Origin of the sequence: Marinobacter sp. (assembly GCF_039977835.1) — a bacterium.
Classification (GTDB): domain Bacteria; phylum Pseudomonadota; class Gammaproteobacteria; order Pseudomonadales; family Oleiphilaceae; genus Marinobacter.
On sequence record NZ_JBDWCL010000034.1, the window covers coordinates 1 to 105,659 of the forward strand.

A 105,659-nucleotide genomic window follows, 5' to 3' on the forward strand; every position below is an offset into this window, starting at 1 on the left:
AAGTCAAAGATGAGCGCACTTGGGGCCGCGATGAGAAAGCTGGTTCAGATCGCTTATGGTGTGCTTAAACACCAAACCCGGTACGACCCGCAATGGGCTGCGTGAGCTCATTGCAGATCGTCAGGACAGATGGTATCTACACCATTGTGGCCATGGCGTTGCGCCTGGGCGCGCATCTCGCCAGCGCTTCAGAAGGTAATGCTCATGAATAGGCGCACCTTACTCGCCGGTCTCGGCGCTGCAGCGACATGGCTCGGCCTCAGCGGTTGCACGCGGTTTCTACTGAACGAGCTCCCCCCTGAGAACGGCACTATAGCCGCGCCCGTAACACCGCTCAGTAAACAACTCGAGGAACTCGCAGATCCACTTTTCCGCGATTACTCGGCGGGCAGGTCTGTGGATGCGCTCCACTCGGAGTTGGCGCACAAAGGCGTCATCTCAGCACACCACGGAATAAACCATAGCGAGGTGATTGCTCTGGCCGGTCGTGAGCAGCTCCTTATCTATAAAGGCTTTTACTACACACGGACAGAGCTCGAGTTGTACGCCCTGGCGTATCTACATAGCGGTCAAAACCGGTTAACCCTCCCCCCTCGTTAGCAAGCAGGGCAAACGAGCCGCCCGTTTGTTCGGCCTCCAGGCGGGGCTGCGCCGGGCTCGCAGTATTCCCCATTCTGGACGCAGGTCTTCGCCCGACCGCACTAGCCGGGTTTTCCTGTTAATTCGGGCTCAGCGGGTGTACAAGTGCGCAATAACCTACTTAAGTAATAGCAGCAGGAAGGTTTTGGCCACACAGGATAAACGGCTATGAAGCTCACCGAATTCATTCGAACCCACATGAAAGAGATCCTTCAGGTCTGGGACTACGATGCGAAAGCCATCCTGCCCAACCCCGACCTGTCGCCAGAAGAGCTCAGAGACCACGTCGAACAGATCCTGCTGGGTATCGTGATAGAGCTGGAACGACCGGCGACCGGCCATGAGCGAGCCTCCCACTTTCACCCTGAGCACCCTGACTGTATTGAGTCGGCCCGGATTCACGGCGTGGAGCGATACAATCTGGGCGCTGATATCGTCCACGTAGCCAGTGAATTCGGTGCGCTGCGGCTGACGGTAGCCCAGCTCTGGCTGAACTCCCTTGACACCATTGAGCCGAGGGACATCGAGGATCTCAACCGCTTCAATAGCAAAATTGACAAAGCGCTGGCACAATCTGTTCACCGCTACGCTCTCGAAAAACAGAAGCAGGGCCGGCTGTTTGAGACCATGCTGTCCTCACTCCCGGACCCCTGCTATATCCTGAACCTGGACGGCACCTTCCTCTATGCCAACAGGGCCATGGCAGAATTATGTGATCTGCCCGCCGACCAGTTGCGTGGCAGACGCTTCGCCGAAATGCCACTCCCTGCCCACTACAATGACAATAATCAGTTGGAAAAGGTGGCTCATCAAAAAGAGCCGAGCCGCTGCGAAGTGGAGATTCCGTCAGCTCAGGGCAGCACTCGCATCTTCGAGTACGTCTATGCACCGGTGATTGATGACAGGGGGCAGGTGGAAGCGGTATCCGGCATTGGTCATGACATTACCCTGCGCAAGCAATCGGAAGCCAAAATCTGGCGCCATGCCAATTACGATTTGCTGACAAATGTGCCCAACCGTCGCCTTTTCAGAGACCGGCTGGATCAGCAAGTGGCCCATTCCGAACGCACTGGCGACCCTTTTGCCCTGCTGTTTATCGATTTGGATAACTTCAAGGTTATCAACGACCGATTGGGCCATGATGCCGGCGACGAAGTGCTGAAGCACGCGGCCAGGCGCATCAGTGCCTGCGTACGGCAGTCGGATACAGTGGCAAGAATGGGGGGTGATGAGTTCACGGTTCTGTTGCTGGATACCGGCAAACTGGCCTATATCAAGGACATTGCCAGGAATATTCTGGCGGAACTGGACCGACCGTTTCATGCTGGTGATGATGAGGTGAAAGCGCAAGGCAGCATTGGCGTTACCCTGTACCCGGAGGACGGCCATTCCAGCCAGCAATTATTGGGCAATGCCGACCAGGCCATGTATCTGGCCAAACAGTCCGGGCGCAACCAGGTCTGCTTTTATAACCAGATCATGGGGTACGCCCGCGAGGCCCGCCACCAGCTGGTCGCCGAACTTCGCCAGGCCCCGGAAAAGCTGCAGCTGGAGCTGTATTATCAGCCTATCGTAGAGCTGTCCAGCGACCGCATTGTGAAGGCAGAGGCACTACTGCGATGGCAACATCCTGAACGCGGCCTGCTGACACCGGGGAAATTTCTCGGGCTGGCTGAAGAAACGGGCCTGATGAGCGCTCTGGAGCACTGGGTGTTCGAGGCAGTAGCCGCGAGTACTGATCGCTGGACATCGTTGACGGGTTTACCGTTTCAGATCGGCATCAATACGTCTCCCATGCAATTCACACGCAGCACCCGGGACGAATTTCTTGAGGCCGACCTGGACGCCCTTGCCCGGACCGGGGCCACCGTGATACTCGAGATGCCGGAAAGTGTATTCCTGCAGAGCATGAAAAATCTTGGAGATCGTTTCTCTGAGCTCCAGAAAGCCGGTGTCCAACTGGCCCTGGACGATTTTGGTTCCGGACACTCGTCGTTGGCGTATCTGAAGCGATTTAATGTGAGTTATCTGAAGTTAGACCCGTCCTTCGTGCAGAACGACAACCCCGAGTTGGGAGGCCAGACCATCGCCGAGTCCATTATCGCGATGGCCCACAAGCTGGGCATTCAGGTAATTGCAAAGGGTGTGGAAACCGCGGAACAGAAGAAGTGGCTGAAAGAGGCCGGTTGCGACTTCGCTCAGGGCCATTACTTTTCCACGCCCCTGCCGATGGAGAAGTTCAGCGCACTGTTACACAACGGCAGCCGCCCTCCGGGGATGCTGAACGCATAAGGGCCTTGAGTGGTTTTCTGACAACGTACAGCCCCAACAAATTTCGACTATATTGAACGAAGGATAATCGCAATCCGATCCGGATTTTCGCCCATCCTTCGAGCCCGAGTCAGTCATGGATACGACTAACCGCGCGCCCTCAAAACCTCGATCCAGAGTTCTGCGGACGCTGGCTGCTCTCTTCGCACTGCTAATCCTCGCAGCTGTCACCGTTGAGCTGATGTCATGGAATTTTCTCAAGGCCCCGATCACCGATCGTGTCGAAGCCATAACGGGGCGCAAACTGGAGATCACCGGTGATATATCGTTGAGCCTCTTGCCCCGCCCGCGCCTTGAGGTGGGCGCTATAAAGCTGGCCAACGCCGACTGGGCACAGACGCCGGAAATGCTGTCCGCTGGTGGGGTTGAGCTTGAACCCTCCATCACCACACTCTTCAAGGGCAAACCGGCACTGAAATCCGTGACCATAAGGGAACCCACCCTCAACCTCGAAAGCCGCGAGGGAAAACCGGGCAACTGGGCTCTGCCTGCCACCAGGGAGCAGGATGAGGGCTCGGGGGGCGGGGAAAGCTCTGGCCCACCCCTCGCCGTCCAAAACCTTAATATTCACGACGCCAGAGTCCGTTACTTCACATCTGAAACGGAACAGCCGCAGGTACTATCGCTTGCCTCATTGACGCTGGCCCGAGACAGGATATCCCTGGACGGCGAAGCCATGCTCTGGTCGGGGAGCGAACGCCTGGTGATACCGGTCGAATTCTCGGCCGCTGCAGATCCGGGGTTTGCCGATAGCCAGTGGGGGTTATCTGATATTCAGGCCCGGGCGGGCGATGTTCGTATCGACGGCAACATGAGTGTGGACGCTGGCTCAAGCCCCTTGTCGGTAACCGGGAAACTGCACTCACCCTCCATCAGCGTGACTGAGATTCTGGCGGCACTGCCTGAATCCCAGGCATCCGACAAGCCCCCGACGGTGTCCATACCGGTGCTGCCGGACCTGCGGGGGGATCTCCATTTTGCCGTCGATCAGCTTATCGTGGAGCCAAAGACCTTTAACAATGTTGAGGCCAGGCTGCGCCCGGGCCGGCACAAACTGACGCTGGAGACGCTCAGTTTTGACGTGGGGGGAGGTCGTGGTGAGGCCAGGGCTCATCTGGTAAGTACCGCCGACTCCATTGCCGCGAAAGCCGCACTCGACGTTCAACAGGTTGCGATGGCTGACCATGGCGCGGACAAGAAACCCCTGAGTACCCTGGACGCCGAAATTGAACTCGGCCTCAACCAAATGCAACGAACTCCCTCCCTGCACCTGGGAACGCTTTTTGAGCACCTCGACATTGACGTTGCCAGGGCGTCCTACCGCGACCTGGTCCTCAACCTCGAGCAAGCCGGCGAAACGCGAACACCCGTACTCTCTGTAACCGGTAGTTTCCAGGGCAAGCCACTGGAGATGACCGTCGAGGGCGCGCCCCTGGCGGAACTGGCAGAAAGCGTGGAGAACTATCGGTTACAGGCACAGGCTCAAAGCGGTGAATTGCTCGCCTGGGCGGATACCCAGCTGGGGGCGCTGCTGACGCCCACAAGCTTCGCGGGCAACCTCGCGCTTCAGGGCGATGGTGGTCAGGATCTTGCCGCATGGATCGGCGCACCACTGCCCGCCCTGCCCGGGTATCGATTGTCGGGACGCCTGACCCGTGATGGGGAGCGCTGGTCTGTCACATCCCTCGATGGGCACGTCGGGGTCAGCAATCTGAGCGGCGAGTTCCACGTCCGCACTGCGGATCGACCCGTCGTAAATGTCGACCTTGAGGCAGACCGTATTGAACTTGCCCAGTTTATGGAAGAAAAATCACCGCGCGACACGTCACAGACCGCCGGGACTGAGCCGGACGATGGCGGTTCACCGCTGGCCGCCTTGCGTGCATTCGATGGCCAGTTGAACCTGAAGGCCGGCGTGTTGGTGCTGCCGGAGACACCGGAAATCACAAATCTTGACCTGTCCGCGAGCCTGGATGCCGGCAAGCTCCGCATTGAACCGCTGGACTTCCATGTTGCCGGGGGCAGTTGGGGCAGCTCTGTGGTAATGGATGCCGCCAGTCAACCTGCTTCGGGCACCATTGATACTGAATTCAGCGAGATCTCCCTGAGCCTGTTCGGGGACACTTTCACGCCACTCGAGGATCGCCTGGGCAAGCTTTCCGGCCAGCTTCACGTGGGTATTACCGAAACCCTCGCCGTAGATCAGAAAAAAGATCTGATACTGCCCTTTATCGGACGCCTCGTGTTCAAGTCCTCGCAGCTGACGTTTACAGATACGGAACACGACACAGCGATGGCGTTGAGTCTTCAGACCCGGGGCCTCGACGCTGACCGGCAACGCTTCCATATCGATGGCGACGGTAAGTATGACGGCTTGCCCTTCTCGCTAAGATTCCGTGGCGATCCCCTGTTAGCGGCCCGGGATCCAGACCGCCCCTATGCCCTTGAACTTACAAGCGATGTGGTTGATAGCCTTATCCAGGTCCAGGGCAGCATTCTGCGACCGTTGGCATTAAAGGGCCTGGATCTAGATCTGAGGGTGAAAGGCCCCAACCCTAGCCGCCTGAGCCGTCTATTGGGTCTGCCTCTGCCCGCCCTGCCCCCCTACTCCTTGTCCGGCGAGCTATCCTTCAAGGATGACCGCTGGGCATTCAACAATATCGAGGGGGACGTCGGTGACAGTGACCTTGGCGGAGAACTGGCGCTGGATATCAGTTCACGCCCGCCGTACCTGGCCGGAAAACTACACTCTGATTCCCTCGACCTGGCGGATCTTGGCGTACTGGCGGGTGTGGAATCGGAAGCTGCTGAAAAGGATGCCAACGCCGTTTCAAACGGGGGTGATGACGACCGGTTCGTGCTGCCAGATCAACCTCTGGTTACACCTGCCTGGCAAGACATAGCCGCCGAAGTCAGTTATCGGGGCAAATCCGTGCGGGCGGCTGACATCCCCCTGAGCGAAGTCGTCATCGATCTCGAGCTTGCGGACGGCCGCGCCCGATTCGAACCAGTGGGTTTCGGGGTGGGTGATGGTAAGGTGGACTTCAATCTGAACATCGACTCCAGACAGAAGCCTCCGGAAGGTACGCTGCAACTGGAGGTTCAGGCGGTCAATCTCAGCAAGGCGCTTGCAAGCTGGGAAATGGCCAGGGATAGCGCGGGCACAATCGGGGGCCAGGGTAAATTCTGGCTGACCGGCGCCTCCCTTGCTGATCTGTTCGGATCTGCCGACGGTGGCGCGGTGATGCTGATGACCGGAGGCAAGCTGGATGCCCTGATGGTCGAACTGGCGGGGCTGGATGCCGCCGAGTCCTTCCTGACCTGGCTCGGTGGAGAGGATACCATCCCGATCGATTGCGCCTATGTGGATCTGAAGACCCGGGCCGGTGTCGCCAGTATCGACACCCTGGCTGTCGATACCACGGATACCAGCTTTACCGGCACCGGGACCGTAAACTTCGATAACGAACGCCTGGACATTACCATTTTTGCTCACCCAAAGGATGTCAGTGCTTTGGCAGCAAGCACGCCGCTGCACCTCGGGGGCACATTCAATAGTCCCGAGCCCGGACTGAAAACCGGGGAACTGGGCAGGCAGATAGCCAGCGGTGCCGCTCTGGCGGCAGTGGCCACCCCGGTAGCTGCGCTTTTACCGCTACTGGACCTCGGCACGGGCGATGAGCTTCCGTACTGCGATGGCCTGGCGAGCCGGTCATCCGACGCCATCGAAAACAAACCCGAAAACAAAGGCGAGGCTGACGACAATGAAGGCTGACTTTCGTCACCTGGTGCTCTGGTTAATGCTTGTTAGTGGCTGCGCCACCATCGACGGCTCCGGTATGGCAGAACAGGATGCCGCAGAGGCAGTGCGGCTGAAGGCTGTTCTGCTTGAGGCGGATGACCTGGCCGGTTCTGCCATCGATGTCACAATACACGAGGATGAGATCCTGCTGGAAGGCTTTGTGGAAACAACCGCTCAACGACAGCGGGCCGAGGATCTGGTGCGGAAGAACAGCGAACTGAACAGTGTCACCAATGAGATCGTGGTGAAATAGCGATGATCAGTTCTCCTTGCGTTCCGCCTCGCTCTGTTCTTCACGCACCGCATTCACAGCGCGCTCAGCGATAAGTCCCTCCCTGGCCGCGTGCTCCGCCATGGCAACGTTGTCTGCCGCCAGTATGAGGTCACAGCCGGCTTCACGGGCCTCCCGGGCGAGCCTGTCGATGGCTTCCGAGCGTTCGGTTGTGTTGCTGACGTCGCGGATGTAGATACCCAACACACGGCCGGGATACTCCCGCAGAATGTGGCTGTAGATCTCCGGATCACGCTGCCCGGAATCACCTACCAGAACGAACCGCATGTCCGGGTATATCTCAAGGATGTGTCGGATCGCGTCCTGCTTGTGGGCCCTGGCCATCCGCGGCAACAGGCTGCCCCGCTTCATTCCCCACTCCCGCAGGATCAGGATCGGCTTACGGGGCAACCGGTTGCGGCGAAAGACCTCCACCAGCACCTGATAAATGCTCCAGGGTGCCCGGGAAACATAGAACAGCGGGTTTTCCTCGTCATCAACGCGGCCGGCATGGAACGCCTGATACAGGGCCGGCACGCCCGGGAAGACCACCCGGCTTTCAGCTCCCTGGGCAAACAGGCGACACATCATCATGAACGTATTGGCCACCCCGGTGTAGACCACGGTATCGTCTATATCGCTGATGACGCCATAACGGGCGCTGGGCAGAGGGGTGAAGAACTCGCCCGTAGTCGTTGCGCGCTCATCGACCGGTTTGTCCAACGACAGTTCCATCTCATGCCAGGAAACATCCGATGGCATGGTGCCCAGTTCCATATCGACCCGAAAGTAACCCTCCCGGTCGGTATGAACAAACGAGTTGGTATCCTTATACCGTATCCGGATGCGGGCTCCGACGATAGGCTTACGAAGCAGCCTGCGGGTCAGGTCAATGAGGTCCCGCCGCAGTCGATCCTCTCGCCAGGAGGCGCCGAAGTGCGGCTGCCGGAATACCCTTCCGATCAGGAAAACCCGGTTGCGTGAGCCATAACCCCGATAGGCCTGTATAAACAGTCCGCCGCGACCATTGTCGCCCTTCACAGGCGCCGCCAGAATGTGGATGCCACGGCGAAAAGATCGCATGTAGCGGTGCAAGCGGCTCTTAACGGACATCAAACCCTCTTTGGAAGCAGTTAGGTTGGCCGGCTTTGCTCTGTTCTGTTTCAGGTTACCCTCCCTGGTACTCATATTCATTTTTCGTCGGTTTGCCCTGTCGTCATCGAGTGATGAAGGTGCTCACACGGTAAATGATAGCCCGGACCACGTCTCGTCGCGCCTGGCGCTGGTCCCGCTTTACCTGTTCAAGGTTAACCCCGCCCATTCCGGACCGGTATCTGGTCGGTATGCTTCCCTCGAACGAGTCTTCGGTTTTCGGGGCGGATACGTCATCATTATCGCGAAGAGCTAACGGATTGCCACCATGAAAGTACTTTATTTCTTCTGAAATCAACATGTCTCTGACCTCCCTTGCCCCGCATCTGGTAGTGGAGCACGCTGGTTATCTGTAGGTTCAGGTACATGCTAATATTGTTCTAAACTGCAAACTATTCCTAAAAATCGAGTACAGACTTTGCAAAAACGGACAGGAAAACAACCCGACCACTCCTCTGTTGCCCCTCAGAAGGTCCGCAGTCATCTGGCGTGGAGTGACTTTGAAACCGTGCTCGCAATCGCGACTGCCGGCTCGCTCTCCGGCGCCTCCCGGGCACTGGGGGTAAGCCATGCCACGGTTTTCCGGCGGCTGGGTGATATTGAACAACGCCTGGGGGTGATTCTCTTTGAGCGAAGCCGAACCGGGTACCGGCCAACTCTCGCGGGAGAAGAACTTGCCGACACCAGCAGAGTTATGGATGAGGCTGCCCTGGCTGCCGAACGTAAAGTCGCCGGCCGTGACCTGCAGCCCAGTGGAGAAATCTGGACCACCACCACGGACTCGCTGCTGATGGGACTGCTGGCGCCGCTGTTCACGCAATTCCGGGACAAGTACCCGGGCATCGTGCTGGATGTTGCGGTTTCCAATCAGTTGTTCAATCTCACACGCAGAGAGGCGGACGTAGCCATTCGCCCGTCCAACCGCCCGCCAGAAAACCTGATCGGCCGCCCGCTGACAACCATTGGCCAGGCGGTCTACGCCCACAGAAGCCTCGGCCTGACTCCGGGTTCACCCATCGAAACCTTGGGCAGTCAGCCCTGGATTGGTGCCGGGCCGCGCCTGCAGGACTCCGCCGTAGACCAGTGGATGAGCAGCTACACTCTGAAAGAGGCCTGTGTCTACCGGGTGGATACGCTGGTCAGCATCCTCAGTGCCGTCCGCTCCGGCATGGGACTGGCCGTGATGCCCTGTTATCTGGCGGACGAAGATCCCGACATTGTCCAACTCACAGACCCCATTCCCGAGCTGCAATACGGCCTGTGGTTTCTGATGCACCCGGACTTGCGGGGCGTGGTGCGGATTCATGCCTTGATGGACTTTCTGACAGAGACGGTCCGGGCCCAGAAAGAGCGCCTGGCCGGGCCCCTTATAGGTTAGTTTCGTTGAAGAACGCCTGGGGCACTTTAACGGGTGCAGGCTTTTCGATTATCCGCGACAAAAGCCATGACGCTATCGGCGGTCAGTTTGAACGTCGGCGATATATCCATTCCCGCACTCTTTAACGCTTTCGCGGCCCATTTGTTGCTGGTATTGAGCAAATGGTACCGGCCTTCGCCCTCATAGAACTGACTGTTGCCGTAGAGGCCGCGCTTGAGTTCCAACAGGTTTCCGGCGCCGTCACGGGTAAAGCTGCTGGACAGGTATTGCGCCAGGGATTCGGCTTCTTCAGCACTGAGGCACGTGCGGACCACCCTGCTCACGGGGAAGTATTCAGCCGGGGAAGCCGGCAGCGCGACTACGTGCACAACGGCTCCACGCGACCAGACGATAGCCCGAAGAGTCACCGCTGTTGTAATCTCATGTGCCTGATAGAATCCCTCATCACCCCAACCTATTTCGTAATACTCAGCCCCGGCAAAGCGCCCCTCAAGCTCCGGGATTACCGCGTTCAGTTCTTCTGCGGCTATCGCAATTCCCACATGCCAGCCGTGGCTCACCACGAACACGTTGCTGGCACGGGGACTGGCAGCGTCAACATCCGGCTCAACGGCATAAGGTTTTGCGGAGCATCCGTAAATAGCGAACAAAACAAAAAGAAGGCCGGCTGCTTTCATTCTGATGTCCCTTTGAGTCAGAGTGTGTGGATTACAAACAGTGTGGTGTTATGACATCTCTCAGAATCTGGTTACTGCTTGTTTTTGCGCTGGTGTCCGGCTGCGCAAGCATTGACCCTCTCGAACGTTACAAGGATACCGGCTCCGCCACGGTCCTGTCGCAAACCTCGTATCATACGGACATTGTGGCCCATGACGGGACCGTTCTCAGGGCCACCGTGTTTCAGCCCGCCCTGGAGCCCGGTGTCGCAGCACCCGTCATTATCCATACCCATGGTTTCGGTGCCTTCCGCGCGCCCCGCCGCTTCTCCATCTATGGCCAACTGGTGCTCTCCGGGCAAGCTGCAATGGCGGCGTGGGACTCGGGTTACTGGGTGATTTCCTACGACCAAAGGGGCTTTGGAGACAGTGAAGGCAAGGTGCAGTTGATGGACCCGGACTACGAGGTACGGGACTTCATCACCGTCCTTGACTGGGCCGATGAGCACCTCCCCCGGGTTCGCCGTGCGCCTGATGGCGACCCCTACCTGGGCGCCATCGGTGAAAGCTACGGTGGTGCTGTTCAGATTCTCGCCAGCATGCAGGACCCACGCCTTGACGCCATTGTGCCCATCGCCACCTGGTATAGTCTGCAGGAGGCCCTGGCGCCAAATAATGTCGTCCAGAGCTTCTGGCCCTTCGCCCTGGACTGGCTGGGCACCCTCGGTAGCGGCTTTGATTTTGATCTGATCAACGAAACCAGTTACCAGGCCGCCCTCTCCGGTCATATCGATAGCGCAACCACCCTGGACCTGAACCGGCGTAGCCCCGCTGAGTATTGCACCACCGGCCAGGGCATTCAGGCAGATGCGCTGTTCATCCAGGGCCTGCGTGATGTGCTGTTTCCCCTGAACCACGGTCTGGCCAACTGGAACTGTGCCCGCGAGGCCGGACAGGATGCGTATCTTGTGGCGATCCAGGACGGCCACATTATGCCCTGGCCCTTACAGACATTTTCAGGAATGCCACTCTTCAACACCCAGGCGGACGTCCGATGCGGCCCCTACGAGACCACGGCCATTGCGATGGTGCTGGCGTTCTGGGACGAGAAACTCAAAGGCATAACGGCCTCGCGCCCCCGGCACTGCCTGACCTTTGGCTTCGGCGAACCAATGCCTTCGGCTGACTTGATTCTGGAACACGGCGGTCGGAATTTCAGAGTGCCTGAAACCCCGGTAAAACTTGGGTCTAGCGGAAGGCTGGAGCTACTGCTGCAACCATGGGACTGGTTGAAAGGCTGGTTCACCCCCGCAACCAGCGTGCCCCCAGCGGCAGAGCAGCCAGTGACCGGAGGAGTGCTGAGGCCGGCATTTATTCCCCTTTACCGGGCCCGGGAAGGGGATTTTCTGGCCGGGGTTCCTCACCTTCAGCTTGTAACCTCTGCTCAACCCGGCGGGGAAGAAGGCGTCTTGTTCGCGGGCCTTGGCGTGCGCCGGCCCGGGTCACCCGTCATTGAGGTGATTCATGAGCAATTCACCCCCGTACGCGTTCCCGCAGTTCAGCACACTGCCATGGCGGGTGTGGTGTACCCCTTGGCCGCTGACGAGACACTGGGCCTGGTGCTGCAGGGCTTTACCGGGGCTTACTTCAGTCGCGGGAAAGGCTGGGGAGACCAGGCCCGGGCTGGCGGCTCGATAACGCTGCCATTGCACCGTCCGCCTGACGAGCCGAGCGCGATTCAATACATCCACATCAATGGCAGCCCTTGAAGTCCGGAAATTGGGGGTCAAACTAACAGAGCACTATTGGTCTTTTCCGAACTCCAAACCGCAAGGAGGCGTAAAGCGTGAGCGAACTGAACATCGCCCTGGCGCTGATCGGTGGGACGGTCCTGATTACCGGGCTGGTTTCCCGCCCCTTGAACCGAAGTATCCTGTCGCTGCCGTTGCTCGCCTTTCTGCTGGGGGTACTGGCAGGCCCGGTATTGGGCTGGCTGCACCCTGCCAGTTGGGGGCATGAGATGAAAATTCTGGAGGAAGTTGCCCGGGTAAGCCTGGGGGTCAGCCTGATGGGCATCGCCCTGCGTCTGCCGCCAAGATTCGTATTCGACCGTGTTCGCGCTCTGACGGCTATTCTGGTGCTCGGAATGCCCCTGATGTGGATAATAAGCAGCGGATTGGCACTGGGGTTTCTCGACGTGGCGCTAATGACTGCGCTTATGCTGGGAGCTTCAGTGTGTCCTACCGACCCCGTCGTCTCCAGTTCGATTGTCACAGGTGGGGTGGCAAACGAAAACCTGCCTGGCCGTTTCCGCCATACCCTGTCCGCAGAGGCAGCGCTTAATGACGGACTGGCTCTGCCCCTTGTCATGTTGCCGATTCTGCTGATCAAAAGTTCGGACACCGCGCTACAGGAATGGCTTGTCCACGTTCTCGGCTGGCAAGTATTGGGGGGCGTTGCGATCGGCTCCATGCTCGGCTACCTGGCCGGTAAGGCTCTGCGCGCGGCGGAGGCCCGCGATCTGATCGACCAACCCTCCTTCCTGGTGACCACCCTGGCGCTGACATTGCTGGCCCTGGGTGGCGCCAAACTCCTGGGAACGGATAGCATTCTGGCGGTATTTGTTACCGGCATCGCCTTTGATCAACAGGTAGGAGGCAAAGACCGTAGCGAGGAGAGCGAAATTCAGGAGGCGGTAAATATGTTCCTCACTCTGCCAGTTTTCATGCTGGTGGGGCTGATGATCCCCTGGTCTGACTGGCTGAGTTTGGGCTGGGCCGGGCTCGGGCTGGCGCTAGCGATACTGGTGTTGCGACGCCTGCCGGTGATACTGCTCCTGCGCCCTGCCGTGCGACCATGGCGGGACCTGCCGGTAGCTTTCCTGGCTGGCTGGTTCGGGCCAATTGGGGTGGCAGCAGTTTTCTATTCCATGCTGGTATACCGAGAAACCGGCAATGAGACGGTCTGGGTGGGCGCCAGTCTGCTGATGGCGGCCTCCCTGGTTGTGCATGGTATGACCGCCGCACCGATTGCGAAATACTTCGGCCGTCGCTATGGGAAGCGTTAGAAAGATCTGAAAAGGCGCCGTGGCCCCCCGCCCGATTGGCCGGGGCCCTTTTGTAAGGTGTCTGGCAGACGCCCGGCGTGGTTAGGAGCAGGAGCCGCAGCAGAAATCCTTACCATGCTCGCCTTTGTTCAGGGCTTCCTCCTGGCTGGCCTCGACCTGTTCGTTTGCCTCGGCACTTTGCGCTGCTGCCGACCCGGTTTCTGTTTCCTCTTTTTTAACGATGTTCAGAAATGACAATGACATGGGAGTTCCTCTATGGCGGAGATTTAAAATACATTTCACATGAATCTTATAGCTCCCCCTGGGTCTGGTCAAGCTCTGTGAAGCGCAGCTGCCCGTTAGGCAGATTTATTTTTACAGACTCCCTCCTATGCCGCTATCTTGACGGTACCCGACTCGATAACAATTCAGGCAGAAATTGCTGCAACGAAGGCGGACAAACAATGCAATGCGCTTTGGTCTATGACTTCGATGGTACGCTCGCAAAAGGCAATTGCGCCGAACACGGGCTGATGCCGACGCTGGGATTAAGTGACAAGGAGGACTTCTGGCCAGAGGTCCGCCGAAAGAACCTTGAACGGGATGGCGACGAGATTCTCACCTACCTGGGAGAATTGGCCCTGAGGGCCCGCGATGTCAACAAACAGGCTGAGCTGACCCCTGAAAGGCTGCGGATGCATGGGGAGTCCATACCGCTGTTCCCCGGTGTAGAAAACTGGTTTGACGCAATCAACCGCTTTGCCAGTGACCATGGAATCGCACTGAACCATTATGTGGTTTCAAGCGGCCTGGAGGAGATGATTCACGGCACGAAGGTGGCGAAGCATTTCAAGAAGATATTCGGTTGCCGCTACCACTACGACGACAAAACCGGCTTCGCCAAGTGGCCCGCCGTTGCCATTGATTACACCACCAAAACCCAGTATCTGTTTCGTATCAACAAGGGTATTGAGAACAGCTGGGATAACGTCAAAATAAACGAATACACCGAGCCCCATGAGCGCCCTTTTCCGTTTGACCGGGTCATCTACTTTGGCGACGGAGACACTGACATTCCGGCCATGAAGATGGTAAAGACCCAGGGAGGGTGCAGCATCGCGGTATTCGACGGGGACAAATGGGGTGAGCGCCATACCCAGGAAAAGATCGAGAAGCTGATTTCCGAAGAGAGAGCAAGCTATGTGGTGCCCGGCGATTACACCACCGGAAGCCAGCTGGATGTTACTGTCAGGGGGATTCTAAGGTTGTATGCGCGAAAACACCGTTAGCCGGTAGTCGCTGGAATGACAAGGTAGGGGCGTGGCTCAGACCGTATTCAGGAAGGCGTTTTCTGACGTTCCTGGCTGAGCAATGCTTCGAAATCTTCCTGGCACAGCGGCCTGGAAAACAGAAAGCCCTGGGCATAGTCACAGCCGGCGCGGGACAGGAACTCCAATTGCTCGTCTTTTTCCACACCCACACCAACAACCCGGATGTCTATTGCGTGAGCCATAGCGATTATGGCCTTCAGGATACGGTCAGCATCCCCACCCTTGCCGGCATTATTGATTAACTCTCGGCCTACTTTGACACTGTCCATCCTGAATTCTTGAAGAGCCCTCAGTGAGAACGGTTCCATTCCAAAATCGTCGATTGCCAAATCCAGTCTCAACCCGGCCAGACTGAAGCTTTTGACCAGGTCGAAACCGGAGGCACGAATATTGGAGAGGGAGGCCGGGGTCAGTTCCATGATGATCCGGCTCTCATTGAGGTCAGCTTGCGTCAACCGTTCTTGCCACTGGTCCACAAGACTTCGGGTGAAAAAGGAGGCTGGTGATTCGTTGATATTGACCGGAAAGGGCTCGCCATTCAGATGGCGCCACCGGAGTGAACAGTTAACCGCCTGCGCCAGTACGTAGCTGTTGATGCTGTCCGTCATGCCACTTTGTTCACTAACGCTGAGAAAGGCAGAAGGAGGCAACAGGCCCTTGTAAGGATGATTCCATCGGAGCAAAGCTTCTGCTCCGGCTATCGCCCCGGTACGGATATCAATTATAGGCTGGTAGTAAACCTGCAGCTGATTTTCGCTGAGCGCAGCGTCCAGCTCCCTGTTTAACCGCATATGCTCTGACTCGCTATGCGCCATCCAGGATTCGTAGACCTGCACCTGGTGCCCTCCCTGCTCTTTTGCAGCGTACATGGCCTGATCGGCATTATGCATGAGCTGGTCGATATCTCTGCCGTCATCGGGGAAAACTGTCAGGCCAATACTGCCGGATATGTGTACCCGATGGGAATCAACGTCAAATACTCCTTCGAGACTGGCAAGAAGACTCTTGGCTGTATGTATCGCACCGTCCCTGTCCGTCTCTTTCAGGACCAGGGTGAATTCGTCTCCGCCCAGCCGCGCCACGGTGTCCATTGCACGGACGTTGCTGTTTATTCGTTCAGCCACCTTCGCAAGAAGCTGGTCACCGCCCCTGTGGCCAAGCTGGTCGTTAGCTTGTTTGAACCGATCCAGGTCGATGAAAAGCAGCGAAAAAGAGGTGCCCCTTCGTTCGGCTTCGAGCAGGTTCTGCTCAAGCCGGTCAAGGAACAACCGCCGGTTAGGCACACCGGTAAGCGAATCATAATTTGCGCTGGTCCAGACCTGGTGTTCGGCCTGTTTGCGTTCCGTGATGTCCCGTGAGGTCTTGGCGACGGCTTCTACTTCGTACTGATCGTTAAACACTGGAACAAGCTGGCAGTCAAAGTATCTGTCTGCCCCGGACGGTATTGTGCAGTGGAACTCCCTGCGCTGGAACTGGCCAGTAACAACAGTTTCGGCAATAGCATCGTGCAGGTCTGGTGCAAAGCCCAAGCCCAGTTCAAGCGGAGTTTTGCCAATAGCATCATGGATTGGCATGCCGGCCACATCAGCCATCGGAACGTTGAGAAAAAGAACTCTTGCATTGGGATCGAATATGGCAGAGGGATCGGGGGAAACTTTCAGCATGGCATCAAACAGGCGTGTTTCCTGTTCTTTACGGACGGAGTAGCTTGCCACCGAGTCGGAGATCAACTGATCGATAGCCTCGATGAAACGCAACAATTCGCCAATGTCGTTGGCAGTGAGGCCCTGCTCCGCGTCACGCCAGTCCTGCATAACGCGCACCCGCAGAGCCCGCAACTCCTGTATCATCTGAAGCATGGAGAGCCCTTGATTATGGCGCTCTGAACCATGCTTTCTAGCAGCTATCGAAACCGGGGAACTGGCGGTGTTTTCCGCGATACGCGCCGACTCTCGATCGGTCTGCGGAGTCTGGAGATCTTTAGTTACGAACTCCAGCATTTCACGGGCGTGATCTTCGAGGGCGCGGCTGTCCTCGCCCCTCAATTCCGGTGCAATTTCCACCGCAGCCTCTTCCCAATCTTTGAGAAGTTGCTCCATTTCCGTCTGGATAAACTGGGCCAGCTTCATAGCGAGGGGCCTCCTCCGTGATAGGCTGACCGATGCGAACGTAGTCCATACTCGTCTGCATCCTGGGCCTGCGTAGCCGGCACAACATGGTTTCGAAAAACGATGTCAGGGTAAATACAGCAAAAAAACACAATGAGTATATTTATGAGCACCGGCGGAGGCAACTTTCTGAAGGAGTATGGGGCTTCACGTTCTGCAAAAGATTCCGCAACGCTTTGCTTTGGAAGAGGCAATGGTTCCGGAGGCGACTGCCCCCGGAACCATTATCACTAACGTCAGCGACGCGCTTCCAGCACGATATTGAACGGCGTTTCCGCCGCCCTGCGTACGGTACTGAAACCACCATCTCTGATAACTTCGGTGAGCTTGCGCTCTCCAGCCTGGGCTCCAAGCGCGAAGCCGGTATTCTGCGCCAGTGCCGTCGGCACGCAGATACTGGTTGAGGCGGCGTAGAACAACCGTCCTACCGGATTGAAATTGTCGCTGAGCTCATCGGCGGCCATTGGTTCAACCACCATCCAGGTGCCATCCGGTTTGAGCTGGTCAAGGACGTGCGCGGCCGCCCCGACAGGGTCTCCCATGTCGTGCAGGGCGTCAAAGCAGGTTACCAGATCAAAATCACCGTCTCCGAAATCGCTTGCCGTAGCCTGTTCAAAGCGTACCCGGCCCGGGTCCAGGCCGTGCTCATCACGATGCGCATTTGCTGCATCGATGGAACCGCCATGGAAGTCATACCCGACAAAGATCGAGTTGGGAAACGCAGCCGCCATCAACAGCGTGGAATGGCCGTGGCCGCAGCCAAGATCCGCTACCTTCGCGCCGCGCTCCAGTTTTTCGACCACACCATCCAGCGCCGGCAGCCAGCTCTGAACCAGGTTGTGCATGTAGCCCGGGCGGAAGAATTTGGCAACAGCGCAGAACATGCAGTGGGCCTGGTCGCCCCAGGCGACGCCCTGCCCCGTCCGAAAACCCTCCCGTACCTTGGGCTCGTTTTCCAGGGTCGTGAAGACATTCTCGAAGCCGCCAATCATGTACACGGGGCTGTCTTCATCCGCAAACACCATGGCTTGTTCCGGGGGTAGCCGGAAGCGTTTGGTCGCCTGGTCATACTCCAGGTAATTCGAGGCCGCGTGGTGAGCCAGCCATTCGCGCAGATACCGCTCTGAAAAGCCGGTTCGCTCAGCCAGTTCGGTAGATGTTGCAGGTCCTCCCTGCTGCAACTCCCGATACAGGCCCAGCTGATCGCCAATCTTGACCAATGCCGCGCTGTAAGCGCCACCAAGATCCCCCAGAACCTGCCCTACAAAGGCGTTGAGCCTGTTTTCATCAAATGTTTGAGTCGCTTCCATGAACTTTCTCCCACCAATAATAAAGGTATGACACTGTCACAACGGACATCTCTATAGTGAGAGAGTTTGTATTCCGGCTGAATGATCATCCGTCCGGCGTTTATGACTGAATTACCGAACCTGTTGAAGGGACCGTTCTCGACGCCACATTGCCGGGGGCTGTCCGACGGCACGTTTGAAGGTACGGCTGAAGGCTTCTTCCGACTCGTACCCCACCTCGCGGGCGATGGTGATCATCTTGGCGTTGCTTTCCACCAGCAGGTTGGAGGCAACCTGCATGCGCCAGCACCTCAGATACTGCATGGGAGGCTGCCCCACCAGTTCGACGAACCGGTCTTGTAGCGCGGATCGTGACAGGCCGGCGTGACTGGAGAGTTTTTCCAGTGTCCATGCCTCTGCAGGCTGACCATGCATCACGCTGAGCACCCGGCCTACATGCCGATCACGCAGCGCGGCGAGCCAGCCGGTCTGGCTTTCTGGCATGGTGCTGAGATAGAGCCGGATGAGATCAACGAACATCATTTCACTCATCCGCTCCAGAACGGCTTCGCCGCCAGGCCTGGCACTGCGGGACTCGGTTTCTGCGAGCCGGGCAAGCTGGCCTGCCCAGCTGTCGACTGACAGCTCGCTGGCACGGGCATGAATGACTCTTGGCAGTGCGGAGAGCAGTGGATTGAAAGGGCCACGGTCACACCCCAGGAAACCGCACAGCAAGGTCGCACTGGGCGGGTCTGATGCGGTTTCGGGGCAAGGTATCGCCGGTTGAATGTGCCGGTCATCCTGTTGACGAACCATGAACGGTAAGCCTTCCCGCTTCTTCAGGTTGGCCATCAGGAATGGGAGATCAGGCTCTGCACGTAAGCCGGGAACACTGGACATCACGTGGGCGTCACCGTGGGGAAAGAGGATGACATCGCCCGCACTCATCTGGAACTGTGGCTCCCCGGTTATGCCGGCCCAACAGGTTCCGCCCAGTACAATATGATATTCCATCATGTGTTCCGAGGCCGGCATCACCGCACTGGAAATCAACACGGAAGCTGGTGCTTCGGTCACCCAGGACCCGACACACTCGACATTGAAAAAAAGCGCGCCACGCAGGCGAATGCGGCGAAGTAACCCGGAAAGCACATCCTCAGTCATGATTGTTGCTCCTTGCTCCCATTCAACCATAACCGGGCAAAAAAATCGCTTTCCTACATTATTCGGTTCGCCAGCGCCTGCATCCCCAGTGAGATGGCAACCAGCCCCCCTGCAGCGGCAAGGCTGGCTGTTACCGCATGGCGACGCCAGAGATATTCAGCCCGACGGCCGAAGCGCAGGATCAACCATGCCAGGCCGTAATACCGGATACCGCGGGCTATCAGAGCTGCCAGCACAAACAGGTAGATCGGGTAGCCGGAAACGCCGGCCGTGATCATGGCGATCTGGAAGGGAATGGGCACGATCCCTATGGCGAGTATGGCCACAAATCCGTACTGGTCGAAGAATGACTGGAACGACTGGTAACCGCTTTGCATTCCCATACTCTCGATGAACCAGGTGCCTACGGACTGGTACAGTGCCATGCCCACCCCATAGCCCACCAATGCCGCTGCCAGGCAGCCAAGTGTGGTGGCGGCGGCCAGGCGCCAGATGCGATCCCGGTTGATCGCCATAAGAGGAATGAGCACCACTTCGATCGGTATCGGCACGATAATGGTTTCCAGGAAGGACACCACCGCCAGCAGCCACATCATGTGGCGGGAGCCGTTAATGCGCTGAAACCATCGTTGTGCTCGCCTGGATTTGAAGCTCATGATGCCGGGCGCTCCGTCCTATGGATTGATGCGGCGGTATACCGCCTCCAGCATGCTGTAGATGCCAAAAGCAAACAAACCCAAGGCGACCAGAGCCAACAGAAACTGACCGAATGCCTGGTTCCGCAGCGTGCTGAACACTTCGGCAATCCCGCCGGCTTCATCGGGGTCCAGCTGGTAGGCCGCCATGATGAAAAAGCTTCCGACAAGCACGAATACCAACCCCCGGATTATCAGGCCAAAGCGGCACACCGGATAGGCCCAGTACTGGACAGGCTTTGGCATATCGAAGTGACGGTCAAATTTCGTTTTCACGGCCTTGATCACGTGGGCGACACCCACTCCCGCAAGCGCTATCCCCACCCCTGCCAGCAGCCATCGACCGAACGACTGGCTTATCAGCCAGGTGGCCATATCTTTGGACCCGCCTTCCGACCCGCCGGACGAACCGCCCAGCGTGAAAATCAGGCTGGCAGCGAAAACTGCGAGCATGGTATGGGTTATGGCACTGACAAAGAGGCCGGAGCGAATCACGATGCCTTTGGCCGCAGTGCCGTGGTGGTCAGCATCCTTGACTGCCTGGATGGCGCGCCACAGACCAAACCCCAGCAGGCCAACCACCATGATTCCGAGCAGTAGGTCGCCCAAGGGCGCTAACATGATGCGCTCCAGGGCACCACGGCTGCCGGTGGTCTGTCCGCCCTGCCCCAACACAGCCAGAGCAGCCAACCCGCCAACCAGAAGATAGACAATCCCCCGCGCTCCATAACCTGCCCGTGCCAGGATGACGATTGCATCGCGGTGATCGGGGTTAATTCTATTGGTCGCCATAACAATTCCCTGTTTACGATGGCAATGTGCCGGGGATGAATCTCCACAGTAACCGAGCTGCTATAGTAACTCTAGTTGATGGACGGCTGCCTTGGGTAACCGATAGCGCCATCACCTGACTAATCCTTTGAGGAGACGTCCAATGAATCGCGTTGCCATCGTCACCGGCGCCAGCCGTGGTATCGGGGCTGCCACGGCAAAGTTGCTGGCGACGAAGGGGTATGCGGTTTGCGTTAATTACCTCTCCCGGTCAGAACAGGCTGAAGCTGTGGTGGCGGAAATTGTTGCAAGCGGCGGTCAAGCTCTCGCCTTTCAGGCCGATGTCGGCCGGGAGCAGGACGTAGTGGCCCTGTTTGATGCGACGGAACACGCCTTCGGGCCGGTTACCGACCTGGTGAATAACGTAGGCGTGCTGTTTACCCAGTGCCGGCTGGTGGATATGGACGTTGAACGCTTTAACCGTGTGATGCACACCAACGTTACCAGTTGCTTTCTCTGCTGCCGCGAGGCCATGAGGCGAATGCCGGACGGGAGCGCCATCGTGAACGTCTCGTCTCTCGCCGCTCGTACCGGCTCGCCATTCGAATATACCGATTATGCGGCATCGAAGGCCGCTATGGACGCCCTTACCAAAGGATTATCTGCGGAAGCGGCGGAACGGAATATACGTGTCAACGGCGTCCGCCCCGGCTTTATTCACACCGATATCCACGCTGACGGCGGCGAGCCCGGCCGCGTTGAGCGCCTGACACCGTCCATCCCCCTGAAACGTGGCGGCCACCCGGAGGAAGTCGCCGAGACCATTGTATGGTTACTTTCGGACAAGGCTTCCTATGTAACAGGGTCACTGCTGGACGTTGCCGGTGGCCGGTAACACGTTCCCGCGTGTGGTTAATGACTTCAGGTCTTCCAGCACCAGGTAAAGGCAAGGCACAAGAAACAGGATTAACGCGGTGGCAAACACGATGCCGAAACCGAGCGACACTGCCATAGGAACCAGATAGGTTGCCTGCAACGAAGTTTCAGTAATGATTGGTGTCAGGCCACCGAAGGTGGTTACTGTGGTCAGAACAATAGGCCGGAAGCGGCGCAGGCCTGCCTCGTAAATGGCCTGTGCCGGGCCGAGCCGCTCACGTTGCCGATTGGCATAAGACACCATGATCAGCGAGTCGTTCACCACCACACCGGACAGGGCAACAATGCCCATGATGCTGACCAGTGACAGCTCCATCCCCAGAATCATGTGACCAATGATGGCACCCACAGCACCGAATGGTATGGCCAGCATGACCACAAGCGGTTGCAGGTAACTGCCAAAGGCCACTGCCAGTAACGCGAAGATGGCGCCCAGGGCCAGGCCGAAGCCACCCCAAAGCGCAGTGGTAGACTCTCGCAGGTCCGCCTGGCTACCCTGAAAAGTCCAGGTCAGGCCCGGAAAGTCAGCGCGCAGTTGTGGCAGTATTTCGGTCTGCATCAGGTTCAGTACCTGACGGGTAGCGGATTTGGGTAGTACGTCTGTACCAACGGTAATGACCCGCCGGCCATCACGGCGGTCAATGGAGCGGAGGGATTCGCTGATGGTCACTTTGGCCACATCCATCAGGGGTACTTCCTGCCCCTCTGCCGTACGGATCACGAAGTTGTTCAGGTAGTGCAGGTCCTGCCGCTGGTCTTCCGGCAGCCGCACCCGTATCTCGTTCTCATTGATGCCCCGCAACTGTCGCAAGGCAATACTGCCGTAAAAAGCATCCCGCAGTTGTCTGCCCACAAAGGCACCCGTCAGGCCGAGCGCCCGGCCCTCATCGGTGAGGCTGATGTCGAACTGGGGTTTCCCGGTGCTGTAGTTGTCATTCACACTGCGGGTCTGACTCACCTGCTTCAGTTCTTCAACGAGGCGCTGGCTGGCAAGGGAAAGGATATCGATGTCGGTGTGGCTGAGGTCCACACTGATATCGTCCCGCCAGCTACCAGGGCCCTGCTCTGCCTGGAATGTAATCTGGTCGACACCTTTGAAATCCCCAAGCTCGTTACGCCACAGCTCGATGATTTCGTTGACTGTCATGTCCCGATCGTCCGCCGGAAGAAGCACAAGCTCGACATCGATGGACCGCTGGCCCCGGACATTGGTTTTGATGCCCTCGACATTGCGGGAGAGATTGTTTTCCTCAAACAGACGCTGGGTATCCTGGGTGATGGCCATGGCCATTTCACCAGCCCTGCGGGCCGTTGTTCCAACCGGCAGCCTGAGACCTGCCTCGATTTCGTCCGCCGGTGCCTCCGGCATCATGATCATACCCATGTGGTCACTGATTGCGTAGGCACCGGAGACCACCATTATCGTGAACGCTGCAGACAGCGTGATGTAGCGAAAACGCAGGGCGAGATCCAGCAGTGGCCGGTAACCACGATCCACCAGCGACTGGAATCCCTGCGAGAACACCCTTTGGACGCTGTGCATCCAGTGGCCCCAGATGGTCACACTGCCTTTGCCGCTGTGGGCCAGGTGTGCAGGCAGGATGAACAGGGCTTCGATCAGCGAAATAGCCAGTACCAGAATGATCACCACACCCAGGGGCCACCAGAATTTACCAGTGACGCCGGGGATGAAAAGCAGGGGCATGAAGGCAACTATGTTGGTCAGAATGCTGAAAGTGACCGGGCCGGCAATGTCTTTGGCACCCTGGATGGCCGCTTCCATGAAGCCCATGCCCTGCTCCCGGTACTCGTAGATGTTCTCGCCCACCACTATGGCGTCATCCACCACTATCCCCAGCACCATCAGGAAGCCGAACATGGAGATCATGTTGATACTGACGTCCATCACCGGCAGGAACAGCACACTGCCCACAAAGGAGATGGTCATCCCCATCATGATCCAGAATGCCAGCCGGTACTCCAGGAAAAGACTGAGGATTACCAGCACGATCACCATGGCCATGACGCCATTCTCAAGCAACATGTCCATCCGGTCTTCAAAGTGTTCGGCCCTGTTGCTGTCGATTCGCAGCTTGACGGCATCCGGCAGGGTCACTTCCAGCTCCGCCATGACCTGTTCGACAGCAGCGGCGATATCCAGAGGCGACTGGTCTCCGGTACGGAATATCTCTATTTCCACCGAAGGCAGGCTATTGAAGCGGGAGTGAAAACCGTCCTCCTCAAAGCCGTCGCGGACAGTGGCAATATCGCCGAGGGTGACGGCGCCACCGGACGACGCATTGAGAACCACAATACTCTCGAAGGCTTCGGCCCACTGCTTGCGCTCCTTGAGCCTCAGCAATATATCGCCGTTTTCGGTGGCCATGGAGCCAGCCGGTATGTCCTCGCTGGACTGCTCAATACGGCCGGCGACATCCGCCAAGGTCAGGTTGTATTTACGCAGGGTCTCCTGGGGAATTTCCACACTGGTCATGTAGGCCGGTACATCACCAATGACTGCCTGGGTTATCGCGTTTTCCGAAAGCAAACGGTTGCGTACCTGCTCACCGAGTTGCCTTAACGTCCATATATCCACATCGCCGTAGAGGGTCAGTTCCATGACATCGCGGGTGGGCGTCACCAGTCGGATTTCCGGCTCTTCGGCCTGCTCCGGGAAGGTGCGAATGCGGTCCACCGCCTGCTCTATGTCCTGCAGGGCCTGCATACGGTTGGTGCCGGGGACCATTTCGAGCTGGATGTTGCCGCTGCCCTCACGTGCAGTGGAGGTCATTTCCTCGATACTCTGGATACCCTGGACAGCTTCTTCAACGGGTAAAAGTATGCCTTGCTCCACTTCTTCGGGTGAGGCGCCTGGGTAACTGACCGTAATCTGAACCAGGTCAAGCTGGAATTCCGGGAAAACCTCCTTCTGCACCTCCGTGGCCATCCAGAACCCGCCGGCCAGCAGCAGGATCATCATCAGGTTGGCGGCGATGGAATTTCGGGCCATCCACGCAATGGGACCGACCCATCCTTTGCCTTTGATCGAATCACTCATCGCGGTCACTCTCCAGCCTTAACCGGGCGCCACTCACAACTGACGAGAGATTGTTGGTAATTACCTTGTCACCGTCCTCCAGACCTGTCTTTACGAAGGCGTAATCGTCGTCGCGGAAGGCAATTTCAACCTCACGAATAGCCAACTTGCGGTCCTCCATGACCCATACCGTATTGTTGCGACGCACATGAGCTCGCTCCAGCCGCACGACATCATCGAGAGACCGGCCTTCTATTTCTGCACGCACAAAGGCTCCGAGGATCAGTGCCGGCTCGCCCTCGGACTGATTCAGTGCCAGGGGGTCGTTGACGGTAATCAGAATCCGGGCCATGCGAGCGTCGCTGTCGAGGTCACCAATCAGCTGCGTTAGTTGGCCTTCCCGTGTCTGCCCGGATGGCCAGACAGTGTCGTGATGCAGGCTAACGGGGGCCCCAGGGGTATCCGGGCTGGTGTCAAAGGTCAACCACCGGAGTTTGGACAATGGCACCGTCGCCTCCACCCAGTATTGACCCGTTCCCACCAGCCGGCCGAGGGACTGGCCGGCACTGACCTGGGACCCCAGTGTCACTTCCCGGCTAAGCACCTGGGCAGGAAATGGCGCGCGAATCCGGGTGCGTGCGAGATCAAGCCTTGCCTGCTGCACGGCAGCCTCGGCGGCGGCCACCCGGGCTTTGGCCTGTTTCAGTTGGGGCTTGCGCAGAATCAGGGCGTCGTTAACGGCCTCGATATCGTCGCCCAGTAACTCGAATTCCTGACGGGCGACCGCCTGTTGGCCCTGTTCAAGCTCAAGGTCTGCCCTTGCCTGCTGCAGTTCACTGCGCCGCTGTAACAGCGTGGCTTCATAATCGGCAGGGTCGATGCGAATCAGTTCCGTACCCTTTGCAACTCGCTGGCCCGGTGTGAAGGCGTCGGCCTGGTTAATGACTTCACCACCTACCCGGGAGCCAAGCGTAATCTCCCGTGCCGGGACAACCTGCCCCATCACTTCAACGGTAGGCGTATAGCGTCCCCGGCTAACAGCCTGAACGTCCACCAGCATGGCGGTTTCGCGGGCAGTCTCTTTGCGGGTCGCCGTGGGTTCGGTCTTGAAGATCAGCCAGATCAGTGCAACCCCGGCCAGTACAATCATCAGCGACACAAACACCGTTTTCAACGGTCCGGCTTTGCCCCGCTCAGGACGGACAACATTCTCGTCGATGGGTTGGCTCATGCCTCATTGTTCTCCGCTGTTGTTGCGGATTCGATGCTTCCGGCCAGTGCACGGTAGAGTGCCACTCGGGTAGTGAGCAGCTGTTGGCGTGTCGTCAGGATCGTTCGCTGCAGGTCCTGTTTATCCTTCAACGCAGTTAACACCTCAATATAACTGACGGCGCCGTTCAGATACTGGGTACGCAGCTGCCGGTAGGTGGTATCAGCGAGTTGACTCTGGGCATCCAGACTGCGCAGCCGCCGGCGCTGCTGCTGTTCCCGAACCAGTGCATCTTCCACCCCCCGGATGGCGACAAGAACGGCCTGCCCATATTCCTGGACAAGCTCTTCCAGCACGGCCTCGGAGCGGCGTACCTCAGCCCGGCGTTCACCGCCGTCCACCAGGGGGACCAACAAGTTGCCGGCCAGGGTTGCCAGCCAGTTGTCGAACATATCTCCGGCATCGCTCGCCTGCGAGTTGACGGAAGCCTCAATGGAGAATCGCGGGAACCGGTTACTGATGGCGGCAGCCAGGTCCTGATCAGCCGCCCGAACCACTCGCCAGGCCTGCTGCAGGTCCGGCCGCCGCTGAATAAGGTCTGCCGGCACACCGGTTTCAGGCAGAGGAGGTAACGCCGGCAGGGTATCGCCCCCAGGCACGCTGTACTCTCCCGGCGAGTGCCCAAGCAGAACGGCAAGTTGATGCTGAAGCACACCGGCTTCGCCCTCAATGTTACTCAAACGTTCCCGGGAAGCACTGACCAACTGCCGCTGGCGAAGCACATCCGCACTGTTGTTCTGGCCCATCGCAAACCGGGATTCGATCACGGTCAACACGTTTCTGTTGGTCTGTAACTGGGTTTGAGCCAGTTCGAGCTGTGCCCTCTGCTCGACAAGCTGGAACCAGGTGCTCGCAATTTCTCCGCTCAGAGAAACCGCCGCGGCCTGGTAATCCGCGAGAGTGGCGGATGCACGCAGTGACTCTGCCTCGGTCAGGGACTGCACACGCCCCCACAGGTCCACCTCGTAGCTGGCGCTCAGGCCGGCACTGAACCGGGTAGTCTCAGCATTTTCGGATTCCTGCCGCTCGGCCCCTGCAGTGGCGTCCAGGGTGGGGAAAAGGCCGGCACGCTGCCTGTCCGCAAGGGCGCGGGCCTGGAGTAATCTCTGATAGCTGGCCCGGAGGCTGAGATTATCCTCCAGGGCCTGAGTGACCAGTTTATTCAGTCGGTCATCATCAAAAGACTGCCACCAGGTGTCGGAGAGAACGGATGCCCCGGACGAGGTGAACTCAGCCGGAAGAACCACCGGCTCCCGGGCAGTATCCCGGTGGGTTGCGCAGGCAGTGAGAAGCAGAATGGCGACAATGGGAAAAAGCCGCGAGCACGATTTGTTAATGACCTCTATCATGAACAGCCAGGTACAGTAATGGATATGGAGTCAAGTCAGGCCTCAACATATCATTAGTACGCTGCGAAGTTTTACCGTATCTCTGCTTCTTGCTGGGATTTACATTATTTTGACACTATTGGGGTTTTGCCCCCGTCCGTTAACTACGAACAAGGACTGTCGTTATGAAAACCATCGGCCTTCTCGGCGGCATGAGCTGGGAATCCACCCAAACCTATTACCGGTTGATCAACGAAGGCGTGAAGGCCCGTCTTGGTGGCCTGCATTCCGCAAAACTGGTGCTTTTCAGCGTCGATTTTGCCGAGATTGAGGCGCTTCAACACAAGGGTGACTGGGCGGAAACTGCCCGGATACTCTCCCGGGCCGCACAATCGCTTCAAAATGCGGGCGCGGATTTTCTGGTGATTGGCACCAACACCATGCACAAGGTGGTACCGGAAATTGAACGGGCCATTGATTTGCCACTGCTCCACATCGCCGATGCTACATCAAGGGTTCTCATGCAGGACGGTATTACCCGCGTGGGGCTTCTGGGCACGCGCTTTACCATGGAACAGGCGTTTTACCGCGACCGCCTGGAAGCTGCCGGCATCGAAGTGCTTACCCCGGATGACGCCCAGCGAGATACGGTTCATCACATAATCTACGAGGAGCTGTGCCGGGGTGAAATCAAACCGGCGTCCCGCGAGGCGTACCTCGATATTGTCGCCTCACTGGCGGAACGCGGCGCGCAGGCCGTTATTCTTGGCTGTACCGAAATCGGCTTGCTGATCCGGCAGGCCGATACCTCGGTTCCGCTATACGATACAACAGAGATACATGCAGCCCAGGCGGTTGAGCAGATGTTGGCACAGATTTCAGATAGTCACAGCTGAGAATTAACCGGTCGCCCCCGCTAATGAATCCATACTGGTGCGCCGACTGGCAGACTAATGCCGGCAGAAATTATTTTGTAGCGGCCTACGATATAGCGAATGATCAACCCAGCTTCCCTTATTACGTGGGCCAAAGTTCCCTCCCGGTTTTCGCATACTCAGTGCGACAGCGAACAGACCTGACAAAACCAAAAAGTTAACCTAACTGAAGATGAGGCAATGGAACAGCCGCAACAGGATGTTACATCATGTGCCACAAGGATGAGGCGCAACCAGAATTCAGGAATCAGAGGATGAGAATCTCTCCATGAACAAGATCATCTATATTGTCGGTGTCGTGGTTATCATTCTGGTGGTTCTCTCCTTTCTCGGCTTACGTTGAACTGGTGCTGTTAACGGCGCATCTTGGCCGTATGGCTCTGGACCCGCAAAGCCCTCTAGCACCGGCCTCGCTCCTGGCGCAGGCCGTTTTTTATATCCGTCTCAGCTAAATGCACCCCGTGAAATGATCGTAGTGAGGGTGCGGCGTAGATTCTATGCTGTGCACTCCAGAGCATGTGTGTGCTTGCGTACAGACAACCGGGGGCTCCAACCCCGATCCTATGGTTGTGAGCATGCATTGGGAAAACGTACCACCTTTTGCTACGCCACGTCCGCGCCGCATATGAATGGGCGCATCACGGAAATACAATCTGAACAATGTGAGCAAGGAGCTTCCCATGATCAGAATCAAGACTGCGGCGATCACTTTCTGTCTTCTAGGCGCCTTGCCCCTGGCAGTATCCGCACAATCCGCTGAATTTGGCCCGCGCGAGGGTGACCGTGAATTCTCCCTCTCCGGAACCGGCAGTAACGACCGGGATTTCAATAGCGGCAGCTTTGGCGTGACCGGTGATTTGGGCTGGTATCTGCGAAATGATGTGGTGGCCGGTATCCGCCAGAGTGTGAATTTCGCCGATATCGAAGGTGAAGGTGTCACGGATGATTTCTGGAACGGCTCAACCCGTGGATACCTCGACTATCAATTTCTCAACGACCGCGCGCGACCTTTTGTCGGTGGTAGCCTCGGCGGCATCTACGGCGACGGAGTCAAGGACAGTGCCTTTGCCGGCCTGGAAACGGGATTAAAGTACTACGTGCAGACCAAGACCTATTTCCTGGCGCGCGCCGAGTATCAGTTCCTGTTCAGCGACACCGATGATGCCACGGATGCGTTCCAGGATGACGGCATCTGGGCCTACACCGTAGGTCTGGGTTATAACTTCTGAGCCGGGTTAGAGCTCTGATTCATTAAAGTGGTGGTTGATGCCGGTGACCAGTTTAGGGTCACCGGCGCGAGTACCACGTTGAGAAACAACTATCATTGGGCAACGGTCTAATCTATCGCGTCATGGAAGCGGCCCTCGTTTGTTTCAATCTGCTTTTCACTGACCGCCAGAGTATCGCTTGTTTTCCGGGCATCATCCTCCAACTCCAGGTATTGCAGTATCGTGGGAAGACCATTCGCGGCATAAGGATCGCCCCACCGAGGATCAGAGGCGCTTGGCTTCGAGGCGATCAGTTTCACGTTTGACCACGCCGTAGCATTCACAGCTCAGTGCCTCCATTTTCGCACGGTCGATCACCGTGATGTGGCCTCGCTGGTATGTGATGACACCCAGTTTTTGGAGCTTTCCTGCTGCTTCAGTCACACCCTCACGCCGCACGCCAAGCATGTTGGCAATCAGTTCCTGAGTCATATCAAGTCTGTTGTTTTCGAGGCGGTCCAGAGACAACAGCAACCAGCGGCACAGCTGCTGATCGATGGAATGATGGCGGTTGCATACCGCTGTCTGGGACATCTGGGTGATAAGCGCCTGGGTAAAACGCAATGTGAGAATGCGTATTTCGGAATGGTTGTTGAATTCGTTCTTCAGTTCGGCAGCTGACATTCGATAGGCATGGCCATGGCTTTGCACGATCAACCGGTTCGGGGTGCTTTCCCCGCCCATGACAACCGCAACGCCGGCCATACCGTCCTTACCCACCACCGATATCTCGGCGGAAGATCCATTCACCATCACGTAAAGCAATGAGATAATGCAGTCGACTGGAAAATAGACGTATTCTATGTGCTGATTCGATTCGTAGATAACATCGCCAAGAAACAGTTCCACTGGCTTCAGCTTCGGGAAGATACGTTGCTGGGCGTCTTCAGACAGCGATGCAAGCAGCCTGTTTTGCAGCAGGTCGGGTCTGTCAGTCATTTTTATCTCTTTTACGCTTTCGCTCACCAGTCGGCTCTTACTCTAGCATGGTAAACGCGGACTCCTGGAATTCACAGATCACAACCTGGCGCCATCTGCTGGTCGATCTGGATGGGCTGCCAATTACGGGTGCGCCTTTACTGCGATTTAATCCTCACGGGGTGGCAATGCAGTACTGAAGAGCGCACCGTGTACCTCGAATAGCCCTGCAAGGCGAATGGCGTAACAACATTCTGCGATGAGCTTTCGATGACCACTGCTACCTGGTTTATATTACTCGGCTCACTACTGCTGGTGGTGGGCTTTACGGCTTCGTACATCAAGACCGTACCGGCAACCTCTGCCATTGTGTACCTTTTTATCGGTTTCATCGTCGGACCGATGGGCTTTGGCCTGTTTCATTTCAACCCGCTGGAAGAGTCAGCATTGCTGGAGTTGCTGACGGAAATTGCCGTGCTGATTTCGCTTTACTGCGCCGGGGTGAAGATGCCGGCACCGGTCACCCCGAAGCGCTGGCGCAATCCCCTGCAGCTTGCCGTTATTTCGATGACGCTGACCGTCGGGCTGGTGGCCCTGTTCGGGTATTACTGGCTGGCGCTGCCACTGGGTGCCGCGGTTCTCCTCGGCGCCGTGGTGGCCCCGACAGATCCTGTGCTGGCCACGGAGGTGCAGGTTCGCCATGCCGATGACCCTGACCGGCTCAGGTTTGCCCTGACCTGCGAAGCCGGCATAAACGACGGCAGCGCCTTTCCCTTTATTATGCTGGGACTGGGCCTGCTGGGGTTGCACGATCTGGGCGATAATGGTTTTCGCTGGCTGGTGGTTGATGTGGCCTGGGCGACCGGCGCAGGTATCGGCATCGGCGTTCTGGCAGGCTATGCCGTTGGCTGGCTGGTGCAGAAGCTGCGCACCAGCTTTACCAGCTCCGAATTTCTTGAGAGCTTCCTGGGCCTGGGGCTCATCGCATTCGCCTACGGCATCAGCCTGCTGGTCCACGCCTGGGGTTTTCTGGCGGTCTTCAGTGCTGCGGTGGCATTACGGCACACCGAGTTGAAACTGGCCGGGCTGATGCAACGGTATTCGGACCCGACCTGTGGAGAAGCAGAGCCGGGGACAGAACCCCAGGCCATCGCCCATGTTCACCAGAGCTCCCTCGAATTCAACGAACACCTCGAAAGGCTGGCCGAGATCGTTCTGGTATTGCTGATTGGTGGTTCGCTTTTCTGGGACTCGTGGAGCTGGCGCGCCGTGGGATTTGCGGCGTTCGTGTTCTTTGTGGCGCGCCCCATCAGCGTTCACCTTGGCTTACTCGGTACCAGTGCGCCCATGCGCATGCGCAACCTTGCAGGCTGGTTCGGAGTTCGCGGTATCGGCTCGCTCTACTACCTGATGTATGCCGCACAGCACGGCTTGCCCGAGGAAATCGCACTGGAACTGATTCACCTGACGTTTGTGGTAGTCGCTCTGTCGATTGTAGTTCACGGCGTAAGCGTAAAGCCGGCCATTGCCCGCTTCTGGCGCTCGCGAAGATCCGTCCGCTGAGAATTGGACACTGGGCGCTGCGGGTTCCTATACTCGAAGTTCATTCAGCTGGAAGACTCTATTTATGCGCGTTTTCGCCAACCCTGTCGGTTCCGGCTCCCTCTGGTTCGATAATCTCGCCACTGCGGACGGAACACCCGTCGCTTACGATCCACAGGCAAGGGCCTTCCTGCCCATGCCGCCGTTCTGTGCCAACCGGGATGTCATTGGCTGCAACTGGATTGCGCCGGAGCAAGGTGCCTTCTGCCGCTCCTGTGCCATGACGGCCCTGGCGCCAGACCCGTCCATTGCCCATGCCATGCCCAACTGGGCACAAACCGAGGCCGCCAAGCGCTGGGTGCTCGATAATCTGGGGCGCTGGCACTGGTTCCGCCCGGAGGATCCGGGTGCGCGGCCGGTTTTCCATATGCTTGCCGAGGGGCCTACGCCTGTCCCCATGGGCCATGCCCAGGGCGTGGTCACGATCAGTGTGGCAGAAGCTGATCCGGTGTTGCGTACAACCCGCCGGGAAGCTCTGGAAGAGCCCTACCGGACCATGATTGGCCATATGCGCCACGAGATAGCCCACATGCTCTGGTGGCGTCTGAGCCTGCGTGAAGACTTCCTGGACGCGTTTCGCGCCATGTTTGGCGATGAGCGCATCAGCTACCCGGGGGCACTCCAGCACCACTACGAAAATGGCCCACCACCGGACTGGAAACAGTTTTACCTGACCAGTTATGCCTCTGCCCATCCCCACGAAGACTGGGCCGAGACGGCTGCCCACTTGCTACACCTGACGGACCTCACGGACAGCTTTGTGGCCGGCGGCCTGACGTCCCCGCAGGTTCCGGGCCCGAACTGGGACCCGTATTCCGAACCAGACGCCCAAAGACTGATTCATATCGCGGCCTCAATTGCCGTGGGGGTAAACCACGTGAACCGGTCCATGGGGCTGGAAGACCTATATCCGTTCGTGCTCTCGGATTTTGCCCGTCACAAACTGTCGTTTGTACATGACTGGCTGCGTCGGGGTGCCCAGGGGCTCTAGTGGCGTTGAGCGGCTCAGCTGTCGCCCTGCTCCCGCGCCTTTCCTTCGCGAATGTTTTCCCGGGCTTCCTGTTCCTCTTCCCTGTCAGCCTCGGGTACTTCGTGCTCGTCCCTGCGCGAGGGGCGATAGCACAAGGTCACCAGTATGGGAAAGTGATCAGACCCAAAAGCGCTGAGACGGCGGAGGCGCTTCAGGGTGAAGTGCTCGGTGATAAATACATGATCGAGCGGCCAGCGGAGGTACCAGCGCTCAGCATGAAAGGTACTGAATGTGCCCCGTCCACGACGCGGATCGAGCATGCCGCTGATGCGACAGAACAACCGCGTGGTTCTGGACCAGGCGACATCATTCAGATCTCCGGCAACAATAGCCGGATACCCGCCTTTTTCGATCTCTTTACCCACCAGAAGCAATTCTGCATCACGCCAAAGGGATTCCTCGCTCTCACTCGGAGCGGGAGGGCGCGGATGCAGGGCATGGAGGCGGATGCGGTCGCCACTGGGTAACTTGAGCCAGCCATGTATGGAGGGAATATCGTCCTGAATCAGATACTTCACCTCTGCATCCTCAAGAGGCAGGCGGGAATACAGGTGCATGCCGTAAAGATTGTCCATTGGAATACGAATAATCGTAGGCCAGTCACCAAAGGCCTCATCCAGCCGGTCACCCCACCACTGGTCGGATTCCAGAGTCAGAAGCACGTCCGGCTGCCGCTCCCGTACCTGGCGGATCAACCCTTCGCTATTGCGATTGGGGGTGAGCACATTGGCAACCATCAACGTCACGCACCGGTCCTCCTGCCCGGGCTCAGCCGTCTGAACCTGCAGGGGCCAGAACCGTGTCCACGGTAAAATCCGGTATAATTGCAGCACCAGTACCGCGGCACACGCTGCAAAAATCCAGATCTGCTTCCCGCCCTGGCCAAACACCAGGGCCGCAACCAATGTGATCACGGTCAGGGTAACGATCTGTACCCTTGGGAACTCACAGGCACGTATCCACCAGTCGTGAAGCCGCACCTTACCGAGTACTGTGACCGCAAGCAGCGCCAGTGCCACCACCAGCAATATGTAGGTTATCAAATAAGCCTCCTGGCCATTATTGCCTGTTTGCCAATACCCTCACCCGTTCGAAATCCTCTTCACTGAATACGCCATTGACCCCGGAAATTGCCGCAAGCCTCATGCCGTGCTTCAGTCCAAGTCTGTAGATTTCCCGCACTTTCTCCCACTCGATGTTCCGGCCCAGGGTGAAGTTCTCGAACCGACCTTCCAGCGTCAGCACAATCGTTTCCGCCAGGCAGGCATAGGCGATACCCTTGGGCAAACCGATGTCCTTCATGGCGACCTGCCCGGGCAGCTCGATTTCTCCGGACTCGATTACCATGACGTCGGGCCGTTTGGCGACATCCTCGGGGGGAATATCCAGCGGCCGGGCGACATCGGTGATCACACAGCCGGGTTTGACCCGCATGATGTCCAGTACCCGTTTTCCGGCCCCCGAGGTGGCGGTTACGACCATGTCCATGTGTTCGAGGTCGCGATCGGCCGTGCCCGCCACATGAACTACAGCGCCCTTCGTCTCCCGCTCGATGGTCTCCTTCAGGGAAAGGAGCTTTGCCGGTTCGGGAGCGACCAGATAGATTTCATCCACAGCCTTTGCCAACAGGCGTGCGCAGACGGAGCCAATGGCACCTGTTGCACCAACGACCATGGCTTTGCCGGCCATCTTGCCACTGGCACCAATGCCCACCAGCCCGATCCTCTTCATCGCCTCATGGGCCGCCCAGAGGGCACCAGATGCAGAGTAGCTGTTACCGGTTGTAATAGGCAATGGCGCTCGTTTGGCAACGGTAATGCCAGCGTCGCCCACCACCTTGGTAAAGGCACCAAGCCCCATGACCTGGGCACCCAGTTTTTTTGCCAGCTTCGCCGCCGCCAGCAGCCGGCTGTAGGTAAACTCAGGGCCATGTGCCATGATTTCCCGTGGTGTGCCGCCTACGGTAATGAGCCAGCCTTCGGCTTCATCGCCGGTGGGCGATTGTACCCCCGTCACTTTGCAGTATATGAACGGCGGGGTGTAGGCGACTGCCTTTTCCACGATATTCATGACCACCGGTGGCGAAACATTGGCAATCCAGTCCAACGGCGGGGTTTTGGTCAGGTATTGTTGTGACAGCGGGTGAATCACAAAGGCGAAGCGGTTAACCCGACGGTAACCGTCCGGGTAAAGTATCCGGGGTTGGATGCCCAGGGTTTCAATAACCTCAAGGAAGTCATCGGGCCCCATTTGGTCCGGGGTTCGTGCCAGCGCTGCGCTGATCATCGCTTCCATGACGTTGACGCCCACAGGCCGGCCATGCAGCCAGGGGCTGTAGTCGACCACCATGGCCACCCGTCGGGAGCGCATCCAGTCCAGGGTCTGATCCGTTACCCTGGACGTTATAACCGTTTTGCCATCCAGCTGCTCCCGGCTGAAATCTCCAAGTTCGTCCACTGCTGCCACGATGACATGGGCATTTTTCACCGCTTCCCGAAGCGAACCGGCGACCAGCTTTTCGCCGAGGCGGACCAGGGGCAAATGCCGGATGGCTTCCACTGCCCTTGCCGTTGCCGGTCGGAACATCATCGGGGCACTCACGGCGGTATAGGCTTCCAGCTGGCCCAGGGAGGTAAGTAGCCTGGGCACGCCGAAATCCGTGTAAGGGTCCGCAAACAACAGGTTGTCCGTGTATTCCGACAAGGCCCTGGCAACGCGATACCCCGCCTGGCCACTCATGAACAGCACCCGGGCATTGTCGAAGAAGTGACCAAGCTCGGACTGGGTATGCCTGACCGCCCACTCCTGAAGGATGCCCCGCAGTTTCGCGCCGGTGGTAATCGGCTTATCCGGCACACTGGCCTTCAGGCGCGTAATATCCGGATGCTCCAGTACTGTGCGGCTGGCGTGATATTGGTCATGAATAACGCTCAGGCCAATCGCGTCCGCCTCTGTTTTCACCGAATCCAGTACCGCTTCGCCTCGCGAAAGGTCGCCGTCCGTTCCGACACGAATAATGCGGAAAGGCTGCCCAAGAAATTCTGTTTCAAGATCGTAGTCGAACTCCGAGGATCTCTGGCTGACGCTCACCACTGTTTTCACGCTTCTGGCTTCCCTGGACTGAAGTGGTTATGAACTCTGGATTAAGAGTTGTTATGGACTCCAGATTAAATGACTTCATCTGTTACTGTTATAGCCTAGGTCAAATTTCAATCAGACGGTCTGCGTCTACAATTAAATATCAGCTGACAGTCATTATTGACTCATCGTGCACTTAAAGGAGACCACCATGACCATTCAGGACGAACTCAACGCAACGATTCAGGCTCTGGTACAGCCGGGCAAAGGGATACTGGCGGCGGATGAAAGCAACCCTACCATCGCCAAGCGATTCAAGGCGGTGGGTGTTGAGTCCACGGAAGATAATCGGCGACAGTACCGCGACCTGATTCTCGACGCGCCGGGACTGGGGGAGTTTATCAGTGGCGTTATCCTGTTCGAGGAAACCCTCGGCCAGCATGCGGATGACGGCACCGCCCTGCCCTCAGTGGCAGCAAGACAGGGGGTGGTGCCCGGCATCAAGGTAGATAAGGGCAAGGGGCCGATGGTAAACGCACCCGGAGACGAGATTACCGAAGGCCTTGACGGCCTGGCCCAGCGCCTTGAGCACTACAAGGAGTCCGGCGCGCGATTTGCCAAGTGGCGTAACGTGTATCACATCACCGACACCAATCCGGGTCAGGCCGCCATTGAAGCGAATGCCGAAGTGTTGGCACGCTACGCGGCCATCTGCCAGTCCTGCGGAATTGTCCCCATTGTGGAACCGGAAGTGCTGATCGATGGGAGTCATACCATCCAGCGCAGTGCAGATGTGAATGAAGCCGTTATCAGCGAGGTATTCCGTGCCCTGCGACGCCATCGTGTTGAACTGGAAACCATGATCCTCAAACCCAGCATGGTTACCCCTGGCAACGCCACCGGCAACAAGGCCAGCCCCGGGGAAGTGGCGGAGCACACCCTGAGAGTTTTCCGGCGGGTAGTACCGGCCGCGGTACCCGGCATCAACTTCCTGTCTGGCGGTCAGACACCGGAAGAAGCGACACTGAATCTGAATGCCATGAACAGTGGCGCCGCCCAGCCCTGGAATCTCAGCTTTTCCTACGGCCGTGCATTGCAGGAGCCCGCACAGAAAGCCTGGGCCGGCATTTCGTCGAACCGTGACGCTGCTCAGGCCGCGCTGGTGAAACGGGCCCGGCTCAACAGCCTGGCCAACCTCGGACGTTACTCAGAGGATCTGGAGCAGAGCTGACCAACACGGCCAGCCCCCGGTTCAACAACCCGTCGTGCAGCTGGCGCTGCCATCGAAACTCATGGTTTTCCCGCTCAGTGGAACATGCACTGGCACCGAGGACAGGCTGACAAACTGCGCGGTGCGTGTGTTTTCGCGCACTGCGCCCTTTTCTGTGGCCGCCTCATTGGCATGTGAGGCAATGACAGCTTTGGGCCGAACCAGGTCGTTGATTACGTAAGCGGCCTCTTCAGGCCCGGTAGTGAAGGTGTCGCCAATATTCATAACCACCAGTGTTGCCCCATAGTGTTCGCTGACCACCAGCTTTTGTTCGGCCGTGATACCGGTATCACCTGACAGATACACCACGAGCCCGTTGGAAAACGTCAGCACGTAGCCGGTAGGCGGCCCTACACTGGCGCCCACGCCCGCTGCTTGAAGATATTCCGCCAGCGGACCGGTCAGGAAGGAGGGAGCAACGCCGTTGCTGTGAACGGCAGGCACGGTGGTAATCGCCACACCGCCAACTTCCCGCTCACCACCGAAACGCACCAGCAGGGAGTTTGCGGGGTCACCACCGCCGTTTTTCAGTTTGGCAGCAAAAAAGGCGGGCATTTCACTGCCGGTCACGATTTTCGCCTGATGCTTCAACGCAATATCCACGGTATTGGACTGCGGTAAAGTCGACACTCCGGTATCCGGCGACGCACAGCTGCCCTGGTTGGTCTCACCGATGCGCTGGTCACCCACATGATCGCCGTGCATATGGGAAACCAGCACGACATCAATCTTGCCCAGCCGGGGATCGTCCGGCCCGGCAACGGTTCTTCCGGCATCGTAGAGAATCCGGGTGCCGTTCGGGTCCTCAAATACCAGCGCCCGGTCACGGCTGCAGAACTCGCCATCGTGGCTGCCAAGAGGCGTGACCTTAACAACGTGCTCGTCAGCCTGGGCCAACGTCGCTCCTCCAGCCAATAAGCACGCAGACGCCCCGATGGCGGCCACGGTTTTGCAGAAATAACGGTTGCGGAAAAAATTTTGCGACATGGTATTCGTCCTCCCCACCTGTTTTTTGTTGGTACCAGTACTGATACGAACGGCAAAGCCATAGGTACCAGTGTAGCCGGCGGGAGTGACTTGCGTTCGGGGATAACCTCAGGCGGCGCGCGAATCGGTAACCGGTGCTGGCTGTTCAAGGCAGGCCAGCATGGGCGCCACCTGACGGATCTTGCGGGCTTCCGGCCACCGGGCTTCGGCTTCGGCAAATCCCTGGCGAAGGAAATTGAGCCATTGCTTGATGCGCCCGGTCACGTAGCGGTCCTCCAGCCAGCCCTGCAGAACGGTGGCATATTCACGAACCAGGGCGACGGCCTCCGGCCAGGTCATATCCGGTATTGCTATACCCTGCTGGCTGGCCTTTATCTGTCGGGCCAGGTCCGGCCGCGCGATCAGGCCCCGGCCGATCATCACATCGTCGCACCCGGAGACTTCACGGCATCGCCAGTAATCGGCCACGGTCCAGATTTCACCATTGGCAATGACGGGGGTTTTCACGGCTTCCCGGGCCCGGGCAATTTCCTCCCAGTAGGCGGGCGGCTTGTACCCACCCACCTTGCTACGGGCATGGATAACGATTTCTTCTGCGCCGGCTACTTCCAGCGCCTGGGCACAGGCCACACCCATGGAGCGGTCGTCATACCCGAGGCGCATTTTTGCCGTAACCGGCACGTTTAGCGGCACCGCCTGGCGCACCGCGGCCACTATCTCATGCATCAATTCTGGCTCGCGCATCAGCACGCAGCCGCCCTTATGCTTGTTCACCGTTTTTGCGGGGCAGCCGAAATTGATATCCACCTGTGTGGCGCCCAGCTCGGCAGCTTTCTCCCCATGGCGAGCGAGTTGGTGGGGGTCTGAGCCGAGCAGTTGAACCGCAACTGGGGTGCCGACTTCCGTCAGTGACTGGTTGTAAAGCTCCGGGGCGTACTTGTAGAACACTCTCGGCGGCAGCATGCCGTGGGTTACCCGAATGAACTCGGTCACGCAACGGTCAATCCCACCCACTTTGGTCAGGGTTTCGCGAATGGGTGCGTCGACCAGCCCTTCCATCGGGGCGAGGATGATTCGCATGAGTGCTCCAGCAGGAAAAGTCTGTACAGATTGAATCTGATCAAAAATCAGGCGGGGCGGATTGTAAGGAATTTGGGGGGAAGTTGGTAGCCGGGCATCCTGAAATCAGGATGCCCGGCCGGGGGTTTTACAGCGTTACTGACAGTTTACGCCGGTACGTCGAAGCGGTCGCTGTTCATGACCTTGGCCCAGGCTGAGACGAAGTCCCGGACAAACTTCTCGTGGTTGTCGTCCTGGGCATAAACCTCCGCATAGGAGCGCAGGATGGAGTGGGAGCCGAACACCAGGTCAACCCGGGTAGCGGTCCACTTCTTCTGATCAGTCTTGCGATCGCGAACCTCGTAGAGATTCTCGCCCACCGACTTCCAGCTGTAGCCCATGTCGGTCAGATTGACGAAGAAATCGTTCGTCAGCTGGCCTTCCCGATCAGTGAACACGCCATGTTTGGCGCCATCGTGGTTGGTGCCCAGTACCCGCATACCACCGATCAACACGGTCATCTGGGCTGCGGTCAGCCCCATCAGCTGGGCGCGATCCAGCAGAAGCTCTTCAGGCTTGACCACGTAGTTCTGCTTCTGCCAGTTACGGAAGCCATCGGCCACCGGTTCCAGCACATCGAAGGACTCAGCATCGGTCATCTCGTCAGTGGCGTCACCACGCCCTTTCAGGAAGGGTACATGTACCTCGTAGCCGGCGGCTTTCGCGGCTTTTTCGATACCGACACTTCCGCCCAGTACGATCACATCCGCGATGCTGGCACCTGTATCAGCAGAGATCTTCTCATAGACTTTCAGAATTCTGGCCAGGCGCTCAGGTTCATTACCCACCCAGTCTTTCTGGGGAGCAAGGCGGATGCGGGCGCCGTTGGCACCACCACGCAGATCGGACCCACGGAAGGTGCGGGCGCTGTCCCAGGCAGTGCTGACCATATCGCTGATGGACAGGCCTGCATCGGCAATCTTCTCTTTTACCACCTCTTCGATATAGTCGGTGGGGCCAGCAGGAATCGGATCCTGCCAGATCAGGTCTTCATCCGGCACTTCCGGACCGATGTACCGTGATTTCGGCCCCATATCCCTGTGGGTCAGCTTGAACCAGGCACGGGCAAACGCATCCTGGAACCGCTCCGGATCCTTACGGAATTCCTCAAGGATCTTGCGGTACGTGGGATCCACCTTCATGCCCATGTCGGCATCAGTCATGATCGGGTTGTGGCGAATGGATGGATCGCTGGCGTCCACCGGCTTGTCTTCTTCCTTGATGTCCACCGGCTCCCACTGATTGGCACCAGCGGGGCTCTTCTTCAGCTCCCACTCGTGGTCCAGCAGCATGTCGAAGTAGCCCATATCGAACTTCGTTGGCTCGGTGGTCCAGGCACCCTCGATGCCCGAGGTGATGGCATTGGACGCCCTGCCCTGCATATTGGGGTTATCCCAGCCGAGACCCTGGCCGACGACATCAGACCCTTCCGGTTCGGCGCCCAGGGCACCGGCATCGCCGTTACCGTGACACTTACCAACAGTGTGACCACCCACGGTCAGTGCTGCGGTTTCTTCGTCATCCATCGCCATCCTGGCGAAGGTTTCACGCACCTGCGCGGCGGTCTTCATGGGGTCAGGCTGACCATTGACACCTTCCGGGTTCACATAGATAAGACCCATCTGCACAGCAGCCAGTGGGTTTTCCATGGTGTCCGGCTTGCCCACATCCTCATAGCGCTCATCTGAGGGTGCAAGCCACTCTTTCTCGGCGCCCCAATAAATATCTTTTTCAGGGTGCCAGATATCCTCCCGGCCGAATGAGAAACCGAAGGTCTTCAGTCCCATGGATTCATAGGCAATGTTGCCGGCCAGTATCATCAGGTCCGCCCAGCTGATCTTGTTGCCGTACTTTTTCTTGATTGGCCACAGCAGCCGGCGAGCCTTGTCAAGGCTGGCGTTGTCTGGCCAGGAAGCGATCGGGGCAAAGCGTTGGTTACCGGTACCGCCGCCACCGCGGCCATCAGCCATCCGGTAGGTACCGGCAGAGTGCCAGGCCATACGGATCATGAACCCGCCGTAGTGACCCCAGTCAGCCGGCCACCAGTCCTGGCTGTCGGTCATGAGGGCGTGCAGGTCCTGTTTAATGGCATCAAAGTCGAGCTTTCGGACTTCCTCGCGGTACTCGAATCCCTCGTCCATCGGGTTGGTTTTGCCATCGTGCTGATGGAGGATGTCGAGGTTGATGGATTCAGGCCACCAGCCGGTCACATTCTGGCTACTGGCCGTGTTGGCACCGTGCATGACCGGGCACTTTCCGCCTGAACTGTTGTTCTGGGTCATTTCTCTCTCCTGATTCGGTTTGGCAAAACAAAACTGCTTTTTATTAGCACCACTAACTATAGGACAAAAAAAGCACTCTACTCTGAGTATTTATTATGTCCCGGATAGCGAATGCCTATCGGGCTTCCCGAAAGCCATCAAAGCCTTAGACGGGCAGCTGATCGCAAGCGAAGTTGCTTGGATCAGAACAACCCAACGTTAACGTGGCGCTCGACACTTAATACAATTAATTAAAAATACAATTGCAAAAGCTTTTATCAATGGGATGGAGTGGTAGAAGACTCAGAGCCTTTCAATGGAGGTGAACTTTCCGGCGTCGTCGAAAAGAATCCGGAAGCTACCCCGGATACCGTCTTTGAGATAGAAACGGGAGAGGATACGGGCCGGGAAGCGGACGGAGCGCCCGTCCCGGGCCGTGGTGCGGACATCGGTGGCAATGCCCTGATAGAGCTTTATCCACTCATCAGGGCTGATCTGGATGTCCACAATGATCTGCTGCATAGAACCCTAGTTAGCCAGTTCCAGCAGCAGACGGTTCAGGCGGCTCACGTAAGCACCCGGGTCCTGCAGTTGCTCACCACTGGCCAGCGTCGCCTGGTCCAGCAGTACCGCGGACAGCTCCTTGAAGCGGTCCTCGCCCTGCTCGCTTTCCAGGCGCTGCACCAGCGGGTGCTCCACGTTGATTTCAAAAATCGGCTTGCTGTCGGGTACTTTCTGGCCGGCTGCTTCCATGATTTTCTTCATCTGGGCGCCCATGTCGAAATCGCCAACCACCAGGCAGGCCGGGGAGTCGGTCAGGCGATTGGTAACACGCACATCCTGGACCCGATCGGTCAGCGCCGCCTTGATTCGCTCCAGCAGCTGCTTGTGCTCCTCGGCAGCCTCTTCCTTGTGCTTCTTGTCTTCCTCGGTCTCCACTTCACCAAGGTCCAGATCGCCCCGGGCCACGTCCTGGAACTGCTTACCATCGTATTCGTTGAGGTAGCCCATCATCCATTCGTCAATCCGGTCAGAGAGGATCAGCACCTCAACCCCCTTCTTGCGGAACACTTCCAGATGCGGGCTGCTCTTGGCCGCCATGAAATTGTCGGCTGTAATGTAATAGATCTTGCTCTGACCTTCTTTCATGCGGCCGATGTACTCATCCAGCGATACATTCTGGGTATCTTCGCCGGTGTGGGTAGAGGCAAACCGCAGCAGCCCGCCGATTTTCTCGCGGTTGCTGAAATCTTCCGCCGGGCCTTCCTTCAATACGGTACCGAACTCGTTCCAGAACTGCTGGTATTGCTCCGGCTCTTTTTTGGCCAGCTTGGAGAGCATGTCCAGAACCCGCTTGGTAACGGCGGTACGGATGCTTTCCACGGTGCTGTCGTTCTGCAAAATCTCGCGGGAAACGTTCAGCGACAGATCGTTGGAATCGATAACACCCTTGGTGAAACGCAGGTACAACGGCAGGAACTGCTCGGCGTCGTCCATGATGAAAACGCGCTGCACATACAGTTTCAGACCACGGGGGGCTTCCCGATTGTACAGATCAAACGGCGCGCGGCCCGGAATGTACAGCAGGCTGGTGTAGTCCAGCTTGCCTTCCACCTTGTTGTGGGACCAGGTCAGCGGGTCTTCAAAGTCGTGAGAAATGTGCTTGTAGAATTCCTTGTACTCTTCGTCCTTGATCTCGCTGCGGGACAGGGTCCACAGGGCTGTGGCGTCGTTGACGGTTTCTTCCTTGTCCTTCTCGCCCTCTTCCTCGGATTCGGACTTCATCACCACCGGGAACGAAATATGGTCGGAGTACTTCTTCACCAGGTTGCGCAGGCGGAAGCCATCGGCAAATTCCTTGGCATCGTCTTTCAGATGCAGAACGATTTTCGTACCACGCTCATTAAGGTCCACGTTCTCGATGGTGAACTCGCCGTCGCCCTTGGATTCCCAGTGCACCCCTTCCTCAACCGGCGCTCCGGCGCGGCGGGTGAACACTTCCACTGCATCGGCAACGATGAAGGATGAATAAAAACCAACACCAAACTGGCCAATCAGTTTGCTGTCTTTCTTCTCGTCACCAGAGAGCTGTTTCAGAAACTCGGCCGTGCCGGACCGGGCAATGGTGCCGAGGTTCTGGACCACGTCATCACGGGTCATGCCGATGCCGTTGTCGGAAAGAGTGACGGTGTTTTGCTCTGCGTCATAATCCAGGCGAATCTTCAGCTCCGGATCGTTCTCGAACAGGCTGTCGTCTTTCAGGGCGGCAAAGCGGAGTTTGTCTTCCGCGTCTGACGCATTGGAGATCAGCTCACGAAGGAAGATTTCCTTGTTTGAGTACAGGGAATGGATCATCAGATTAAGCAGTTGCTTAACCTCGGTCTGAAAACCCAGGGTCTCTTTTTGCGATTCAACCGTCATGGCCGTTTTGTCTCCTGCTGTGTTTGCTTCGGTGGAGCGGCGCGGGTACGAACCCCTGTCCAAAACACGCTGTGAATACGTCCATGTACGCTCGGCTCCGCCATCCATGGCTCCGCACGGTTTTGGACAGGGGTTCGTACCCACGCCACCCGACTATTGAGTAATATCGATCCTTGCACGGAGTTTGGGCGAGCAGTTGGGGATGGGTTTACGAAACCGTGCGGAGCCATGGATGGCGGAGCCCGAGCCGCACAGGGACGTCTCGAGGCGTGTTTCGTAAACCCATCCCCAACTGCTCGCCTGCACCAATGCTTAATATGCTGAATTCGGAAATGGGGTTCATCCGGGGCATTTCAACCCCGACAAGATGAATTCAGTCTTCGAGCAGAAAGTGCGCCCTGGCTGTGGCGATGGGCTGGGAGCGGGATTTTTGCCAGGCAGTGATCATCACGTTGGCCACGCGATTGCCCTGGCGGGTAAGCTGACACTCGGCGAACGTTTCACGATTCAGGCCCGCGCGCAGGTAATCCAGCGAAAAGTCCACAATTCGGGGCATGCGCAGGGTTTCCTGGGACATCATCAGGTAGATGACCGCAGAGAGTTCCATAAAACCACCGATAACCCCGCCATGAATAGCAGGCAGAACCGGGTTGCCGAGGTTTTGTTCCTTCCTGGGCAGGCGAAAAATCAGATCGTCACCAAAGCGATCGCATTCAAGGCCAATGAACATGGCGTAGGGAATGCTCTCCAGCATCCGGGAAAAATCACCGGTTTCCTGTGTGAAACGAAGGATGTCCGGATTCATGATTCCTCTCCTCCCTCGATAAGATCACGGAAAGACTTGGGCATCGCTTCCTTGCCGATTCGCATGAAAGTACCTACGCAGTTGGCGATGGTCTCGCCCGGGTCCTGAAAGGCCTCGCAGCGGGTAAAAATGATATTGCGGGTAATCCTGTAGGTTTCCGCGCGGGCGAAGACAGGCTTGTGGGGTTCTGCCGGGCGCATGTAGTCCACTCGCAGGTCCAGGGTCGGGCAAAGCTCAAAATCTTCCAGGGCACACATGATCACCGACCCGGACGCGGTGTCCATAAGGGTAGTGATGGCGCCGCCATGGATCACGCCGGTGTCCGGGTTGCCGATAATCCGGTCGCTGTAGGGCAGACAAAGAGTCAACTGGCCTTGTTTTGCCGATATCACGGTCAGGCCCAGCTCTCTGCCCTGGTTAAGGGTTTCGATAAAACGGCGAACCCGGTCCATTCTCATGGAATCGTTCATAAAGTATGGCTCGTCAGATCAGTTGGTGGTTTCTTTGTCGGTTTCCTGCCGGGGTGCCGGGTCCTCGAATGTCTTTCCGGAACGCAGTGCCAGCAGTGCGTCGGAGCGAAACTCCCGGCGGTACAGGACGATCACGGTAAGGGTGGAGGCCCCCATGAAAACCACGGGGTGGATAAACCACGACACCACAGCCAATGCGTAGTAATAGGAGCGCAGGCCCAGGTTGAACGCGTCCCCGGCCATGTTGCAGACGTTGCCCGCACTCTTGGCAAATGCCTCCCGTGAAGCCGGGCTGGCTTTGGTATCGGTTGTCAGTGGGGCGCTGCCGATAAGCACCGCCACAAAGTTGTACATCCGCATCGACCAGGTGAATTTGAAGAAGGCGTAGATGAAAATCACCATCAGTACCAGCATCCGCATCTCCCAGATTTCCCGGCTGGGCAGGGTTCCGAACGGCATGGTACTGAACACTTCCATCACTTCCTGGGTATAGCCCAGGGCAGTGATAATACCGGCCAGGATCAGCAGGCAGCTGGAGGCAAAGAAGGCGCCATTGCGTTCCAGATTGCCCACCACGGAGGCATCCGAGATACGGTTATCCCGTTTCAGCATGACCCGCATCCAGTCCTCCCGGTACAGGTCCAGCGTATTGGACAGGCACGGGCGATCATTGGCCTTGCGTTTGGAGTACTCGGTATAACCAAGCCAGCAAACCAAAAACCACACAAGTGCGATCAGCTCCAGATAATTGCCCATGAGAGGGTTCCGGGTATGGGTGAGTAAGGACGAGTAGCGAGCGGTAATGATAACGCAACCAGAGTGCAGCCTCCAGACGGCAGGCTCTTCACGGTAGTAACGCAGCATACAACGGGGATATGGTATAAATAACCAACCGTATCAAAGGCGATACTGCCACGCCGGCGTGTCGCCCAGGGAATTGACCAAGGAGCTCTACCCGTGACCATCCACGCTGGATTTCGATACTTCACTGTTATTATTGTGCTGGCCCTTCTTTCCGGTTGCACCGTCAATCCGGTTACCGGAGAGAAGCAGCTTTCGCTGATTCCGGAAAGCCAGGAGTTATCCATCGGAAGCGAGCAATACAAGCCAACCCAGCAGACCCAGGGCGGCCGCTTTTACCTGGACCCGGACCTGAACCAGTACGTTGCCGAAGTGGGTCAGAAACTGGCTGAAGTCAGTGACCGGCCTGACCTTCCCTACGAATTTGTGGTGCTGAACAGCAGCGTGCCAAACGCATGGGCATTGCCCGGCGGCAAAATCGCGATTAACCGTGGCCTGTTGACAGAATTTGAAGACGAGGCCCAACTGGCTTCGGTTCTTGGCCATGAGATTGTGCATGCTGCCGCCCGTCACAGTGTGCAGAGGATGCAGCAAGGCATGCTGATCAGCGCCGGGGTGGCAGGACTGGGTTTCGCACTTTCGGATAACGAATGGGCCGGACTGATCATGGGCGGTGCCGCCATGGGCGCCCAGCTTGCCCTCGCCCAGTACAGCCAGGGCGATGAGCTCGAGTCAGACCACTACGGCATACGCTACATGAAAGAGGCGGGCTATGACCCTCAGGCAGCCGTGGAACTTCAGGAACTTTTTGTAGAGCTCTCTGAAGGCCGGGAAACCAGCTTCATCGAAGGCATGTTTGCCACCCACCCACCATCGCAGAAGCGCGTCCGGGAAAACCAGGAGCTGGTCGACAAGATTGGCGCGGGCGGCTATCGCGGTCGTGAAGAATACCAGAAGAAAACCGAATATCTCCGCAGCCTGCAACCCGCTTATGAGGCCCATGACGAGGCTATGAAACTGGCAAGCGACGACAAGTTTGATCAGGCGATCACCAAGGTGAACGAAGCCATCAAAATCGAACCAGAAGAAGCCGCGTTCTATTCTCTGCGCGGCCGCATTTACCGGGCAAAGGAGAACCTGGAGAAAGCCGAAGCTGACTTTGACAAAGCCACCTCCCTGTACCCGGAAATGTTCACCTACCAGCTCCACAGCGGCCTCAATTCACTCGAGCTGAATAAACTCGACAAGGCGAAGGAACGGCTGAACAAGGCTAACGAATCAGTACCAACCTCCATCGCCTTTCTGCGCCTGGGCGATATTGCGGTACAGCAGAATCGCCGGCAGGACGCTATCCAGTATTACAGCACCGCGGCAGAGGCTGAAGGTGAGATTGCGCAGGAGGCCAAACAGAAACTGGCCCAGCTGACGCAAAACTAACGTCATCGTCCGCATTGACTTTTAGAGCAATAACTCTAAAAATCAATATATCGAAACAACAACCGGACGATTGCCATGCTCGCGAGACGTATCCAGCCGATGGTCTTCCAGGCCCGCCGGCTTTATGTGGAGCTGATGTTCCAGGTCATGGGGCGCGCGCTTCAGGCTGTCAGCGAAATTGACGCTGCCGTACAGAAGGAAGCCCGGGCCCTGCCCGATGGCTTCCTGTTTGAAATGATGGTGATGCCTGACGGCTCCCGGCTTATTGTGGAGCACCTCGGCAATGGCCGGTTCCAGTACCATGGAGCCACCGCACCCCGGCCAGTAGACCTCTCCATCCAGTTCAAACACATTGCCCATGCCTTCCTGGTGCTGTCCTTTCAGGAGAAAACATCCGTGGCCTTTGCCAACGACCGCATGCTGGTCGATGGCGATATCAGCTATGCCATCCGCATGACCCGGATCCTGAACCGGCTTGAAACCTTCATTCTGCCCAAACTGGTAGCAGAGCGTGCCGTAAAGGAATACCCATCGAACCTGCACCTGCCCGAGAAACTCCTCAGTGCGGCTCGTATTTACCTCAAGGTAGCCTCCAATTTTGTCGAGACGGTGAGAGCATAATGACCAACCAATACTATGAGTTTTTCTGCCCGGTTAAGGTGATTGCCGGTAAAGCGGCGCTGGAACACATTCCCTATGAACTGACCGGCCTGGGCGCCAAACGCCCGATGATCGTGACCGACAAGGGCGTTCGCGCCGCTGGCCTGCTTGAGCCGGTGATTGCTGCCTGTGAAGAAAGCGGCCTGGAAATCATCAGTATCTACGATGACGTTCCACCGGACTCCTCTACAGGGGTAGTAAAAGACATTGCCGGTATCTATCGCCGTGAAAAGTGTGACTCTCTCATCGCCGTGGGCGGTGGCTCTGCCATTGATACCGCCAAGGCAGTGAATATTCTGGTTTCCGAGGGTGGAGACAACATTGCCGAGTACAGCGGCGCAGGCATCATCAAGCATCCTCTGAAGCCATTCCTGGTGGTACCAACCACTGCCGGTACCGGCTCTGAAGTCACCTCCGTTGCCGTGATCACCGACACGGCCAAGTCAGTAAAACTGCCGTTCACCTCGTCATTCCTGCTACCCAACGCTGCCGTTATCGACCCGAGGATGACTCTGACATTGCCGCCGCACATCACTGCGGCCACAGCGATGGATGCCATGACCCATGCCACGGAAGCGTTCACCTGCATGGCGAAGAACCCGCTCAGCGATGCCTATGCAACCGCCGCTATCAAGAAAATCAGCGCGTCACTGTTGAAGGTAATGGACAATCCCAAGGACAGTGATGGCCGGTTGGAGCTGGCACAAGCATCCACCATGGCCGGTATTGCGTTCTCCAACTCCATGGTTGGCCTGGTTCATGCACTCGGCCACGCCACCGGGGCGATCTGTCACCTGCCCCACGGGTTATGCATGAGCCTTTACCTGCCTTACGTACTGGAATACAACCTGGAAACGATCCGTGGCCCACTGGGCGAACTGCTGCTTTATCTTGAAGGCCCCGAGGTTTATGCCGCTACACCGGCCAGTCGCCGCGCCGAGGCCAGTATTTCCGCGCTTCGCAAACTCAGGGATGAACTGTTCAAGCGTTGCAAGCTGCCACGCACCCTCAAAGAAGCCGGCAGCGTGGAAGAGCACCAACTGGACACCATTGCAGAAATGGCCATGGATGACGGTTCCATGATGTTTAACCCGAAAGAAGTGACGCTGGAAGACGCCCGGGCGGTTCTGAAAAAAGCCTGGGCCTGATGGGCGGACCGGCCCGGACACCCCGGCAGGTGGGATGTCCGGGCCACTATGACGCAGATCAAAAACAGCTCCGTGCCCCAAAAACATTCCAATCAAATCCTTGAAATCGACACAGGAAACAGTGACAATTCTGATTCGCTGGCAGGGATGTAGCCGGGTTTGTTTTTGGATAAATTCAGAGCCTAACATCTATGCGCAACGCATTATTCTGCCGGCGCCTGCCGCTAGCCCTGGTTTTACTGTCGCTCTCATTCCTGTCGGGAACCAACGCACTCGCAACGGAGCACGCAGCCAACCAGAAGGCTGATCGGGTTGTCCGCTTCAATGTCTCTCCCAATGGTTACCCACCCTATCTCATCAACGAGAACGGAAAGCAGTCAGGCATCATGTGGGACGTACTCACTGCGATTGCCGATCGTCTGGACTATGTGGTGATCCCTGAACAGATCCCCCGCAAACGCGTGGATCAGATGCTCAAGGAAGGCTATATCGACGCCACTACTCGCGCCAGAGAGTGGACGGACAATCCCGATGAGTTTGCCTTTACCGACCCCATAGTGGACATCGAGGAAGTGCTGTTTGTGCCCAAAGACTCAGACTTGGAGTTTGAAGTACCCGAGGACCTGTTTTCGTACACGGTGGTAACTCATCTCGGTTACCATTACCCGGCGCTGGAACACCACTTCCAGGCGGGCAAGATCAGACGTTTTGATGTTTCCCGTGACAAGGATATGTTCCACTATGTACTCCACGGCGAAGACATGGATGCTGCCGTTGCGGACCGGCTGGTCGGGAAATGGATTCTGCGCAACGAAGGCATGCAGGATGTATTTCGCACCACCTCGGCGAAACTGAGCCAATACGGATTTCGACTGATGCTCAGAAAAGACTGGGTGAGTTTTGCTGAAGCCTTTAACCGCGAGCTTGAAGCCATGAAGCAGAACGGCGAGCTGGAGGAGATACTCTCCAACTACCGTTAACTCCCGCCCTCAAGCGGGACTTCCTTGCGCAGTCCCGCTGCGCTACTCCAGACGTCGCAGCAGTAGCATTGGCGACACACTCAACACCGGTTTCAACTGCCAGCGGCCAAACATCGCCAGCACCAGCGCACTGAGTAGCGGAATCGGCAGAATGGCCTGCCAGTGCCAGCGGAATTCTCCCTCGAACATTCTGAACTGCAATGCCCATACGGCGCCTTCCGCGGCCGCTACCCCCAGGATACCGGCGAAGAACCCCAGCAAGGCAAACTCCAGCATAGTGCTTCTCACCAACAGGGACTGCCTGCCACCCAGGGTTCGTAGCAACGCACCTTCCCGTTGCCTGTCCTGCATGGTGGCACTGACCACGGCCGCCATCACTACCAGTGCCGCGGCCAGAATCAGAGCCAGTATGGCTTCGATGGCCTGCGTTACCTGACGCACGATTTCCTGGATGCGCTCAATGACATGATCAATTTCAAGCACAGAAACCGTAGGAAATTGTCGCGAAAATTCATTAAGTTCACTTTTCATGTCCGACGGAAGGAAGAACGCTGTAATCCAGGTAGCCGGCATATCCTCGAGCCCACCCCCGGGTGGAAACGCCATATAGAAATTGGGTTTCATGCTGTCCCACTGAACCGTACGGATACTGGTGACTGTTTCTGTCACCTTGTCGGAACCGATGGTGAAACCGAGCTCATCACCCACCTTGACCCCGAGCTTACCGGCCAACTCCGCCTCAATGGACACACCATCGGTCTGGCCGCTGGCAAACCACTCGCCCGCGACTATTTCGTTGTCTTCGGGCAATTCGTCCATCCAGGTCAGATTGAGTTCGCGATTCAGCGCGCCTACCCGCTCTTCCTTGGTAACCGCTTCCTTGACCGGCTGTCCGTTCAGCTCGGTAAGGCGGCCACGGACCATGGGATACAGCTGCTCCAGCGGATGCCCGCGCCCTGCCCAGAACTCGTCTACCTCATCAACTGCCTGGGGGGCGATGTTGATAAGAAAGTGATTGGGCGTATCTTCCGGTAACTGGGCCTGCCAGTCACTCAACAATGAGGTTCTGACCAGAATCAGTGTTGCCGCCAGCATCAGTGTCATGGCAAAAACGGCAATCTGCGAGAGACTGGCGCGGCGATGACGATACAGCCCGACCAGTGCCAGTCGCCACGCGTTGCCTCCGCCACTGATCCTGCGCAGGGTGCTTACCAACAGCCATCCCAATAACCCCAGCGTGCCCAGCAGCAGCACAAGGCCGCCCAGCAGCGACAACACCAGAGAAACCTCCCGGGCATACATCCATACCAAACCAAATATCGCCACCACCGCAATGATCAGGTCCGGAATCGCCTCGCGGCCGGATTCACCGGGCTGGCTTCGCAACACCCTCATGGCCGGCACATTGCGTAGCCTTCGGATGGGCGGGTAAGCAAATGCAAACAGAGACACAAGGGCGGTCAGAAGCGCCGGTACCAGTGCATTGGGGTCAAGTTGATAATCGATCTGACGCTCCAGCACATCCCCCAGCACGCTGGACAGGAGCCAATACAGAGGCAGGGCCACCAGCAGCCCCCCGATGGCGCCTGCGATCCCCCACAGGGCAAGGCGACGGATATACAGCCGACCAATCCCTTTGCTGCTCACACCCAGGGTTTTCAGCAGGGCCACGGTGTCCCGCTGGGACATCGCATACTGGCGACTGGCCACCGCAACCGCGACTGCTGCCAGCATGACCGCCAGGCTGCCACCCAGCAGGAGGAAGCGCTCTGCCCGTTCCAGAGATTCGGAGAAGGTTTCGCCGTCGCGCACCCCTTCCCACTCATGGCTCGGCTCCAGCTGTGGTTGCAGCCAGCGGTAGTAATCGTTCAGGGCAGACTCATCGCCGGCAAACAGATACACATACTCCACCCGGCTGCCTTCCTGGATCACCTCGGTGGCTTCCACATCATCCACGTGCATCATTACCCGCGGCGCCAACGAAGACATTCGGAAGCCACCGTCAGGCTCACGTACCAGCAAGCCGGAGATGCTCAACTGATGGTTACCCACCTCCAGGCTATCGCCAACGTCCAGTTCCAGTAACCGCAAAAGACGCGGGTTAAGCCAGACTTCTCCCGGCCCCGGGCCGTGACTGACGGTCTGCCTGGGTGCATCCAGGCCCTGCTGATACTCTACTTGGCCGCGCAGCGGATACGCGTCGTTCACGGCCTTGATCGATACCAACTGGAAGTTATCGGCACCGTAAACCATGGTGGAAAACTCGATCATGCGGCCCGTTTCCAGCCCCCGTTGCTCAGCTTCCTGCATCCAGGTTTCGGGAATGGGCCGGCCGTTTTCCGCTTCCAGCTGGCGATCCGCCGCCAGGAAAGAACTGGCGGAAGATACCAGTGTGCGCTGCAGCTGGCTGGCAAACAGGGCAATGGTTGCCACTGTGGCCACCGCGATGATGAGCGCCGAGAGGACAACGCGAACGTCTCTTTCGCGCCAGTCGCGTTGGACTGACGTCAGCTTCTTCGATGCCGCCATCAGTTCACCGCTTCCGGCTGCTCTGAAGCGGACGGCTCCGTCAGGATACCTGCTTCAATATTGAACTGGCGGGCGCAACGGGCGGCAAGCCGCTCATCGTGGGTGACCATGACCAGCGTCGTACCCTGCTCCCGGTTCAGCGTCATCAACAGGTCTGACACGTCCGCGCCAGTGCGGTTGTCCAGGTTACCCGTGGGTTCATCGGCAAACAGGATGGCGGGTTCTGACGCAAACGCACGGGCAATGGCAACGCGCTGTTGCTCGCCGCCCGAGAGCTGCCTGGGGGTATGAAACAGACGCTCCCCCAGCCCGACCCGCTCCAGCAATTCCCGTGCTTTCGCGTCCGGGCTGTCGAAACCACCGAGTTCGAGCGGCAGCATGACGTTCTCCAGTGCCGTCAGGGCCGGCAACAGCTGAAACGACTGGAAAACAAAACCGACCCGGCGGGACCGGAGTTTTGCTCGCTCATCCTCGCTGAGCTGGCTGATCACCGCCCCATCAAGCTCAACAGTACCTTCCGAAGGCGTGTCCAGGCCCGCCAGCAGGCCCAGCAAGGTGGTTTTTCCGGAACCGGAGCGCCCCACAATCGCCACAGACTCACCGCGGTTGATTTCCAGACTGACCCCCTGCAAGATCGTCAACGTATCAGTCTCCAGGCTAACCTTATGGGTCAGGTTACTGACTTTCAGGATGGCGCGCTGACTATCCGATTTGTGCTCGCTTAGGTCGCTCACGGGTTCTCCACAACGGGTTTATTGGAAACAACTACTCTATGCATACGGTATTTTTACGGCTGAGATCAATAGTTTTCATCGCTTTAATTTGTGTCGGCGTGCAAGCACAGGCGAGCCAGAACACGCTGATGATTTTTGGTGACAGCCTCAGTGCAGCCTATGGTGTGCAGACCGAGGAAGCCTGGGTCGCCCTGCTGAAGGAACGTCTTGACAAAGAAGGCCTTGACCAGTGGCAGGTGGTAAACGCCAGCATAAGCGGAGAGACCACCGACGGTGGCTTGCGGCGCCTGCCGGAACTGCTGGAAAAGAATGACCCGGATATTGTCATTATCGAACTCGGGGGCAACGACGGCCTGCGGGGCTTCCCGCCTCAGGTGATCCGCCGCAACCTCTCCGGCATGATTGAACAGGTGAACGAATCCGGCGCCAGGGCTTTGCTCGTGGGCATGCAGATTCCTCCCAACTATGGCCAGCGCTATACCAGCGCCTTCGCAGAGATTTATCCCGAACTGGCGGACCAACAGGACACCGAACTGGTGCCTTTCTTCCTGGATGGCATCTATGACCAGGAAGGCATGATGCAGGACGATGACATTCACCCGACGGCCGAGGCACAGAGCCAACTACTGGACAATGTCTGGCCCGTGCTGGAACCCATGCTGCGACAGTAATTCCTCCGTTTTAGGCCAGCAGTGACCTGGCATGGGCGACAGCCCGGCGTTCAGACCAGTAATAACCGTCACGGGCATGTTCAACAAAACCGACATGCCCGCCCCAACGAGGCGATTCCAGGCGAACATGCGCCCCCAGTTGCGCATGGGACTCAGGAAAACACCGCCTGGACAGAAACGGATCATCACCGGCATTGACGATAACCGACGGCACGCGGATATCCTTCAGCTTCCAGAGCGCCGAACAGTTTTCCCAGTAATCCTGTGCATCCCGGAAACCGTGCAACGGCGCCGTGTAACGATCATCAAACTCATGGAAGCTGCGAATCTTTTCAAAACCCTCAATATCAATAAGGTCTGGAAAGCGTCTCGATTTCTCGTCCATTTTTACCCGCAGATCCCGCAAAAAGCGACGCATATAGATGCGCCGACTGGGCAGCGCCAGCATATCGGCACTGCCGGCCAGATCACAGGGTACGGAATAGGTAATGCCGCCACAGATGCGGCTATCCAGCTGCTCTGACTGCTGGCCAAGGTAAAGCAGGGTCAGATTACCTCCCATACTGAAACCGGAAAGAAACGCGGTTTTATAACCGTTGCCGAGCCCGTGCTTCACTACCCTGTCAAGATCGCCCGTCGCCCCACTGTGATAGAAGCGGGGCTGATGGTTCATCACCCCGCCACAGGAGCGGAAGTTCCAGGCCAGTACGTCCCAGCCATCATTGAACAGTGCGCGCGCCAGACCCTGCATGTAAGGCCGTCGGCTATGCCCTTCCAGACCGTGGGATAACACCGCCAACCGGTCACTGCCCTGTCGGTACCAGTCCAGATGCAGCTCGTCGTTGTCATCGGTGGGCAAAACCTCCCGCACCGGTGCAACAAAGGCTACCTTGCGGAACAGCGTCGGCCAGACCGATTGAATATGACCGTTGCGCAACCAGGGCGGCGGTCGGTAATCAAGAAAGTGGTAGTACAAAATTTAACCTTTCAATTCATGGGGTTGACGCAACCGGGGAAAGTGCCTATTATGCGCGCCATTCCGACTTTGTTCCCCGATAGCTCAGTTGGTAGAGCAACGGACTGTTAATCCGTTTGTCGCTGGTTCGAGCCCAGCTCGGGGAGCCACTTACAGCACCTCCCTCCGCTGCATGAATTCCCGCAACACCCTGAACAGCGTTAAACCGTCCCTGGTTCCGGCCATTTCACGAATCGAGTGCATGCCAAACTGCGGCACGCCGATATCCAGCGTTGTGACCCCCAGGTTGCCCGCTGTCAAAGGGCCGATCGTACTGCCACACCCCATATCACTGCGCACCACAAAGGTCTGGTATGGCATGTCCAGCTCATCGCTGATGTGCCGATACAGTGCCGCCGAGCGGCTGTTAGTCGCATAACGCTGGTTATGGTTGACCTTGATCACCGGCCCCTGGTTCAGGATCGGCCCGTGATTTTCGTCATGCCGGTCCATATAGTTGGGATGAATACCGTGAGCATTGTCGGCAGAGATCATCATTGAACGGGCAATCGCACGCGACCGGCCGGCGCCACACCAGCGGTCCAGAACCGCGGACAGGAACGGCCCCTGGGCACCCTCTGCGGACATGCTGCCAACTTCCTCGTGGTCGTTGCACACCAGCAGGGCGGGCTCATCCCCGGACGACTCAACCAGCGCCTGCAGCCCGATATAGCAGCTCAGCAGGTTGTCCAGTCTTGCCGAGGCAATGAAGTCTCCACGTAGCCCCACGATCGACGCCGGCTGGGCATCGTAGAAACCCAGCTCATAACCCAGGATCTTGCGGACACTGATGTCCGGCTGCTCCCGCACGAGCTGGTCGGTCAGAAGATCGGAAAAACGGGTGGTGTCATCCTCTGGCACCTGCATCAGAACGGGAGGCAGATCTGTTTGCGGGTTAACCGTACGGTTGCTGTTGGCCTCCCGATCCAGGTGAATAGCGAGGCTGGGGATAAAGGCTACGGGTTTGCGGAAATCCACCAGGGTGTCCTTCACCCGACCGGGGTCATCCACGTAGGTAACCCGGCCCGCCAGGGAGAGGTCGCGATCAAACCAGGGGTTCAGCAGCACGCCACCATAGACTTCCACGCCCAGCTGGAAAAAGCCCTTGCGGCGAAGCTCCGGGTTTGGCTTCACTTTCAGGCAGGGGCTGTCGGTGTGCGCACCCACCATGCGAATACCTGCTTCGGCCACATCCCGGTGACCGGTGCGGAATGCCACGAGGGACGAACCATTGCGGATGACGTAGTAGCCCTGCCCGGCCTTCAGAGTCCAGTCTTCCTTCTCGTCCAGCGCCTCGAAGCCAGCTTCATCCAGCCGCTGTTTCATGGTGGCAACGGCGTGCCAGGGCGTGGGTGATGCGTTCAGAAATTTGATCAGATCGTTGTTAAATTCAGCGTGTTCCATGGTGTCCCTGATAAACTGATAATTGCGGCGCCAGTATGGCATGATGGCGCCCGACGTCATATCCGTACTAAACGGCTGCCAGAGTGCAGCCCGGCTACCCGGAGAGTGTACCTTGCCCGCACCGCGTTTTCTCGATATTGAGTACTGCCAGACCGACGACGTACTGTTCCCCGTGGCCATGGCCTGGTCGCTGGAAGACGGGCAGATGAAAACCGTCGTTATTGCCCCCGCCGACGAATGGATACCGGAAGACGCCGACCTCGGCGACATTGACCTACTCTACCTGGAAGAACAGGGTGTGCCGCTGATCGAGCTGGCGCAGGAGCTGCACCAGGACCTGCCCGACCAGACTGTGTACGTGGACGGCATGGATCCGGACGAGGTTCTGGTGGATCTCATTTTCACCGCCGTCAGCATGGATGCCCCCTTCGAGATCGCAGGTATCGAGGAGCTCGTCACCACCATGCCGCGGGAAGCCCTGGACGACCGGCGCCGCCAGTTGCTTTCGGACGAGGGTCTTGAACCCCAACTGCCGGAAAACGGTGTTTATGCGCTGCTGTTGATCGCCCGCGAAGAAGGCCTGATCGAATAATCCGCTTTCTGCAACGCTTCGGGCAGGGCGAACTGTGACTTGTGTCGACGTAACAAACAGTTACAGAAGGCAGAATCTGTCGGAATTCGACAATGCCAGGAAGCCCGATAACAATGACTACGCTGTTGCGACACCTATCCACGGCTGCCCTGATAACGGCAGCCCTGCTGACAACCTCAACCGCTACCGCTCAGAACAAGCAATCCCGCGAAGGCATGACCTACGTCGGGCTACTGGCAACGGGCCTGAATCACCGCTCGGTGGGTCAGAACACCCTGGAAACAACCTGGTCTTCCACCGGTTCCATGGTGCTCGGCACACATATTTCTGACCATTTCCACGTGGAAGTCCGTGCGGGTGCGGGCACCACTACCGGGAAAATTGACAACGAGCTGGAGCTGGACATCGAATATTTCGCCAGCTGGTATATCGGTGGCCACTACCCGGTGACCGACTACGCCAATGCCTACGCCCAGTTCGGTTTTTCCCACGTGCAGGGGGAAGCCAGCCTTACCCCCTTAGGCAAGGCCCGGGAGGCTGATCCCGAAGACCGCTCCCCTTACGCCTCACTTGCTGATGAATACCCTGACAGTTCATTCAGCGTCAGCTGGCTGCTAGGCCTGGATTTCGAGGTGATTGATAACGGATTCATTATGCTGGAAGGCGGCCGGTTGTTTGAGGACACCGAGACCGGCGCCAATACCTTCCAGTTTTCAACCGGCTTCAAATATGAGTTCTGATGTGCCAGCAGCGGTGAATCCGCGCATTGCGCTGGAAATCCCGGTCGAGCGTGTCGCGGGTCACCTCTTCAATGGCGAACTCTTCTTCAAGGCTTTCATCCAGCTTGAAGCGCCTGAAGTTGGTCGAGAATATCAACAGCCCTTCAGACGTTAACCGCTGCATCGCCTGGCGAATCAACCGGCCATGATCCTTCTGGATATCCAGTATCCCGGCCATGCGGGCGGAGTTCGAGAACGTGGGTGGGTCCATGAAGATCAGGTCAAACCGCTGATCCGCGGAGGGTTTGGCGGCCAGCCACGCCAGACAATCCGCCTGCTCCACCCGATGGTGGGAAGACTCCACTCCATTAAGCGCCAGATTCTCTTCCGCCCAGTTCACATAGGTTTTCGACATATCCAGGCTCAGTGACCGGGTAGCGCCACCAACCGCTGCGTGAACGCTTGCCGCACCGGTATAGCAGAACAGGTTCAGAAACCGTTTGCCCGCCGCGTGCTGCTGGATCCAGTGCCGCACCGGGCGGTGGTCGAGGAACAACCCGGTATCCAGATAATCCTTGAGGTTCACCTTCAGCACACAGCCATGCTCAGTCACATTGAAAAACTCGCCGCTGGCCGCCTGCTTCTCATACTGGCTGGTACCCGCCTGCCGTTGGCGCTGTTTACACACCATATCCTCCCGGGCCACACCCAGGGCATCAGGAATAACAGCCAGCGCTTCAGCCAGCCGCTCCCGGGCTGAACGTTCATCCACGGATTTAGGCGCGGCATACTCCTGAACGTGAACGCGGCCCTCATAGCTATCAATGGCCAGGGCAAATTCCGGCATATCCGCGTCGTACAGGCGGTAACATCCGATGCCCTGCTTGCGGGCCCACTGGCCCACTGTCTTGAGATTCTTTTTCAGCCGGTTGCGCAACATGTCTGCGCGTTCCTGATTGGCGACCCGGGGCGTGACTTCACCAGGAACGTCAGGTTCCCGCGGTGTCATGGCACTGACCTCATCCACATTGAACAGCAGCAGTTGTGCCGGCAGCTTGCCGTTGTACAAACGATACTGTTTGTAGCTACGCAGGCCGACGGACTTTCCGTATTCAGGCGCGCCGGTAAATACCCCGAGGCGCCAGCCCGGCAAGGCGGCTTTTACAGCCTCACCGAGGCTGCGGTACAGGTTACCCAGTTCCTTGCGTTCGCTCAGGCGCTCGCCGTAAGGCGGGTTTACCAGCACCAGACCAGTTCCGGCCCAACTCTCACCCCGGGTGAACTCACTGATTGCCCGCTGTTCAACGGTCACGATGCTTTCAAGCCCGGCGCGCTGCAGGTTATTCCGTGCCGTCTGGATCACGCCCCTGTCCTGGTCAAACCCCAGGAACAATGGCACACGGCCCTCGATCCCCTGTTTGCCTTCATAGGCACGCCTCTCGGCCTCCTGGCGCAACGCCAGCCACAACTCCGGTTCATGGCCCAGCCAGCGCTCAAAGCCGAAGCGCTCGCGCTTACGGCCCGGCGCCAGGTCCAGAGCCATCATGGCAGCTTCGATCACCAGGGTGCCGGAACCGCACATGGGGTCAATAAAATCACCGCCCGCTTTCACTATGTCGGGCCAGCCACATCGTATCAGCAGGGCCGCCGCAAGGTTTTCCTTCAATGGCGCAGCGCCCTTCTCCGTGCGGTACCCCCGCTTGTGCAGGCTGTCACCACTGAGCTCAATGCCCACCGACAATGTGCCGCGATTCAGGCGTGCGGACACGGTCACATCAGGGTTCCTGGCATCCACGGACGGTCGCTGACCGCTGGCGCTGCGCAAACGGTCCACAATGCCGTCTTTTACTCGCTGCGCGCCGAACTGGGTATTGCGAATCGCTTCATTCTGGCCCACAAAGTTGACACGAAAACTGCTGTTCACGGGGATGTGCTCTTGCCACAGCAGATCCGTCACACCAGCCAGCATCTGATCGCCTGAGGTGGCGTTCACATCAGAAAGATGAAGGATGACCCGGTTTGCCAGTCTCGACCACAGGCAGGCCCGGTAGCCGCTCTCCAGTGTGCCGTTAGCCCAGACACCTGCCGGCGCATTACGAACCGGGTCCATGCCGAAGGTACGCAGTTCGTCCTCCAGCAGATACTCCAGGCCCTTGGGGCAGGTTACGAAAAAGTTAAGGTCTGACACGTTCGACTCCTGAGTCGTTTCTGGTGTGGCTGGGCCAAGGTCGTGGAAATAGCGCATTCCCCCGGTTTTCCCGGGTTTGTTATGTCACACAACTATAAAAAAAGCTTCATATAGATTAAATAAATAGTGTACAAGGGCGTTGGTTTAGTCCTACCTTGTAGGTGACGCGTCGTTCCGGGGAGCCAAAAAAAGGGCTCTCTGTTAACAGGATCCTGACTGCTCTGGCCATATCTGACAATAGTGGGTTACCCCGGAAGGGTTGCCGCTAGTCCCGGCCACTGCAGATGTGTACACGCTTGTTCTGTTAATCCATTAGTGAGGAACGGCATGAAAAGACAGAAAAGAGATATGTACGCTCGTGCATTCAAACGGGGTTATCTGGCCGGCGTGTCCGGTAAAGCAAAAGACAGTTGCCCGTTGGAACAACCGGAAGTTCGCCAGGAATGGCTCAACGGGTGGCGAGAAGGCCGCACAGATCAATGGGAGGGCATGACCGGCGTATCCGGCATCCACAAACTGGCGAACGTAACAGCATGAGGCTGTTTCTCCAGGCCCCCGAATCTTTAATCTGATCTTTCACTAACACACAATTTGACGCAGTACTCAGAGCAACCCAAACGGGTCCTCCCGACCCGTACCATGCGATGAAGCGCCACGGGGTTCATTCCCCGCACGGGCCCGCTAAGCGGGCCCACTTTATTTCCGGCCCAGTTGACGAATCGCCTCGACAGACTCCCGTATCAGTGCCGGCCCACGATAGATAAACCCTGTATAGACCTGCACCAGCTTTGCTCCTGCCCGGATCTTTTCGGCTGCACTGGCGCCATCAGTAATGCCCCCCACCCCGATAATGGGCAACGAGTCACCCAGCTCAGCATAAAGTGCCTGAATTACCCGGGTTGAGGGCTCCCTTACTGGGGCGCCACTCAGACCGCCCGCCTCTTTGGCATACCGGTGCCCCGCAACGGCCTCACGACTGATGGTTGTATTCGTTGCAATGACGCCGTCCAGCGCGGACTCTTTCAGAGCAGCAGCCACAAACCGGATACCCTCATCGTCCATATCCGGGGCAATTTTTACTGCCAGCGGCACATAGCGGCCGAACTCTTTCTCACATCTGGCCTGCTCGTCCTTGATGGCATGCATCAGCCCCTTCAAAGAATCGCCAAACTGGAGATCCCTTAGCCCCGGTGTATTAGGGGATGAAACGTTCACGGTGATGTAGTCTGCACGTGAATAGACAGCGGCGATGCCTTTGCGGTAGTCCGACTCAGATTCCTCGTTGGGCGTTACCTTGTTCTTACCCACGTTAATGCCAAGTACACCGGCGTACCTGCGCCTGTCCACACGGCCTAGGAGGTGATCGAGGCCCTCATTATTGAACCCCATTCTGTTGATAATGGCCTGGTGCTCAGGAAGCCGGAACATCCGCGGCCTGGGGTTACCGGGCTGGGCAAGTGGCGTGACCGTGCCGACTTCAATAAACCCGAAACCCAACGCACCCAGGGCATCCAGATGGTCGGCATTCTTGTCCAGGCCGGCTGCCAGGCCCACAGGATTGGGAAAATCCAGCCCCATGACCCGAACAGGCAGGGGCTCGGGCTCGCTGACCAGCGCCTTCAGAATTCCAAGTTTTCCGGCCATATCAAGGCCGGACAAGGTCAGATTATGGGCGGCTTCCGGTGGCAGTCGGAACAACAATTCGCGCATAATGCCGTACATACAGAATCTCCCTGATCGAGAATGACGCGGAGTATACCGGAACTTTTCCACAGCATCGCCCTACACCACTCATATGACAGCAAAATGTCTGTAGCGTTAAGGTGTTGTGACCTTTTCCACGGAATCTGTGGATAACCCTGTTGAAAATCGCGGGGCAACGCCGTCGAACCCTTGATATCCGCGCCAGCCTACAGATTGATCATTTTTTGATCAGTTTATTTTGTTATTAATATCAATGACTTGTAGTTGTTTTTACCCAACAGAAAGCATCGAAGACACGAGATATTACGTTGAAGTCATTTTTCGAAGATGTGTATAAATCATCCAGAAGCAGCGACGGACGAGCCTATGCAAAGCTTTCCGGAAATATCGTTATACTGGTTTTCTCGGCCGCTGGAGCAAAAAAATGAACGATCACCAGAGCCTACTATCAGAGCGCATGGAAAACCTGCCTGAGGAGCGCAGAGCCGCCTCAAGAGTGACAGTAATCGGAATGCTTCTGGATGCCATTCTGGGCGTGTTAAAAGTGGTCGGCGGAGCACTGTTCCATTCCCAGGCCCTGATAGTGGATGGCATTCACTCCTTCAGTGATGTGGCATCGGATCTGGTGGTTCTGGGGGTCATGCGTGTGTCCCGCCGGGGGCCGGATGCTGATCACCCCTACGGTCACCAGCGCATTGAAACCATGGGCACGATGGTGCTGGGCAGTTTTCTGATTGCCGTGGGGGCAGCCCTTGCCTGGGACAACACCCTTAGGCTGATGGCGGACGGCGACGCAAACCTTCCACAATGGCCTGTTCTGGTAGCCGCTGCCATATCCGTTGGCAGCAAGGAATGGATCTACCGCTATACCCGTCACATAGGCATCAGCATTCGCTCGGACCTGATCATTGCCAATGCGTGGCACAGCCGTACCGACGCCTTTTCCTCAGTGATTGTCCTGTTTTCCACCGTTGGCGCCATGCTTGGCTACGTATGGCTGGACATCCTGGCTGCTGTGGTCATTTCCGTGATTATTATTCATATCGGCTGGAAGTTTACCTGGGACAGCGTCAAAGAGCTGGTAGACACCGGGCTGTCCCCGGAGGATACCGCTTTGCTGAAGCAGGTTGCCATGAATGTCGACGGCGTGCGAAACGTTCACGAGCTCCGCAGCCGCCGCATGGGTCACGACATAATGCTGGATGTTCACCTGGTGGTACGGCCCGAGATCAGTGTTTCCGAAGGCCATCAGATCGGCATGCAGGTGGTCGCAGCGATGCGCGAACAGTTGGATAACATCCTCGACATCAACTTCCATATTGATGCTGAAAACGACGAAGATCATCCCCAGACCTCAGAGCAACTCCCCAGCCGTGAGGAGATACGGGACAGGTTAGGTGTGCATATCAAAAAGCTGCCCCCGAACAGCCGCCTAAGGCTGCATTACCTGCGCAACAAGGTTCACATGGAATTATTCATGGAGATTCCCGAAACAGAAGCACTTCCGGATGCCCATCACATCAGCCGCGAAATGGGAAATTACCCCTGGTTCGGCAGCCTGCGAATCTGGCACGCCCACACGGATAATCACTCGGTGGTCTAGCGGCGGCGTTTTTCCTCCATGCGGGACAGGAATTCCTGCATGATCAGTGTGTACAGTTCGCCACCAAGGAAACGGTCTTCCACTCCCCCGTCGATGCTGGGGTTGTCGTTAACCTCGATCACCGCCACACGGTTACCGGACTGTTTGATATCCACTCCATATAGGCCATTACCAATCAGCCTGGTGGCGTTCAAAGCCGCCTGAATGACATTTCTCGGCACCTCATAGGTGGGCATGGTCTCGAAACCGCCGCTGTCCACCTCCGTACCACCGTGCTGGTAGATCTGCCAGTGCCCCTCCACCATGAAGTACTTGCAGGCATAGATGGCACGGCCGCCGAGTACGCCGATGCGCCAGTCATAGTCGGTATAAAGGTATTCCTGGGCGAGAACCAGGGCGGACTGTTTGAAAAGCTCTTTCAGGCCAGCCCGCAGGGACTTTTCATCCTCTGGTTTGGTGACGCCCCTGGAGAAGGCACCGTCCGGAATCTTGATAACCACGGGAAAGCCCAGTTCACGCATCACCTGTTCGGCGCTGTCTTTCTGGTCTTTGGACAGGATCAGGGTCTTGGGCGTGGGGATCTTGTTGTTCTTCAACAGGTCCGCCAGATACACCTTGTTGGTACAGCGCAGAATGGACACCGGATCATCAATCACCACCATTCCCTCGGCCTCGGCTTTGCGGGCAAAACGGTAGGTATGATGGTCTATGGCCGTCGTCTCGCGAATAAAAAGGCCGTCGTATTCCGGTAGCCGCATATAGTCACGGCGTCCGATCTGCTCAACGTTTATACCCAGCTTCCTGCCGGCTTTCTCGAATTTTTCCAGTGCTTCCCTGTCGCTGGGCGGCATTTCTTCCTCCGCATTCACCAACATCGCCAGATCGAACCGGTAACGACGGCGAGTGCGCGGCTTACGCCAGACCATGCTGCTGAAACGGTCGAACGCCGCCGCAAACGCATCCTGCTCTTTGCCCTTCAGGTCTGCTGGACAGCCAGGCTTCATGGAAGCAATCTGCCAGGTTTTTCCACGCCGAAAGACCACATCCAGAACCGGGCACGGAAAGCGATCAAATAACGCCCGCGCAACCGGTTTCAGGTCCGCGTGTTCGGCCTGGCCAAAGTAGGTGCGAATGCGCACTTCATGGGTGGCGTTCTTGTTGTCCGCCACCGGATCGATTTCGGACCCGGAGGCGTCGAGCCAGTTGATAACGCTGGCATCCAGTTCGTCCAGTTGCAGTGAGAACAGCCCTTTACGGCTCAGATCGTTGAGGGTCATCACCGACGGCACGACATGGTGTCCCCGGGCTTCGGCCAGCAGGGAACAATAATAGCCACGGCTGAGATAACGGGCACTCTGGCAAAGATTGATTACCCGGACACGACTGGAAGCAGGTGCGGAAAACTGCAGGTACTGGTCAAAGGTCAGCACGTCTTCGCTGGGGTAATACGGTGCCCAATCTTTCGCCCGGTCGACAACAATCAATAAACGTGACATCAGTGGCATTCCTCCAAACGCCCTCAGCCGGGCCTGTACAATGTCGCAACAATACGCCGGAAACTCCTGGCCTACAATTAGCAGGAAATGCGTGCTTTTACGCATAATTGCACGCTACCGGCAAAGTCGGCTCTCACTCATAATAGCCGCCAGAGCTGAATCCGGCTAAGCCACCACTTTGCGTTATCCAGAGTCCTGACACTATGACATCACTTGAATTTCGTCACGCCACCGGCGATGACCTGGACGCACTGGTAAAGCTGGAAAACCGCTGCTTCACCGAGGACCGGATATCACGTCGCAGCTTTCGCCGTTTTCTGGATATGCCCAGGGACCGTTTGATTGTCGCCGAAGCCGGAGAAGAACTGGTGGGCTATTGTCTGGTGCTGATGAGCCTGTCCACCAGGCTGGCGCGCATCTATTCCATTGCGGTGTCACCGTCTGAACGCGGGCACAACATTGGTGAGCGCCTGGTCCGCGAAGCCGAAGCGGCTGCGGTGGACGCGGGCCGCATTGTCATGCGACTGGAAGTGCGGGAAGACAATGCCCCGGCGATTCGGTTGTACCAGCGTCTGGGTTACCGCCAGTTCGGTACCTTGCGGGATTACTACGAAGATCACGGCACTGCCCTGCGTTTTGAGCGCCGTATCCTGTTCTATGAACCCTCCCGGGAATTTCCGCAAGTACCCTATTACCCACAGACCACGGAATTCTCCTGCGGCCCGGCGGCCCTGATCATGGCCATGGCAACGATCGACGAACAGCAGTCGATGACCACACTGGAAGAACTCAAGCTCTGGCGTGAAGCAACTACCATCTTCATGCTCGCCGGCCACGGCGGCTGCGGCCCCCACGGCCTGGCCTTGGCCGCCTGGCATCGTGGGTTCCATGCCAGCGCCTATATCAGCAAGGAAGGGGCGTTATTCAAGGACACCGTGCGAAATGAGGACAAGAAACGGGTTCTGGAACTGGTGCACGAGGGGTTCCTCCACGACATCGGCCAGACCGGCATCGAACTCCACCATGACCCGCTCACGCTGGACGGCATGCAGGCCGCCCTTCACGACGGCCGTGTTCCGATCATCCTGATCAGCACATGGCAACTCAACCGCAGCCGCGTCCCCCATTGGGTGACCGTGTGTGCCATCGACGACCAGTTCGTGTACCTGCATGACCCGGAGATTGACACGGACATCGGCGAAACCGTTGCCGACAAACAGTACCTGCCGGTTGATCGCCGGGTGTTTGACCGCATGTCCCGATACGGCAAGAACCAGCCGTTACAGGCTGCAGTTATTGTTGGCCCCAAGCGGTAGCGCCACCTTCCGAACGAGCCCAGCCGGGCGCCCCTTGCAAAACCTGTTTAGCCAGTTCGCAAGGCAGCCTCTTTAAGCTCGGAAATATCATCCCGCAAACGCGCGGCCGTCTCGAAATCCAGGTCCGCAGCGGCCTTGTACATATCGTCTTCCAGGCGGGTGATCTCCTTTAGGACCTCCTCGGGCGAACGGTTCCCCGCCTTGGCACGGTACTTCTCCGCTTCCTCGGCAGCCTTCTCACCGGGACGCTCTGCCTTGCGACGGCCGCGACCGCCGCCGCTGGCACCTTCCATAATATCCGCGATCTTCTTGTTAAGGCCCTGAGGCGTAATGCCGTGCTCTTCGTTATGCGCTGCCTGTTTGGCCCGGCGACGTTCGGTTTCATCAATCGCCCGCTGCATGGAGCCGGTGATTCGGTCACCATAGAGAATTGCCTTGCCATGCAGGTTCCGTGCAGCGCGGCCGATAGTCTGGATCAGAGAGCGCTCCGAGCGCAGGAAACCTTCCTTGTCGGCATCCAGAATCGAGACCAGTGACACCTCCGGCATATCCAGGCCTTCCCGCAACAGGTTGATGCCCACCAGCACATCAAACTCGCCCCGGCGCAGATCACGGATAATCTCCACCCGCTCCACCGTGTCGATGTCCGAATGCAGGTAGCGCACGCGGATGTCGTGTTCCATCAGGAAGTCGGTGAGATCCTCGGCCATGCGCTTGGTCAGGGTGGTCACCAGCACCCGCTCGTTGACATTGGTGCGCAGGCGGATTTCCGAGAGCAGGTCGTCCACCTGGGTAGACGCCGGGCGGACTTCAATTTCCGGGTCCAGCAGGCCGGTAGGCCGGACCACCTGTTCCACCACCTGCCCTGCATGTTCGGCTTCGTAGTTGCCGGGGGTAGCAGAAACAAACAGCATCTGCGGTGCAATCCGCTCCCACTCGTCAAAACGCATGGGGCGATTATCCAGTGCAGAAGGCAGCCTGAAGCCATACTCCACCAGTGTTTCCTTGCGGGAGCGGTCGCCTTTGTACATGGCGCCGATCTGGGGAATAGTCACGTGGGATTCGTCCACCACCAGCAAGGCGTTCGGCGGCAGGTAATCGAACAAGGTGGGCGGCGCTTCGCCCGGCCGGCGCCCGGAAAGATAGCGCGAGTAGTTCTCGATACCATTGCAATACCCCAGTTCCAGCATCATTTCGATGTCGTAACGTGTGCGCTCTTCCAGCCGCTGGGCTTCCACCAGACGGTTATTGTCACGCAATTGCTGCAGGCGGCCGTCCAGCTCCGCCTTGATGTGTTCCACGGCGTCCAGCACCGTCTGTCTTGGAGTGACATAGTGGGACTTGGGGTAAATGGTTACCCGGGGTACCCGACGCAGTACTTCGCCCGTCAGGGGATCGAAGTAACTGAGGTTTTCCACTTCGTCGTCAAACAGTTCAATGCGGATGGCTTCTTTCTCGGATTCCGCAGGAAAAACGTCAATCACATCCCCACGCACCCGGTAATTGGCCCGGTGAAACTCGATATCGTTGCGGGTGTACTGCAGCTCAGCCAGCCGCCGGAGAATGTAGCGCTGGTCGATCTGGTCTCCCCGGTCCAGGTGAAGCATCATTTTCAGGTAGGACTGGGGGTCACCCAGACCATAGATAGACGACACCGTCGCCACAATGATCGCGTCTGGCCGCTCAAGCAGTGCCTTGGTGGCAGAGAGGCGCATCTGCTCGATGTGCTCGTTGATGGACGCGTCTTTTTCAATAAAGGTGTCGGACGAAGGGACGTAGGCTTCCGGCTGGTAGTAGTCGTAATAGGACACAAAATACTCGACCGCGTTGTCCGGAAAGAATTCCCGGAACTCCCCGTACAACTGGGCCGCAAGCGTTTTGTTGTGGGCCATGATAATCGTTGGCCGCTGCACCTGCTGGATAACATTGGCAATGGTGAACGTCTTGCCCGAACCGGTTACACCCAGCAATGTCTGGTGAGCGAGGCCGGAATGGATACCGTCCACCAGACCTTCGATCGCTTTGGGCTGATCTCCGGCAGGCTTAAACGGGGAATCCACCTTGAACGCGCCGTCTTTCATCAGCGCGCCGGTTTCTGAAGTGGCCATAATCGGGAGACATCCTCCGTTCAATCGGTTTAGAGAAACTTATCGTCACGCGGGCTTCATGATACCATCTGTGCCATCCAGGGCGGCCTGAACCTCGTGAAATCCACTACCTGTCAGCCGCCTGAGCCCTAATCAGACGCAGCTTTAAGGAGCGCAAGTTGGACCTTCAACTTTCCAGCCGAGTACAGGCAATCAAGCCATCCCCCACTCTCGCAGTGACCAATAAAGCCGCAGAACTGCGCGCTGCCGGCCAGGACATTATTGGCCTGGGTGCCGGCGAGCCAGACTTTGATACGCCCGACCATATCAAGCAGGCGGCAATCGAAGCGATCAACAACGGCCAGACCAAGTACACCGCCGTGGATGGTACGCCCGCCCTCAAGAAGGCGATCATTGCCAAGTTCAAACGGGACAACGGGTTGGAATATGAAGCCAACCAGATCCTGGTAAGCAGTGGCGGCAAACAGAGCTTTTTCAACCTTGCCCTGGCTACCCTGAACAAGGGCGACGAAGCCATTATCCCCGCTCCCTACTGGGTTTCCTATCCGGACATGGTACTTGTGGCGGAAGGCAAGCCGGTGATCATCGAAACCGGCGCCGACACCCGGTTCAAGATCACCCCTGAACAGCTGGAAAACGCCATTACCGAGCGTACCCGCCTGTTCGTGATCAACAGTCCATCCAACCCCAGTGGCATGGCTTACAGCCTGGACGAACTGAAAGCGATTGGTGAAGTGCTGAAAAAGCACCCGCAAATCATGATTGCCACCGACGACATGTATGAGCCGATCCTGTGGACCGGTCAGCCGTTCTGTAACATCCTCAACGCCACACCGGAGCTGTATGACCGCACCTTCGTGCTGAACGGTGTATCCAAGGCCTATTCCATGACGGGCTGGCGTATCGGCTATGCCGCAGGCCCGGCAAAAATCATCGGCGCCATGAAGAAGATCCAGTCCCAGAGCACGTCCAACCCGGCCTCCATCTCACAGGCGGCCGCAACAGCAGCTCTGGACGGCCCGCAGGATTGTGTGCAGGAAATGGTCACTGCGTTCAAGGAACGCCACGACTACCTGGTGGAAGCCCTGAACGCCCTGCCCGGCGTTGAGTGCCTGCATGGCGACGGCACATTCTATGTGTTCCCGAGCTTCCAGGGTGCCATTGATGCGGATTCCGAGGTCAGCAATGATGTGGAGTTTGCCGAGAAACTGCTGAAGGAAGCGGGCGTCGCCCTGGTTCCCGGCTCCGCCTTTGGTGCGCCGGGTCATATGCGCCTGAGCTTCGCCACCAGCCTGGATACCCTGAAGCAGGCCATCGAACGCCTGAGGAAGGCCCTGGGCTAAAATTTCTGGCAAGGGGTTGACGAGGCGTTGGGGTAACCTTAATATACGCGCCTCGTCACATGACGACGTTCCCCGATAGCTCAGTTGGTAGAGCAACGGACTGTTAATCCGTTTGTCGCTGGTTCGAGCCCAGCTCGGGGAGCCACTATTCCGAAAAGCCGCTAGTCCTCTGGATTAGCGGCTTTTTTCGTTTTGGTTCTTTGAGTTTGGATTCGGGCCCTAGCCTGCTTGAGATGGTGCCACGGCGAGGTAGGACTTCCTTCCCGAAAAACGCTACAAGCACGTCCGTGTGCGCTTGGGCTCCGCCATCCATGGCTCCGCACATTTTCGGGAAGGAAGTCCTACCTCGCCTGATTGATCTTCACAGTTATTGAAAAAGCCAAGCCCTGCTTTTACAGCGATATCTGAGCTGTTAAAACCGGTGCGGTGGGGGCTCCCTCACAAAAATGTGCGGAGCCATGGAGGGCGGAGCTCAAGCGTACATGGATGTACTAGAAGCGGTTTTTGGGAGGGAGCCCCCACCGCACCGAGACTCCACACCATCAGGCTAGGGACATGCCAGGAACCGAGAACCAAAATCAAAGGCCTATCACCTCAGAATGAATAGCCTCCAGCGCCGCCAGAGGCTCAGCAGCCTGGGTTATCGGGCGGCCGATGACCAGGTAGTCGGAGCCGGCTTTGAGGGCATCTGTGGGGGTCATGATGCGTTGTTGGTCACCTTTGGCCGCTGACAAAGGACGGATACCCGGAGTGACCAGTTTGAAATCGGTGCCCTGCTCCGCTTTCAGTGCCGACGCCTCCTGCGCCGAACAGACGACGCCGTCCAGCCCGCAGTTGCGGGTCAGCGTTGCCAGGCGGGAAACATGGGCTTCCGGGGAGCCGGTGATGCCGATGCCGGCGAGATCCTCTGCCCCCATGCTGGTCAGCACCGTGACGGCGATCAGCAGGGGGCGATCCTTGCCGAAACTCTCCAGACGGTCGCGGCAGGCGGTCATCATTTTCTCGCCGCCGGAGGCGTGCACATTGACCATCCAGATGCCCAGATCTGCAGCGGCCGCTACCGCTGCCGACGTGGTGTTGGGAATGTCGTGAAATTTGAGATCCAGAAAGACCTCGAAACCCCTCCCCCGGAGCTTGCGAACCAGGTCCGGGCCGCATCGGGTAAAGAGCTCCTTTCCTACTTTCAACCGGCATTTGGCCGGGTCCAGTTGGTCTGCCAGGGCAAAGGCAGGCTGGTCGGAAGGAAAATCCAGGGCAACAATGATTCGAGGGTCGTCGGGGGTTTGCACAGTCGGTTTCCTGCAGAATGTCGTAAATTCGGGTTATTCGGCTTCCACACCCTGGATCGGGCGAACGGTTTCCCATTGCTTGCAACTCGGACACAACCAGTGCAGTTGCTGGCCAGAGAAGCCGCAGTTCACACACCGGTATACCGGCCGGTTTGCCAGTATCAGGTGGCCGATGCGGCTGACGAGACGGCCTTCGTCCGTAGTCATGCCCTTTTCGTAGCCGGCCAGTTCTACCAGGCGCAGCAGGCCCCGCACGCTGGGGCGGACCTCCAGCTCACGACGCAGCAGTTCAACGGCGGCCATTCGGCCGGAGGTGCGCTCAACGGATTCCACCAGGGCCAGCAACAGGCTGGTACTGGGCCAGGCGTCGTAGTACTTTCCGAGTTTCTTGACCAGGCGCCCTACGTCACCATGCTCCCGCTCAAGCTTCATTAAGCGGTCAACCGCTTCAGAGCTGAACTCAGGGTTCTGGTCAAACACTTTCAGGCTGTGATTGGCCGCGTCCCGGTAACTACCCTGGCGAACCAGGAGCTTCATCATAATGAAGGTGGCCCGGACACAGGAGCTGTCGTATTCCAGCGCTTCCTTTGCCAGCTTCTGGGCCATCCAGCGGTCGTCGTGCTTGAGGGCCTCTTCCGCAAGCTCGCAGGTAATGTAGGCCAGCGTCTTGTGCATTCCGGCATCATGCTCGCCGGTTGTCAACGTTCGGGCTACCTGGCCGGCCTTGCCCCACTCCTTTTCCTGCTGGTAAAGCTCGATCAGTTGCAGCGAGGCCTTGCGGCCATATTCCCTGTCTCCCATCAGTTGATGGAGCAGAGCTTCTGCCCGGTCCAGCAAGCCTGCATTCAGATAGTCAATGGCGAGTTCGTAGGTTACCTGCTGGGAGTAACGTGACGGCAGCTCGGGGCGGGCCAGAAGGTTCTGGTGAATCAGGATAGCGCGGTCAGTCTCACCCTTATGCCGGAAATGAGCACCTATGGACAGGTGCAGACCAACCGTTTCCTTATTGACGGCCAGGGATTGGACAAAATTCTCGACGGCCTGGTCGGAATAGTTGGTGAACAGAAACTGCAAACGATCCTTGACCGATTCTTCATCCGAGATGGGGGCTTTCGAGCGATCCCTGGTATTGCCCAAGCGCCCGACAAACCAACCTGCAGCTACCGCAATCGTCAACAGCAGCCACTGAAGCACTATATCCATCAAAGCGTCCGGTCGTTCTGGGCCCTGGATTTCTCCAATGCCTGCTCGGTTCGAGCAAGTCGTTTCTCAAGGTTACGGCGGGAAACCGATGTGCGAACGGTTGCAAGCATGGTAATCAGAACTCCGATCAAAGCGCCGATCACAAAAGACATAATAATCCAGACCGCAACACCATGGGGTTGGGTCTCGAACAGAAGAAAGTTGAGGGACACTGCCATCTGATTATTAAGGGAAAAAACAAGTGCCACCAGAACCAGAAACAACACCAGCAGAATGAGAAGAACCTTCTGTAATCCGGCCATAGTCGCAACGCTCCACGCGGACCTGATTGTCTAGATCAGGACCTGGTTAAAGTCTTTCCGTAGAAGGGTAATCAGAAACCCTTTTTAAGACTGTCATTGACCTGTTCCCGCAATTCCTTACCAGGCTTGAAGTGCGGAACAAATTTGGCCGGTAACTGAACAGCCTCACCGGTTTTGGGATTTCGCCCGGTTCTTGCCGCCCGATGGTGCAGCGAAAAGCTGCCGAAACCACGGATTTCAATTCGCTGGCCATCCGCCAGTGACTGGGACATGTGCTCTATAATCGTTTTCACAGCCAGTTCCACATCCTTCACTGAAAGCTGCGTCTGTTTGGACGCAATCAGCTCTACCAGTTCAGATTTCGTCATTGGGCTCATCCCTCTTCACATTATTATCGGATAGCCGGTTTCCAGCTCCTTGGCTCTAGTTTAGCCAAACCAGAAAAAAACACAAAAAAAACGGGCTCTTAGAGCCCGTTTTTTTATACCAACCGGAAATCTTATTCCTTGTTGGCGTTTTGCTGCTGCATCTGCTCCTTGATGAGATCACCGATAGTGGTCGCACCAGAGGAGGATTCAGCCGTCTTCGCACGCACACCTTCCAGTGCCTGCTTGTCGTCTTCAACATCCTTCGACTTCACAGACAGGTTGATGACGCGGTTCTTACGGTCGATGCTGATAATCTTCGCTTCAACTTCATCGCCTTCGTTCAGCGCATTGCGTGCATCTTCAACACGGTCACGGCTGATTTCGGAGGCTTTCAGAACAGCTTCAACTTCGTCGTTGAGGGTGATGGTCGCTGCTTTGGCGTCTACAGCAGATACCGTGCCCTTAACAATGGAGCCCTTGTCGTTAAGCTGTACAAACTCGGCGAACGGATCGCTTTCCAGCTGCTTGATGCCCAGGGAGATGCGCTCACGCTCGGGATCAACAGACAAGATAACGGTTTCAACCTCGTCACCCTTCTTGTATTCACGAACAGCTTCTTCGCCAGTTTCGTTCCAGCTGATGTCTGACAGGTGAACCAGACCATCGATGCCACCGTCCAGGCCGATAAAGATACCAAAGTCAGTGATTGACTTGATCTTGCCGGAGATACGATCGCCCTTGTTGAATCTGCTGGAGAAATCTTCCCAGGGGTTGGCAACACACTGCTTGATACCCAGGGAGATACGACGACGCTCTTCGTCGATATCCAGAATCATCACACCCACTTCGTCGCCTACCTGAACGACCTTTGACGGATGGATGTTCTTGTTCGTCCAGTCCATCTCGGATACGTGAACCAGACCTTCCACACCTTCTTCCAGCTCGGCGAAACAGCCGTAGTCGGTCAGGTTGGTTACACGTGCAGTAACCTTGGTACCTTCCGGATAACGACCCTTGATATCAACCCAGGGATCTTCACCCAGCTGCTTCAGACCCAGTGATACGCGGTTACGCTCGCGGTCAAACTTCAGCACCTTGACACTGATTTCATCGCCGACATTGACGATTTCGCTCGGATGCTTGATGCGTTTCCAGGCCATATCGGTAATGTGCAGCAGGCCGTCAACACCGCCCAGATCCACGAACGCGCCGTAGTCGGTCAGGTTCTTGACGATACCTTTGATTTCCATCCCTTCGGTCAGGGTTTCGAGCAGAGCTTCACGCTCGGCACTGTTTTCAGCTTCCAGAACGGCGCGGCGGGAAACAACCACGTTGTTACGCTTCTGGTCGAGCTTGATAACCTTGAATTCGAGTTCCTTGTTCTCCAGGTGCGCGGTATCGCGAACCGGACGAACATCTACCAGAGAGCCCGGCAGGAAGGCACGGATACCAGCCAGATCGACGGTGAAACCACCCTTGACCTTGCCATTGATAATACCCTTAACCACTTCCTCAGCTTCGAAGGACTTCTCGAGCACCTTCCAGGCTTCAGCGCGCTTGGCTTTCTCACGGGACAGACGGGTTTCGCCGAAGCCGTCTTCTACAGCGTCGAGAGCTACGTCAACAACGTCGCCAATAGCAACTTCCAACTCGCCTTTTTCATTGAGGAACTGGGAGGCGGGGATAACGCCTTCGGACTTCAGCCCGGCGTTAACGGTGACCCAGTCGTTATCAACATCAACTACGGTTCCCTGAACAATGGAACCTGGTTGCATGTCAATTTCTTTTAGGCTTTCTTCAAAAAGATCCGCAAAGCTCTCGCTCATTATGTGTCCTATGTGATCAACGCAAGTTTACTCCGTGCTACCAGCAACACGGTCTGTTAGTTTCAATCCGGATTCAGCCAGTGGCTGGCCGATAACGCTGAATCCGGAATTTCAACGACAAAAAGGTGTAGTCAGGCCTGACCTGCAGCGGCCATAACCCTGACTAGCACCTCTTCTATACTCAACCCCGTAGAATCAATGACTTGCGCATCATCCGCAGGCTTGAGCGGGGCGGCGGCACGGTTTATATCCCGTTCATCGCGCACCCGTATCTCCTCTAAAAGGGCGTCAATATTAACATCGACCCCGGCGTCCTTCAACTGGCTGTAACGTCTTTGCGCACGCTCTTCCGCGCTGGCCGTCAGAAAGATCTTTACCGGTGCGTCCGGAAACACCACTGTACCCATATCGCGACCGTCCGCCACCAGTCCCGGGGGCTTGCGAAAATCACGCTGACGCTGCAGCAGCGCATCGCGAACGGGCTGCATCACGGCAACCTTCGAGGCATTATCCCCGCAGGTTTCTGTACGTATATCTGCGGTCACATCGCTGCCGGCCATCAATACTTTTGCCGGCTCACCCGGGGGTGTCGGCTCGAATGCCACGTCCAGATTAGCGGCAAGCCTGACCAATGCCGGCTCGTCATCCAACGAAACGCCCTGCCTTTCGGCAGCAAGTGCCGTAAGCCGGTAGAGCGCGCCGCTATCAAGCAGGTGCCAGCCCAGTTTTCGCGCCAGCATCTGCGTAATGGTGCCCTTGCCGGAGCCACCAGGGCCATCCACGGTAATAATGGGCGCCTTGCTCTCAACCATTATTCAGTTCCCTCGGCCGAGATATTGATGCCGGTGCGGCTGGCCAACTCGACAAACCCCGGGAACGACGTTGCCACATTGGCGCAGTCGGTCACTTCAATATTGCCACTGGCTCGCAGTGAGGCCACGGCAAACGCCATCGCAATCCGGTGGTCGCCGTGACTGTTGACCGCGCCAGCACCGATGGCCTGGCCACCGTCAATAACAATGCCGTCCGGTGTGACGGTGGTTTCCACGCCCAACGCCGTCAGGCCATCAGCCATCACCTGAATCCGGTCGCTTTCCTTGACACGGAGCTCCTCCGCTCCACGCAGGACGGTTCTCCCTTCCGCGCATACAGCAGCGATAAACAGTACCGGAAATTCGTCGATGGCCAGGGGCACCTGATCCTCAGGAATGTCGATACCCTTGAGAGCGGCAGAACGGACACGGAGATCGGCGACCGGTTCACCGCCGATCACCCGCTCCTCCAGCACTTCGATATTGGCGCCCATCATGCGCAGAATATTGATGACCCCTACGCGGGTAGGGTTCATGCCCACGTGGCGGATGATGAGGTCGGAATCCGGCGCAATACTGGCCGCCACCAGGAAAAACGCCGCAGAAGAAATGTCCGCCGGTACGTCAATCGCGGTTGCCGTCAGGCGCCCTCCCCCGGTAACGCTGGCAGTGGCCATGTCACGATGAACGTGATAGCCGAAACCTTCCAGCATGCGCTCAGTGTGATCCCGGGTGGGCGCCGGCTCAGTCACCGAGGTCACACCTTCGGCATAAAGCCCGGCAAGCAACAGGCAGGACTTCACCTGGGCACTGGCCACCGGCATCTCGTAATGAATACCCGTCAGCGCATGGCCACCGCGAATTTTCAGCGGCGGCCGGCCGCCCTCGGCAGTATCGATTACGGCTCCCATCGCCCGCAGCGGGTCCGCGACGCGCCCCATTGGTCGTCTGGAGAGACTCTCGTCGCCCGTCAGCTCCGAATCAAATGGCTGGGCTGCCAGCAAGCCTGAGAACAGTCTCATGGCAGTACCGGAGTTACCCAGGTAGAGCGGCCCCCGCGGTGCCTGCAGGCCGTTGATTCCTACACCATGGATGCGAACAAAGCCTTCATCCGGCCCTTCAATGGTGACACCCATATCACGGAAAGCCTGAAGCGTGGCCAGACTGTCCTCCCCCTCCAGGAAGCCTTTCACCTCGGTGATGCCGTCGGCAAGTGCTCCCAGCATGATGGACCGATGGGAAACGGATTTGTCGCCCGGCACACGAATTTCTCCGGAAATCCGACCGCCGGGCTGAAGACGGAATGTTACCTGTTTCTGACTGTTGTTGGTCACGTAAGCCTTTCCTGAAAGCATTTTGGAAAAATGTTCCCGCGCCGCTTTGGCGCGACTGAAAACCCGTAACAGGGTTGCACTGTCCTGATCGGCAATGGCGGTGCGAAGCAGGTCCAGATCGTGGGTGAAGTGATCAATGACCCGTAGCACCGCATCCCGGTTGGAGAGAAAAATATCGTGCCACATCACCGGATCGCTGGCCGCGATCCGGGTAAAGTCACGAAAGCCCCCTGCCGCGTAACGGAATATATCGAGATTCTCGTCCTCACCCGCCAGTGTATCCACCAGCGAGAAGGCAATCAGATGTGGGAGGTGGCTTGTGGCAGCGAGTACTTCGTCGTGATAGGCCACGGACATAGTCAGCACTGTGGCACCGCAACCCTCCCATAGCGCCTTCAGCTTCTCCAGATCCGACGTGCTGACATTGTCCGCCGGAGTCAGGATCACCTTGTGATTGGCAAACAGCCCGGGATCGGCCGCCCGGATACCACTCTTTTCCGAACCCGCGATGGGGTGGCCAGGAACCACCTTGGCCGGCAGTTCGCCAAACACCTCACGCACGTCATTCACGAAACTGGTCTTGGTGCTGCCAACGTCCGTAAGCACGGTATTGGTGCCAAGGTGTGGGCGAATTTCCTCCAGTACGGTACGCGTTGCCTTGACGGGTACGGCAAGAACAACCAGGTCGCTACCGATCACGGCCTCGGCGATGGTGCCGGCCGCCTCATCAATAATGCCCAGCTCCCTGCCCAGGGCCAGTTCGTCGGCCCGCTTGTCGGCCCCAACAACGGTCACGGCGAGGCCGTTAACGCGGACGGCTCTGGCCAGGGACCCGCCAATCAGGCCAAGGCCGATAACCGCAACGCGCTGGAACAGGGGCTGGACGGCAGACACCTTACGCTTCCTCCCCGCACTGAGCGGCCGACAGCGTATCCAGAGCACGGGCCAGGGACTCGATAAAGCGATCATTCTCCTCGGGCAGGCCGATGGAAACCCGTAAATGCGCGGGCATACCATAGCCGGCAATCGGCCGGACAATAACGCCCTGCTCGAGCAATAACTGATTGATATCCGCAGCCCGTTCTCCCACATCCACCGCAATAAAATTGCCGGCGGAGGGAATATAATTCAGCCCCATTTCGTTAAAGGCCGTCTCAAGCTGTTTCATGCCCTCGGTGTTCACTTGCCGGGCACGCTGAAGGTATTGCTCGTCACCCAGGACCGCAGTAGCGGCAGCCAACGCCAAAGTATCTACATTAAAAGGCTGGCGTACCCGATTGAGAACATTGGCGATTTCAGGAGAACTGACGCTGTAGCCGGCACGCAGTGATGCCAACCCCCAGGCCTTGGAGAAGGTACGGGTAACAATCAGGTTAGGATAGCGCCCGAGCAGTGACAGGCCGTCCACATAACCCTCGCCCTGCAGGTATTCGCAGTAGGCTTCATCGAGAACCACCAGCACGTGCTCCGGAATCCGGTCCAGAAACGCCTCAATTGCCCCAGCACCATGTACGGTGCCGGTGGGATTATTCGGGTTGGCAACGAACACCAGCTTTGTGCGGCTTGTTACAGCCTCCGCCATGGCGTTCAGATCGTGGCCATAGTCCCTGGCGGGAACCGACACACCTGTGGCGCCAATCGCCTGGGTTACCAGCGGGTAAACGGCAAACGCGTACTGGGAGAACACCACTTCCGAATTCTGGTCCGCAAAACACCGGGCGATCACTTCCAGAACATCATTGGAACCATTGCCCAGAGTAATCTGCGACGGCTGGACACCATAGCGCGCAGAAAGCGCCTGCTTGAGGTCAAAACCATTGCCATCGGGATAACGGCAGAGTTCATCCAGCACTTCCTTGACCGCGGCCAGTGCTTTGGGGCTGGGCCCCAACGGATTCTCGTTGCTGGCCAGCTTGATGATGCTGTCAGGGTTGAGGCCCAGCTCCCGGGCCAGCTCATCAATGGGCTTGCCGGGCTGGTAGGGGGATAACGCCTGTACGCCTTTGACCGCCAGGCTTTGGTAATCAGTCGACATTGAACCCTTCCTCAGCAATTCGTGTTGCTCTACAAAACCCCAATGGGGTAGGAACCAAGGCGTTTCAGTTCCACGGCTTCTTCATCGATCTCGGAAAGCACCTTGCTCACCTGCTCGTCCTCTACATGGCCTTCAAAATCGATATAGAACACGTAAGCCCAGGTGCCACTGGGAGAGGGCCGTGTTTCGATCCGGGTCAGGCTCAGGCCATGTTTGTGGAAAGGCTCCAGCAGCTGGTAAAGCGCCCCGGGCTTGTTGCGCATCGACACCAGGATAGACGACTTGTCATTGCCGCTGGCCGGCACCTCCTCACGCCCGATGATCAGAAAACGGGTGGTGTTGTCCGGTCGGTCTTCAATACTGGTCGCCAGCACTTCCAGGCCGTAGAGTTCCGCCGCCATATCACCGGCGATGGCAGCCGTGCCCGGCTCTTCTGCTGCACGCCTTGCCGCTTCGGCATTGCTACTGACGGTTACCCGCTCAATGCCATAGCGGTGGGCGTCCAGCCACTGCCTGCACTGGGCAAACGACTGTTGATGCGAATAGATGCGGACAATTTCCTCGTCCTTGTATTCTGGCGACACCATCAGGTGATGATGAATGCGCAACTGGACTTCGCCACAGATCTTCAGCGGCGAAGACATGAACATATCCAGAGTATGATTGATCATACCTTCGGTGGAGTTTTCCACCGGAACCACCCCATAGTGGGCGGCACCGGATTCCACCTCGCGGAAAACCGCGTCGATCGCCGGCAGCGGAACACTGATTACGGAGTGGCCAAAGTGCTTGAGCGCCGCAGCCTGGGTGAAGGTTCCCATCGGCCCCAGGAAAGCGATGTGCATGGGCTTTTCCAGGGCGAGGCAGGCGGACATGATTTCCCGGAACAACCGCGCCATCTCTTCGCCGGACAGGGGGCCTGGGTTGCTTTCCTTGATGCGCCGCAGCACCTGGGCTTCCCGCTCCGGACGGTAGAAAAACACGTCTTTCCCCGGATGGGCTTCGGTCTTTACCCGGGCCACTTCCTGGGCGCACTCGGCCCGCTTACTGATCAGGTCCATGATCTCCCGGTCCAGCCGGTCAATCTCGTCCCTCAACTGCCCGAGGCGGGCCTGCTCATCACTGCTCATGATCAGCCCCGCTCCTTCGCAAATGCGGTCATGTAGTCGATCAGCGTGTCCACACCGGCTTCGGGCATGGCGTTGTAGATACTGGCCCGCATACCGCCCACAGAGCGGTGCCCCTTCAGGTTCAGCAGACCACGCTCGTTGGCCCCTTGGAGAAAGGCATCGTTAAGCGCGTCGTCCGCCAGGGTAAAAGGAACGTTCATCCAGGAGCGGAAACGCGGCGAAATCGGATTGGCGTAGAAATCGTTTTCGTCGATAAATCCATACAGCTTGCTGGCCTTGCGACGATTTATCTCGCCCATTGCCGTAACGCCGCCCTGCTCTTTCAGCCACTTGAATACGAGTCCCGCCAGGTACCAGGAATAGGTGGCGGGCGTGTTGTACATGGAGTCATTATCCGCGATTACCTGGTAGTTCATCATCGTGGGCGTGATCTTCTGGGCCCTGCCCAGTAAGTCCTTTCGAATGATGACCGTCACCAGACCGGAGGGACCGATATTTTTCTGGGCACCTGCGTAGATCAGGCCGAACTTTGATACATCCACCGGGCGCGAGAGCATGGTGGATGACATGTCCGCCACCAGTGGCACGGCACCGCTCTCGGGCACGAAATCAAACTCCAGGCCACCAATGGTTTCGTTGGGCGTGTAGTGCAGGTAGGCAGCATCCGCCCGGGTCTTCCATGTGTGCTGATCGGGAACACTGGTGAACCCGTCCGCTTCGCTGCTGGCGGCCACGTTTATCTGGCCATAACGGCTGGCCTCGGCAATGGCTTTCTTCGACCAGATACCGGTGTTGATATAATCTGCCGATGTCTTGTCGCCGAGCAGGTTCAGCGGAATGGTCGCGAACTGGCTGGAAGCTCCACCCTGCATGAAGAGTACGGCATAATCATCTGAAACTCCGGCCAATTCCCGAAGGTCTTTCTCGGCAGTCTCGGCGATTTCCACGAACTCGTCACTGCGGTGACTCATCTCCATCACCGACATGCCGGTGCCGCGCCAGTCCAGCATTTCTTCCCGTGCCTGTTGCAGCACGGGCTCCGGCAAGGTTGCCGGACCTGCACAAAAATTATACGCCCTGCTCATGATCCTGTGATCTCTCAAGTATTGCCAATTAAGGTGCCGGCTTATTCCTCGCCGGCACTCTCTCCTGCATCACCTGTGCCTTGTGCACCTTCTTCGCCATCAGACTCAGACGCAGGCGCTTCCTCACCATCAACCTCTTCGGCATCAGTTTCAGCAATACGCTCAACGCCCACAAGACGCTCGTCTTCCTGGCTCAGTTTGATCAGGCGAACCCCCTGGGTGTTGCGGCTCAGAACCGATACTTCGTCGGTACGGGTACGTACCAGCGTGCCCTTGTCCGAGATCAGCATCATTTCGTCGCCTTCGAACAGCTGCAGCGCCGTGACCAGATTGCCGTTACGCTCGGAACACTGCATGGCGATAACGCCCTGACTGCCACGACTGTAGGTGGGGAACTCGTCAAACGTGGTGCGCTTACCATAGCCGTTTTCGCTGGCTGTCAGCAGCACTGCGCCTTCCTGGGGAATGATCAGCGACACCACGTGGTGCCCTTCCGGCATCCTGATACCACGCACACCACGGGCCGTCCGGCTCATGGGGCGTACCGCTTCTTCGTTGAAGCGAACCGCTTTACCAGCCGAGGAGAACAGCATGACTTCCGCATCGCCCTTGGTGATCGCCGCGCCAATCAGGGTATCACCCTCATCCAGCGACAGGGCGATCAGACCACTGCTGCGGGGGCGTGAGAAGTTCGGCAGCGGTGTTTTCTTGACCACACCGGCCGAGGTGGCCATCAGCACATACTGGTCTTCCGGATAATCACGTACCGGCAGGAAGGTGGTAATACGCTCTCCTTCGTCCAGCGGCAGGATATTCACCATCGGGCGGCCACGAGAGGCGCGGCTGGCACGTGGAATCTCGAACACCCGCAACCAGTACACCTTGCCCCTGTTGGAGAAACACAGAATGGTGTCGTGGGAGTTGGCGACCAGCAGCTTCTCGACAAAATCCTCGTCTTTCATGGAGGTCGCCGCCTTGCCACGGCCACCACGGCGCTGGGCCTGATAGTCTTCCACCGCCTGGGTCTTGGCGTAACCACCGTGAGAGATGGTCACTACGAGGTCTTCCTCGTCAATCAGATCGGCGATGGTCAGGTCCCGCTTGGAACTGGTGATCTCGGTCAGGCGCTTGTCACCGAACTCGCTAACGATGGCCTCAAGCTCTTCACGGATAACCTGCATCAAACGGTCCGGGTCTGCCAGAATCTCCAGCAGATCGGCAATCTTCTCGAGAATGTCTTTGTACTCGTTCTGCAGCTTCTCGGTTTCGAGGCCGGTCAGGCGGTGCAGGCGCAGATCCAGGATGGCCTGGGCCTGTTCCGGCGACAGGTGATAAAGCCCGTTACGCAGGCCAAAGATCTCCGGCAGGTCGTCCGGCCGGCAGGCATCTTCGCCCGCCCGTTCCAGCATCGCCATAACGTCGCCCGGCGCCCAGCCCTGGGCCATCAGCTTTTCTTTTGCCTCGGCAGCACCCGGGGATGCCTTGATCAGGGCAATAATTTCATCGATATTTGCCAGCGCTACCGTAAGACCTTCCAGAATATGGCCGCGTTCCCGGGCCTTGCGCAGCTCAAAGATAGTCCGGCGGGTTACTACTTCCCGGCGATGGCGGACAAAGGCGTCCAGCATCTGCTTCAGGTTCAGGATCTTCGGCTCACCGTTGATCAGGGCGACCATGTTGATGCCGAAGACCGTCTGCAGCTGGGTATGAGTAAAAAGGTTGTTGACGATGACGTCCGGGTTTTCCCCGCGACGCAATTCAATCACCACCCGGATGCCTTCCTTGTTGGATTCATCCCGCAGTTCGGTAATGCCTTCCAGGCGCTTCTCTTTAACCAGTTCCGCAATTTTCTCGATCAGCCGTGCTTTGTTCAGCTGGTACGGCAGCTCGGTAATAATAATGGCATCGCGGTTGGTTTTTTTGTCGTGCTCGATTTCATGGCGGGCACGAATGTAGATGCGCCCACGGCCGGTGCGGTATGCCTCAACAATGCCGGCGCGGCCGTTGATAATACCCTCGGTGGGGAAGTCCGGCCCCGGAATATGCTCCATGAGATCATCAACGGTCATGTCCGGGTTGTCGATCAGCGCCAGGCAGCCGTTCACAATCTCCGTGAGGTTATGGGGCGGAATATTGGTCGCCATGCCCACGGCAATACCGGAGGAGCCGTTGACCAGAAGGTTCGGAACCCGCGTGGGCAGTACTTCGGGGATCTGCTCGGTGCCGTCGTAGTTGGGGACGAAGTCCACCGTTTCCTTTTCCAGATCCGCCAGCAGGGAGTGGGCAATTTTCTCCATGCGGATCTCGGTGTAACGCATGGCGGCTGCGTTATCGCCGTCGATGGAACCGAAGTTGCCCTGGCCATCTACCAGCGGATACCGCAGGGAGAAAGGCTGGGCCATACGGACAATGGTGTCGTAAACAGCGGAATCACCATGGGGATGGTATTTACCGATAACGTCACCCACCACACGGGCGGACTTCTTGTAAGCCTTGTTCCAGTCGTTATTGAGCTCGGACATGGCGAACAATACTCGGCGATGCACCGGCTTGAGGCCATCCCGCACGTCCGGAAGTGCACGACCAACGATAACGCTCATGGCGTAATCGAGATAGGACTGTTTCAGCTCGTCTTCAATATTTACCGGCAGGATCTCTTTGGCTAACTCACCCATCGAGAAAGGTTCCTTTGCATTTGCTGGAAGTCGTTTCAGGGCCCTTCAGAGCGCCCCATAGTTATTCTTTAACAAGCGGCCAATACTACCACATTCAACCCTTTAGCGGGGTATATGGCAGTGTCCGTCAGTCAAAAACCACGGTCTTGTTTTCGTAGGTGATCACACGGTCTTCAATGTGTGCCCTCAGCCCCCGGGACAGGGCGTTTTTCTCCACATCCTTGCCCAGGCGCACCATATCCTCGATCGAGTCACTGTGGCTGATGCGGATCACATCCTGCTCGATAATGGGGCCTTCATCCAGATCCTGCGTCACGTAGTGGCAGGTGGCACCTATCAGCTTCACACCCCGGCTGTACGCCTGATGGTATGGCCGCGCACCCGCAAAGGAAGGCAGAAAGCTGTGGTGAATGTTGATGACCTTGCCTGAGTACTTCTCGCACAGGCTCGCGGGGAGTATCTGCATGTATCGGGCCAGCACCACTACATCGGCCTCGTACCCTTCGATCAGGCCGTCAACCTCACCAAACGCTTCGTCGCGATTGTTCTTGTCGACGGGGATGTAGTGATAAGGTATTTCATGCCACTCGACCATGCGCCTGAGGTCTTCATGGTTGGAGATAACAGCCACAATCTCGGCATTGATTTCCTTGCTGTGCCAGCGATGGAGCAGGTCTGCCACGCAGTGGGATTCCTTGCTGCACATGAGGATGACTTTCTTGGGCCGGGCCGAATCAGCAATATGCCAGTTCATGTCGAACTCGCGGGCAATGGGCTCAAAAGCGATGCGGAACTGCTCAAGCCCGAAGGGAATCGAATCGGCCTTGATTTCATGCCGCATGAAAAACCAGCCTGTCTGGGTATCCGAGTGGTGGCTCGCCTCGGTAATCCAGCCATTGTAGGTCGACAGGAAATTACTGACCTTGGCAACGATACCCACCCGGTCCGGGCAGGAAATCACAAGACGATAGGTATGCTCCATGGAAGCCTTTCCTTAATCTGATCCGGGAAAGTGGGCGTGCAGGTTCACACCCTTAAAAATGACCGGCTATGATAGCCTATCTGAGCATCAGAAACGAGGCGCACTGACATGGATAGACACCCCCTACAGGTACGTAACAAAAAAGCCGTGCCGGGCCACTCACTGGCCACAAAACTGATCATTACCATCGCATTACTCCTGCCACTGCAACCGGCTATGGCCGACGCTATTCTCGAGGGCGAACGCCACCACCCGGTCAAGGCGATGAACGGGATGGTCGCCACCAGCCATACACTGGCAACCGAAGTGGCGCGGAAGGTTCTGGAAAACGGTGGCAACGCCATGGATGCAGCGGTCACAGCCGGGTTTGCCCTGGCAGTCACCCAGCCCCGCTCGGGCAATATTGGCGGGGGTGGTTTCATGCTTTATGCGCCCGGCAGCGGTGAAGCCGTGGAAGCCATCGATTACCGGGAGAAAGCGCCGGCCGCAGCCACGGAAACGATGTTCCAGGATGAGGAAGGCAACGTGGTACAGAACCGCAGCCGGTTCACCCATAAGGCCGCCGGGGTACCCGGTACCGTGGCTGGTCTTGCCCTGGCGCTGGAGCGGCACGGCACCCTGTTCCTGAAAGAGGCACTGGCGCCGGCGATAAAGCTGGCGCGGGAAGGCTTTATCGTACCAGGCCGCTTTACCGAAGGCCTGGAAGAGGCCCGGGACCGGCTACAGCGCTGGCCTGCAACCCTGGAAACCTTCTATAAAGAAGACGGTTCCGCGTGGCAACCCGGCGAACGCTTCCGGCAACCGGAACTGGCTGATACCCTCCAGCGCATTGCGGACCAGGGCCTTAAAGGTTTCTACGAGGGCAGGACCGCGCAACTGATCGTGGAGGAAATGGAACGCCACGACGGCCTGATCACCCTGGACGACCTCAAGAACTACCAGCCCCAGGTCCGCCAGCCGGTTCATGGCAGTTACCGGGGACACGACATCTATTCCATGTCGCCACCCTCCTCCGGCGGCACTCACATCGTACAGATTCTCAATATCCTTGAAGGCTACCCACTCTCTGATTTCGGCCACAATTCCGCCGCCAGCATCCACCATATGGCTGAAGCCATGAAACTCGCCTATGCCGACCGTGCCGAGTTTCTGGGCGATACCGACTTCGTGGAGGTTCCCCTGGAGGGATTGGCCAGCAAAGCCTATGGCGAGGCCTTGCGCAAAACCATCGACGCCGATAAAGCCCGCCCTTCGTCCGAGATCAGCGCCGGCAACCCAGGCGCCTATGAAAGCCCGGAAACCACCCACTTTTCCATTGTCGACCGCTGGGGGAATGCGGTTTCCAATACTTACACCATCAACTTCAGTTATGGTTCCGGCATCACCGTGGCCGGCGCCGGGTTTCTGCTGAACAATGAAATGGATGATTTCAGTGCCAAACCGGGCGAGCCCAACGCTTATGGGCTGATCGGTGGTGAAGCCAACAAGGTGGAACCGGGCAAACGCATGCTGAGCTCGATGTCACCAACCATCGTCAGGCGTGATGGCCGTAATTACCTGATTACAGGAAGCCCCGGCGGCTCGCGGATCATCACCACCACCTTGCAGGTGATACTCAATGTGATTGATCATAATATGAACATACAGTCGGCGGTCAGTGCGCCGAGAATCCACCACCAGTGGCTGCCGGATGAGATACGCATTGAACAGGGAATCAGCCCCGACACTGTACGGCTGCTTGAGAGCAAGGGCCACAAGGTGGTGACGGGTAGCGCAATGGGCGCTATCCAGAGCATACTGATCGACAGTGACGGAACCCTGTACGGCGGTGCAGACCCGCGCCGCAGCACATCGTCAGCCATGGGTTACTGAACCGGAGAGGTTTTATGTATCTATCAGTGCAATTGAGTTGCTATCCGCTCACCGACGACTACAAGCCGCCCATCCGCGCGGTTGTTGAACGACTGGAGAAAAGTGGCCTGGAAGTCCACCCGGGGCGCATGAGCACAGAGATGTTCGGTGAGTATGATGAAGTTATGCGGGTCTTGTCTGAGACCATGAAGTGGTCCTTCGAGGAATACGGCAAATCCGTGTTTGTGGCCAAGATCATGGAGGGTGACCGCAGGCCACGGTAATTACACTTCCACAGACCAGGCCGTGGGTGACGTGCGCACTACCCGCGGCCGATAAACAGCGCGCCAACCAGCACAAGGCCCAGAAAGGCCACCACCATGTTGACGGCAAGCCCCCAGCGGAATCCGTAGCCGGTGGGAAATTCCGCCGGGCTCAGAGTGCGTAACAGCGCACGGAACTGGCGCGATGACCACACCGCCGCAAATGCCCCCAGCAGTATAAACAGGATGCCAATCCAGAACCCCAGCATGGCATTCATCACGCCCACACTTTCCGGTGCCAGCACATGCAGAAGCAGGCCCGCGCGCTCAATCAGAAAGCCGAATGCAATGAACGACAGACTGGTGCGGTTCCAGGCCAGCAGGGTGCGTTCAGCGGCAAACAGAACTCTTGGGTCTTTCAGATCAGACATGAGGTTCCTTCGTGTGTATCACGCCAACGCTTCACGCGGCGAGGGCCTGGCGCATCATGTTCAGAAGGCCACCTTCTTTAATCATGCGAACCTGCCGATCACTGAGATCATGAGTCAACTCATGGTGCTCGCCGGTACGGTTGTTCCTGGCAATGATGCTGTCCCCGGCTTCCAGCGCTTCCAACAGACCTTCGAATGCCAGTTCGTCACCCTGCTCAATATTATCAAAAGTCTCAGGGGCGACGAACTTCAGAGGCAGGACGCCGAAGCTGCACAGGTTCTGCCAGTGGATGCGTGAATAGCTTTTGGCAATAACTACCCGCACACCCAGATAACGAGGGGCAAGGGCCGCATGCTCCCGGCTTGAGCCTTGGCCATAGTTATCGCCCCCAACAATCACCGAGCCACTGGCCTGGTGCTGTTTTGCCCGTTCCGGAAAGCTCGGGTCCAGCCGGGTATAGGTGAACTCACTGATTGCCGGGATATTACTGCGGAAAGGCAATATCCTGGAGCCCGCGGGCAGGATATCGTCCGTGGAGACATCGTCGCCCACCTTGAGCAGAACCGGGGCCTCCAATGCGTCCGGAAGGCTGTCAAAGCTAGGCAGGGTGCTGATGTTGGGGCCTTTCTCAACCACACTCAGCTCCGGGTGCTTAGCCGGAGGACGGATGTTTCGATCTTCCACGTAAAAGGTGCTGCGCTCGTCGAAAACAGGATAACTCATCTCCAGGTCGCGGGGATCGGTGATCACGCCTGTCAGTGCCGAAGCAGCTGCTGTTTCAGGGCTACAGAGGCACACCCTGTCTTCGCTGGTACCGGAGCGACCCGCGAAATTCCGTGGCACCGTACGCAAACTGATCTGGTCCGTTGCCGGTGCCTGCCCCATGCCGATGCAGCCGTTGCAACCGGTCTGATGCAAGCGCGCGCCGGCACTGAGCAAATTCGTCAGATGGCCCAGCTCAACGAGGTTCTCCAGTACCTGGCGAGAGGTGGGATTTATATCGAATGACACCCGCTCATGAACCTGACGACCTTTAACCATCATCGCCGGAATCGCGAAATCCCGCAGGCCGGGATTTGCGGACGAGCCTATGTAGGCCTGATAGATGGGTTCTCCTGCCACTTCCCGCACCGGGAACACTTTATCGGGACTGCTCGGCAGCGCAATCAACGGTTCCAGCTGACCCAGGTCGATCTCATCGTGCAGGTCATAGGTGGCCCCGGCATCGGCCTCCAGCCTCTGGAAATCGGTTTCACGCTGTTGCTGGCGGAGGAAATCACGCACCAGGTCATCGGCCGGAAACACGGTGGCGGTATGGCCCATCTCCTGGCCCATATTGGCTATAACATGTCGATCCATGGCCGAGAGCCCTTTGAGGCCCGGTCCGTAGTATTCGATGATTTTCCCGGCACCGCCCTTGACACCATGACGGCGAAGCATCTCAAGAATCACATCCTTGGCACTTACCCAGTCCGGCAGCCTTCCTGTGAGTTTTACCCCCATCACCCTGGGCATGTTCAGGTAAAACGGCTCTCCGCACATGGCCATGGCGACAGACAGGCCACCCGCCCCCATTGCCAGCATTCCGAGGGATCCTGCCGCGCAGGTATGGCTGTCTGAACCCAGGAGGGTTTTGCCCGGTTTACCGAAACGCTCCATATGAACCGGATGGCTTACGCCGGACCCGGCGGGGCTGAACCAGATACCGAACCTTTCGCAGGCACTGCGCAGAAACACATGGTCGTCCGGGTTGCGGTGGTCCGTCTGCAACAGGTTGTGGTCGACGTACTGGGCGGAAAGCTCGGTCTTCACCTGATCAAGCCCCATGGCCTCAAGCTCAAGCATCACCAGCGTTCCGGTGGCATCCTGGGTAAGCGTCTGGTCGATCCTCAGCCCGATTTCCTCGCCGGGCTTCAGCTTTCCGGACACCAGGTGCGATTCAATCAGCTTGGTGGCTACGTTACGCTGTTGACTCTTCGTCTGTTTCGTCACTGGATGACCTCCATACGAGCCAGATTTCAGATATTCACACCTCTAACTATAGCTTCCCGACACTGACTCTGCTGACAAGACCGCCCCAAACACCTTCCCTACTCAGGCGTTACCTTAAGTACACGCCCGTCGCTGCTATCTGTCAGCAGGTAAACAGCGCCATCCGGACCGGTTTCTACAGCCCTTATACGCTCCTCCAGTTCGCCAAACAGCGTTTCAACCTCCCTTGCACTGCCGTCTTCCAGCCTGACGCGATGCACCTGACGGGTGACCAGCGCACCGATCAGCAAGTCGCCCTGCCAGCGGGGAAAGCGGTCGCCGGTGTACAGAGTCATACCGGAGGGTGCAATGGACGGTGTCCAGTGCAGCAGGGGTTCCTCAATGCCCTCGCGCTCCTGGAAGGGCGTTACCCGGGCGCCGGTATAGTCCAGCCCATGCGTGGTAATCGGCCAGCCATAATTAGCGCCCGGACGGATGATATTGATTTCGTCGCCACCACGGGGCCCATGCTCATGGGCAATGAGACGATCCTGCTCATGATCGTAGACCAGACCCTGCACATTGCGGTGACCGAAGCTGTAGATTTCGCCCTGATAGGCGTCACTGCCGACGAAGGGGTTGTCTTCCGGCACACTGCCATCCGGGTTCAGTCGGACAATGCTGCCGATGTGGTTTTCACGCCGCTGCGCGTCTTCCCGGTAGTCGAAGCCATCGCCGAGGGTAAGCACCAGCGTATTGTCCGGCAGCCAGGCCAGGCGGCCGCCATAGTGGGCATTACCTTCCTTGGCCGGCTGAACCCGGAAAATTTCGCGAACATTGTTCAGGCCCTGCTCGCCAAGCTCGCCCCTGGCCAGGCAAGTGTGATTCGCCTGCATCGTACCGCAGGCATAGCTCAGATATACCTGGCGACTCTGCTCGAAATCCGTGGCAGGCAACACTTCGAACAGACCAGCCTGAGCAGACCCAAATACGTCCGGTACGCCAGTCAGTGCCTCCGGCGCCAATTCGCCTTCGGCGGTCAGCATTCGCAATCGGCCGGGCCGTTCCGTAACGAGCATTCGCCCGTCCGGCAGAAATGCCAGCGACCAGGGGTGTTCAAGTCCGCTGGAAATCGTCTCGACCCGGTAGCCCGATGCCTCATCGGCTAAAGCACCGGAATCCGGCAGTGCCAGCCCTGCACCAATCAGCAGCGCCACAGCAGGCGCCGATGAAAATCTACCCTTTCTGCGGGAAAGCCCGGAGACAAGAACGGTAAACAACCAGCCTGATATGGCAGCCGTTACAAGCATCAGCATCAACCCACCGGCCTCGCGGGTAGCTGCGATCAGGGTGGGCATGGGCGCCAGGGCATCCACAATCCGTAAGGTTGCCCACAGCCCGGTTGCTGCAGCCAGCGGGTGCAGCCACAAACGGCCTGCATTACCTGCCAGCCTCGCCACGATTGACGCAGCTACCTGCGAAACGAGAAAGCTCAGCCCGAACAAAATCGCGTACAGCGGTGCAAAGTTCACCAGATCCTGAAACATCGTTTCCAGCCAGGTTCCGGTGCTGATTTCAGCCCCCAGACCTGCCAGCGCCTGCAGGTTGAGCTGGGTCTGCACAAGGCTGCCCAGCACTGAACCCAGCAGGAGCGCGATTACGAAAGCCGGAATCAACTTCCTCCTACTGCCGGACGCCGCCATCATTTTTTCCCGGAAGACTCCAGTTTGTCCTGGGTGCGCAGCTCGAAGTCACTGGCATCGTGCCGCTCATGCAACTGCTTGCTCTCGTCGCCCCAGGTGCGGTTGACCATCAGCCCGCGTTTGACAGCCGGGCGCTCCCCGACTTCATCGGCCCAACGCACCACGTTCGTGTAGGTATGTGCCTCAAGAAATTCCGCCGCTTCGTAGACCTTGTTCTTGACCAGCGCGCCGTACCACGGCCAGATAGCCATATCGGCGATGGTGTATTCATCCCCTGCGACGTATCGGTTATCGGCCAGCTGACGGTCCAGCACATCAAGCTGGCGCTTCACTTCCATGGTGTACCGGTTGATCGGGTATGCGTATTTTTCTGGCGCGTAGGCGTAAAAGTGGCCAAAACCGCCCCCCAGGAAAGGCGCACTACCCATCTGCCAGAATAACCAGTTCATGGTTTCGGTGCGCGCCACGAAGTCTTTGGGCAGGAATTCACCAAACTTCTCGGCCAGGTAAAGCAGGATGGAGCCGGATTCAAACACCCGAACCGCAGGATCATGACTGTGGTCCATCATCGCCGGGATCTTGGAGTTGGGGTTTGCCTTCACAAATCCGCTGCCAAACTGCTCCCCCTCGGTAATGCGAATAAGCCAGGCATCGTATTCTGCGCCCTTTACGCCCTTCTCCAGCAATTCCTCAAACATGATGGTGGCTTTCACACCATTCGGGGTTGCCAGCGAGTACACCTGGAACGGGTGCTTTCCGATCGGCAGTTCTTTCTCATGGGTAGGCCCCGCAATTGGCCGGTTGATTTTCGAGAAAGCTCCACCGCTCTCTGCATCCCACTTCCAGACTTTCGGTGGCGTGTAGGTATCGTCAGTCATTCAATCATCCTCATTTTTAGGGAGCTTCGAACTTCTGTACTTTCAATTTCCATACGTTCAGGAACCGGGCAAACAGACGTCTCTGCTGCGGGAGGTCAGCCTGTCCCACTTTCCCTTGCTGTTATTACGGACAGTTTTCAGATAACGGCTCACTTCGGCGAAATGCTCGTCGGTCGCTCCCAGTTTCCGGGCCTCGTCACCATGAGTATCGGACATGAACACCAGCGCCTTGTAACCATCATCCTTTTCGGTGAGGGAGCCGCTGAGCAGAGCCAGATGGCTTGCACAGAAGATATGCAGATTGCGCTTGTCGTAATCGATGTCCTGGGCCCAGGCGTTAAGGCTGAGTACCGCCAGGGACATCGACACCAAAAAGGTTTTCTTCATAAGGACTTACTCCGAAGAATTCGCTCTAAGCGGCTGCACGGGCCGCGTGAAGCTTCTTGTAGCTGTCGATCAGTCGCAGGTGTTTATCCAGTCCTTCCAGTTGCAGGTTGGTGGGCGTCAGGCCATGGAAGCGAACACTGCCATCAACCGACCCTACCACGGCTTCCATGGTTTCCTCACCAAACATACGCCGCAGATTAACCAGGTAGTCATCGAGCTCCAGCTCGTCATCGATGGTGATCTCCAGTACAGCATTCACCGCCCGGTAGAACAGGTTGCGTTCCACTGTGTTGTCATTGAACTGCATGAAGGCCTCCACCTTTTCGAGGGCTTCTTCGTACTGTTGAAGGGCCAGGTAGATCAGCAGCTTCAGCTCCAGAATGGTGAGCTGTCCCCACACCGTGTTTTCATCGAACTCGATGCCAATCAGCGTGATGATGTCCGCGTAATCGTCCATCTGGCTCTCTTCCAGGCGTTCAACCAGATCCGCAAGCTGATCATCACTCAGGGAGTGGAGGTTCAGGATATCTTCCCGGTAGTCCAGAGCCTTGTTGGTGTTATCCCAGATCAGGTCGTCCGCGGGATAAACCTCGGAATACCCTGGCACCAGAATACGACAGACCGGCGCTCCCAGTTCTTCATAAACCGCCACATATACCTCCTTGCCCATATCCTTGAGGATGTTGAACAGGCAGGCTGCTTCCTCCGCGTTGGTGCCTGAGAAGTCCCACTCGTGAAACTGGTAATCCGATCTGGCGCTGAAGAAACGCCAGGACACCACACCCGTGGAATCAATAAAGTGCTCCACGTAATTGTTGGGTTCCGTAACCGCCAGGCTGTTAAAGGTTGGCGGTGGCACATCGTTCAGGCCTTCAAAGCTTCGACCCTGAAGCAGTTCCGTGAGGCTGCGCTCCAAAGCCACTTCCAGGCTCGGGTGGGCGCCGAAGGACGCGAACACGCCCCCGGTTCGCGGATTCATCAAGGTGACACACATCACCGGGAACTGGCCTCCCAGGGACGCATCCTTGACGAGGGTCGGGAAGCCCTGCGCCTCCAATGCCTCCACGCCCTCCAGAATGTCCGGATACTTTTCCAGCACCTCCCTGGGAACATCCGGCAGCGCAATCTCCTCTTCGATAATCTGCTTCTTCACCGCGCGCTCGAAAATCTCCGACAGGCACTGGACCTGCGCTTCTTGCAACGTATTGCCTGCGCTCATACCGTTGCTGAGATACAGGTTCTCAATCAGGTTCGAGGGGAAATAGACCACCTGGCCGTCGGACTGGCGCACGAAGGGCAGAGAGACAATCCCCCGCTCCGTCTTGCCGGAGTTGGTGTCGATGAGGTTGGAGCCATACAGCTCGCCATCCGGGTTGTAGACGGCCAGACAGTGGTCGTCGAGAATGCCCTCGGGCAGCTCATCATCGGCGCCCGGCTTGAACCACCGTTCGTTCGGGTAGTGAACAAATTCACTGTTGGCGATTTCTTCCCCGAAAAACTGATCGTTGTAGAAGAAGTTGCAGTTCAGTCGCTCAATGAACTCACCCAGTGCCGAACAGAGTGCGCTTTCCTTCGTGGCGCCCTTGCCATTGGTAAAACACATGGGGGATGCGGCATCGCGAATATGCAGCGACCATACGTGGGGCACGATGTTACGCCAGGAGGCAATCTCGATTTTCATGCCCAGGTTCTCGAGGATCCGGGTCATGTTGGCGATCGTCTGTTCCAGCGGGAGATCCTTGCCTTCAATAAAGGTGCTGGTGCCGCCCTCCGGCCTGGTCATCAGCAAAGCCTGGGCATCGGCTCCCAGGTTCTCGACCGTTTCAATCTCGAACGTCGGGCCGGTTTGCACCACCTTCTTTACCGTACAGCGGTCGATGGAGCGCAGAATGCCCTGCCGGTCTTTGTCGGAAATGTCCTCGGGCAGCTCCACCTGAATCTTGAAAATCTGGTTGTAACGGTTTTCCGGGTCCACGATGTTATTCTGGGACAGACGGATATTCTCAGTAGGAATATCCCGGGCCAGGCAATAAACCCGCACAAAATAGGCCGCACACAGTGCCGATGACGCCAGAAAATAATCGAAGGGACTGGGTGCCGAACCGTCGCCCTTGTAGCGGATAGGCTGGTCCGTAACCACGGTGAAATCGTCAAACTTGGCTTCAAGTCTGAGGTTGTCGAGAAAATTGACGTTGATTTCCATGACGAAGTATCCGGATTGGGAAATTTTGACGGGCCGTAGCCTTGGATGGCGGCCATTATCCAGTTTTTAATGCCCTTCGTCTCGGTCACTAACTCAACGGGCGACCTATGCGCCCCTTATTTTCAGGATCAAGGATGCTCAACGGCGCCAGCGTAGAACGTTTCGCATTCCTCGTTCGTAATTGCCTGTACCCCGCGTTCGACCAGGTCAAGCATCGGCCCCGTCACAGTCACGAGAACGTTGGGGCGCTCAATTTCGGGCTCATGGAACGGGCCAGTGATCTGTTGTTCTACCACCGCACAGCCTTCAGAGTCGACGACGGCCACACGCAGATTCTGGAAGCTGTAATTGCCGAAGTTCAGGGCTCCGCTCAGGGCCAGGCGGTTTTCAGGCGTGCGGAAAGCCACATCACTCGCCCGCGCCACGCCATTTTCAATGCTCCATTCCGACACCATCTGGGCAATGGTTGTGCTGCCGCCACTGCCGCCGAGTAAGCCCGTAAACTCATAACCGCGGGTAACAACAAGGCCTACCGGCCCCGCAAGGAAAACCGCGCCAGCATCAATCAGATTAAAGCGCTGGGTGTCGGTGTAGTCCTCCAGCTCCTCATCCAGATCAAACCCATCAAAGCTGAGTTCTCCGGAGCTAAGATCCAACCGCCCCCTGGCGTTCTGCCGGAGTTCCTGCCAGCTGCTGCCTTTCGCATTCAGAGTCAGCTCAAGGTCGATTTTGCCGGCAGCGCCCTGATCAGGATTCAATATGCGCATGAACGCACCGAAATCGAACCCTGTCAGTCTGTTTTCAAGCTGGATAGCAGGCGTTTTTAACGAAACATCAACTTCGGCCCGCCCAGAGAGCTCTCCCTCGAAGGCTTTTGCAGACACCGGGTCCAGCTCGAAAACACCGTTTTCGCCCCTCACTGTCATCGACAGATCGGAAATCCTGAAGCGGTCCTGACTAACCACACCGCATTGCAACTCTCCCCCGGCAGCAAGCGATTCAAGCACCTGCGCCAACGCGCCACCCTTATGGCGGATATTGCGGAGGTCCAGATAGCACTTCTCCCCCTGCCACTTCATCTCCGTGGCCTGATCACGATAGCCAAGCCGGGCGTCAGAGACCCGCAACCTTTGCAATGTAAATTCGTCGAGCTTCCCCGGTTGAGGCTTGTAGATGTTAAATGCACCGGCCGGGGTGCGCTCGACCACCAGTTCCGGCTGTTTTATGTGAAGGTTTCGCGGGTGTGCGTCACCAACCAGCAGGCGGGAAGCAGAAAACCCTACTCTGACGCTTTCAGCGGTGGCCACTACCTGCCCTTCCCGGCTCACTTCGATATTTGCGAGGGTGACGCTCGGCCCCTGAACAATTCCGAACTGCAGCGGGCGACCGATTTCCACATCCAGGCCAAGGGTTTCGGTGAGCCCCCCTTCAAGCCGCTTTTTGATCCGGTCAGTATCAACCAGCCACCAGACCACAAACGCCGCTGCTACGACCAGTGCGGCCAACACCAAGACAACCAGAAGTCCAGTTCTTAATCGCCTTTCCCTTACTCCGCCCACCATAGTAGAGCCTCTTCCACAGTTCCCTCTTCAGGTGAGCATAGCTCCGGCGTCAGGAGCCGGCAACAGAGCGCAGTGAGTGTGCCGTTATTGGAGGGTTCAGCTTGCTGAAGGTAGGTTGCCTCCCAGCATGTTTTCAACCACTGCCGCGTTATAGAAGGCTTCAACCGTCTGTATCTTGTCGTTCCGGACACGAAACCAGACTGCGAGCCGCACGTCCCCGATCGGTTCGAAATTGGTCCGATAGTCCAGCACCGCGAATACGTGCTCCCCTTCGGCACTGAGCTGACGGAGGATCAGGTCTTTCTGGATGGCGGCCATACCAAACTGGTAAGACAGCATGTCGTCCGGCCGAAGGAAACGCATATTCGGCCCCACATATTCAAACCCCTCATCAACCAGCAAGGCCTTTGCCTCTTCAAAACGCTGGGCATGGATATCTGCAATAAACTGCGCCACGATGTCTTTTGGCTGCATGAAAGGCTCCGCTTGCATGATGGGAATGTTTGAATACCAGTATGGCGTATCTGCCATTGAAATATGGCCTACCTGATTCACCTGTATACCAGAAATCGGGCAATGACAAATAAGTTTGGGGCACTATTGTCCGGCACTCTGGCTCATCGATCAGGTCGGTTTCAATAGTGCCAGGTTCAGCAATGGCACCAGCCCAAACCACAACACGTAGCTAAGCGCAGCCACCATCAGCCCATCAATACGGCCCGGCGCCTCATCACTCCGGACATGGCAATACAAGAGCCACGCGAGAAACGCGGCGTGAGGGACAACCAGCCAGGCAATACCGTTATAGGCCCCAGCAACCAGCCCCCAGACGTCCCATGCCCATGCAGCTGCGGCAGAAAGCAGAACGAAAAAAAGTGCAATAAGCAGCGCGTTCCTGAATCCGAAGCGAACCGCCAGGGTGCGTTTTTCTGCCAACGCATCCGCCTCGAGATCCGGTATGCCCGCCAGCGTGATGGAGGGCAAAATTCCCAGCAACATCGGCATACCTAGCAGCCATGGCGCAGGGTCGTACCAGGCTCCGTCAAGAAATACGTACCCGCACAGCATCACACCGATACTGTGGGTAACCGCCACATCAACCTCCCCAAGGCCCCGATAGCTGAGGTTCAAGGGCGGTGCCGTGTAGCCAATGGCCAGCACAGTCAGAACGCCAAGCAACACGATACTGGCAGCCGGAGCTGCTACAGATAGCGACAGGAGCCAGACCGTGCTGGCCAACAGGCCCAGTAGCACCACGCCAATCCCGGCCTTGACTTCCTTCCTGCTCAGCGAGCCATCAACCAGCACCCTCGACCCGCCGGTAAAGGCGTTGAAATAACGATTATTCTGATCCGTACGCAGATCAACCACCTCGTTGACCAACACCGTTGCCACTTCCAGCAGGAAGAGGCAGAGGTAGCCAACCCAAAACACAGAGGTGCCGAGAACCGAACTGCCGGGAGCGACCGCGAGAGCACCAATGGCATAGGCCATCCACGACATTGGATAGAACTGAAGTCGCAGGCTTCGCAACCAGGCGCCAGCTTTTTGCTGCAGCCGTTCCATCCGGGTGACCCGACCCTGCTTTAGCCGCCTGCCCTGCCTTTCGGCGCGAGCGAGCCAGCCTTCACGTTGATCCGCGCTGGCATTCTTGACGGAGCCAAACACCAGCGAACGCACCGGCCGTATACCGCAAAAGCCCAGGGTTGCCCGTGCCAGGGCATTTTTACCCGGTTCCCGGTAAAGCAGTCGATGGGCAAGCGGAGGGGTATCCATGGTGGTGATCAGCTGAGCGGAGCGGCTTTGCAGCAACCCTTGATAACCTATGCCGCCTTCGCAGGTCGTGAAGGCAAAACCGGGTGCCATCATCCGGTCCAGAAACCCCTTGAGCAAAGCGGGAGCGGTGCCCCACCAGGTGGGATAAACGATGACCAGGTGATCGGCCCAAAGAAAGAGTTCCCGCGCCTTACTCAGGTCGTCTTCGAGCGGCTGGTCGTTGGGGGACACCTGATGCAAGTCTGTGTCAAAATCCATTTCTGACAGGTCCAGCCTGCGCAGCTCCACTCCAGCTGCACGTGCGCCTTTGCAGAAAGCCTCTGCCAGGGCACCGCAAAAACTGTCAACGCGGGGATGCCCCAGAATAACCAGCACGTTTATGGGCTGCGCAGTCGGCTCCACTCTCTCGGCCAGCATGATGTTCCTCCTGAACACTCTTCTGTGGTCTTGGTGACTGGTAGTTCTTGAATTCCCGCGTGAAAATTAATGTACTCTCCCTGGCCTCACTTTGGCTGGCCGCTCTTCCCTCCAGTACAGCACGCTCTCCCCTCGAGAGCCCCTCAAGCAGCTCAAGTCGGCGCTGCATAAACTCGTAATCCTGTACATCAACAAGGTAGGCAGATGGCCTCCAGTCAGTCAGACAGCTCCCCCTCACGGTTATCCGGCGGCCGGCGACAGCGCCTCGATGATGGCAGCGCAAAAGTCGTCCAGATCATCCGGAACCCGGCTGGTAATCAAGCCATCGTCATTGTGTACTGGCTCATCAACCCAAGTTCCCCCGGCGTTTTGAATATCGGTTTTCAGACTGGGGAACGACGTCAGGGTGCGGCCGCGAACCTTATCCGCTTCGATCAGCGTCCAGGGCGCATGGCAGATGGCGGCCACCAGTTTATGCTTGTTGCAGAATTGCTTGATTAACGAAACCGCAGCTTCGTCCGTTCTCAGCGCGTCCGGATTGGCGACACCCCCAGGCAGAATCAGCGCATCGTAGTCATCCGCATTGGTGTTTGCTGCCGTTTTGTCAACCGGAAAGGTGTGCGCTTTATCCAAGTGGTGATAACCCTGAATTTCACCTTCTTTCAGCGAAATAAGATGCAGCTCCGCACCTGCGCCCTGGAGATCTTTCCAAGGACGAGTCAATTCGATTTGTTCAACACCATCTGTCGCAAGAAACGCGATTTTCTTTCCATTTAGCGGCACACTCATATACATCCTCCTTCTGTTTCAACGTTCGCATGCTTTGTTTGCGGCGTTTGTTTCATGTTCAGGGAGACGTTCGTTTCTCGATCTCGCGCCGGTAATCCGATCCTAGCGAGGTTTTCTCGTTTTCTCCGAGCACCTTGCCGGCGCTGGGAAATACTTCCTGCTCCTCTTCTTCGAGATGATGCAGTAACTTATGGGCGAGATTTTTTGCGTGAGCAAGCCAGGCTGACGAATCCTGCCCGGTATCGGATACGGCTTCCATCAACTCATCAAGCTCGTGATGCTCGGCAACGCTGTGCCGGGCCTTTTCTTGGGTAGCATCAAACTGCATCAAGGGCACGTAGAAATACCTCTCCTCTGCCAGCGCATGGTCCTCAAGCTGCTTTTTCAGGTTCAAAAACAAGCGATCACGCTCATCAGTGGCGCCACTGGTTGCGAGTAGCTGATCGACTAACTCTCGTTGCCTGTCATGGTCTGCCCGAAGCTCCTCAAAAATAGTCATCCCGGATATCCTTTCTCAAGTTGAATTAAGCCCTGCCGTCCGGCGGTGGGCACTGACCAACAAAACGCTTATCCCGTCGATATCTATTTGCTACGCCGCTAATGCCTCATTGGTTCAACACCGATGACGACAGTGAAAGCATTTCCCTGAAGATGGGTTGAATCACTGCATCTCTTCGTAGGCTGCATCGGTTCGTGCCGCCATGATGTAATCGTTTTTGTGCAGGCCACCAATCTTGTGGGTCCACCAGCGTACCGTCACTTTGCCGTATTCCAACAGGATGGCGGGATGGTGGTTCTCGGCTTCGGCCAGGTCGCCCACCTTGTTGGTAAATGCCTGGGCCTGTGCGAAGTTCTTGAGTTTGAACACTCGCCGTAGCTGCTCTTCTCCATCCAGTTTCACAACCTGCCAGCCTGGCACGCCTTTTCCCAGGGCCTGTTTTTCGTCAGCAGTCACTTTTGGTGCGTCTGCGCTGCAGGCTTCGCAACTCTGTTTTGTCAGTGCACTCATTTTCAACCTCCCTGGTTGATGGTTGTACTACAAGCGTGGGTTGGTTCAGGCAGATTATCAACCCGCTCCTTGAAATCAACCGCCTTTCAGAATACTGTATATTTAAACAGTATATTGAGAGCTTTCCATGAGTGAGATTCTGAACACGCTGATGCAGGATGCCCGTGTCTGGCAGGGGCACCAGCATATACGTACCAATCAGTCGGCAGAACCAACCGGTTACCAGGCGCTGGACAACCAGCTCGGTGGCATCGGCTGGCCCAGGGGCGCATTGAGCGAGTGCTTGCTGGATGCACCAGGCATCGGGGAGTTGCATCTGTTACTGCCTTTAATGCAACGGCTGTCTCACACTGGCAAAACTGTATTCTGGATAAACCCGCCCCACACCCCATACGCGCCCGCTTTTGCCCGGGAGGGCGTCAATCTGGACCAGGTGATACTCATCAACACCGAAGACGAGGGCGACCTCCTGTGGACACTGGAAAACTGCCTGCGCTCTCCGGTAACCGGCCTGGTCATGGTCTGGCCCGGGAAACTGGCCGCCCGGGAGATACGTCGCCTGCAACTGGCCGCCGAGGCGGGCAGCAATGTGTGTGTGCTATTCCGTGAACGCCGCTACGCCGAACAGAATTCCCCGGCGGCACTACGCCTGGAACTGACTCCCGGCGACCAGCAGGATCTCAGGGTGAACGTGTTGAAACGCCGCGGTAGCTGGCCGGGGCAACGCTGCTCGCTGGCCATGAACCATCGGGCCGATCTGGCTTTCCAGGAGGCACCCCGGATAGTTCAAGGCCCCTGGTCTGGCCGGGCCGGGTAAGGCCATCATGCTCTGGTTATACCTGCACTTCCCTCACCTGCTGCTGGACCATATTCGCCGCTCCCGTGAAAACCAGGGGGCACTGGCCATTGTGGAAGGCTCAGGCCAGAAGGTCATCCAGGCCTGTCCGGAAGCGCGGGCTCAGGGTGTGCGGGCTGGCATGCGCCTGAAAACCGCGATCAGCCTGGTGCCGGGGCTGGGCATGGTAAGAGCAGACCACCAGCAGCAAGCACGGATACTGGAAGACCAGGCCCGCTGGCTGTACCGCTATGCGGCCCATATCGTGCTGGTGCCCCCTGATGGCCTGCTGGCGGAAGTGGGCAGCCTGCAGCGGCTTTATGGGGGGATGCAGGCCGTCTGGCAGACTGTGGAACAGGGGCTGCACGAACGCCAGCTTAATGCCTGGATTGCCATCGGCCATACACCACTGTCAGCCCGGCTGATTGCCCGTACGGGCAAGGGGGAATGTACGGCAGACAAGGGCCATATTCTGCGTGCGCTGGGGCAGATGTCCCTGTTGGCGGCAGAGTTTGAGGACAAAACCCGTACCCGACTGCAACGTATCGGCCTGAACACCCTTGGAGAAGTGCTTGCTCTGCCTTCCAATGAGCTGGCTCGTCGTCTTTCACCGGAAACCCTGGCTTATGTCCAGAAAATCCAGGGGAACCGGGCAGACCCCAAAACGCCCTGGCATCCCCCTCACTACTTTCGCCAGCAGATAGACTTTGCACAGGAAGTTGAACAGTCCCAGGGTCTGCTGTTTCCCCTGCAACGCATTCTCTCTGAACTGGAGGAAGACCTGTGCTGGCGACAGCAGGATACCGACAGTCTGTTGCTGGTTCTGCAGCATCGGCACGAGGAACCTACCCGCCTGCGGGTTCGTACGTCCGGCCCGGAGCACCGCTCTGAAACGTTCCTGAACCTGATTCGCCTGCGGTTGGAGCAGCAGCCGCTGAGAGCGCCGGTGATATCGCTGGTGCTGACAGTCAGGCGATTCCTGGGGCGGGAAGCCGGCGCTGGCCGGGACCTTCTGGGTGAAACCCAGGATCTGAATGAAGCCTGGCACACCCTGATCAGCCGTTTGCAGGCACGGCTTGGTGAGGCTGCCCTGCAGCAGTTATCGCCACAGGCGGACCACCGGCCTGAGCGGGCGTGGTCTGCCTCTGAAGTGCTGCGCAGGCCTGACACCCGGCTGCCGGATTACACCCAACTGCCCCGTCGTCCGTTATGGCTGCTTAAGGGCCCGCAACCACTGACCGCGGCTCCATGCCGATGGTTCTCGGGGCCAGAACGCATCAGCGGTGGCTGGTGGGATGGCCAGAGGGTGCACAGGGATTATTACATTGCCCAACTGGAGAGCGGCCAACTCGCCTGGGTCTTCAGGGATGTACGGGATGGCTGGTTCGTCCACGGGTGGTTCGGTTAATGAGCGAGCTTACCTACGCAGAGCTGTTCTGCTTCAGCAATTTTACCTTTCTGACCGGGGCTTCTCACCCTCAGGAACTGGCAGAGCGTGCTTTGGAATTGGGCTATTCCGCGCTCGCCATTACCGACGCCTGTTCGGTAGCCGGTATTCCCCGGGCCTGGGCAGCACTGAAAGACAGTCCGGTAAAGCTGATTACTGGCAGTTGGTTTGAGCTTGAAGATGCCCCGCCTGGTGCTGCCGCTCCCCGCTTTATCCTCCTGGCCCGCACCCGCAAAGGGTACGGCCAGCTCTGCCAGTTAATCACCACCGGGCGGCGGCGAGCAGAAAAAGGCCAGTACCGACTATTTTTTCGGGACATTGAAACCCACACCCTGGATGACTGCCTGTGCCTGTGGCTGCCCCCCTCACCTGTCGAGGCGGATGCAGATCAGGCTCTGGCCTGCGGTGAATGGCTGCAGCGCCTGTTTGACCCGGCCCTGTGGATAGCCACGGCCCGCACCCTTGAGGCCGGGGAAGAGCTGCAACTGGCCCGTGTGCGCTGGCTGGCTGACCACATATGCTGCCCGGTGGTGGCCACCGGCGAAGTGCACATGCATAACCGGGATCGCCAGCCCCTGCAAGATGTGCTCACCGCCCTGCGCAACCACACCACTCTGGAGAACGCCGGTCACTGCCTGTTCCAGAACGGCGAACGCTACCTGCGGCCATTGCCGGTCCTGCAGCGTCTGTTTCCCGCCACCTGGCTGCGGGAGACCCTGGTGATTGCCCGGCAATGCACCTTCGAGCCCGGCAGCCTGCGTTACGAATACCCGCCAGACCTGGTACCGGAAGGAGAGTCACCGGCGGTCTACCTGAAACGGCTGACCCGCGAAGGCGAACGCCGGCGATACCCCGAAGGCACACCATTAAGTGTCCAGGGGCTGATCCGCAAGGAGCTGGCGCTGATCTCGGAGATGGCGTACGAGCACTACTTCCTCACCATTCAGGACATCGTTGCCTTTGCCCGCAGCAAAGGCATTCTCTGCCAGGGACGGGGCTCGGCAGCCAACTCCGCCGTGTGTTACTGCCTGGGCATTACCGAAGTGAACCCGGCACGGGTGGAACTGCTGTTCGAGCGCTTCATTTCCAAAGACCGTGACGAGCCACCAGACATCGATGTGGACTTTGAGCATGAACGGCGGGAAGAAGTCATCCAGTACATTTACCGGCGCTACAGCCGTGAACGGGCCGCTCTGGCAGCCACTGTGATCCGCTACCGGCCACGCAGTGCCATTCGTGATGTGGGCAAGGCTCTGGGTTTTGACCCGGCCATGGTAGAGCAGCTGCTGGAAGGCATCGACTGGCGGGACAAGGCCAGCGACTGGCGCCAGCAGATTCTCGACAAACACCTCACCCGCAACCCGAAAGTGGCCGAGCAGTTCTTTACTCTGGTGAATACCCTGCTCGGGTTTCCGCGCCACCTGTCCCAGCATGTGGGCGGTTTTGTCATCAGTGCAGGCCCGCTGGCCGAACTGGTACCAGTAGAAAACGCCGCCATGGCGGACCGGACCGTCATCCAGTGGGACAAAGACGATCTGGAAAGCCTGGGCCTGATGAAAGTGGATGTACTTGCCCTCGGTATGCTGACAGCGATCCGCAAGGCCCTGGATCTGATCAGTGAGGAAAAGGGCGTCCCCTTTACCATGCAGGATATCCCCCCGGAAGACCCGGCCACCTACGCCATGCTGCAGAAGGGCGACAGCATCGGTGTCTTCCAGGTGGAATCCCGCGCCCAGATCAATATGCTGCCACGCCTGAAACCAAGCACGTATTACGATTTGGTGATTGAAGTTGCCATCGTTCGCCCCGGCCCCATCCAGGGCGATATGGTACACCCCTACCTGCGCCGCAAACATGGGCTGGAGCCGGTCAACTACCCCAACGATGCGGTCCGCAAAGTCCTTGAACGCACTCTGGGTGTACCCATCTTTCAGGAACAGGTGATCAAACTGGCCATGGTGGCCGCTGGTTTCTCCGCCGGAGAGGCTGATCAGCTCCGCCGCGCCATGGCCGCCTGGAAGTCGCACGGCGATCTGACGCCCTTTCGAGACAAGCTCATCAACGGCATGCTGGAAAGAGGACACGACGCCGATTTCGCCGAGAGGCTGTACCTTCAGATCTGCGGTTTCGGCGGCTATGGTTTTCCGGAATCCCACGCCGCCAGTTTTGCGTTGCTGGTGTATGTGTCTTCATGGATAAAACGCCACTACCCCGCCGCTTTCTACTGCGCCCTGCTCAACAGCCAGCCCATGGGATTCTACTCACCCTCCCAACTGGTCCAGGACGCCCGCCGCCACACCGTCACCGTGTTACCACCGGATGTGAACCACAGCCAGTGGGACCACACACTTGAAGGCTCCGGCAGCGACCTGCGCCTGGGTCTGAGGCTGATACAGGGCCTGTCTACCAGTGGTGCTGAACGTCTTTGTCAGCATCGCCCACAATCGGGCTACCGAACCACCGACGAACTCCGCCGTCTGGCAGGGCTGAATCAGCGGGACATGGAACTCCTCGCCGGCGCCAACGCCATGCCGGACTTCACCGCTAACCGTCATCAGGCCTACTGGCAACTCCTCGGTCACGAGCAACCCGCCGAACTCTTCGCCGCCGAAAGCAGTGCTGAATACCTGCCGGACAACACCTGCGTACACCTGCCCGAGCCCACAGAGGGCCAGAATGTACTCGCCGACTACGCCAGCCAGGGGCTTACCCTGCAGCGCCACCCTCTGGCGTTGCTCCGTGAACAGGGCCACCTGAAATTCTGCCTCAGCGCCGAACAGCTCAGAACCACCAAAGCCGGCCTCCCCGTGCAGGTCGCAGGCCTGGTCACCGGCCGCCAGCGTCCCGGTTCCGCCTCCGGTGTTACCTTCGTTACCCTGGAAGACGAAACCGGCAATGTGAATGTTGTGGTGTGGCTGGAAACGGCGCGTCGGCAGCGCAAGCCGTTGATAACTTCGCGGCTGTTACACGTGAAGGGGGTATTGGAGCGAGAGGGGGATATTGTGCATGTGATGGCAGGTAGGCTGTCGGATTTGAGCCATTTGATTGAGGCGTTACCGGTTAGCTCGCGGGACTTTCACTAGTGTGCCTTAACAAAAGTTCGTCTTATTATTCAGCTTATCGGAAAGACGAGCGATTGATGCAATGATTTGATCCGCTGTTTTGCGCCAGATAAAAGGTTTGGGATCGTCGTTGTATCTTGCCAGGTAGTCTTTAATG

84 protein-coding genes, 2 tRNA genes and 2 pseudogenes are annotated in these 105,659 nt (G+C 57.6%); 32 read left to right on the forward strand and 56 right to left on the reverse strand.

Annotated features, from left to right (window positions below; all coding sequences use genetic code 11):
* The 4 genes and pseudogenes from ABJM11_RS09085 to ABJM11_RS09100 form a co-directional block, all read left to right on the forward strand.
* Nucleotides 1-105 (forward strand): annotated as a pseudogene (locus ABJM11_RS09085) (IS110 family transposase); the annotation flags it as partial.
* Nucleotides 106-807: 702 nt separating this feature from the next.
* Nucleotides 808-2,931: an EAL domain-containing protein gene (locus tag ABJM11_RS09090; protein ID WP_348297013.1), complete on the forward strand. Its 2,124-nt coding sequence runs from the start codon at nt 808-810 to the stop codon at nt 2,929-2,931.
* Between the two features lie 115 nt (nt 2,932-3,046).
* On the forward strand, nt 3,047-6,745 hold the full coding sequence (locus tag ABJM11_RS09095) for an AsmA family protein (RefSeq protein WP_348297014.1): 3,699 nt from the start codon (nt 3,047-3,049) through the stop codon (nt 6,743-6,745).
* A complete protein-coding gene (locus tag ABJM11_RS09100; RefSeq protein WP_348297015.1) occupies nt 6,735-7,025 on the forward strand; it encodes a BON domain-containing protein in 291 nt (96 codons plus the stop codon). Before ABJM11_RS09095 ends, ABJM11_RS09100 begins: the two co-directional genes overlap by 11 nt.
* Before the next feature lie 6 nt (nt 7,026-7,031).
* Here ABJM11_RS09100 and ABJM11_RS09105 read toward each other — a convergent pair whose 3' ends face one another.
* Together ABJM11_RS09105 and ABJM11_RS09110 are read right to left on the reverse strand one after the other, a co-directional pair.
* Nucleotides 7,032-8,156 (reverse strand): phosphatase domain-containing protein, encoded by a 1,125-nt coding sequence (locus ABJM11_RS09105; protein ID WP_348297016.1) that lies wholly within the window; start codon nt 8,154-8,156, stop codon nt 7,032-7,034.
* Nucleotides 8,157-8,259: 103 nt separating this feature from the next.
* Entirely contained in the window at nt 8,260-8,496 is a 237-nt protein-coding gene (locus ABJM11_RS09110; protein WP_348297017.1) for a hypothetical protein, read from the reverse strand.
* A gap of 117 nt (nt 8,497-8,613) precedes the next feature.
* Between ABJM11_RS09110 and ABJM11_RS09115 the strand changes: the two genes are divergently transcribed.
* A complete protein-coding gene (locus ABJM11_RS09115) occupies nt 8,614-9,573 on the forward strand; it encodes a LysR family transcriptional regulator (protein ID WP_348297018.1) in 960 nt (319 codons plus the stop codon).
* 26 nt (nt 9,574-9,599) lie between these two features.
* On the opposite strand, the gene ABJM11_RS09120 is transcribed toward ABJM11_RS09115, so the two are convergent.
* The gene (locus tag ABJM11_RS09120; RefSeq protein ID WP_348297019.1) at nt 9,600-10,250 is read right to left on the reverse strand and encodes a TIGR02117 family protein; all 651 of its coding nucleotides are present in this window, start codon (nt 10,248-10,250) and stop codon (nt 9,600-9,602) included.
* Nucleotides 10,251-10,300: 50 nt separating this feature from the next.
* Here ABJM11_RS09120 and ABJM11_RS09125 point away from each other — a divergent pair, with 50 nt between their 5' ends.
* Both ABJM11_RS09125 and ABJM11_RS09130 read left to right on the forward strand, forming a co-directional pair.
* Nucleotides 10,301-11,998, forward strand: a complete 1,698-nt coding sequence (locus tag ABJM11_RS09125; protein WP_348297020.1) for a CocE/NonD family hydrolase — start codon at nt 10,301-10,303, stop codon at nt 11,996-11,998.
* Between the two features lie 77 nt (nt 11,999-12,075).
* Nucleotides 12,076-13,296, forward strand: coding sequence for a cation:proton antiporter (locus ABJM11_RS09130; protein WP_348297021.1), 1,221 nt, complete (start codon nt 12,076-12,078; stop codon nt 13,294-13,296).
* An 81-nt stretch (nt 13,297-13,377) separates the two neighbouring features.
* On the opposite strand, the gene ABJM11_RS09135 is transcribed toward ABJM11_RS09130, so the two are convergent.
* Nucleotides 13,378-13,539: a CCGSCS motif protein gene (locus ABJM11_RS09135; RefSeq protein ID WP_348297022.1), complete on the reverse strand. Its 162-nt coding sequence runs from the start codon at nt 13,537-13,539 to the stop codon at nt 13,378-13,380.
* A gap of 200 nt (nt 13,540-13,739) precedes the next feature.
* Here ABJM11_RS09135 and ABJM11_RS09140 point away from each other — a divergent pair, with 200 nt between their 5' ends.
* A complete protein-coding gene (locus ABJM11_RS09140; protein WP_348297023.1) occupies nt 13,740-14,564 on the forward strand; it encodes an HAD family hydrolase in 825 nt (274 codons plus the stop codon).
* Between the two features lie 47 nt (nt 14,565-14,611).
* Here ABJM11_RS09140 and ABJM11_RS09145 read toward each other — a convergent pair whose 3' ends face one another.
* The 5 genes from ABJM11_RS09145 to ABJM11_RS09165 form a co-directional block, all read right to left on the reverse strand.
* A complete protein-coding gene (locus ABJM11_RS09145; protein ID WP_348297024.1) occupies nt 14,612-16,735 on the reverse strand; it encodes an EAL domain-containing protein in 2,124 nt (707 codons plus the stop codon).
* A 275-nt stretch (nt 16,736-17,010) separates the two neighbouring features.
* Nucleotides 17,011-18,084 (reverse strand): class I SAM-dependent methyltransferase, encoded by a 1,074-nt coding sequence (locus ABJM11_RS09150; protein ID WP_348297025.1) that lies wholly within the window; start codon nt 18,082-18,084, stop codon nt 17,011-17,013.
* A 111-nt stretch (nt 18,085-18,195) separates the two neighbouring features.
* On the reverse strand, nt 18,196-19,227 hold the full coding sequence (locus tag ABJM11_RS09155; RefSeq protein ID WP_348297026.1) for an AraC family transcriptional regulator: 1,032 nt from the start codon (nt 19,225-19,227) through the stop codon (nt 18,196-18,198).
* 53 nt (nt 19,228-19,280) lie between these two features.
* Nucleotides 19,281-19,883: a VTT domain-containing protein gene (locus ABJM11_RS09160; protein WP_348297027.1), complete on the reverse strand. Its 603-nt coding sequence runs from the start codon at nt 19,881-19,883 to the stop codon at nt 19,281-19,283.
* Between the two features lie 18 nt (nt 19,884-19,901).
* The gene (locus ABJM11_RS09165; RefSeq protein WP_348297028.1) at nt 19,902-20,714 is read right to left on the reverse strand and encodes a DUF1206 domain-containing protein; all 813 of its coding nucleotides are present in this window, start codon (nt 20,712-20,714) and stop codon (nt 19,902-19,904) included.
* A 142-nt stretch (nt 20,715-20,856) separates the two neighbouring features.
* On the opposite strand from ABJM11_RS09165, the gene ABJM11_RS09170 reads away from it, so the two are divergent.
* Entirely contained in the window at nt 20,857-21,588 is a 732-nt protein-coding gene (locus tag ABJM11_RS09170) for a glucose 1-dehydrogenase (RefSeq protein WP_348297029.1), read from the forward strand.
* On the opposite strand, the gene ABJM11_RS09175 is transcribed toward ABJM11_RS09170, so the two are convergent.
* Genes ABJM11_RS09175 through ABJM11_RS09185 form a run of 3 tightly spaced genes read right to left on the reverse strand, consistent with a single transcriptional unit; the run spans nt 21,559 to nt 27,285 of the window.
* Complete coding sequence (locus ABJM11_RS09175; protein WP_348297030.1) at nt 21,559-24,687, reverse strand: efflux RND transporter permease subunit; 3,129 nt, start codon at nt 24,685-24,687, stop codon at nt 21,559-21,561. The genes ABJM11_RS09170 and ABJM11_RS09175 overlap by 30 nt on opposite strands.
* The gene (locus ABJM11_RS09180) at nt 24,680-25,897 is read right to left on the reverse strand and encodes an efflux RND transporter periplasmic adaptor subunit (protein WP_348297031.1); all 1,218 of its coding nucleotides are present in this window, start codon (nt 25,895-25,897) and stop codon (nt 24,680-24,682) included. Before ABJM11_RS09180 ends, ABJM11_RS09175 begins: the two co-directional genes overlap by 8 nt.
* Nucleotides 25,894-27,285, reverse strand: coding sequence for an efflux transporter outer membrane subunit (locus ABJM11_RS09185; protein WP_348297032.1), 1,392 nt, complete (start codon nt 27,283-27,285; stop codon nt 25,894-25,896). The genes ABJM11_RS09180 and ABJM11_RS09185 overlap by 4 nt, the downstream gene beginning before the upstream one ends.
* 164 nt (nt 27,286-27,449) lie before the next feature.
* Here ABJM11_RS09185 and ABJM11_RS09190 point away from each other — a divergent pair, with 164 nt between their 5' ends.
* Together ABJM11_RS09190 and ABJM11_RS09195 are read left to right on the forward strand one after the other, a co-directional pair.
* Nucleotides 27,450-28,160 carry an aspartate/glutamate racemase family protein gene (locus ABJM11_RS09190; RefSeq protein WP_348297033.1) on the forward strand — a complete coding sequence of 237 codons (711 nt, stop codon included), beginning with the start codon at nt 27,450-27,452 and terminating at the stop codon, nt 28,158-28,160.
* A 719-nt stretch (nt 28,161-28,879) separates the two neighbouring features.
* Nucleotides 28,880-29,428 carry a hypothetical protein gene (locus ABJM11_RS09195; protein ID WP_348297034.1) on the forward strand — a complete coding sequence of 183 codons (549 nt, stop codon included), beginning with the start codon at nt 28,880-28,882 and terminating at the stop codon, nt 29,426-29,428.
* Between the two features lie 264 nt (nt 29,429-29,692).
* Here ABJM11_RS09195 and ABJM11_RS09200 read toward each other — a convergent pair whose 3' ends face one another.
* Entirely contained in the window at nt 29,693-30,406 is a 714-nt protein-coding gene (locus ABJM11_RS09200; protein WP_348297035.1) for a Crp/Fnr family transcriptional regulator, read from the reverse strand.
* A gap of 249 nt (nt 30,407-30,655) precedes the next feature.
* On the opposite strand from ABJM11_RS09200, the gene ABJM11_RS09205 reads away from it, so the two are divergent.
* Both ABJM11_RS09205 and ABJM11_RS09210 read left to right on the forward strand, forming a co-directional pair.
* A complete protein-coding gene (locus ABJM11_RS09205) occupies nt 30,656-31,948 on the forward strand; it encodes a cation:proton antiporter (protein WP_348297036.1) in 1,293 nt (430 codons plus the stop codon).
* 64 nt (nt 31,949-32,012) lie between these two features.
* Nucleotides 32,013-32,978 (forward strand): putative zinc-binding metallopeptidase, encoded by a 966-nt coding sequence (locus tag ABJM11_RS09210; RefSeq protein ID WP_348297037.1) that lies wholly within the window; start codon nt 32,013-32,015, stop codon nt 32,976-32,978.
* Between the two features lie 14 nt (nt 32,979-32,992).
* On the opposite strand, the gene ABJM11_RS09215 is transcribed toward ABJM11_RS09210, so the two are convergent.
* On the reverse strand, nt 32,993-34,060 hold the full coding sequence (locus tag ABJM11_RS09215) for an endonuclease/exonuclease/phosphatase family protein (protein ID WP_348297038.1): 1,068 nt from the start codon (nt 34,058-34,060) through the stop codon (nt 32,993-32,995).
* Between the two features lie 16 nt (nt 34,061-34,076).
* Nucleotides 34,077-36,119 (reverse strand): dehydrogenase, encoded by a 2,043-nt coding sequence (locus tag ABJM11_RS09220; RefSeq protein ID WP_348297039.1) that lies wholly within the window; start codon nt 36,117-36,119, stop codon nt 34,077-34,079.
* A 187-nt stretch (nt 36,120-36,306) separates the two neighbouring features.
* Between ABJM11_RS09220 and ABJM11_RS09225 the strand changes: the two genes are divergently transcribed.
* Nucleotides 36,307-37,326 carry a class I fructose-bisphosphate aldolase gene (locus ABJM11_RS09225; protein WP_348297040.1) on the forward strand — a complete coding sequence of 340 codons (1,020 nt, stop codon included), beginning with the start codon at nt 36,307-36,309 and terminating at the stop codon, nt 37,324-37,326.
* A gap of 21 nt (nt 37,327-37,347) precedes the next feature.
* Here the strand turns inward: ABJM11_RS09225 and ABJM11_RS09230 are convergent, their stop codons facing one another.
* The 8 genes from ABJM11_RS09230 to ABJM11_RS09265 form a co-directional block, all read right to left on the reverse strand.
* Entirely contained in the window at nt 37,348-38,352 is a 1,005-nt protein-coding gene (locus tag ABJM11_RS09230) for an MBL fold metallo-hydrolase (RefSeq protein WP_348297041.1), read from the reverse strand.
* 108 nt (nt 38,353-38,460) lie between these two features.
* Entirely contained in the window at nt 38,461-39,432 is a 972-nt protein-coding gene (locus tag ABJM11_RS09235; RefSeq protein ID WP_348297042.1) for a tRNA-dihydrouridine synthase, read from the reverse strand.
* Between the two features lie 146 nt (nt 39,433-39,578).
* Nucleotides 39,579-41,753, reverse strand: a complete 2,175-nt coding sequence (katG, locus tag ABJM11_RS09240; RefSeq protein ID WP_348297043.1) for a catalase/peroxidase HPI — start codon at nt 41,751-41,753, stop codon at nt 39,579-39,581.
* Nucleotides 41,754-42,035: 282 nt separating this feature from the next.
* Nucleotides 42,036-42,254, reverse strand: a complete 219-nt coding sequence (locus ABJM11_RS09245) for a DUF2835 domain-containing protein (protein ID WP_348297044.1) — start codon at nt 42,252-42,254, stop codon at nt 42,036-42,038.
* A gap of 6 nt (nt 42,255-42,260) precedes the next feature.
* A complete protein-coding gene (gene htpG, locus ABJM11_RS09250) occupies nt 42,261-44,153 on the reverse strand; it encodes a molecular chaperone HtpG (protein WP_348297045.1) in 1,893 nt (630 codons plus the stop codon).
* A gap of 373 nt (nt 44,154-44,526) precedes the next feature.
* Nucleotides 44,527-44,961, reverse strand: a complete 435-nt coding sequence (locus ABJM11_RS09255) for a PaaI family thioesterase (RefSeq protein WP_407069986.1) — start codon at nt 44,959-44,961, stop codon at nt 44,527-44,529.
* Nucleotides 44,955-45,428 carry a PaaI family thioesterase gene (locus tag ABJM11_RS09260; protein ID WP_348297047.1) on the reverse strand — a complete coding sequence of 158 codons (474 nt, stop codon included), beginning with the start codon at nt 45,426-45,428 and terminating at the stop codon, nt 44,955-44,957. Before ABJM11_RS09260 ends, ABJM11_RS09255 begins: the two co-directional genes overlap by 7 nt.
* Nucleotides 45,429-45,446: 18 nt before the next feature.
* Nucleotides 45,447-46,184, reverse strand: a complete 738-nt coding sequence (locus ABJM11_RS09265; protein WP_348297048.1) for a DUF599 family protein — start codon at nt 46,182-46,184, stop codon at nt 45,447-45,449.
* A gap of 201 nt (nt 46,185-46,385) precedes the next feature.
* Between ABJM11_RS09265 and ABJM11_RS09270 the strand changes: the two genes are divergently transcribed.
* The 4 genes from ABJM11_RS09270 to ABJM11_RS09285 all read left to right on the forward strand — a co-directional run bounded on the left by ABJM11_RS09270 (nt 46,386) and on the right by ABJM11_RS09285 (nt 50,454).
* Nucleotides 46,386-47,666, forward strand: a complete 1,281-nt coding sequence (locus ABJM11_RS09270) for a M48 family metalloprotease (protein ID WP_348297049.1) — start codon at nt 46,386-46,388, stop codon at nt 47,664-47,666.
* A 75-nt stretch (nt 47,667-47,741) separates the two neighbouring features.
* Nucleotides 47,742-48,287 carry a hypothetical protein gene (locus ABJM11_RS09275; RefSeq protein WP_348297050.1) on the forward strand — a complete coding sequence of 182 codons (546 nt, stop codon included), beginning with the start codon at nt 47,742-47,744 and terminating at the stop codon, nt 48,285-48,287.
* A complete protein-coding gene (locus ABJM11_RS09280) occupies nt 48,287-49,474 on the forward strand; it encodes an iron-containing alcohol dehydrogenase (RefSeq protein WP_348297051.1) in 1,188 nt (395 codons plus the stop codon). Before ABJM11_RS09275 ends, ABJM11_RS09280 begins: the two co-directional genes overlap by 1 nt.
* Before the next feature lie 191 nt (nt 49,475-49,665).
* Nucleotides 49,666-50,454 (forward strand): transporter substrate-binding domain-containing protein, encoded by a 789-nt coding sequence (locus tag ABJM11_RS09285; protein ID WP_348297052.1) that lies wholly within the window; start codon nt 49,666-49,668, stop codon nt 50,452-50,454.
* Between the two features lie 42 nt (nt 50,455-50,496).
* Here ABJM11_RS09285 and ABJM11_RS09290 read toward each other — a convergent pair whose 3' ends face one another.
* Together ABJM11_RS09290 and ABJM11_RS09295 are read right to left on the reverse strand one after the other, a co-directional pair.
* Nucleotides 50,497-52,983 (reverse strand): FtsX-like permease family protein, encoded by a 2,487-nt coding sequence (locus ABJM11_RS09290; protein ID WP_348297053.1) that lies wholly within the window; start codon nt 52,981-52,983, stop codon nt 50,497-50,499.
* Entirely contained in the window at nt 52,983-53,717 is a 735-nt protein-coding gene (locus tag ABJM11_RS09295; RefSeq protein WP_348297054.1) for an ATP-binding cassette domain-containing protein, read from the reverse strand. The genes ABJM11_RS09290 and ABJM11_RS09295 overlap by 1 nt, the downstream gene beginning before the upstream one ends.
* A gap of 38 nt (nt 53,718-53,755) precedes the next feature.
* Here ABJM11_RS09295 and ABJM11_RS09300 point away from each other — a divergent pair, with 38 nt between their 5' ends.
* Entirely contained in the window at nt 53,756-54,388 is a 633-nt protein-coding gene (locus ABJM11_RS09300) for an arylesterase (protein ID WP_348297055.1), read from the forward strand.
* Nucleotides 54,389-54,398: 10 nt separating this feature from the next.
* Here the strand turns inward: ABJM11_RS09300 and ABJM11_RS09305 are convergent, their stop codons facing one another.
* The gene (locus tag ABJM11_RS09305; protein WP_348297056.1) at nt 54,399-55,364 is read right to left on the reverse strand and encodes an alpha/beta fold hydrolase; all 966 of its coding nucleotides are present in this window, start codon (nt 55,362-55,364) and stop codon (nt 54,399-54,401) included.
* A gap of 73 nt (nt 55,365-55,437) precedes the next feature.
* Between ABJM11_RS09305 and ABJM11_RS09310 the strand changes: the two genes are divergently transcribed.
* Nucleotides 55,438-55,513: transfer RNA gene (locus ABJM11_RS09310), tRNA-Asn, on the forward strand.
* 1 nt (nt 55,514) lies between these two features.
* Here the strand turns inward: ABJM11_RS09310 and ABJM11_RS09315 are convergent.
* Nucleotides 55,515-56,807, reverse strand: coding sequence for a M18 family aminopeptidase (locus ABJM11_RS09315; RefSeq protein ID WP_348297087.1), 1,293 nt, complete (start codon nt 56,805-56,807; stop codon nt 55,515-55,517).
* A gap of 112 nt (nt 56,808-56,919) precedes the next feature.
* On the opposite strand from ABJM11_RS09315, the gene ABJM11_RS09320 reads away from it, so the two are divergent.
* Entirely contained in the window at nt 56,920-57,399 is a 480-nt protein-coding gene (locus ABJM11_RS09320) for a hypothetical protein (protein ID WP_150994519.1), read from the forward strand.
* A gap of 113 nt (nt 57,400-57,512) precedes the next feature.
* Entirely contained in the window at nt 57,513-58,139 is a 627-nt protein-coding gene (locus tag ABJM11_RS09325) for an outer membrane beta-barrel protein (RefSeq protein WP_348297057.1), read from the forward strand.
* Here the strand turns inward: ABJM11_RS09325 and rlmKL are convergent.
* A complete protein-coding gene (gene rlmKL, locus ABJM11_RS09330; protein WP_348297058.1) occupies nt 58,123-60,306 on the reverse strand; it encodes a bifunctional 23S rRNA (guanine(2069)-N(7))-methyltransferase RlmK/23S rRNA (guanine(2445)-N(2))-methyltransferase RlmL in 2,184 nt (727 codons plus the stop codon). The genes ABJM11_RS09325 and rlmKL overlap by 17 nt on opposite strands.
* Before the next feature lie 327 nt (nt 60,307-60,633).
* Between rlmKL and rmf the strand changes: the two genes are divergently transcribed.
* Nucleotides 60,634-60,843, forward strand: a complete 210-nt coding sequence (gene rmf / locus ABJM11_RS09335) for a ribosome modulation factor (RefSeq protein WP_027831734.1) — start codon at nt 60,634-60,636, stop codon at nt 60,841-60,843.
* A 159-nt stretch (nt 60,844-61,002) separates the two neighbouring features.
* On the opposite strand, the gene ABJM11_RS09340 is transcribed toward rmf, so the two are convergent.
* Nucleotides 61,003-62,028 carry a quinone-dependent dihydroorotate dehydrogenase gene (locus tag ABJM11_RS09340; RefSeq protein ID WP_348297059.1) on the reverse strand — a complete coding sequence of 342 codons (1,026 nt, stop codon included), beginning with the start codon at nt 62,026-62,028 and terminating at the stop codon, nt 61,003-61,005.
* A gap of 406 nt (nt 62,029-62,434) precedes the next feature.
* Here ABJM11_RS09340 and ABJM11_RS09345 point away from each other — a divergent pair, with 406 nt between their 5' ends.
* Nucleotides 62,435-63,613, forward strand: a complete 1,179-nt coding sequence (locus ABJM11_RS09345; RefSeq protein WP_348297060.1) for a cation diffusion facilitator family transporter — start codon at nt 62,435-62,437, stop codon at nt 63,611-63,613.
* On the opposite strand, the gene ABJM11_RS09350 is transcribed toward ABJM11_RS09345, so the two are convergent.
* Nucleotides 63,610-65,109, reverse strand: a complete 1,500-nt coding sequence (locus tag ABJM11_RS09350) for a RimK family protein (RefSeq protein ID WP_348297061.1) — start codon at nt 65,107-65,109, stop codon at nt 63,610-63,612. The two genes, ABJM11_RS09345 and ABJM11_RS09350, sit on opposite strands and share 4 nt — an antisense overlap.
* Before the next feature lie 203 nt (nt 65,110-65,312).
* Here ABJM11_RS09350 and rimI point away from each other — a divergent pair, with 203 nt between their 5' ends.
* Entirely contained in the window at nt 65,313-66,425 is a 1,113-nt protein-coding gene (gene rimI / locus ABJM11_RS09355; RefSeq protein ID WP_348297062.1) for a ribosomal protein S18-alanine N-acetyltransferase, read from the forward strand.
* A gap of 47 nt (nt 66,426-66,472) precedes the next feature.
* On the opposite strand, the gene uvrB is transcribed toward rimI, so the two are convergent.
* Nucleotides 66,473-68,506, reverse strand: coding sequence for an excinuclease ABC subunit UvrB (uvrB, locus tag ABJM11_RS09360; protein ID WP_348297088.1), 2,034 nt, complete (start codon nt 68,504-68,506; stop codon nt 66,473-66,475).
* Nucleotides 68,507-68,691: 185 nt separating this feature from the next.
* Here uvrB and ABJM11_RS09365 point away from each other — a divergent pair, with 185 nt between their 5' ends.
* Both ABJM11_RS09365 and ABJM11_RS09370 read left to right on the forward strand, forming a co-directional pair.
* Nucleotides 68,692-69,876, forward strand: a complete 1,185-nt coding sequence (locus ABJM11_RS09365; RefSeq protein ID WP_348297063.1) for a pyridoxal phosphate-dependent aminotransferase — start codon at nt 68,692-68,694, stop codon at nt 69,874-69,876.
* 69 nt (nt 69,877-69,945) lie between these two features.
* Nucleotides 69,946-70,021 (forward strand) — tRNA-Asn (locus tag ABJM11_RS09370).
* A 433-nt stretch (nt 70,022-70,454) separates the two neighbouring features.
* Here the strand turns inward: ABJM11_RS09370 and pyrF are convergent.
* From pyrF to purU, 12 genes are all read right to left on the reverse strand, one after another.
* Nucleotides 70,455-71,165, reverse strand: coding sequence for an orotidine-5'-phosphate decarboxylase (gene pyrF / locus ABJM11_RS09375; protein ID WP_348297064.1), 711 nt, complete (start codon nt 71,163-71,165; stop codon nt 70,455-70,457).
* Between the two features lie 33 nt (nt 71,166-71,198).
* Entirely contained in the window at nt 71,199-72,368 is a 1,170-nt protein-coding gene (gene lapB, locus ABJM11_RS09380) for a lipopolysaccharide assembly protein LapB (RefSeq protein WP_348297065.1), read from the reverse strand.
* Nucleotides 72,368-72,670: a LapA family protein gene (locus ABJM11_RS09385; RefSeq protein WP_027831725.1), complete on the reverse strand. Its 303-nt coding sequence runs from the start codon at nt 72,668-72,670 to the stop codon at nt 72,368-72,370. The genes lapB and ABJM11_RS09385 overlap by 1 nt, the downstream gene beginning before the upstream one ends.
* Nucleotides 72,671-72,741: 71 nt before the next feature.
* Entirely contained in the window at nt 72,742-73,038 is a 297-nt protein-coding gene (locus ABJM11_RS09390) for an integration host factor subunit beta (protein WP_007154691.1), read from the reverse strand.
* 131 nt (nt 73,039-73,169) lie between these two features.
* Nucleotides 73,170-74,864 carry a 30S ribosomal protein S1 gene (gene rpsA, locus ABJM11_RS09395; RefSeq protein WP_150994508.1) on the reverse strand — a complete coding sequence of 565 codons (1,695 nt, stop codon included), beginning with the start codon at nt 74,862-74,864 and terminating at the stop codon, nt 73,170-73,172.
* Between the two features lie 131 nt (nt 74,865-74,995).
* Entirely contained in the window at nt 74,996-75,676 is a 681-nt protein-coding gene (cmk, locus tag ABJM11_RS09400) for a (d)CMP kinase (protein WP_348297066.1), read from the reverse strand.
* A complete protein-coding gene (locus ABJM11_RS09405; protein ID WP_348297067.1) occupies nt 75,676-77,904 on the reverse strand; it encodes a bifunctional prephenate dehydrogenase/3-phosphoshikimate 1-carboxyvinyltransferase in 2,229 nt (742 codons plus the stop codon). Before ABJM11_RS09405 ends, cmk begins: the two co-directional genes overlap by 1 nt.
* 1 nt (nt 77,905) lies before the next feature.
* Nucleotides 77,906-79,045 (reverse strand): histidinol-phosphate transaminase, encoded by a 1,140-nt coding sequence (gene hisC, locus ABJM11_RS09410; RefSeq protein ID WP_348297068.1) that lies wholly within the window; start codon nt 79,043-79,045, stop codon nt 77,906-77,908.
* Between the two features lie 29 nt (nt 79,046-79,074).
* A complete protein-coding gene (pheA, locus tag ABJM11_RS09415; RefSeq protein WP_348297069.1) occupies nt 79,075-80,175 on the reverse strand; it encodes a prephenate dehydratase in 1,101 nt (366 codons plus the stop codon).
* 2 nt (nt 80,176-80,177) lie between these two features.
* Nucleotides 80,178-81,260, reverse strand: coding sequence for a 3-phosphoserine/phosphohydroxythreonine transaminase (gene serC, locus ABJM11_RS09420; RefSeq protein ID WP_348297070.1), 1,083 nt, complete (start codon nt 81,258-81,260; stop codon nt 80,178-80,180).
* A gap of 41 nt (nt 81,261-81,301) precedes the next feature.
* Entirely contained in the window at nt 81,302-83,935 is a 2,634-nt protein-coding gene (gene gyrA / locus ABJM11_RS09425; RefSeq protein ID WP_348297071.1) for a DNA gyrase subunit A, read from the reverse strand.
* A gap of 127 nt (nt 83,936-84,062) precedes the next feature.
* The gene (purU, locus tag ABJM11_RS09430; protein ID WP_348297072.1) at nt 84,063-84,917 is read right to left on the reverse strand and encodes a formyltetrahydrofolate deformylase; all 855 of its coding nucleotides are present in this window, start codon (nt 84,915-84,917) and stop codon (nt 84,063-84,065) included.
* 216 nt (nt 84,918-85,133) lie between these two features.
* On the opposite strand from purU, the gene ggt reads away from it, so the two are divergent.
* Both ggt and ABJM11_RS09440 read left to right on the forward strand, forming a co-directional pair.
* Nucleotides 85,134-86,789 (forward strand): gamma-glutamyltransferase, encoded by a 1,656-nt coding sequence (ggt, locus tag ABJM11_RS09435; RefSeq protein WP_348297089.1) that lies wholly within the window; start codon nt 85,134-85,136, stop codon nt 86,787-86,789.
* A gap of 14 nt (nt 86,790-86,803) precedes the next feature.
* The gene (locus tag ABJM11_RS09440; RefSeq protein ID WP_348297073.1) at nt 86,804-87,052 is read left to right on the forward strand and encodes a YkoF family thiamine/hydroxymethylpyrimidine-binding protein; all 249 of its coding nucleotides are present in this window, start codon (nt 86,804-86,806) and stop codon (nt 87,050-87,052) included.
* 38 nt (nt 87,053-87,090) lie between these two features.
* Here the strand turns inward: ABJM11_RS09440 and ABJM11_RS09445 are convergent, their stop codons facing one another.
* From ABJM11_RS09445 to ABJM11_RS09505, 13 genes and pseudogenes are all read right to left on the reverse strand, one after another.
* Entirely contained in the window at nt 87,091-87,462 is a 372-nt protein-coding gene (locus ABJM11_RS09445; protein WP_285358881.1) for a YidH family protein, read from the reverse strand.
* 31 nt (nt 87,463-87,493) lie between these two features.
* A complete protein-coding gene (locus ABJM11_RS09450) occupies nt 87,494-89,455 on the reverse strand; it encodes an aconitate hydratase (protein ID WP_348297074.1) in 1,962 nt (653 codons plus the stop codon).
* Nucleotides 89,456-89,553: 98 nt separating this feature from the next.
* Nucleotides 89,554-91,110, reverse strand: a complete 1,557-nt coding sequence (locus ABJM11_RS09455; protein ID WP_348297075.1) for a PQQ-dependent sugar dehydrogenase — start codon at nt 91,108-91,110, stop codon at nt 89,554-89,556.
* A gap of 26 nt (nt 91,111-91,136) precedes the next feature.
* Nucleotides 91,137-92,015: a glutathione-dependent disulfide-bond oxidoreductase gene (gene yghU, locus ABJM11_RS09460; RefSeq protein WP_348297076.1), complete on the reverse strand. Its 879-nt coding sequence runs from the start codon at nt 92,013-92,015 to the stop codon at nt 91,137-91,139.
* Between the two features lie 57 nt (nt 92,016-92,072).
* Nucleotides 92,073-92,402, reverse strand: a complete 330-nt coding sequence (locus ABJM11_RS09465; RefSeq protein WP_348297077.1) for a hypothetical protein — start codon at nt 92,400-92,402, stop codon at nt 92,073-92,075.
* Nucleotides 92,403-92,427: 25 nt separating this feature from the next.
* The gene (locus ABJM11_RS09470; protein WP_348297078.1) at nt 92,428-94,605 is read right to left on the reverse strand and encodes an OsmC domain/YcaO domain-containing protein; all 2,178 of its coding nucleotides are present in this window, start codon (nt 94,603-94,605) and stop codon (nt 92,428-92,430) included.
* Between the two features lie 128 nt (nt 94,606-94,733).
* Nucleotides 94,734-96,113 (reverse strand): AsmA family protein, encoded by a 1,380-nt coding sequence (locus tag ABJM11_RS09475; protein ID WP_348297079.1) that lies wholly within the window; start codon nt 96,111-96,113, stop codon nt 94,734-94,736.
* Nucleotides 96,114-96,263: 150 nt separating this feature from the next.
* Complete coding sequence (locus ABJM11_RS09480) at nt 96,264-96,641, reverse strand: nuclear transport factor 2 family protein (protein WP_150994493.1); 378 nt, start codon at nt 96,639-96,641, stop codon at nt 96,264-96,266.
* Nucleotides 96,642-96,791: 150 nt separating this feature from the next.
* Nucleotides 96,792-98,360 (reverse strand): NAD(P)H-dependent oxidoreductase, encoded by a 1,569-nt coding sequence (locus tag ABJM11_RS09485; RefSeq protein WP_348297080.1) that lies wholly within the window; start codon nt 98,358-98,360, stop codon nt 96,792-96,794.
* Between the two features lie 76 nt (nt 98,361-98,436).
* Nucleotides 98,437-98,571 (reverse strand): annotated as a pseudogene (locus ABJM11_RS09490) (type II toxin-antitoxin system prevent-host-death family antitoxin); the annotation flags it as partial.
* Nucleotides 98,572-98,600: 29 nt separating this feature from the next.
* The gene (locus tag ABJM11_RS09495; protein WP_348297081.1) at nt 98,601-99,149 is read right to left on the reverse strand and encodes a type 1 glutamine amidotransferase domain-containing protein; all 549 of its coding nucleotides are present in this window, start codon (nt 99,147-99,149) and stop codon (nt 98,601-98,603) included.
* Nucleotides 99,150-99,207: 58 nt separating this feature from the next.
* Nucleotides 99,208-99,648, reverse strand: coding sequence for a hemerythrin domain-containing protein (locus ABJM11_RS09500; RefSeq protein WP_348297082.1), 441 nt, complete (start codon nt 99,646-99,648; stop codon nt 99,208-99,210).
* A gap of 162 nt (nt 99,649-99,810) precedes the next feature.
* Nucleotides 99,811-100,158, reverse strand: coding sequence for a 4a-hydroxytetrahydrobiopterin dehydratase (locus ABJM11_RS09505; RefSeq protein ID WP_348297083.1), 348 nt, complete (start codon nt 100,156-100,158; stop codon nt 99,811-99,813).
* A 127-nt stretch (nt 100,159-100,285) separates the two neighbouring features.
* Between ABJM11_RS09505 and imuA the strand changes: the two genes are divergently transcribed.
* From imuA to ABJM11_RS09520, 3 genes are read left to right on the forward strand one after another with little or no spacing between them, the layout of a single operon-like run.
* On the forward strand, nt 100,286-100,975 hold the full coding sequence (gene imuA / locus ABJM11_RS09510) for a translesion DNA synthesis-associated protein ImuA (RefSeq protein ID WP_348297084.1): 690 nt from the start codon (nt 100,286-100,288) through the stop codon (nt 100,973-100,975).
* 7 nt (nt 100,976-100,982) lie between these two features.
* Nucleotides 100,983-102,401 (forward strand): DNA polymerase Y family protein, encoded by a 1,419-nt coding sequence (locus ABJM11_RS09515; protein WP_348297085.1) that lies wholly within the window; start codon nt 100,983-100,985, stop codon nt 102,399-102,401.
* Nucleotides 102,401-105,523 carry an error-prone DNA polymerase gene (locus ABJM11_RS09520; protein ID WP_348297086.1) on the forward strand — a complete coding sequence of 1,041 codons (3,123 nt, stop codon included), beginning with the start codon at nt 102,401-102,403 and terminating at the stop codon, nt 105,521-105,523. The genes ABJM11_RS09515 and ABJM11_RS09520 overlap by 1 nt, the downstream gene beginning before the upstream one ends.
* Nucleotides 105,524-105,659 lie beyond the last annotated feature (136 nt).

Coding starts and splice junctions, on each gene's coding strand:
- ABJM11_RS09090 (WP_348297013.1), top strand. CDS start 808: ATGAAGCTCACCGAATTCATTCGAACCCACATGAAAGAGATCCTTCAG.
- ABJM11_RS09095 (WP_348297014.1), top strand. CDS start 3,047: ATGGATACGACTAACCGCGCGCCCTCAAAACCTCGATCCAGAGTTCTG.
- ABJM11_RS09100 (WP_348297015.1), top strand. CDS start 6,735: ATGAAGGCTGACTTTCGTCACCTGGTGCTCTGGTTAATGCTTGTTAGT.
- ABJM11_RS09105 (WP_348297016.1), bottom strand. CDS start 8,156: ATGTCCGTTAAGAGCCGCTTGCACCGCTACATGCGATCTTTTCGCCGT.
- ABJM11_RS09110 (WP_348297017.1), bottom strand. CDS start 8,496: ATGTTGATTTCAGAAGAAATAAAGTACTTTCATGGTGGCAATCCGTTA.
- ABJM11_RS09120 (WP_348297019.1), bottom strand. CDS start 10,250: ATGAAAGCAGCCGGCCTTCTTTTTGTTTTGTTCGCTATTTACGGATGC.
- ABJM11_RS09125 (WP_348297020.1), top strand. CDS start 10,301: ATGACATCTCTCAGAATCTGGTTACTGCTTGTTTTTGCGCTGGTGTCC.
- ABJM11_RS09135 (WP_348297022.1), bottom strand. CDS start 13,539: ATGTCATTGTCATTTCTGAACATCGTTAAAAAAGAGGAAACAGAAACC.
- ABJM11_RS09140 (WP_348297023.1), top strand. CDS start 13,740: ATGCAATGCGCTTTGGTCTATGACTTCGATGGTACGCTCGCAAAAGGC.
- ABJM11_RS09145 (WP_348297024.1), bottom strand. CDS start 16,735: ATGAAGCTGGCCCAGTTTATCCAGACGGAAATGGAGCAACTTCTCAAA.
- ABJM11_RS09150 (WP_348297025.1), bottom strand. CDS start 18,084: ATGGAAGCGACTCAAACATTTGATGAAAACAGGCTCAACGCCTTTGTA.
- ABJM11_RS09155 (WP_348297026.1), bottom strand. CDS start 19,227: ATGACTGAGGATGTGCTTTCCGGGTTACTTCGCCGCATTCGCCTGCGT.
- ABJM11_RS09160 (WP_348297027.1), bottom strand. CDS start 19,883: ATGAGCTTCAAATCCAGGCGAGCACAACGATGGTTTCAGCGCATTAAC.
- ABJM11_RS09165 (WP_348297028.1), bottom strand. CDS start 20,714: ATGGCGACCAATAGAATTAACCCCGATCACCGCGATGCAATCGTCATC.
- ABJM11_RS09170 (WP_348297029.1), top strand. CDS start 20,857: ATGAATCGCGTTGCCATCGTCACCGGCGCCAGCCGTGGTATCGGGGCT.
- ABJM11_RS09175 (WP_348297030.1), bottom strand. CDS start 24,687: ATGAGTGATTCGATCAAAGGCAAAGGATGGGTCGGTCCCATTGCGTGG.
- ABJM11_RS09180 (WP_348297031.1), bottom strand. CDS start 25,897: ATGAGCCAACCCATCGACGAGAATGTTGTCCGTCCTGAGCGGGGCAAA.
- ABJM11_RS09185 (WP_348297032.1), bottom strand. CDS start 27,285: ATGATAGAGGTCATTAACAAATCGTGCTCGCGGCTTTTTCCCATTGTC.
- ABJM11_RS09190 (WP_348297033.1), top strand. CDS start 27,450: ATGAAAACCATCGGCCTTCTCGGCGGCATGAGCTGGGAATCCACCCAA.
- ABJM11_RS09195 (WP_348297034.1), top strand. CDS start 28,880: ATGATCAGAATCAAGACTGCGGCGATCACTTTCTGTCTTCTAGGCGCC.
- ABJM11_RS09200 (WP_348297035.1), bottom strand. CDS start 30,406: ATGACTGACAGACCCGACCTGCTGCAAAACAGGCTGCTTGCATCGCTG.
- ABJM11_RS09205 (WP_348297036.1), top strand. CDS start 30,656: ATGACCACTGCTACCTGGTTTATATTACTCGGCTCACTACTGCTGGTG.
- ABJM11_RS09210 (WP_348297037.1), top strand. CDS start 32,013: ATGCGCGTTTTCGCCAACCCTGTCGGTTCCGGCTCCCTCTGGTTCGAT.
- ABJM11_RS09225 (WP_348297040.1), top strand. CDS start 36,307: ATGACCATTCAGGACGAACTCAACGCAACGATTCAGGCTCTGGTACAG.
- ABJM11_RS09230 (WP_348297041.1), bottom strand. CDS start 38,352: ATGTCGCAAAATTTTTTCCGCAACCGTTATTTCTGCAAAACCGTGGCC.
- ABJM11_RS09235 (WP_348297042.1), bottom strand. CDS start 39,432: ATGCGAATCATCCTCGCCCCGATGGAAGGGCTGGTCGACGCACCCATT.
- katG (WP_348297043.1), bottom strand. CDS start 41,753: ATGACCCAGAACAACAGTTCAGGCGGAAAGTGCCCGGTCATGCACGGT.
- ABJM11_RS09245 (WP_348297044.1), bottom strand. CDS start 42,254: ATGCAGCAGATCATTGTGGACATCCAGATCAGCCCTGATGAGTGGATA.
- htpG (WP_348297045.1), bottom strand. CDS start 44,153: ATGACGGTTGAATCGCAAAAAGAGACCCTGGGTTTTCAGACCGAGGTT.
- ABJM11_RS09260 (WP_348297047.1), bottom strand. CDS start 45,428: ATGAACGATTCCATGAGAATGGACCGGGTTCGCCGTTTTATCGAAACC.
- ABJM11_RS09265 (WP_348297048.1), bottom strand. CDS start 46,184: ATGGGCAATTATCTGGAGCTGATCGCACTTGTGTGGTTTTTGGTTTGC.
- ABJM11_RS09275 (WP_348297050.1), top strand. CDS start 47,742: ATGCTCGCGAGACGTATCCAGCCGATGGTCTTCCAGGCCCGCCGGCTT.
- ABJM11_RS09280 (WP_348297051.1), top strand. CDS start 48,287: ATGACCAACCAATACTATGAGTTTTTCTGCCCGGTTAAGGTGATTGCC.
- ABJM11_RS09285 (WP_348297052.1), top strand. CDS start 49,666: ATGCGCAACGCATTATTCTGCCGGCGCCTGCCGCTAGCCCTGGTTTTA.
- ABJM11_RS09290 (WP_348297053.1), bottom strand. CDS start 52,983: ATGGCGGCATCGAAGAAGCTGACGTCAGTCCAACGCGACTGGCGCGAA.
- ABJM11_RS09300 (WP_348297055.1), top strand. CDS start 53,756: ATGCATACGGTATTTTTACGGCTGAGATCAATAGTTTTCATCGCTTTA.
- ABJM11_RS09315 (WP_348297087.1), bottom strand. CDS start 56,807: ATGGAACACGCTGAATTTAACAACGATCTGATCAAATTTCTGAACGCA.
- ABJM11_RS09325 (WP_348297057.1), top strand. CDS start 57,513: ATGACTACGCTGTTGCGACACCTATCCACGGCTGCCCTGATAACGGCA.
- rmf (WP_027831734.1), top strand. CDS start 60,634: ATGAAAAGACAGAAAAGAGATATGTACGCTCGTGCATTCAAACGGGGT.
- ABJM11_RS09340 (WP_348297059.1), bottom strand. CDS start 62,028: ATGTACGGCATTATGCGCGAATTGTTGTTCCGACTGCCACCGGAAGCC.
- ABJM11_RS09345 (WP_348297060.1), top strand. CDS start 62,435: ATGAACGATCACCAGAGCCTACTATCAGAGCGCATGGAAAACCTGCCT.
- ABJM11_RS09350 (WP_348297061.1), bottom strand. CDS start 65,109: ATGTCACGTTTATTGATTGTTGTCGACCGGGCGAAAGATTGGGCACCG.
- rimI (WP_348297062.1), top strand. CDS start 65,313: ATGACATCACTTGAATTTCGTCACGCCACCGGCGATGACCTGGACGCA.
- uvrB (WP_348297088.1), bottom strand. CDS start 68,506: ATGAAAGACGGCGCGTTCAAGGTGGATTCCCCGTTTAAGCCTGCCGGA.
- lapB (WP_348297065.1), bottom strand. CDS start 72,368: ATGGATATAGTGCTTCAGTGGCTGCTGTTGACGATTGCGGTAGCTGCA.
- ABJM11_RS09385 (WP_027831725.1), bottom strand. CDS start 72,670: ATGGCCGGATTACAGAAGGTTCTTCTCATTCTGCTGGTGTTGTTTCTG.
- ABJM11_RS09390 (WP_007154691.1), bottom strand. CDS start 73,038: ATGACGAAATCTGAACTGGTAGAGCTGATTGCGTCCAAACAGACGCAG.
- rpsA (WP_150994508.1), bottom strand. CDS start 74,864: ATGAGCGAGAGCTTTGCGGATCTTTTTGAAGAAAGCCTAAAAGAAATT.
- cmk (WP_348297066.1), bottom strand. CDS start 75,676: ATGGTTGAGAGCAAGGCGCCCATTATTACCGTGGATGGCCCTGGTGGC.
- hisC (WP_348297068.1), bottom strand. CDS start 79,045: ATGTCGACTGATTACCAAAGCCTGGCGGTCAAAGGCGTACAGGCGTTA.
- pheA (WP_348297069.1), bottom strand. CDS start 80,175: ATGAGCAGTGATGAGCAGGCCCGCCTCGGGCAGTTGAGGGACGAGATT.
- serC (WP_348297070.1), bottom strand. CDS start 81,260: ATGAGCAGGGCGTATAATTTTTGTGCAGGTCCGGCAACCTTGCCGGAG.
- gyrA (WP_348297071.1), bottom strand. CDS start 83,935: ATGGGTGAGTTAGCCAAAGAGATCCTGCCGGTAAATATTGAAGACGAG.
- purU (WP_348297072.1), bottom strand. CDS start 84,917: ATGGAGCATACCTATCGTCTTGTGATTTCCTGCCCGGACCGGGTGGGT.
- ggt (WP_348297089.1), top strand. CDS start 85,134: ATGGCCGACGCTATTCTCGAGGGCGAACGCCACCACCCGGTCAAGGCG.
- ABJM11_RS09440 (WP_348297073.1), top strand. CDS start 86,804: ATGTATCTATCAGTGCAATTGAGTTGCTATCCGCTCACCGACGACTAC.
- ABJM11_RS09445 (WP_285358881.1), bottom strand. CDS start 87,462: ATGTCTGATCTGAAAGACCCAAGAGTTCTGTTTGCCGCTGAACGCACC.
- yghU (WP_348297076.1), bottom strand. CDS start 92,015: ATGACTGACGATACCTACACGCCACCGAAAGTCTGGAAGTGGGATGCA.
- ABJM11_RS09465 (WP_348297077.1), bottom strand. CDS start 92,402: ATGAAGAAAACCTTTTTGGTGTCGATGTCCCTGGCGGTACTCAGCCTT.
- ABJM11_RS09470 (WP_348297078.1), bottom strand. CDS start 94,605: ATGGAAATCAACGTCAATTTTCTCGACAACCTCAGACTTGAAGCCAAG.
- ABJM11_RS09480 (WP_150994493.1), bottom strand. CDS start 96,641: ATGCAGCCAAAAGACATCGTGGCGCAGTTTATTGCAGATATCCATGCC.
- ABJM11_RS09485 (WP_348297080.1), bottom strand. CDS start 98,360: ATGCTGGCCGAGAGAGTGGAGCCGACTGCGCAGCCCATAAACGTGCTG.
- ABJM11_RS09495 (WP_348297081.1), bottom strand. CDS start 99,149: ATGAGTGTGCCGCTAAATGGAAAGAAAATCGCGTTTCTTGCGACAGAT.
- ABJM11_RS09500 (WP_348297082.1), bottom strand. CDS start 99,648: ATGACTATTTTTGAGGAGCTTCGGGCAGACCATGACAGGCAACGAGAG.
- ABJM11_RS09505 (WP_348297083.1), bottom strand. CDS start 100,158: ATGAGTGCACTGACAAAACAGAGTTGCGAAGCCTGCAGCGCAGACGCA.
- imuA (WP_348297084.1), top strand. CDS start 100,286: ATGAGTGAGATTCTGAACACGCTGATGCAGGATGCCCGTGTCTGGCAG.
- ABJM11_RS09515 (WP_348297085.1), top strand. CDS start 100,983: ATGCTCTGGTTATACCTGCACTTCCCTCACCTGCTGCTGGACCATATT.
- ABJM11_RS09520 (WP_348297086.1), top strand. CDS start 102,401: ATGAGCGAGCTTACCTACGCAGAGCTGTTCTGCTTCAGCAATTTTACC.